101 protein-coding genes and 5 tRNA genes are annotated in these 104,417 nt (G+C 74.8%); 23 read left to right on the top strand and 83 right to left on the bottom strand.

All coding sequences use genetic code 11. The features are described 5' to 3' along the window. Positions 1 to 147 precede the first annotated feature (147 nt). Entirely contained in the window at positions 148 to 933 is a 786-nt protein-coding gene (locus ACI78S_RS16335; protein ID WP_456975162.1) for an endonuclease domain-containing protein, read from the top strand. Here the strand turns inward: ACI78S_RS16335 and ACI78S_RS16330 are convergent, their stop codons facing one another. Genes ACI78S_RS16330 through ACI78S_RS16300 form a run of 7 tightly spaced genes read right to left on the bottom strand, consistent with a single transcriptional unit; the run spans position 934 to position 9,000 of the window. After that, complete coding sequence (locus tag ACI78S_RS16330) at positions 934 to 1,824, bottom strand: hypothetical protein (RefSeq protein ID WP_456975160.1); 891 nt, start codon at positions 1,822 to 1,824, stop codon at positions 934 to 936. Further along, positions 1,821 to 3,107 (bottom strand): glycosyltransferase, encoded by a 1,287-nt coding sequence (locus tag ACI78S_RS16325; protein WP_456975158.1) that lies wholly within the window; start codon positions 3,105 to 3,107, stop codon positions 1,821 to 1,823. Before ACI78S_RS16325 ends, ACI78S_RS16330 begins: the two co-directional genes overlap by 4 nt. Before the next feature lie 40 nt (positions 3,108 to 3,147). Beyond that, entirely contained in the window at positions 3,148 to 4,239 is a 1,092-nt protein-coding gene (locus ACI78S_RS16320; RefSeq protein WP_456975156.1) for a pyridoxal-phosphate-dependent aminotransferase family protein, read from the bottom strand. Positions 4,240 to 4,258: 19 nt separating this feature from the next. After that, on the bottom strand, positions 4,259 to 6,034 hold the full coding sequence (gene aspS / locus ACI78S_RS16315; protein ID WP_456975154.1) for an aspartate--tRNA ligase: 1,776 nt from the start codon (positions 6,032 to 6,034) through the stop codon (positions 4,259 to 4,261). A 25-nt stretch (positions 6,035 to 6,059) separates the two neighbouring features. Then, on the bottom strand, positions 6,060 to 7,040 hold the full coding sequence (locus ACI78S_RS16310) for an aldo/keto reductase (RefSeq protein WP_456975152.1): 981 nt from the start codon (positions 7,038 to 7,040) through the stop codon (positions 6,060 to 6,062). Further along, on the bottom strand, positions 7,040 to 8,308 hold the full coding sequence (hisS, locus tag ACI78S_RS16305) for a histidine--tRNA ligase (protein WP_456975150.1): 1,269 nt from the start codon (positions 8,306 to 8,308) through the stop codon (positions 7,040 to 7,042). The genes ACI78S_RS16310 and hisS overlap by 1 nt, the downstream gene beginning before the upstream one ends. Beyond that, positions 8,305 to 9,000, bottom strand: a complete 696-nt coding sequence (locus tag ACI78S_RS16300) for an MBL fold metallo-hydrolase (RefSeq protein WP_456975148.1) — start codon at positions 8,998 to 9,000, stop codon at positions 8,305 to 8,307. Before ACI78S_RS16300 ends, hisS begins: the two co-directional genes overlap by 4 nt. Positions 9,001 to 9,178: 178 nt before the next feature. Here ACI78S_RS16300 and ACI78S_RS16295 point away from each other — a divergent pair, with 178 nt between their 5' ends. Further along, positions 9,179 to 9,970, top strand: coding sequence for a peptidylprolyl isomerase (locus ACI78S_RS16295; protein ID WP_456975144.1), 792 nt, complete (start codon positions 9,179 to 9,181; stop codon positions 9,968 to 9,970). Beyond that, positions 9,971 to 10,702: a peptidylprolyl isomerase gene (locus ACI78S_RS16290; RefSeq protein WP_456975142.1), complete on the top strand. Its 732-nt coding sequence runs from the start codon at positions 9,971 to 9,973 to the stop codon at positions 10,700 to 10,702. It abuts the gene before it with no gap. Between the two features lie 114 nt (positions 10,703 to 10,816). On the opposite strand, the gene ACI78S_RS16285 is transcribed toward ACI78S_RS16290, so the two are convergent. From ACI78S_RS16285 to ACI78S_RS16190, 20 genes are all read right to left on the bottom strand, one after another. Then, positions 10,817 to 13,297 carry a RelA/SpoT family protein gene (locus tag ACI78S_RS16285; protein ID WP_456975140.1) on the bottom strand — a complete coding sequence of 827 codons (2,481 nt, stop codon included), beginning with the start codon at positions 13,295 to 13,297 and terminating at the stop codon, positions 10,817 to 10,819. A 90-nt stretch (positions 13,298 to 13,387) separates the two neighbouring features. After that, a complete protein-coding gene (locus ACI78S_RS16280) occupies positions 13,388 to 13,990 on the bottom strand; it encodes an adenine phosphoribosyltransferase (protein ID WP_456975138.1) in 603 nt (200 codons plus the stop codon). Beyond that, on the bottom strand, positions 13,987 to 15,393 hold the full coding sequence (secF, locus tag ACI78S_RS16275; protein ID WP_456975136.1) for a protein translocase subunit SecF: 1,407 nt from the start codon (positions 15,391 to 15,393) through the stop codon (positions 13,987 to 13,989). The genes ACI78S_RS16280 and secF overlap by 4 nt, the downstream gene beginning before the upstream one ends. Next, a complete protein-coding gene (gene secD, locus ACI78S_RS16270; protein ID WP_456975134.1) occupies positions 15,390 to 17,093 on the bottom strand; it encodes a protein translocase subunit SecD in 1,704 nt (567 codons plus the stop codon). The genes secF and secD overlap by 4 nt, the downstream gene beginning before the upstream one ends. 14 nt (positions 17,094 to 17,107) lie before the next feature. Next, a complete protein-coding gene (gene yajC / locus ACI78S_RS16265) occupies positions 17,108 to 17,440 on the bottom strand; it encodes a preprotein translocase subunit YajC (protein WP_456975132.1) in 333 nt (110 codons plus the stop codon). Between the two features lie 156 nt (positions 17,441 to 17,596). Further along, on the bottom strand, positions 17,597 to 18,736 hold the full coding sequence (gene ruvB, locus ACI78S_RS16260; RefSeq protein ID WP_456975130.1) for a Holliday junction branch migration DNA helicase RuvB: 1,140 nt from the start codon (positions 18,734 to 18,736) through the stop codon (positions 17,597 to 17,599). Then, the gene (ruvA, locus tag ACI78S_RS16255) at positions 18,733 to 19,371 is read right to left on the bottom strand and encodes a Holliday junction branch migration protein RuvA (protein ID WP_456975128.1); all 639 of its coding nucleotides are present in this window, start codon (positions 19,369 to 19,371) and stop codon (positions 18,733 to 18,735) included. Before ruvA ends, ruvB begins: the two co-directional genes overlap by 4 nt. Continuing rightward, entirely contained in the window at positions 19,368 to 19,934 is a 567-nt protein-coding gene (gene ruvC / locus ACI78S_RS16250) for a crossover junction endodeoxyribonuclease RuvC (RefSeq protein ID WP_456975126.1), read from the bottom strand. Before ruvC ends, ruvA begins: the two co-directional genes overlap by 4 nt. A 95-nt stretch (positions 19,935 to 20,029) precedes the next feature. After that, complete coding sequence (locus ACI78S_RS16245) at positions 20,030 to 20,980, bottom strand: L,D-transpeptidase family protein (protein ID WP_456975124.1); 951 nt, start codon at positions 20,978 to 20,980, stop codon at positions 20,030 to 20,032. A 144-nt stretch (positions 20,981 to 21,124) separates the two neighbouring features. Next, positions 21,125 to 21,886, bottom strand: a complete 762-nt coding sequence (locus tag ACI78S_RS16240) for a YebC/PmpR family DNA-binding transcriptional regulator (protein ID WP_456975122.1) — start codon at positions 21,884 to 21,886, stop codon at positions 21,125 to 21,127. Next, positions 21,883 to 22,539 carry a pyridoxal 5'-phosphate synthase glutaminase subunit PdxT gene (pdxT, locus tag ACI78S_RS16235; protein ID WP_456975120.1) on the bottom strand — a complete coding sequence of 219 codons (657 nt, stop codon included), beginning with the start codon at positions 22,537 to 22,539 and terminating at the stop codon, positions 21,883 to 21,885. The genes ACI78S_RS16240 and pdxT overlap by 4 nt, the downstream gene beginning before the upstream one ends. Before the next feature lie 71 nt (positions 22,540 to 22,610). Continuing rightward, entirely contained in the window at positions 22,611 to 23,537 is a 927-nt protein-coding gene (gene pdxS / locus ACI78S_RS16230; protein ID WP_456975118.1) for a pyridoxal 5'-phosphate synthase lyase subunit PdxS, read from the bottom strand. A gap of 41 nt (positions 23,538 to 23,578) precedes the next feature. Next, a complete protein-coding gene (locus tag ACI78S_RS16225) occupies positions 23,579 to 24,130 on the bottom strand; it encodes a hypothetical protein (RefSeq protein ID WP_456975116.1) in 552 nt (183 codons plus the stop codon). An 11-nt stretch (positions 24,131 to 24,141) separates the two neighbouring features. Beyond that, on the bottom strand, positions 24,142 to 25,350 hold the full coding sequence (locus tag ACI78S_RS16220; protein WP_456975114.1) for a glycosyltransferase family 4 protein: 1,209 nt from the start codon (positions 25,348 to 25,350) through the stop codon (positions 24,142 to 24,144). After that, positions 25,350 to 26,333, bottom strand: coding sequence for a phosphatidylinositol mannoside acyltransferase (locus tag ACI78S_RS16215; protein ID WP_456975112.1), 984 nt, complete (start codon positions 26,331 to 26,333; stop codon positions 25,350 to 25,352). The genes ACI78S_RS16220 and ACI78S_RS16215 overlap by 1 nt, the downstream gene beginning before the upstream one ends. Continuing rightward, positions 26,330 to 26,980 (bottom strand): phosphatidylinositol phosphate synthase, encoded by a 651-nt coding sequence (gene pgsA, locus ACI78S_RS16210; RefSeq protein ID WP_456975110.1) that lies wholly within the window; start codon positions 26,978 to 26,980, stop codon positions 26,330 to 26,332. Before pgsA ends, ACI78S_RS16215 begins: the two co-directional genes overlap by 4 nt. Beyond that, a complete protein-coding gene (locus ACI78S_RS16205; RefSeq protein ID WP_456975108.1) occupies positions 26,981 to 27,556 on the bottom strand; it encodes an HIT family protein in 576 nt (191 codons plus the stop codon). It abuts the gene before it with no gap. Then, complete coding sequence (gene thrS, locus ACI78S_RS16200) at positions 27,553 to 29,622, bottom strand: threonine--tRNA ligase (protein WP_456975106.1); 2,070 nt, start codon at positions 29,620 to 29,622, stop codon at positions 27,553 to 27,555. The genes ACI78S_RS16205 and thrS overlap by 4 nt, the downstream gene beginning before the upstream one ends. A 102-nt stretch (positions 29,623 to 29,724) precedes the next feature. After that, positions 29,725 to 30,291 carry an MOSC N-terminal beta barrel domain-containing protein gene (locus ACI78S_RS16195; protein ID WP_456975104.1) on the bottom strand — a complete coding sequence of 189 codons (567 nt, stop codon included), beginning with the start codon at positions 30,289 to 30,291 and terminating at the stop codon, positions 29,725 to 29,727. Continuing rightward, positions 30,291 to 30,680, bottom strand: coding sequence for an HNH endonuclease (locus ACI78S_RS16190; protein ID WP_456975102.1), 390 nt, complete (start codon positions 30,678 to 30,680; stop codon positions 30,291 to 30,293). Before ACI78S_RS16190 ends, ACI78S_RS16195 begins: the two co-directional genes overlap by 1 nt. A gap of 135 nt (positions 30,681 to 30,815) precedes the next feature. Between ACI78S_RS16190 and ACI78S_RS16185 the strand changes: the two genes are divergently transcribed. Further along, complete coding sequence (locus ACI78S_RS16185; RefSeq protein ID WP_456975100.1) at positions 30,816 to 31,373, top strand: dihydrofolate reductase family protein; 558 nt, start codon at positions 30,816 to 30,818, stop codon at positions 31,371 to 31,373. Between the two features lie 85 nt (positions 31,374 to 31,458). On the opposite strand, the gene ACI78S_RS16180 is transcribed toward ACI78S_RS16185, so the two are convergent. The 4 genes from ACI78S_RS16180 to ACI78S_RS16165 form a co-directional block, all read right to left on the bottom strand. Beyond that, positions 31,459 to 31,530, bottom strand: a tRNA-Val gene (locus ACI78S_RS16180). 26 nt (positions 31,531 to 31,556) lie between these two features. Next, on the bottom strand, positions 31,557 to 32,051 hold the full coding sequence (locus ACI78S_RS16175) for a TIGR02611 family protein (protein WP_456975098.1): 495 nt from the start codon (positions 32,049 to 32,051) through the stop codon (positions 31,557 to 31,559). Continuing rightward, entirely contained in the window at positions 32,048 to 32,929 is an 882-nt protein-coding gene (locus ACI78S_RS16170) for an anti-sigma factor (RefSeq protein ID WP_456975096.1), read from the bottom strand. The genes ACI78S_RS16175 and ACI78S_RS16170 overlap by 4 nt, the downstream gene beginning before the upstream one ends. Beyond that, positions 32,926 to 33,579 carry a sigma-70 family RNA polymerase sigma factor gene (locus ACI78S_RS16165; RefSeq protein ID WP_456975094.1) on the bottom strand — a complete coding sequence of 218 codons (654 nt, stop codon included), beginning with the start codon at positions 33,577 to 33,579 and terminating at the stop codon, positions 32,926 to 32,928. The genes ACI78S_RS16170 and ACI78S_RS16165 overlap by 4 nt, the downstream gene beginning before the upstream one ends. A 123-nt stretch (positions 33,580 to 33,702) precedes the next feature. Between ACI78S_RS16165 and ACI78S_RS16160 the strand changes: the two genes are divergently transcribed. The 4 genes from ACI78S_RS16160 (at position 33,703) to ACI78S_RS16145 (ending at position 34,553) form a co-directional block, all read left to right on the top strand. Beyond that, a complete protein-coding gene (locus tag ACI78S_RS16160; RefSeq protein ID WP_456975092.1) occupies positions 33,703 to 34,155 on the top strand; it encodes an SsgA family sporulation/cell division regulator in 453 nt (150 codons plus the stop codon). Between the two features lie 84 nt (positions 34,156 to 34,239). Then, positions 34,240 to 34,312: transfer RNA gene (locus ACI78S_RS16155), tRNA-Gly, on the top strand. Between the two features lie 41 nt (positions 34,313 to 34,353). Then, a tRNA-Cys gene (locus tag ACI78S_RS16150) sits at positions 34,354 to 34,424 on the top strand. 57 nt (positions 34,425 to 34,481) lie between these two features. Further along, positions 34,482 to 34,553 (top strand) — tRNA-Val (locus ACI78S_RS16145). Between the two features lie 103 nt (positions 34,554 to 34,656). Here ACI78S_RS16145 and coaE read toward each other — a convergent pair. Next, positions 34,657 to 35,253, bottom strand: coding sequence for a dephospho-CoA kinase (gene coaE, locus ACI78S_RS16140; RefSeq protein WP_456975090.1), 597 nt, complete (start codon positions 35,251 to 35,253; stop codon positions 34,657 to 34,659). 152 nt (positions 35,254 to 35,405) lie between these two features. On the opposite strand from coaE, the gene ACI78S_RS16135 reads away from it, so the two are divergent. Further along, complete coding sequence (locus ACI78S_RS16135; protein WP_456975088.1) at positions 35,406 to 35,666, top strand: hypothetical protein; 261 nt, start codon at positions 35,406 to 35,408, stop codon at positions 35,664 to 35,666. A gap of 160 nt (positions 35,667 to 35,826) precedes the next feature. Here the strand turns inward: ACI78S_RS16135 and rpsA are convergent, their stop codons facing one another. Then, positions 35,827 to 37,287: a 30S ribosomal protein S1 gene (gene rpsA, locus ACI78S_RS16130; RefSeq protein WP_456975086.1), complete on the bottom strand. Its 1,461-nt coding sequence runs from the start codon at positions 37,285 to 37,287 to the stop codon at positions 35,827 to 35,829. A 218-nt stretch (positions 37,288 to 37,505) separates the two neighbouring features. On the opposite strand from rpsA, the gene ACI78S_RS16125 reads away from it, so the two are divergent. Next, positions 37,506 to 38,363, top strand: a complete 858-nt coding sequence (locus ACI78S_RS16125; RefSeq protein WP_456975084.1) for a class I SAM-dependent methyltransferase — start codon at positions 37,506 to 37,508, stop codon at positions 38,361 to 38,363. A 98-nt stretch (positions 38,364 to 38,461) separates the two neighbouring features. Continuing rightward, complete coding sequence (locus ACI78S_RS16120; protein ID WP_456975082.1) at positions 38,462 to 38,884, top strand: DUF7144 family membrane protein; 423 nt, start codon at positions 38,462 to 38,464, stop codon at positions 38,882 to 38,884. Positions 38,885 to 38,891: 7 nt separating this feature from the next. Here the strand turns inward: ACI78S_RS16120 and ACI78S_RS16115 are convergent, their stop codons facing one another. Both ACI78S_RS16115 and polA read right to left on the bottom strand, forming a co-directional pair. Continuing rightward, complete coding sequence (locus tag ACI78S_RS16115; protein ID WP_456975166.1) at positions 38,892 to 39,449, bottom strand: GNAT family N-acetyltransferase; 558 nt, start codon at positions 39,447 to 39,449, stop codon at positions 38,892 to 38,894. After that, positions 39,428 to 42,166 carry a DNA polymerase I gene (gene polA / locus ACI78S_RS16110; RefSeq protein WP_456975080.1) on the bottom strand — a complete coding sequence of 913 codons (2,739 nt, stop codon included), beginning with the start codon at positions 42,164 to 42,166 and terminating at the stop codon, positions 39,428 to 39,430. Before polA ends, ACI78S_RS16115 begins: the two co-directional genes overlap by 22 nt. A gap of 80 nt (positions 42,167 to 42,246) precedes the next feature. Here polA and ACI78S_RS16105 point away from each other — a divergent pair, with 80 nt between their 5' ends. Next, the gene (locus tag ACI78S_RS16105) at positions 42,247 to 42,651 is read left to right on the top strand and encodes a PaaI family thioesterase (protein ID WP_456975078.1); all 405 of its coding nucleotides are present in this window, start codon (positions 42,247 to 42,249) and stop codon (positions 42,649 to 42,651) included. A gap of 1 nt (position 42,652) precedes the next feature. Here ACI78S_RS16105 and ACI78S_RS16100 read toward each other — a convergent pair whose 3' ends face one another. From ACI78S_RS16100 to ACI78S_RS16070, 7 genes are all read right to left on the bottom strand, one after another. Then, the gene (locus tag ACI78S_RS16100) at positions 42,653 to 43,276 is read right to left on the bottom strand and encodes an N-acetyltransferase family protein (RefSeq protein WP_456975076.1); all 624 of its coding nucleotides are present in this window, start codon (positions 43,274 to 43,276) and stop codon (positions 42,653 to 42,655) included. Between the two features lie 142 nt (positions 43,277 to 43,418). Then, positions 43,419 to 44,135 carry an ABC transporter ATP-binding protein gene (locus ACI78S_RS16095; protein WP_456975074.1) on the bottom strand — a complete coding sequence of 239 codons (717 nt, stop codon included), beginning with the start codon at positions 44,133 to 44,135 and terminating at the stop codon, positions 43,419 to 43,421. Continuing rightward, entirely contained in the window at positions 44,135 to 44,944 is an 810-nt protein-coding gene (locus ACI78S_RS16090) for an ABC transporter ATP-binding protein (RefSeq protein ID WP_456975072.1), read from the bottom strand. The genes ACI78S_RS16095 and ACI78S_RS16090 overlap by 1 nt, the downstream gene beginning before the upstream one ends. Further along, on the bottom strand, positions 44,937 to 46,133 hold the full coding sequence (locus tag ACI78S_RS16085; protein WP_456975070.1) for a branched-chain amino acid ABC transporter permease: 1,197 nt from the start codon (positions 46,131 to 46,133) through the stop codon (positions 44,937 to 44,939). Before ACI78S_RS16085 ends, ACI78S_RS16090 begins: the two co-directional genes overlap by 8 nt. Beyond that, positions 46,130 to 47,083, bottom strand: coding sequence for a branched-chain amino acid ABC transporter permease (locus ACI78S_RS16080; protein ID WP_456975164.1), 954 nt, complete (start codon positions 47,081 to 47,083; stop codon positions 46,130 to 46,132). The genes ACI78S_RS16085 and ACI78S_RS16080 overlap by 4 nt, the downstream gene beginning before the upstream one ends. Before the next feature lie 114 nt (positions 47,084 to 47,197). Next, on the bottom strand, positions 47,198 to 48,355 hold the full coding sequence (locus ACI78S_RS16075; protein WP_456975068.1) for a branched-chain amino acid ABC transporter substrate-binding protein: 1,158 nt from the start codon (positions 48,353 to 48,355) through the stop codon (positions 47,198 to 47,200). A gap of 165 nt (positions 48,356 to 48,520) precedes the next feature. Further along, entirely contained in the window at positions 48,521 to 49,120 is a 600-nt protein-coding gene (locus tag ACI78S_RS16070) for an ANTAR domain-containing response regulator (RefSeq protein ID WP_456975066.1), read from the bottom strand. A 99-nt stretch (positions 49,121 to 49,219) separates the two neighbouring features. Between ACI78S_RS16070 and ACI78S_RS16065 the strand changes: the two genes are divergently transcribed. Together ACI78S_RS16065 and ACI78S_RS16060 are read left to right on the top strand one after the other, a co-directional pair. Then, a tRNA-Leu gene (locus ACI78S_RS16065) sits at positions 49,220 to 49,293 on the top strand. Between the two features lie 158 nt (positions 49,294 to 49,451). After that, a complete protein-coding gene (locus ACI78S_RS16060) occupies positions 49,452 to 51,152 on the top strand; it encodes an aminotransferase class V-fold PLP-dependent enzyme (RefSeq protein ID WP_456975064.1) in 1,701 nt (566 codons plus the stop codon). 13 nt (positions 51,153 to 51,165) lie between these two features. On the opposite strand, the gene ACI78S_RS16055 is transcribed toward ACI78S_RS16060, so the two are convergent. From ACI78S_RS16055 to ACI78S_RS15975, 17 genes are all read right to left on the bottom strand, one after another. Beyond that, positions 51,166 to 52,032, bottom strand: a complete 867-nt coding sequence (locus ACI78S_RS16055) for an acyl-CoA thioesterase (RefSeq protein WP_456975062.1) — start codon at positions 52,030 to 52,032, stop codon at positions 51,166 to 51,168. Further along, complete coding sequence (pyk, locus tag ACI78S_RS16050) at positions 52,029 to 53,444, bottom strand: pyruvate kinase (RefSeq protein WP_456975060.1); 1,416 nt, start codon at positions 53,442 to 53,444, stop codon at positions 52,029 to 52,031. Before pyk ends, ACI78S_RS16055 begins: the two co-directional genes overlap by 4 nt. Positions 53,445 to 53,571: 127 nt before the next feature. Next, positions 53,572 to 55,074: a glutamate synthase subunit beta gene (locus tag ACI78S_RS16045; protein WP_456975058.1), complete on the bottom strand. Its 1,503-nt coding sequence runs from the start codon at positions 55,072 to 55,074 to the stop codon at positions 53,572 to 53,574. Beyond that, on the bottom strand, positions 55,067 to 59,710 hold the full coding sequence (gene gltB, locus ACI78S_RS16040) for a glutamate synthase large subunit (protein WP_456975056.1): 4,644 nt from the start codon (positions 59,708 to 59,710) through the stop codon (positions 55,067 to 55,069). Before gltB ends, ACI78S_RS16045 begins: the two co-directional genes overlap by 8 nt. 293 nt (positions 59,711 to 60,003) lie before the next feature. Next, a complete protein-coding gene (gene lgt, locus ACI78S_RS16035; RefSeq protein WP_456975054.1) occupies positions 60,004 to 60,975 on the bottom strand; it encodes a prolipoprotein diacylglyceryl transferase in 972 nt (323 codons plus the stop codon). Then, positions 60,972 to 61,865 carry a tryptophan synthase subunit alpha gene (gene trpA / locus ACI78S_RS16030; protein WP_456975052.1) on the bottom strand — a complete coding sequence of 298 codons (894 nt, stop codon included), beginning with the start codon at positions 61,863 to 61,865 and terminating at the stop codon, positions 60,972 to 60,974. The genes lgt and trpA overlap by 4 nt, the downstream gene beginning before the upstream one ends. Next, the gene (gene trpB, locus ACI78S_RS16025) at positions 61,862 to 63,238 is read right to left on the bottom strand and encodes a tryptophan synthase subunit beta (RefSeq protein ID WP_456975050.1); all 1,377 of its coding nucleotides are present in this window, start codon (positions 63,236 to 63,238) and stop codon (positions 61,862 to 61,864) included. The genes trpA and trpB overlap by 4 nt, the downstream gene beginning before the upstream one ends. A gap of 65 nt (positions 63,239 to 63,303) precedes the next feature. Then, positions 63,304 to 64,137, bottom strand: coding sequence for an indole-3-glycerol phosphate synthase TrpC (trpC, locus tag ACI78S_RS16020; RefSeq protein WP_456975048.1), 834 nt, complete (start codon positions 64,135 to 64,137; stop codon positions 63,304 to 63,306). 226 nt (positions 64,138 to 64,363) lie between these two features. Beyond that, positions 64,364 to 65,062, bottom strand: coding sequence for a Trp biosynthesis-associated membrane protein (locus ACI78S_RS16015; protein WP_456975046.1), 699 nt, complete (start codon positions 65,060 to 65,062; stop codon positions 64,364 to 64,366). Then, positions 65,059 to 66,558, bottom strand: a complete 1,500-nt coding sequence (locus tag ACI78S_RS16010; protein WP_456975044.1) for an anthranilate synthase component I — start codon at positions 66,556 to 66,558, stop codon at positions 65,059 to 65,061. Before ACI78S_RS16010 ends, ACI78S_RS16015 begins: the two co-directional genes overlap by 4 nt. Then, a complete protein-coding gene (gene hisI / locus ACI78S_RS16005; protein ID WP_456975042.1) occupies positions 66,555 to 66,923 on the bottom strand; it encodes a phosphoribosyl-AMP cyclohydrolase in 369 nt (122 codons plus the stop codon). The genes ACI78S_RS16010 and hisI overlap by 4 nt, the downstream gene beginning before the upstream one ends. A gap of 57 nt (positions 66,924 to 66,980) precedes the next feature. Next, positions 66,981 to 67,649, bottom strand: coding sequence for a hypothetical protein (locus ACI78S_RS16000; protein ID WP_456975040.1), 669 nt, complete (start codon positions 67,647 to 67,649; stop codon positions 66,981 to 66,983). Further along, the gene (locus tag ACI78S_RS15995; protein WP_456975038.1) at positions 67,649 to 69,304 is read right to left on the bottom strand and encodes an FAD-binding dehydrogenase; all 1,656 of its coding nucleotides are present in this window, start codon (positions 69,302 to 69,304) and stop codon (positions 67,649 to 67,651) included. Before ACI78S_RS15995 ends, ACI78S_RS16000 begins: the two co-directional genes overlap by 1 nt. 10 nt (positions 69,305 to 69,314) lie before the next feature. Next, positions 69,315 to 69,830, bottom strand: coding sequence for a hypothetical protein (locus ACI78S_RS15990; protein ID WP_456975036.1), 516 nt, complete (start codon positions 69,828 to 69,830; stop codon positions 69,315 to 69,317). A 35-nt stretch (positions 69,831 to 69,865) separates the two neighbouring features. Next, positions 69,866 to 70,318, bottom strand: coding sequence for a hypothetical protein (locus ACI78S_RS15985; protein WP_456975034.1), 453 nt, complete (start codon positions 70,316 to 70,318; stop codon positions 69,866 to 69,868). Between the two features lie 39 nt (positions 70,319 to 70,357). Continuing rightward, a complete protein-coding gene (locus tag ACI78S_RS15980; protein ID WP_456975032.1) occupies positions 70,358 to 72,172 on the bottom strand; it encodes an ABC transporter ATP-binding protein in 1,815 nt (604 codons plus the stop codon). Next, complete coding sequence (locus ACI78S_RS15975) at positions 72,169 to 73,896, bottom strand: ABC transporter ATP-binding protein (RefSeq protein ID WP_456975030.1); 1,728 nt, start codon at positions 73,894 to 73,896, stop codon at positions 72,169 to 72,171. The genes ACI78S_RS15980 and ACI78S_RS15975 overlap by 4 nt, the downstream gene beginning before the upstream one ends. A gap of 148 nt (positions 73,897 to 74,044) precedes the next feature. On the opposite strand from ACI78S_RS15975, the gene ACI78S_RS15970 reads away from it, so the two are divergent. Beyond that, positions 74,045 to 74,653: a TIGR03085 family metal-binding protein gene (locus ACI78S_RS15970; RefSeq protein WP_456975028.1), complete on the top strand. Its 609-nt coding sequence runs from the start codon at positions 74,045 to 74,047 to the stop codon at positions 74,651 to 74,653. 3 nt (positions 74,654 to 74,656) lie between these two features. Here the strand turns inward: ACI78S_RS15970 and hisF are convergent, their stop codons facing one another. The 3 genes from hisF to priA form a co-directional block, all read right to left on the bottom strand. Further along, positions 74,657 to 75,436 carry an imidazole glycerol phosphate synthase subunit HisF gene (gene hisF, locus ACI78S_RS15965; protein WP_456975026.1) on the bottom strand — a complete coding sequence of 260 codons (780 nt, stop codon included), beginning with the start codon at positions 75,434 to 75,436 and terminating at the stop codon, positions 74,657 to 74,659. A 76-nt stretch (positions 75,437 to 75,512) separates the two neighbouring features. Further along, positions 75,513 to 75,905, bottom strand: a complete 393-nt coding sequence (locus tag ACI78S_RS15960; RefSeq protein WP_456975024.1) for a RidA family protein — start codon at positions 75,903 to 75,905, stop codon at positions 75,513 to 75,515. Next, a complete protein-coding gene (gene priA / locus ACI78S_RS15955; protein ID WP_456975022.1) occupies positions 75,902 to 76,627 on the bottom strand; it encodes a bifunctional 1-(5-phosphoribosyl)-5-((5-phosphoribosylamino)methylideneamino)imidazole-4-carboxamide isomerase/phosphoribosylanthranilate isomerase PriA in 726 nt (241 codons plus the stop codon). Before priA ends, ACI78S_RS15960 begins: the two co-directional genes overlap by 4 nt. A gap of 49 nt (positions 76,628 to 76,676) precedes the next feature. On the opposite strand from priA, the gene ACI78S_RS15950 reads away from it, so the two are divergent. From ACI78S_RS15950 to ACI78S_RS15940, 3 genes are read left to right on the top strand one after another with little or no spacing between them, the layout of a single operon-like run. Next, positions 76,677 to 77,276, top strand: a complete 600-nt coding sequence (locus ACI78S_RS15950; RefSeq protein WP_456975020.1) for a nitroreductase family protein — start codon at positions 76,677 to 76,679, stop codon at positions 77,274 to 77,276. 23 nt (positions 77,277 to 77,299) lie between these two features. After that, positions 77,300 to 77,677: a DUF1707 SHOCT-like domain-containing protein gene (locus ACI78S_RS15945; protein ID WP_456975018.1), complete on the top strand. Its 378-nt coding sequence runs from the start codon at positions 77,300 to 77,302 to the stop codon at positions 77,675 to 77,677. Between the two features lie 23 nt (positions 77,678 to 77,700). Next, the gene (locus ACI78S_RS15940; RefSeq protein ID WP_456975016.1) at positions 77,701 to 78,750 is read left to right on the top strand and encodes a molybdopterin-dependent oxidoreductase; all 1,050 of its coding nucleotides are present in this window, start codon (positions 77,701 to 77,703) and stop codon (positions 78,748 to 78,750) included. A gap of 15 nt (positions 78,751 to 78,765) precedes the next feature. Here ACI78S_RS15940 and ACI78S_RS15935 read toward each other — a convergent pair whose 3' ends face one another. From ACI78S_RS15935 to ACI78S_RS15925, 3 genes are all read right to left on the bottom strand, one after another. Continuing rightward, positions 78,766 to 81,063: a M20/M25/M40 family metallo-hydrolase gene (locus ACI78S_RS15935; protein WP_456975014.1), complete on the bottom strand. Its 2,298-nt coding sequence runs from the start codon at positions 81,061 to 81,063 to the stop codon at positions 78,766 to 78,768. 68 nt (positions 81,064 to 81,131) lie between these two features. Next, positions 81,132 to 81,770, bottom strand: a complete 639-nt coding sequence (gene hisH / locus ACI78S_RS15930; protein WP_456975012.1) for an imidazole glycerol phosphate synthase subunit HisH — start codon at positions 81,768 to 81,770, stop codon at positions 81,132 to 81,134. A gap of 25 nt (positions 81,771 to 81,795) precedes the next feature. After that, positions 81,796 to 82,671: an endonuclease/exonuclease/phosphatase family protein gene (locus tag ACI78S_RS15925; protein ID WP_456975010.1), complete on the bottom strand. Its 876-nt coding sequence runs from the start codon at positions 82,669 to 82,671 to the stop codon at positions 81,796 to 81,798. Positions 82,672 to 82,794: 123 nt separating this feature from the next. On the opposite strand from ACI78S_RS15925, the gene ACI78S_RS15920 reads away from it, so the two are divergent. Next, positions 82,795 to 83,058 carry a hypothetical protein gene (locus ACI78S_RS15920; RefSeq protein ID WP_456975008.1) on the top strand — a complete coding sequence of 88 codons (264 nt, stop codon included), beginning with the start codon at positions 82,795 to 82,797 and terminating at the stop codon, positions 83,056 to 83,058. A 9-nt stretch (positions 83,059 to 83,067) separates the two neighbouring features. On the opposite strand, the gene ACI78S_RS15915 is transcribed toward ACI78S_RS15920, so the two are convergent. The 5 genes from ACI78S_RS15915 to hisD are packed head-to-tail and all read right to left on the bottom strand — an operon-like array spanning position 83,068 to position 86,857. Further along, on the bottom strand, positions 83,068 to 83,649 hold the full coding sequence (locus ACI78S_RS15915) for a nucleotidyltransferase family protein (protein WP_456975006.1): 582 nt from the start codon (positions 83,647 to 83,649) through the stop codon (positions 83,068 to 83,070). Further along, positions 83,646 to 83,822 (bottom strand): hypothetical protein, encoded by a 177-nt coding sequence (locus ACI78S_RS15910; protein WP_456975004.1) that lies wholly within the window; start codon positions 83,820 to 83,822, stop codon positions 83,646 to 83,648. Before ACI78S_RS15910 ends, ACI78S_RS15915 begins: the two co-directional genes overlap by 4 nt. Before the next feature lie 19 nt (positions 83,823 to 83,841). Beyond that, positions 83,842 to 84,438, bottom strand: a complete 597-nt coding sequence (hisB, locus tag ACI78S_RS15905) for an imidazoleglycerol-phosphate dehydratase HisB (protein ID WP_456975002.1) — start codon at positions 84,436 to 84,438, stop codon at positions 83,842 to 83,844. Next, positions 84,435 to 85,556: a histidinol-phosphate transaminase gene (locus tag ACI78S_RS15900; protein WP_456975000.1), complete on the bottom strand. Its 1,122-nt coding sequence runs from the start codon at positions 85,554 to 85,556 to the stop codon at positions 84,435 to 84,437. The genes hisB and ACI78S_RS15900 overlap by 4 nt, the downstream gene beginning before the upstream one ends. Continuing rightward, on the bottom strand, positions 85,553 to 86,857 hold the full coding sequence (hisD, locus tag ACI78S_RS15895) for a histidinol dehydrogenase (protein WP_456974998.1): 1,305 nt from the start codon (positions 86,855 to 86,857) through the stop codon (positions 85,553 to 85,555). The genes ACI78S_RS15900 and hisD overlap by 4 nt, the downstream gene beginning before the upstream one ends. 98 nt (positions 86,858 to 86,955) lie before the next feature. On the opposite strand from hisD, the gene ACI78S_RS15890 reads away from it, so the two are divergent. Together ACI78S_RS15890 and ACI78S_RS15885 are read left to right on the top strand one after the other, a co-directional pair. Beyond that, positions 86,956 to 87,804: an LON peptidase substrate-binding domain-containing protein gene (locus ACI78S_RS15890; protein ID WP_456974996.1), complete on the top strand. Its 849-nt coding sequence runs from the start codon at positions 86,956 to 86,958 to the stop codon at positions 87,802 to 87,804. A 35-nt stretch (positions 87,805 to 87,839) separates the two neighbouring features. Then, complete coding sequence (locus ACI78S_RS15885) at positions 87,840 to 88,034, top strand: DNA-binding protein (RefSeq protein ID WP_456974994.1); 195 nt, start codon at positions 87,840 to 87,842, stop codon at positions 88,032 to 88,034. Here ACI78S_RS15885 and ACI78S_RS15880 read toward each other — a convergent pair whose 3' ends face one another. After that, complete coding sequence (locus ACI78S_RS15880) at positions 88,035 to 88,754, bottom strand: hypothetical protein (protein ID WP_456974992.1); 720 nt, start codon at positions 88,752 to 88,754, stop codon at positions 88,035 to 88,037. Positions 88,755 to 88,815: 61 nt separating this feature from the next. Between ACI78S_RS15880 and ACI78S_RS15875 the strand changes: the two genes are divergently transcribed. Continuing rightward, positions 88,816 to 89,322 carry a nucleotidyltransferase domain-containing protein gene (locus ACI78S_RS15875; RefSeq protein ID WP_456974990.1) on the top strand — a complete coding sequence of 169 codons (507 nt, stop codon included), beginning with the start codon at positions 88,816 to 88,818 and terminating at the stop codon, positions 89,320 to 89,322. 94 nt (positions 89,323 to 89,416) lie between these two features. Here ACI78S_RS15875 and dnaE read toward each other — a convergent pair whose 3' ends face one another. From dnaE to lspA, 8 genes are all read right to left on the bottom strand, one after another. Then, positions 89,417 to 92,977, bottom strand: coding sequence for a DNA polymerase III subunit alpha (dnaE, locus tag ACI78S_RS15870; RefSeq protein WP_456974988.1), 3,561 nt, complete (start codon positions 92,975 to 92,977; stop codon positions 89,417 to 89,419). A gap of 175 nt (positions 92,978 to 93,152) precedes the next feature. Continuing rightward, positions 93,153 to 93,836 carry a hypothetical protein gene (locus ACI78S_RS15865; protein WP_456974986.1) on the bottom strand — a complete coding sequence of 228 codons (684 nt, stop codon included), beginning with the start codon at positions 93,834 to 93,836 and terminating at the stop codon, positions 93,153 to 93,155. Further along, positions 93,833 to 94,645, bottom strand: coding sequence for an ATP-binding cassette domain-containing protein (locus ACI78S_RS15860; protein WP_456974984.1), 813 nt, complete (start codon positions 94,643 to 94,645; stop codon positions 93,833 to 93,835). The genes ACI78S_RS15865 and ACI78S_RS15860 overlap by 4 nt, the downstream gene beginning before the upstream one ends. Beyond that, positions 94,642 to 94,980, bottom strand: coding sequence for a PadR family transcriptional regulator (locus ACI78S_RS15855; protein WP_456974982.1), 339 nt, complete (start codon positions 94,978 to 94,980; stop codon positions 94,642 to 94,644). Before ACI78S_RS15855 ends, ACI78S_RS15860 begins: the two co-directional genes overlap by 4 nt. A gap of 34 nt (positions 94,981 to 95,014) precedes the next feature. Continuing rightward, positions 95,015 to 95,458: a GNAT family N-acetyltransferase gene (locus tag ACI78S_RS15850; protein WP_456974980.1), complete on the bottom strand. Its 444-nt coding sequence runs from the start codon at positions 95,456 to 95,458 to the stop codon at positions 95,015 to 95,017. Next, positions 95,455 to 96,246, bottom strand: coding sequence for a CPBP family intramembrane glutamic endopeptidase (locus ACI78S_RS15845; protein ID WP_456974978.1), 792 nt, complete (start codon positions 96,244 to 96,246; stop codon positions 95,455 to 95,457). Before ACI78S_RS15845 ends, ACI78S_RS15850 begins: the two co-directional genes overlap by 4 nt. 15 nt (positions 96,247 to 96,261) lie before the next feature. Then, entirely contained in the window at positions 96,262 to 97,200 is a 939-nt protein-coding gene (locus ACI78S_RS15840) for an RluA family pseudouridine synthase (RefSeq protein ID WP_456974976.1), read from the bottom strand. A 48-nt stretch (positions 97,201 to 97,248) separates the two neighbouring features. Next, complete coding sequence (gene lspA, locus ACI78S_RS15835; protein ID WP_456974974.1) at positions 97,249 to 97,755, bottom strand: signal peptidase II; 507 nt, start codon at positions 97,753 to 97,755, stop codon at positions 97,249 to 97,251. 399 nt (positions 97,756 to 98,154) lie between these two features. Between lspA and ACI78S_RS15830 the strand changes: the two genes are divergently transcribed. Further along, positions 98,155 to 99,678 (top strand): malate:quinone oxidoreductase, encoded by a 1,524-nt coding sequence (locus tag ACI78S_RS15830; RefSeq protein WP_456974972.1) that lies wholly within the window; start codon positions 98,155 to 98,157, stop codon positions 99,676 to 99,678. A gap of 52 nt (positions 99,679 to 99,730) precedes the next feature. Here ACI78S_RS15830 and ACI78S_RS15825 read toward each other — a convergent pair whose 3' ends face one another. Genes ACI78S_RS15825 through ACI78S_RS15810 form a run of 4 tightly spaced genes read right to left on the bottom strand, consistent with a single transcriptional unit; the run spans position 99,731 to position 104,281 of the window. After that, the gene (locus ACI78S_RS15825; RefSeq protein ID WP_456974970.1) at positions 99,731 to 100,966 is read right to left on the bottom strand and encodes a DUF4032 domain-containing protein; all 1,236 of its coding nucleotides are present in this window, start codon (positions 100,964 to 100,966) and stop codon (positions 99,731 to 99,733) included. 30 nt (positions 100,967 to 100,996) lie between these two features. Further along, entirely contained in the window at positions 100,997 to 102,331 is a 1,335-nt protein-coding gene (locus ACI78S_RS15820) for a glycoside hydrolase family 36 protein (protein WP_456974968.1), read from the bottom strand. 37 nt (positions 102,332 to 102,368) lie between these two features. Next, positions 102,369 to 103,301, bottom strand: a complete 933-nt coding sequence (locus ACI78S_RS15815; RefSeq protein WP_456974966.1) for a carbohydrate ABC transporter permease — start codon at positions 103,299 to 103,301, stop codon at positions 102,369 to 102,371. Next, positions 103,298 to 104,281: a carbohydrate ABC transporter permease gene (locus ACI78S_RS15810; RefSeq protein WP_456974964.1), complete on the bottom strand. Its 984-nt coding sequence runs from the start codon at positions 104,279 to 104,281 to the stop codon at positions 103,298 to 103,300. The genes ACI78S_RS15815 and ACI78S_RS15810 overlap by 4 nt, the downstream gene beginning before the upstream one ends. Positions 104,282 to 104,417: the final 136 nt, after the last annotated feature.

The following is a 104,417-nucleotide window of genomic DNA, read 5'->3' as shown; positions in this document are numbered from 1 at the left end:
CCCCCCCCCCCCCCCCCCCCCCCCCCCCCCCCCCCCCCCCCCCCCCCCCCCCCCCCCCCCCCCCCCCCCCCCCCCCCCACCCACCCCCCCCCCCCCCCCCCCCCCCCCCCCCCCCCCCCCCGGCAGATCGCGGCCGACGGGCTGCGGGTGACCCGCGGCCTCTACCTCTCGCAGAGCGTGGCGCCGTCGCTGGTGTCCCGCTGCCGCGCGTGGGCCCGACTGCTCCCGCCGGACGCCGCCTTCGGCCTGCGCACCGCAGCCGAGCTGCTCGGTCTGCCCGTGGACAGCAGTCCCGACGTGCACGTCGTGCTCCGCCCGCGCCCGGTCCTCCCCCAGCGCCGGGGACTCGTGGTCCACGCGCGCCGGATCCGCGAGGACGACGTCGTCACGGTCGGCGGCCTGCGCCTCACGGCCGGGCCGCAGCTGTTCCTCGACCTGGCCGCCGGCCTGCCGCCCGCCGAGCTGGTGGCTGCCGGGGACGCGCTGGCCCACCGGCAGCTGCTGGATCCCGGCGCACTCGCGGGGCGGCTGGCCCGTGCCGACGGCGTCCGGGGGGTCGTCCGTGCTCGCGCGTGCGCACCGCTGCTCGACGCTCGCGCGATGTCCCGCCCCGAGAGCCTGATGCGCTACTGGTTGCTCGCGAGCGATCTGCCCGCCCCCCAGGTGCAGGTGCCGATCCACGACCGCGCCGGACGGGTCGTGGCCCGTGCCGACCTCGGCTACCCCGAGTGGAAGGTCGCGCTCGAGTACGAGGGTCGGCAGCACGCAGAGGCGGGGCAGTTCGGCCGCGACATCGACCGCTACTCGCTCATGGCCGCGGACGGGTGGCTGACCCTCCGGTTCGCCGCCCGGCACCTGAGCGGCCCGGTCGTGGTCCTGGACCGCACCACGCGGGCGCTGATCAGCCGGGGATGGCGACCGGTCCCCCGTTGATCATGGAGTTGTTGCCGCCGACACGCGCGAACGCGCCGCGGCGAGCGGCAACAAGGCGATGATCAACGCCGCGACGACCGCGACCGTCCACGGCAGCAGGTCGCGGGCGGCGGGCGAGGCGGCGAGCCCGAACACCTCGACCGCGGCCGCCAGCGAGTCCGGCAGCGTGCCCGGCAGGCCGATGCCCGGGCGCAGGAGCTGCTCCAGGTAGCCGGCCGCGGTGAGGAACGGCGCGACGGACCAGGCGAGGAGCACCACGACCGGCCACCAGGCCAGCCGGGCGGGCGGCCGCGTGCCCACGACCACCAGCGCCACCACGAGCACCGCCGCGCCCGTCCAGGACGAGACCCGGCCGACGGCCTCCACCCCGGCGTAGGACCGCGTGGTGTCGACGAACGGCAGCGCCACCGACGACAGCCACGACGGCGCCGCCCCGGCGAGCGCCGCCAGGGCCACGCCGAGCCCGGGCCGGCCGAGCGCGGCCGCGGAGCCCAGCCCCCAGCCGGCCAGCGACACCCCGACGACGACGGCGCACAGCCCCCCGACGACGAGCCCGTCCGAGGCGAACGCGTCCGGCGCCTCGCCGCGCAGCGTCGCCGCCGACGGCACCAGGGCGCCGACCAGTCCCAGCGCCACCCCGCCCAGGGTGGCCAGGGTCGCCGGCCGGCGCCGGGGCGCCGCCAGGCACAGCAGCCCGGCGGCGACGCCCCCGACCAGCGCCCCGGTGACCAGCGCGGCCAGGGAGGAGGCCGAGAGCGGCAGGGGCAGGCGCGGGCCGACCGGCACCGGCCGCAGCCCGCCGAGCAGCCAGAACAGGTAGCCGCCGGCCCACCAGACGACGGCCGCCAGCGGCACCAGGGCCCAGCCCGGCAGCCGTCCCGGCCGGTTCACGCCCACGGGTCCGCCGCGGCGCGCAGCACCGGGGCGCCCGTCGCGGCCAGCCGCTCCAGCAGGTCGGCCGCCGTCGCCACGCCGCCGTGCCGGGCCAGCGACTCCTGCACGCGGCGGGCGGCGGCGCCGAACGACGGCGACCCCAGCACCCGCTCCACGGCCGCCCGCACCTTCTCCGGCGCCGGCCGGCCCGTCCGCAGGTCCACCCCGGCGCCCGACGCGGCCACCCGGCGGGCGATCTCCGGCTTGTCCAGGGTGGCGCCGGCCACCACCAGGGGCACGCCCGCGCCCAGGGCCGCGAGCACGCCGCCCCAGCCGCCGTTGGTGACCACCACCGAGGTCCGCGGCAGCAGCCGGTCGTACGGCAGGAAGGCGGCCTGGTGGGCGTTGGCCGGCACCCGGTCGGCCGGCAGCGCCGCTCCCCCGGTCGCGGCGGCCACCGTCACGTCGAGGTCCGCGAGCCCGGCCAGGGCCGGCAGCAGCAGGTCGGACGGGTCGACGTCGTAGGTGCCCTGGGTGACGTGCACGACCGGGCGGTCGCCGTCCAGCGCCGGCCACCAGTCCGGCAGCGGCCGCCCGGCCGGCGGCGGGGCGAGCTGCCCGACGAAGTGCACCTGCCGCGGCAGGTCGCTGCGCGGGTGCTCCAGCTCGGGGACGCCGTGCGCCAGCACCAGCTGCGGCGAGTAGAAGCCCTCCAGCGCCCCGGCCGACGACGGCGGCAGCCCGACCTCCGCGCGCACCTCGGCGGCCACGGCGTCCAGCCGCCGGCCGAGCAGCAGGTGCGACACCCGGCGCAGCGCGGCGTCCCGGACGCGGCCGACCGGCCCGCCCATCGGACGCAGGGCGAGGCCGAAGGGCGGCAGGTCCCGGCTGGGCAGCCCGAGCGGCACGAGCGCCACCGACGCCCACGGGGTTCCGCTCTTCTCCCCGGCCAGCGCCGAGCCGCCCGCCAGCTGGTCGGACACCAGCAGGTCGAACGGGCCCGCGGCCAGGATGTCGCGGGCCTGCCCGGCGGCGGTGCGCAGGAAGACGTGCTCGACGTTGGCCGTGACCGCCCGCGCGCCGCGGCCGTGCGTGACCTCGGGGAACGTCGCGCCGAGGTCGGACTCCTCGAAGTCCGGCGCCCGCTCCCACGGCAGCCAGGTGGCGCCGACGTCGGTGAACCGCTTCCCGTACTTGCGGCCGGTGTAGGCGACGACGTCGTGACCGCGCCGGGCCAGCTCCGCGGCGACGGCGGCCATCGGCTGGACGTGGCCGGCGAACGGCATGGCTGCCACGAGCACGCGCACAGGGGCACCTCCCGATCCGAGACGCCCCGGGACCCTAGCGGCCGAGGACCTCCTTCAGGGCCGCCAGCACCAGCGCCACCGTGTCGGGCCGCGCGTTGTGGCCCATGAGCCCGATCCGCCACACCGTCGCCGCGTACGGTCCGACGCCGCCGCCGATCTCCACGTCGTAGCGCTCGAGCAGCTCCTTGCGCACCGCCGCCGAGTCGACGCCGTCGGGGACGCGGACCGTCGTCAGCTCGGGCAGCCGGTGCCCGTCGGCGGCGAACAGCTCCAGGCCGAGCTCCTGCAGGCCCTCGCCCAGCAGCCGGCCGGCCTCCTCGTGCCGGGCGTGCACGGCCTCGAGCCCCTCCTCGAGGATCCGGCCCAGCGCCGCGTGCAGCGAGACGACCATGCCGGTCGGCGCGGTGTGGTGGTAGGTGCGCCCGCCGCTGCCGGCCGCCTCGCCGGCGTAGCCGCCGAGCATGCCGAGGTCGAGGTACCAGCTCTGCGGCCTCTCGACCCGCCGCTCCCAGGCGCGGTCGCCGATCGTGAACGGCGCCAGCCCCGGCGCGACGCCGAGGCACTTCTGCGAGCCGGAGTACGCGAGGTCGACGCCCCAGTCGTCCAGCCGCACCGGGATGCCGCCCAGCGAGGTCACGCAGTCGGCGAGCAGCAGCGCGTCGCCCTTGCCCTCGGCCAGCGGCGCGAGGTCGGAGCGCACCCCGGTGGAGGTCTCCGCGTGGACCGCGGCGATCAGCTTCGGCGACGGGTGCGCGGCCAGCACGCGCCCGGCGTCGACGGGCGTGCCCCACTCGTGCTCGACGGCCACCACCTCGGCGCCGCAGCGGGAGGCGACGTCGACCATCCGCTGCCCGAACAGGCCGTTGACCGCGACGACGACGACGTCGCCCGGGCCCACCGTGTTGACGAAGGCGGCCTCCATGCCGGCCGAGCCGGTGGCCGACAGCGGCAGGGTGCGCCGGTTCGCCGTCCCGAAGACCTGCCGCAGCCGCTCGGACGTCTCGTCCAGGATCCCCAGGAACAGCGGGTCCAGGTGCCCCAGCAGCGGGTGGCCGAGCGCGGCCACCGCCTCCGGGTACGGGTTGGACGGGCCGGGACCGAGCAGGGTGCGGGCACGCAGCGGCATGCCCGCACCCTACGGGCGGCTAGTGAGCCGGGTTGGTCGGGCCGGGGGCGCCCGGCTCGCCCGGGAGCGGCGGCTCCTCGGGCTTCGCGTCGATGCCGGCCTCCTTGCGCTGCGCCTCGGTGATCGGCGTCGGCGCGCCGGTCAGCGGGTCGTAGCCGGCGCCGGTCTTCGGGAACGCGATGACCTCGCGGATGGAGTCGACCCCGGCCAGCAGCGCGCAGGTGCGGTCCCAGCCGATGGCGGCGCCCGCGTGCGGCGGCGGGCCGTAGGCGAACGCCTCGAGGAAGAAGCCGAACCGCTCGCGCGCCTCCTCCTTCGACATGCCGAGGGTCTCGAACACCCGCTCCTGCAGGTCGGCGTCGTGGATCCGGACCGAGCCGCTGGCCAGCTCGTTGCCGTTGACCACCAGGTCGTAGGCGTCGGAGAGCGCGCCGGCCTTGTCCTCGGCGAACCGGTCGCGCCACTCCGGCGTGGGCGAGGTGAACGGGTGGTGCATGAAGGTCCACTCGCCGTCCTCGGTCTGCTCGAACATCGGGAAGTCGACGACGAACAGGAACGACCAGGTGCCGGGCTCGATCAGCTCGAGGCGGCGGGCGATCTCGTTGCGGGCGGCGCCGAGCAGCTCCTGCGAGGAGCGCCGCTGGCCGGCGGCGAAGAAGACGCAGTCGCCGGGCTTCGCGCCCACGGCCTCGACCAGGCCCTCGCGCTCGGCGTCGGAGATGTTCTTGGCGACCGGCCCGCCGAGCGTGCCGTCCTCGCCCACGGTAACGTAGGCCAGGCCGCGGGCGCCGCGCGACCTCGCCCAGTCCTGCCAGGCGTCGAAGGCCCGCCGCGGCTGCGCGCCACCGCCGGGCATGACGATCGCGCCCACGTACGGCGCCTGGAACACCCGGAACGGCGTGTCGGCGAAGTACGACGTCAGCTCGGTGAGCTCGAGGCCGAAGCGCAGGTCGGGCTTGTCGGAGCCGAAGCGGTCCATCGCCTCGCGGTAGGTCATCCGCGGGATCTCCGGCACCTCGTGGCCGGCCAGCTCCCGCCACAGCGCGCGGACGACGTCCTCGACCACGGCCAGGACGTCGTCGCGCTCGACGAAGCTCATCTCGAAGTCGAGCTGGGTGAACTCCGGCTGCCGGTCGGCGCGGAAGTCCTCGTCGCGGAAGCAGCGGGCGATCTGGTAGTAGCGCTCCAGCCCGCCGATCATGAGCAGCTGCTTGAACAGCTGCGGCGACTGGGGCAGCGCGTACCACTTGCCCGGCTGCAGCCGCACCGGCACCACGAAGTCGCGGGCGCCCTCCGGGGTGGAGCGGGTGAGGTCCGGGGTCTCCACCTCGGTGAAGCCGTGCTGCGCCATGACGCCGCGGGCGACCCGGTTGACCTCGCTGCGCAGCCGCAGCGCCCGCGCCGGGCCCTGCCGGCGCAGGTCGAGGTAGCGGTAGCGGTAGCGGACGTCGTCGCTGGCCGCCTGGTCTGTCTCGATCGGGAACGGCAGCGGCGCCGCGACCGAGAGCACCCGCAGCTCGCTCGCCACGACCTCGATCTCGCCGGTGGGCAGCTCGGGGTTCTCGTTGCCCGCGGGACGGCGGCGGACCTCGCCGGTGACCAGCACGCAGAACTCGTTGCGGAGGGCGTGCGCCTCCTCCTCGCGGACGACGACCTGCACGTAGCCCGAGGCGTCCCGGAGGTCGACGAACACCACCCCGCCGTGGTCGCGGCGGCGGGCGACCCAGCCGGCGAGGGTGACGGTGGTACCGGCGTCGGAGGCGCGCAGCGTCCCGGCGTCGTGGGTGCGGAGCACGTGAGGGGCCTTTCGAGGGAGAGGGCTACCAGCGGTCGTGGACGTGGGCGCGGACGCGCTCGTCGTACACGCTCTCGAGGTCGGCCAGCTGGCCGTCGGTCAGGGGCGGGAGGTCGGCGGCGGCGATGTTGCCACGGACCTGCTCGACGCTGCGCGCACCGGGGATGACGGTGGTGACGCCGGGCTGGTCGATCACCCAGCGCAGCGCGAACGCCGCGGTCGGCGCGCCGCCGGCGATCTCCCGCACCTCGCGGGCCGCCTGCACGCCCACCTCGTACGGCACGCCCGAGAAGGTCTCGCCGACGTCGAAGGCCTCGCCGTGCCGGTTGTAGTTCCGGTGGTCGTCGGGGGCGAACTCGGTGGACTCGTCGTACTTGCCGGTGAGCAGGCCGCTGGCCAGCGGCACCCGGGCGAGGATGCCGACCTGCGCCTTGGCCGCCGCGGGCAGCAGCTCCTCCAGCGGCTTGCGCCGGAAGACGTTGAGGATCACCTGGATCGTCTGGACACCGGGGTGCTGCAGCGCGGTCAGCCCCTCCGCCACGGTCTCGACGCTCACCCCGTACGCGGCGATCGCGCCCTCCTCGACGAACGAGTCCAGCGCGTCGTACACCCGCTGGTCGGAGTAGACCGCGGTCGGCGGGCAGTGCAGCTGCACCAGGTCGAGGGTGTCGACGCCGAGGTTGCGGCGCGACCGGTCGATCCAGGCGCGCAGGTTCTCGGGCGTGTACTGCTCGGCGGTGAACGGGTCGGCCCGGCGGCCGGCCTTGGTGGCGACGAAGGGGCGCTCGGACCGGGCCACCAGCGCCTGCCGGATGCGCACCTCCGAGCGGCCGTCGCCGTAGACGTCGGCGGTGTCGAGCAGGGTCACCCCGCCGTCGAGGGCGGCGTCGAGGACGTCGGCGGCGGTGTCGTCGTCGACGTCCCCCCAGTCGCCGCCGAGCTGCCAGGTGCCCAGGCCGACGACGCTGACGTCGGCCCCCGTCCGTCCGAGGGGTCGCTGCTCCATCACGAGCCCACCGTGTCACGAACCCGCTCGAACAGCTCACCGACCGGGACGGCGACCTGCTCGCCCGAGCGCAGGTCGCGCAGCTGGCCCACGCCCTCGGCCAGGTCGCGCTCGCCGATGACGACCGCGTGCGAGGCGCCCGAGCGGTCGGCGGCCTTCATCGCGCCCTTGAGCCCGCGGTCGCCGTAGACGGTGTCGGCGGGGACGCCGGCCGCCCGCAGCTGCCCGACCAGCGTCACCGCCAGCCGCTTGGCCTCCGCGCCCAGCGGGACGACGAAGGCCCGCACGCCGGTGCTCGGCACGATGTCGAGGCCCTCGGCCTGCACCGCCAGCAGCGTCCGGTCGACGCCGACGGCGTAGCCGATGCCCGACACGTCGGGGCCGCCGAGCGCCGCCGACAGCCCGTCGTAGCGGCCGCCGCCCCCGATCGCCGACTGCGCGCCGAGCCCCGAGTGCACGAACTCGAACGTCGTCTTCGTGTAGTAGTCCAGGCCGCGCACCAGCTTGGGCGCCTCGGTCCAGGCCACGCCGAGGTCGGTGAGGTGCTGCCGGACGGCGTCGTAGTGCGCCCGGGTGGAGTCGGAGAGGTGGTCGACCATCAGCGGGGCGTCGTCCAGCTGCGCCTGCACCTCCGGCCGCTTGTCGTCGAGCACCCGCAGCGGGTTGATCTCCGCGCGCCGCCGGGTGTCCTCGTCGAGGTCGAGCTTCTCCAGGTAGGCGACCAGCTTCTCGCGGTACTGCGGCCGGTCGGTGGCGTCGCCCAGGGAGGTCAGCAGCAGCTCGAAGTCGGTGAGCCCCAGGTCGCGGAAGCCCTGCACGCCGAGGGCGACCACCTCGGCGTCCAGCGCCGGGTCGTCGATGCCGAGGGCCTCCATGTCGACCTGCGTGAAGTGGCGGTACCGGCCGGCCTGCGGCCGCTCGTAGCGGAACGCCGAGCCGACCGTCCACAGCTTCACCGGCAGCGGGCCGGTGTGCAGCCGGTGCTCGATGAAGGCGCGCATCAGCCCGGCGGTGAGCTCCGGCCGCAGGGTGAGCGACCGGCCCCCGCGGTCCTCGAACGTGTACATCTCCTTGGTGACGACGTCGGTGGACTCCCCGACGCCGCGGGAGAACACCGCGGTGTCCTCGAACACCGGCGTCTCGACGTAGCCGTAGCCGGCGCGCCGCAGCGGGGCGGTGAGCGTCTCGCGGACGGCCAGGAACCGCTCCGACTCCGGGGGCAGGACGTCGAAGGTCCCCTTCGGCGCCCGCATGGTCTCGCCGCTCACAGCCCCCGCCCCTTCGGCGCGGCGCCCGCCCCCGCGGCCGCCTCGGCGAGGAAGGGGTTGGTGGCCCGCTCGCGGCCGATCGTCGTGGCCGGGCCGTGCCCGGGCAGGACGACGGTGGCGTCGTCCAGGGGCAGGACGACGTCTCGCAGCGACCGCAGCATGTCCTCCCACGAGCCGCCGGGCAGGTCGACCCGGCCGACCGAGCCGGCGAACAGCACGTCGCCGGCGAGCAGGCCCGGCGCGTCCCCGAGGTCGAGGGAGAAGACCACCGAGCCGCGGGTGTGCCCGGGCGCGTGCCGCACGGTGAGCCGGACGCCGGCCAGGTCGAGGACGGCGCCGTCAGCGAGCGGGCGCACCTCCGACGGGTCGCGCAGCCGCACGCCGGAGATCAGCGGCGCCAGCGCGGGACCGTGCCAGCGCGCCGGGTCGGCGAGCATGCCGTCGTCCTCGGGGTGCAGGTAGGCGGGGATGTCGTAGCCCTCGCACACCGGCAGGACCGAGAAGGTGTGGTCGAGGTGGCCGTGGGTGAGCACGACGGCGACGGGCTTGAGACCGTCGGCGCGCAGCACCTGCGCGAGCGGCTCGACGGCGTCCATCCCGGGGTCGACGACGACGCACTCCTGCCCGGCGCCCGGGGCGACGGCGTAGCAGTTGGTGCCGAACGCGCCGGCGGGGAACGAGCGGATGAGCACGCGTGCAGGTTACGCGGCGGTGATCACGCCGCCCCGGCGCGCTCGAGGATGCCGGGGACCTCGCAGGATCGAGACCTAGACTGGCCGGTCGAGCGGCGGGACGACGACCCGCCCGGACGACGGATCGTCCGCGGCACCCCCGCCCAGGACGCAGCGCACACGCCCGAGGAGTTCGACCGTGCCGACCAACAAGCAGCGGCGGCAGGCCGCGCAGCGCCGGCTGCAGCGCCAGATCGAGCGCCGCGCCGAGCTGGCCCGCAAGCGCCGCCGCAACCTGCTGATCGTGGCCGCCGTCGTGGCGGTCCTCGCCGTCGCCGGGGCCGCCTGGCTGATCGCCGGCGTCGGCGGGGGCGACGACGAGACCGCCAGCGCGAGCGAGTCGGCCACCTCGACCACGCCCACCGTCGACGGCAGCGACGGCACCTGCGACTTCACCGCCGACGGCACCGGCACCGTCGGCACGCCGGCGGCCGAGGTGCCCACCTCGGGGCTGGTCGACCTCACGATGACCACCAACTTCGGGCCGATCGTGCTCACGCTGGACCAGGCGAAGGCGCCCTGCGCCTCGGCCAGCTTCGTGCACCTGGCGCAGCAGAAGTTCTTCGACGGCACCCCCTGCCACCGCGAGACCGACTCCGAGGGCCTCAAGGTGCTGCAGTGCGGCGACCCGACGGGCACCGGCACGGGCGGCCCCGGCTACTCGTTCCCGACCCAGGTGACCGGCGAGGAGACCTACCCGCGCGGCACGCTGGCCATGGCCAACTCCGGCCAGGGCTTCGACCAGAGCCAGTTCTTCCTCGTCTGGGGCGACAGCCAGCTGCCGCCGAACTACACGGTCGTCGGCACCATCGACGAGGCCGGCCTCGGCGTTCTCGACACCATCGCGGCCAACGGCAACAACGGCGCCAACGGCGCGGGCGACGGCGCGCCGAACCAGCCGGTCACCATCGAGACGATGACGGTCGGCTGAGTGCGCGCCCGCACCGCGCTCGCCGTCGCCGGGCTGCTCGCGGGCCTGACCGGCTGCGCCGACACCGTGGTCGGCAGCGGGTCCCCGCGGGACGGCGGCGCGGCCGGCCCGACGTCGTCGCCGTCGGACTCCCCGACGACGCCGACGGAGGCCCCGGCCGAGGGCGTGGCCTGCGAGTGGACCCCGGTGGGGGGCCGCGGCTCCTCGGTGGTGGACGCCGATCCCCCGCCCGACGTCGTGCCGGACTCCGGCCACGCCGAGCTGGTCATGAGCACCAACCTCGGCGACCTGACCGTCGTCGTCGACCAGGAGGACGCCCCGTGCGCCGCCGCGGCGCTCGTCGCACTGGCCGAGCAGGGGTTCTTCGACGGCAGCCCCTGCCACCGGCAGACCGACACGCCGGGCCTGCAGGTGCTCCAGTGCGGCGACCCGACGGGGACCGGCACCGGTGGCCCGCCGTGGCAGTACCCGACCGACGTCGACGGCTCGGAGGTGTACTCGCGCGGAACGGTGTCGATGGCCAACGCCGGCCGGGGGTTCGACGGGAGCCAGTTCTTCCTGGTGTGGGGTCAGGCGGAGCTACCGCCGAGCTACACCCAGGTGGGCACCGTGGACGTCGGCGGGCTGGCGGTGCTCGACGCCGTCGGCGCGGCGGGCAACGACGGCGCCAACGGTCCCGGGGACGGCGCCCCGAACGAGCCGGTCACGATCGAGTCCATGACCGTGGCCTGACGACGGCACGGTCGGCCCACCGGCCGGCACCGCGGCCCGGTGCCGGGGAGGACCCCGCCGCCCCCCGCTCCTCGCGGAGGCCTCCGGCCCCACCCGCCGGGACCGGGCCTCACCTCAGGCGGTCACCCGCTCCACGTCGAAGACGCCCTCGACGTTGCGCACCGTCTGCAGGACGGCGCCCAGGTGGGCGGGGTCGGCCAGCTCGAAGGTGAACCGGCTGACCGCCACGCGGTCGCGGCTGGTCTGGACCGACGCGGAGAGGATGTTGACCCGCTCGTCGGCCAGCGCCTTGGTCACGTCGGACAGCAGCCGGTGCCGGTCGAGCGCCTCCACCTGGATGGAGACGAGGAACACCGACCCCGGCGCGCTGGCCCACTCCACCTCGACCAGCCGCTCCGGCTTGCGCTGCAGGTCCTCGGCGTTGGTGCAGTCGGTGCGGTGCACGCTCACCCCGCCGCCGCGGGTGACGAAGCCCAGGATGTCGTCACCGGGCACCGGGGTGCAGCACTTGGCGAGCTTGGCCCAGACGTCGGTCATCCCGTGCACGATCACGCCGGGGTCGCCGCTGGCGGGGCGGCGGGCCAGCGTGCGGCGGGTGGGGATCGCCGTCTCGGCGATGTCCTCGACCGCGCCCTCGGTGCCGCCGAGCGCGACCATGAGCTTCTCGACGACCGAGGACGCCGAGACCTGGTTCTCCCCCACCGCCGCGTAGAGCGCGGTGACGTCGGCGAAGTGCAGGTCCTTGGCCAGCGTCGACAGCGCCTCGCCGCCGAGCAGCCGCTGCAGCGGCAGCCCGGCCTTGCGCATCGCGCGGGTCAGCGCCTCCTTGCCGGCCTCGACGGCGTCCTCGCGGCGCTCCTTGGTGAACCACTGGCGGATCTTGGTGCGCGCGCGGGAGGAGCCGACGAAGGACAGCCAGTCCTGCGACGGGCCGGCCGTGGGCGAGCGCGAGGTGAAGATCTCGACGACGTCGCCGTTGGACAGCTTGCTCTCCAGCGACACCAGCGCGCCGTTGACCCGCGCGCCGATGCAGCGGTGGCCCACCTCGGTGTGCACGGCGTAGGCGAAGTCGACCGGCGTCGACCCGCCGGGCAGGCTGATCACGTCGCCCTTGGGCGTGAAGACGAAGACCTCCTGCGGCCCGAGGTCGTAGCGCAGCGTCTCGAGGAACTCGCCGGGCTCCTGCGCCTCCCGCTGCCAGTCGAGGAGCTGGCGCAGCCACAGCATGTCGTCGGGCGAGCCGGGCTTGGCGCCGCCAAGGTCGCCGGGCGCGGGCTTGCCGGCGGCCCGGCCCGTCGCGGAGCGCGCCTTCTCCTTGTACTTCCAGTGCGCGGCGATGCCGTACTCGGCCGTGCGGTGCATGTCGTGCGTGCGGATCTGCAGCTCGACCGGCTTGCCCTGCGGCCCGATCACCGTGGTGTGCAGCGACTGGTACATGTTGAACTTCGGCATCGCGATGAAGTCCTTGAACCGGCCGGGCACCGGCTGCCAGTGGGCGTGCATGATGCCCAGCGCGGCGTAGCAGTCGCGCACCGAGTCGACCAGGATCCGGATGCCGACCAGGTCCCAGATGTCGGTGAAGTCGCGGCCGCGGACGATCATCTTCTGGTAGATCGAGTAGTAGTGCTTGGGCCGGCCGGTGACGACCGCCTCGATCTTGGCCGACGCCAGCTGCTCGTGGACGGCCGAGGTCACCTCGGCCAGGTAGGTGTCGCGGGACGGCGCCCGCTCGGCCACCAGCCGCACGATCTCGTCGTAGCGCTTCGGGTAGAGGGTGGCGAACGCGAGGTCCTCGAGCTCCCACTTGATCGTGTTCATGCCCAGCCGGTGGGCCAGCGGGGCGAGCACCTCGAGCGTCTCGCGCGCCTTCTTCTCCTGCTTCTCCGGCGGGAGGAAGCGCAGCGTGCGCATGTTGTGCAGCCGGTCGGCGAGCTTGATGACCAGCACCCGGGGGTCGCGGGCCATCGCGACGATCATCTTGCGGATGGTCTCGGCCTGCGCGGCGTCGCCGAGCTTGACCCGGTCGATCTTCGTGACGCCGTCGACGAGGTGTGCGACCTCGGGGCCGAAGTCGGCGGTGATGGACTCCAGGGTGGCGCCGGTGTCCTCCACCGTGTCGTGCAGCAGCGCCGCCACCAGCGTGGTGGTGTCCATGCCCAGTCCGGCGAGGATCGTCGCCACGGCCAGCGGGTGGGTGATGTACGGGTCGCCGCTCTTGCGCTTCTGGGTGGCGTGCGCGGCCTCGGCGACGTCGTAGGCGCGCTGCAGCAGCGCGAGGTCGGCCTTGGGGTGGCTCTGCCGGTGCAGCGCGGCCAGCGGCTCGAGCACCGGCCGGACCAGCCCGCTGCGCTGGCCGGCCACGATCCGCCGGGCCAGCCGGTCGCGGACGCGGCGGCGCGGCGCCTCGTTGTCGGGGAGCGGCTCGGGCGCGACGTCGTCGGGACGGCGGACGGCGGGGCGGTCGGGCAGCGGCGCGCGCGTGGCGGGCGCGCCGCCCGGTCCGGCTACCGGGGCAGGGGCGTCCTTCCCCTCCGCCGGCGGGACGGGCGTGCCGGGCCGCGCGGTAGCCGCGTTGGCGGCTGCGTCGGGGGCCACGGCGGCTCCTGCGGGCTCGAGGAGGAGGGGACCCTCCCCATGCTAGCCGGGCGACACGCCGGAGGCGCCCTTCCGGGGCGGAACCCCCTCCTAGGTGGTCCAGAGGGAATGGACGGCGTGCGGGGCGATCCGCTCACGACCTCCGAGGGCGACGAGCTCGATGACCACGGAAACCGCGGTCACGACCCCGCCCAGCTGCTCCACGAGCGCGATGGCCGCGGCGAGGGTGCCGCCGGTGGCGAGCACGTCGTCGACGACCAGCACCCGCTGCCCGGGGGTGATGGCGTCGGTGTGCAGCTCGAGCGTCGCGGTGCCGTACTCGAGGGCGTAGTCGGCCGCCACCCGCTCTCGGGGCAGCTTGCCGGCCTTGCGCACGGGCACCACCCCGAGGCCGGCGTCGAGGGCGACGGCGGCGGCCAGCAGGAAGCCGCGCGCCTCCACCCCCACCACGACGTCGAACCCGGGGTCGCCGGCGCCGTCCCCGGCGGCCGCGGCCCGCGGGTCGGACAGCGCCGGTGTGGCGAGGCCGTCGACCATCCGCCGGAAGGCCACGGCGTCGGCGAAGACCGGCGTCAGGTCGCGGAAGACGACCCCTGGGCTGGGGAAGTCGGGGACGTCGACGGCCAGCCCCGCGATGAGGGCGTCGAGCGGCTCCTCACCGACCGGCGTCTCGGGCACCGTCCCGGAGCTCACCGGCGCCTCTTGCCGCCGGACCTGCGGTTGCCCGGCCGCTGCGGGCGGGCGCCCGGCCGCGGCGCGGCGGTGGCGCCGCTGCCCGGCTCGGGCCGGACCGACGACGGCGACTCGACGACCACGTCGGCCTCGACCCGCTGCGGCAGGGCCTCCTCCCGATCGGCGACGGCGACGGACGAGCGCCGCGCCTCCGCACGGGCCCCGCCGCCGGACCGGCGGGCGCTGGCCACCTGCCCACCGCCCGCGGCCCGCGCCTCGGCCTGCCGCGCGGCCGCCGCGCGCCGGGCGAGCACCCGCTTGCGCAGGGCCTGCACCTCGGGCTCGCGCGCCTTGAGGTCGGCCGCGACGGGCGTGGCCAGGAAGATCGAGGAGTAGGCGCCGGCGGCCAGGCCGACGAACAGCACCAGGGCGAGGTCCTTGAGCGTCCCGACCCCCAGCAGCCCGGCGCCGACGAACAGCAGGCCGGCCACCGGCAGCAGCGCGATCACCGAGGTGTTGATCGAGCGCATCAGGGTCTGGTTGACCGCGAGGTTGGCCGCCTCGCCCCACGTCATGCGCGCGCTCTGGGCCAGGCCCTTCGTGTTCTCGTCGACCTTGTCGAAGACGACCACGGTGTCGTACAGCGAGAAGCCGAGGATGGTCAGCAGGCCGATCACCGTCGACGGGGTGACCTCGAAGCCCACGAGCGCGTACACGCCGGCCGTGACCAGCAGGTCGTGCAGCAGCGCCACGATCGCGGCGATCGCCAGCTTCGGCTGGAAGCGGACGGCGAGGAACAGCACCACCGCCACCAGGAACACCACCAGCGCGATGAGCGCCTGGTCGGTGATGTCCTGGCCCCAGGCGGCGCTGACCGACTGCGGGCTGACCTCGCTGCGGTCGACCCCGACCGCGTCCGCCACGGCGTCGACGACCGCGGTCTCCTCGTCGTTGGTCAGCTGGCCGGTGCGCAGCAGGATCTCGCTGCCGCCGACGACCTGCGCGCTGGACACCTCGGCGCCGGCGTCCTCGGCGGCGGTCTCCACGGCCTCCAGCTGCTCGCTGGAGGCGGGTACGCGGAAGCTGTTGCCGCCGGCGAACTCGATGCCGAAGTTGAACCCGCGGAAGACCATCGCTGCGATGCAGACCAGCACCACCACGGCGGTGACCTGGTAGATCAGCTTGCTCTTGCCGACGACGTCGAGGCCGGCCTCGCCGTTGTACAGGCGGTGGGTCAGCGACGCGCGGCGCGGCGGGCGGCGACGCGCGCCGCCCTCCTCCTCGTGCGGCAGCCCGGCCTCGTCGAGGGCCTCGTCGTCGGCCGCTCCGGCCGCGTCGGCGGCGGCCGACGAGGCGTCGGCGGTCTCGTCGGCGTCGGTGCCCACCGGGAGCTCGCGCTCCTGGGCGTCCCGGTCGCGGCTCATGCCTTGCTCCTGTCCCGGGCGCCGGACCCGGCGCCCACCAGCTCCCGCTCGGCCGGCACGGCCGGCCGCGACGCCCGCCGCGACCGGTCGACCTGGCCGAGGCCGCTGAAGCGGCTGCTCCCGAACGACTTGAAGCGCGCCAGGACGGCCAGCAGCGGGTGGGTGAAGAGGAAGACGACGATCAGGTCGAGGACCGTCGAGAGACCCAGCGTGAACGCGAAGCCCTTCACGTCGCCGATGGCGAGCACGTAGAGGATCGCCGCGGCGAGGAAGCTGACCGCGTCCGCCGAGAGGATGGTGCGCCGCGCCCGCGTCCACGCCCGCGGCACGGCCGAGCGCAGGCTGCGGCCCTCGCGGATCTCGTCCTTGAGCCGTTCGAAGTAGACGACGAACGAGTCGGCGGTGATGCCGATCGACACGATGAAGCCGGCGATGCCGGCCAGGCTCAGCGTGAAGCCGATCTCGCGGCCGAGCAGCACCAGGCTCGCGTAGACCACCACGGCCGACAGGCCCAGGCTGGCGATCATCACCAGGCCGAGCAGGCGGTAGTAGACCAGCGCGTAGACGAAGACCAGCACGATGCCGATGCCGCCGGCGATGAGGCCGGCCCGCAGCTGCTCCTCGCCGAGCTCGGTGGAGATCGACTGGGCGGTGGCCTGGGTGAACGTCAGCGGCAGGGCGCCGTACTTGAGCTGGTTGGCCAGCTCCTCGGCGCTGGCTTGGTCGAAGTCGCCGGTGATGGTGGTCTGACCGTTGATCGCGCCCTGGATGGTGGGCGCGGAGACCACCAGGCCGTCGAGGGTGAACGCCACCTGCTCGCCCACGTGCGCGGCGGTGTAGTTGGCCCAGGTGGTGCGGCCCTCGGACTGGAAGTCGAGGAGCACGACCCAGGCGCCGGTGGCCTGCTGCGTGCCGGCGCTGGCGTCGGCGATCTCGGTGCCCTCGATGATCGTCGGGCCGAGCAGGTACTTGGTGGTGCCGTCGGTGCTGCACGTCGCGACGTAGTCGTCGGAGCGGCTGATCTCACCGGTCGGGTTGGTGGTGTCGCAGGTCAACGTGGCGAACTCGGCGGCCGCCTGCTCCTGCGTGACCGCCGGCCGGTCGGGGTCGAGGGCGGGGTCCTCGACCGCGCCGCTGGAGGACGCCGCGGCGTCCTCCGCCGTCGTCGGGGCCGCGGAGGACGTGGCCGCGGTGCTGTCGGTGGGCGCCGCGGGGGTGTCGGTGGGCGCCGCGGAGTCGCTCGGGGCCGCCGTGTCGGTCGGGGTGGCGCCGTCGGTCGGGGTGGCGCCGTCGGTCGGGGTGGCGCCGTCGGTCGTCGACGCCGCCGCGGCGTCGGTCTGGATCACCGGGCGGAACCGCAGCTGGGCCGTGGCGCCGAGCTCCCGGGCCTGGTCGCCGTCGTCCCCCGGGACCGAGATGACGATGTTCGAGTCGCCCTCGGTGACCACCTCGGCCTCGGCGACGCCGAGGCCGTTCACCCGCTGCTCGATGATCTGGCGGGCGAGCTCCAGGTCGGCCTGGTCGGGCGCCTGACCGTCGGGGGTGCGCGCGGTCAGGGTGACCGTCGTCCCGCCGCGCAGGTCGAGACCGAGCTGCGGCGTGCGGGTGTCGCCGGCGAAGAAGATCAGGCTGTACATCCCGGCGATGATCGCCACGAACGCGGCGAAGTAGCGCCGGGCCGGGAGCTGGCGGTTGGCCACGGGAGACCTCCGGGTCAGCGGGGGCCGTCGGTGCCGGTGTCGTCGGCGGGACGCTCCGGCTCGACCGTGCTGCCGGGCACCTCACCGGCCGGCTTGCGGACCTCGAGGATCGCCTGCTGCACGAAGGTGACCACGACACCGGGCGCGATCTCGAGGTCGACGGTGGTGTCGCCCTTGGAGACGACGGTGCCGTGCATCCCGCTGGTGGTCATCACCGGGGTGCCGGGGGCGAGGGATTCCCTCATCGCCTGCTGCTGGGCCATCATCCGCTTGCGCTGCCGCGCGGGCAGCACGAACAGCAGGACCGCCGCCAGGGCGAGCAGGATGAGCGGGAAGTACTGCTCCACGAGTGGTGTGCCTCTCTACCGCGGGTCGTCCCGCGGTCGGTGCGCCCCCGGGGGTCGGGGACGCTCGGGTGCGTCCGGACGTGGCGCCCACTCGGCGCGACCGGGCGGGACGCGCGCGGCCGCGGCCGGACGGGTTGCGCGCCAGCGCCAGGCAGTCTATGCGTCGAAGAGCGTCTCTGACGACGACCCTGGTGCCGGTGAGCCCCCTGGGAGGGAGCCGAGGATGCCGGCGCCCCGCGGCACCGGGTGCCCGAGGTGCCGCCAGGCGGCCTCCGTGGCGACCCGCCCGCGAGGGGTGCGGGCCAGCAGGCCGGCCCGCACGAGGAACGGCTCGCACACCTCCTCGACGGTGTGCGGCTCCTCCCCCACGGCGACGGCGAGGGTGGCCACGCCGACCGGTCCGCCGCCGAACTTCGTGACCAGCGCGTCGAGCACCGAGCGGTCCAGCCGGTCGAGGCCGAGCTCGTCGACGTCGTAGAGCGCCAGGGCCGCGCGCGCGACCTCCCGGGTGACCCGGCCGTCGGCCTTGACCTCGGCGAAGTCGCGGACGCGGCGCAGCAGCCGGTTGGCGATGCGCGGCGTGCCGCGGGAGCGCCGGGCGATCTCGGCCGAGCCCTCGTCGGTGAGCTCCACGCCCAGCAGGGCCGCGCTGCGGGCCAGCACCCGCTGCAGCTCCTCGGGCTCGTAGAACTCCATCTGCCCGACGAAGCCGAACCGGTCGCGCAGCGGGCCGGTGAGCAGGCCGGCGCGGGTGGTGGCGCCGACGAGCGTGAACGGGTTGATCTCCAGCGGGATCGCGGTGGCTCCCGGGCCCTTGCCGACGACGACGTCGACCCGGAAGTCCTCCATCGCCATGTACAGCAGCTCTTCGGCCGGGCGGGCGATCCGGTGGATCTCGTCGATGAAGAGCACGTCGCCCGGGCCGAGGTTGGACAGCATCGCGGCCAGGTCGCCGGAGCGCTCGATCGCCGGGCCGCTGGTGATCTTCACCGAGGTCCCGAGCTCCGAGCCGATGATCAGCGCGAGGCTGGTCTTGCCGAGGCCGGGCGGCCCGGAGAGCAGCACGTGGTCCGGCGGCCGGCCGCGCCGCTTGGCCCCCTCGAGGACGAGGTCGAGCTGGCGGGCCACCTTGGGCTGGCCGATGAAGTCGGCCAGCGAGTGCGGCCGCAGTGCCGACTCGACCACCCGCTCCTCGTCGCCGGCCCCCGCCGCCATCGAGCCCGCCGGCACGGAGAAGTCCCGGCCGTAGCCCTCGGCGAGCTCGGCCGACATGGGGACGTCGAAGGGGTTGCTCATGAGCGGCCCAGCATCTGCAGCGCCTGCCGGAGCAGGACGGCCACCTGGACGCCGCCGTTCGCGGCCTGCTCCTCGGCCACCGGCTCGAGCGCGGCGACCGCGGAGTCGGCCTCACGGCTGCTCCAGCCCAGACCGACCAGGGCGGCGGCGAGCTGGTCGCGCCACGGGGCCACGGGGGTGACCGGGGGCAGGCCCGCGGCGGACGGGGCGCCGTCGAGCTGGGTGTCGGCGGTGGTGGCGCCCAGCCGGTCGCGCAGCTCGAGCACCAGCCGCTCGGCGCCCTTCTTGCCGATCCCGGGCACCTGCATGAGCGCCTTGAGGTCGCCCATCGACACCGCCCGGCGCACCTCCCGCGGCGGGTGGATCGCGAGCACCGCCTGCGCCAGCCGCGGGCCGACGCCGTTGGCGGTCTGCAGCAGCTCGAACAGCTGGCGCTCGTCGTCGTCGGCGAAGCCGTAGAGGGTCAGGGAGTCCTCGCGGACGACGAGGCTGGTCGACAGCCGGGCCTGCTCCCCCACCTGCAGCCGGGCGATCGTGCCGGGGGTGCACTGCACCGCCAGCCCCACGCCACCGACCTCGACGACCGCGCCGTCCGGCGACACCGCGGCCACCCGGCCGGACACCGAGGCGATCACCGCGACACCTCCTGCCAGCGCGGCAGGGTGCGCGGCGCCATCGACGCGCCGAGCCCGCCGGCGAGCGCGGCCGTGCGCAGCCGGTTCTGCGCGGGGCCGCGCCAGACGTGGCAGACCGCCAGCGCCAGCGCGTCGGCGGCGTCCGCGGGCTTCGGCGCCGCCGACAGCCCGAGGACCCGGGTGACCATGAGGGTGACCTGCTCCTTGTCCGCCCGGCCGTTGCCGGAGATCGCGGCCTTGACCTCGCTGGGGGTGTGCCAGGCGACCGGCCGGTCGGCCTGCGCGGCGGCCAGCGCCGCGACGCCGGCGGCCTGCGCGGTGCCGGTCGCCGTCCCCTTGTTGTTCTGGGTGAAGACCCGCTCGATGGCCACGACGTCGGGCCGGTGCTCGCGCAGCAGCGCGGTGACCTGCGTGTGCAGCTCGAGCAGCCGCAGCTCGAGGTCGAGCTCGGCGGAGCTGCGGATCACCCCCACGCCGACCGCCGTGGGGCGGGCGCCGGGGCGACCGTCGACGATGCCCCACCCGCACCGGGTGAGACCCGGGTCGATGCCGAGGACCCGCATTCCCAGCCTCCCCCTGTGAGCCGAACGGGTGTTCGACCCACGCTAGCCTGCCCGACCGACGGGGTGCACGCGACACTCCCGGGCGTGTCCGCCGGTCAGCCGATCCCGATGGCGATCAGGGGCCGGGCGGCCGGGTCCAGCCACCGCAGCAGCGCCACCATGCTGCCCCGGTCGACGGCGACGCAGCCGGCGGTGGGCGCCCCGTCGGTCACGTGCAGGAAGAACGCCGAACCGGCGCCCGGCGTCCCGCCCCTGTTGTAGTCGATGACGACCGCGTGGTCGTAGACCGCGCCGGCCGCCGCCAGGTTCTCGCTCGCCGCCTCGGCGAAGTCGCAGGTGGCGGGCGCGCACTCGGCGTACCGGTTGTAGCGCGGGCTGGCGACGTCGGAGACCCACCAGTCGTCACCGTCGACCACGCGGTACGGCAGGCCGGTGCCGGGGTCGCCCTGCCGGCCGAAGGCCTCGGTGAGCGAGAACGTGCCGGCCGGGGTCCGCGCGGTGCTCTCGCTGGCCTGACCGACCCCCGCCGAGCCGATCCGGGCCGGCACCGGGCCGAGCACCGCCGTCCACCCGGACGCGCCGAGCTGCCAGGCGGTGAGCGTGGCGCTGGTGGCGCGCGCCGACGACGCCACCACGGTGACCACCTGGGTGGAACCGCCCGGGTCCACCCCGAGCGGGAGGCCGCCCGCGGCGGCCGGCGCCGCGGGCGACGCCGACGGGGCCGTCGACGCCCGCTGCGCCGCGGCGGCGGCCCGCGCGGCCTCGGCCGCGGCCTGCGCCGCCGCCTGGACGGCCGCCGCCTCGGTCGCCAGCCGGACCGCGGTCTCGGCCTGCGTGCCGTACCCCGGCGGGACCTGCCCGCGCAGGCGGCCGAGGTCGTCGACCGGTGCCGGCATCCGCGAGAAGGGGGCGGGGGGCTCCTCGGCGACGACGGCGGTCTCGGCGAGGACCGAGGCCGACGAGGAGAGCCCGAGGACCGCCGCCACCCCGAGCACGCTCCCGCGGACCAGGAGCCGCCCCAGCCGTCGTCGTCCGTCCGGTGCCACGCGGGCACGCTAGGGACGGCGCGGCCCCGACCCCGGCTCCCCCGCGCACGGGTGGGGCGGGCGGGACGGGGCGGCGCCGGTGGGGCGGACGAGCCGTCGGCCGGCCCTACCCGCCGGCGTCAGCCGACCACGTCCCCGTCGGCGTCAGCCGACCTTCTCGAGCACCTCGTCGGAGACGTCGTAGTTGGCGTAGACGTTCTGCACGTCGTCGCAGTCCTCGAGCGCGTCGATGAGGCGGAACACCTTGCCGGCGCCGTCCTCGTCGAGCTCGATCGTCGTGCTCGGCACGAACCCGGCCTCGGCGGAGTCGTAGTCGATGCCGGCGTCCTGCAGCGCGGTGCGGACGGCGACCAGATCGGTCGGCTCGCTGATCACCTCGAAGGTGTCGCCGAGGTCGCGGACCTCCTCCGCGCCGGCGTCGAGGACGGCCATGAGCACCGCGTCCTCGTCGGTCTCGCCGCCCTCCTGCGCCTTGGGCACGACGACGACGCCCTTGCGGGAGAACAGGTAGGACACCGAGCCGGGGTCGGCCATCGAGCCGCCGTTGCGGGTCATCGCGGTGCGCACCTCGGAGGCGGCGCGGTTGCGGTTGTCGGTGAGGCACTCGATGAGCACGGCGACCCCGCCCGAGGCGTAGCCCTCGTACATGATCGTCTGCCAGTCGGCCCCGCCGCCCTCGGCGCCGGACCCGCGCTTGACCGCGCGGTCGATGTTGTCGTTCGGGACCGAGGACTTCTTCGCCTTCTGGATGGCGTCGTAGAGCGTCGGGTTGCCCGCCGGGTCACCGCCGCCGGTGCGCGCCGCGACCTCGATGTTCTTGATGAGCTTGGCGAAGAGCTTGCCGCGCTTGGCGTCGATCGCGGCCTTCTTGTGCTTCGTCGTCGCCCACTTGGAGTGGCCGCTCACGAGTCCTCCTCTGCACGCCCGGCCCCGCTCTGGTGGGCCAGGTTCTGTCGCACCAGGTCCACGAACAGCGCGTGCACCCGGCGGTCCCCGGTCAGCTCGGGGTGGAAGCTGGTGGCCACCAGGTTCCCCTGGCGGACCGCGACGATCCTACCGTCGGCCGGCCCGCCCTCGACCCGGCCGAGCACCTCCACCCGCTCGCCGGTCTGCTCGACCCACGGCGCGCGGATGAACACCGCGTGCACCGGTCCCCCGGCCAGCCCGGTCAGGACGACGTCTGACTCGAAGCTGTCGACCTGCCGGCCGAAGGCGTTGCGGCGCACCGTCACGTCCAGCCCGCCGATCGTCGGCTGCCCCGGCGGGGCGTCGAGCAGGCGGTCGGCCAGCAGGATCATCCCCGCGCACGAGCCGTAGACCGGCAGCCCGCCGGCCACCGCCGCGCGCAGCGGCGCCAGCAGCCCGGACCGGTCGGCCAGCTTCGCGATGGTCGTCGACTCACCGCCCGGCAGCACCAGGCCGTCGACGGCGGCGAGCTCCCCGGGACGGCGGACCGGCACCCCGTCGGCGCCCTGCGCCCGCACCGCGGCGAGGTGCTCGCGGACGTCGCCCTGCAGCGCGAGCACGCCGACCCGCGGAGCCCGGTCCGCCGCGATCACGGCGCCCCGGCCACCGGTCCGGCCGTGCGGGTGGTCCCGACGCCGCGATCGCGGAGGACGACGGGTGGCGGTCACCAGCCGCGGGCGGCGTACCGCTCGGCCTCGGGCAGCGTGGTGACGTCGATGCCCACCATCGGCTCGCCCAGCCCGCGGGAGACCTTGGCGATCACGCCCGGGTCGTCGAAGAAGGTCGTGGCCTGCACGATCGCGGCGGCCCGCCGCGCGGGGTCGCCGGACTTGAAGATGCCCGAACCGACGAACACGCCCTCGGCGCCGAGCTGCATCATCATCGCCGCGTCGGCCGGGGTGGCGATCCCGCCGGCGGTGAACAGCACGACCGGCAGCTTCCCGAGCCGCGCCACCTCGGCGACCAGCGGGACGGGCGCGCGCAGCTCCTTGGCCGCGACGTGGAGCTCGGTCTCGTCGAGGGTGGCCAGCCGCCGGATGCCCGCGCGGATGGCACGCATGTGCCGGGTGGCCTCGACGACGTTGCCGGTGCCGGCCTCGCCCTTGGAGCGGATCATCGCCGCGCCCTCGGTGATCCGCCGCAGCGCCTCGCCGAGGTCGGTGGCGCCGCAGACGAACGGCACGGTGAACGCGTGCTTGGCGATGTGGTGCGCCTCGTCGGCCGGGGTGAGCACCTCGGACTCGTCGATGTAGTCGACGCCGAGGGCCTGCAGCACCTGGGCCTCGACGAAGTGGCCGATCCGCGCCTTGGCCATCACCGGGATCGAGACGGCGCCGATGATGCCCTCGATCATGTCGGGGTCGCTCATCCGCGCGATCCCGCCCTGGGCGCGGATGTCGGCGGGCACCCGCTCGAGCGCCATGACGGCCACGGCCCCGGCGTCCTCGGCGATCCTCGCCTGCTCGGGGGTGACGACGTCCATGATCACCCCGCCCTTGAGCTGCTCGGCCATGCCGCGCTTGACCAGGTCGGTGCCGGTCGCGGGGACGGGCTCGGGGGTGCCCTCGCGGGTGGGCTCGTGCGCTGCCACGGGGTGCCGCCTCAGGCTCGGGGGACGCTGACGAGCGGATCCTACGGCCGGTCGGTGCCCCGGTCGGCCGGCGTCGGCCCGCGCAGCTCCTCGGCGATCTCGTCGTCGATGTCGAAGAAGCGCGGCAGCGGGCGGCGGGCGTGCAGCCGCATCAACCGGGCTAACCGGCGGCGGCGCAGCTCCCGGGTGTCGCGCACCGCGTCGTTGTAGAAGCGGCGGGCCAGCTGCACCCGCGTCCCGGTCCCGACCACGTCGGCGACCAGGGCGGTGGGGACGGCGATGTCGGCGGGCAGCTCCCGCAGCTCGCGGCCCAGCGCGTTCTCGGCCAGCTCGCGGTCACCGGCCTGCGGAGCGCGGGCGCCGGCGGCCGCGGCGGCCAGCCGCCGGGCGGTGTCGGGGCCCAGGGCGCCGGCGTGGTCGCGGGCGAGCTCGTCGGCGAGCGCGGCCCGCCGCCGCAGCTGGGTGTCCAGCGCGGTCCAGGCCCGGTCGACGCGCGCCTCCAGCCGACGCAGCCGCGTGAGCGTCCACGCCGTCCAGGCCAGCAGCAGGGCGACGACGACGGCGCCGACGATCAGCCACGCCCCGGTCGTCACGGGGCGTCAGGCTATCGCCGGACCCGGATCCTGCGGGCCGACCGGTCCGCGCCACCGGGTTGGTCCAGCCGCGGCAGCTCGTCGTCGGCCGCCGTGACCTCGCCGCCGCCGGGGACGACGACCGTCTCGTAGACGGTGAGGATCCGCCGCGCGAGCACCGACCAGTCGTAGCCGGCCGCCACCTGCCGCCCGTGCGCCGACAGCCGGGCCCGCCGGTCGGGGTCGGCGAGCAGCCCGCCGAGGGCGGTGGCGAGGGCGGCGGGGTCCCCGCGGCGCACGAGCACGCCCGCGGCGCCGTCGTCGAGCACCTTGGCGAACGCGTCGAGGTCGCTGGCGACGATGGGGGCCCCGGCCGCGAGCGCCTCGATGAGGATGACGCCGAAGGACTCGCCGAGCAGGTTGGGCGCGCAGTAGACGTCCACCGACCGCAGGAACGCCGCCTTGTCCTGCTCGCTGAGCTCCCCGAGCAGGGCGACGGACGGGCGCAGGTCCTCGCCGATCAGCTCGCGCACCTGGTCGGGGTCGCCCCGGCCGGCGATCAGCAGCTGCGCCCCCGGGTGGTCGCGGACGACGGACCGCATCGCCTCGAGCAGCACCGGCAGCCCCTTGCGCGGCTCGTCGTAGCGGCCGAGGAAGCCGATCGTCGGCCCGTCCACGCCCCGGGTGCGCCCCGGCAGGGAGGGCCCGTCGGCGAAGGCGGCGACGTGCACGCCGTTCGGGATGATCACCGCGTCGCCGCCGAGGTGCTCGACCTGCACGCGGCGGGCGAAGTCGGAGACCGCGATCCGGCCGCTGATCTTCTCCAGCCACGGCCGGACGATCGGCCCCCAGGCGGCCAGCCACTTCGACCGGACGGTGGCCGCGTGGAAGGTGGCCACGATCGGGCCCTCGGCCATCATGCAGACCAGCAGGCCGATCGACGGCGGCGCCGGGTCGTGCACGTGGACGACGTCGAAGTGCCCGTCGCGCAGCCAGCGCCGCACGCGGGCCGCCGACACCGGCCCGAACTGCACGCTGGCCATCGAGCCGTTGTACGGGACCGGCACGGTGCGGCCGGCGAAGGTGAGCCAGGGCTCGGTCAGCGACTCCTCGCGCTCGGCGGGGGTGAGCACCTCGACGTGGTGCCCCAGGCCGCGCAGCGTCTCGGCCAGGTCGCGGACGTGGTACTGCACCCCGCCCGGCACGTCCCACTGGTAGGGGCACACCAGGCCGATGCGCATCAGGACACCCCTCTCCTCGGGGTCGTGCGCGGGGGGTCGTTGCGCGGCGGGTCTCGGGGCACATCCGACCAGATGCGGCCCAGCATGTGCCAGTCCTCCGGCTGCGTGGCGATCAACCGGGTGAACGTGTCGGCCACGCCCTGCATGGCCGCGCTCACGCGGTCCTTGAGCCGGGCGCCGCCGGCCACGGGCACCTCGGGCTCGACGTGCAGCCGCCAGCCGCCGTCGGTGAACTGGCACACCACCGGGTGCAGCGCGGCCCCGGTCTGCGCGGCGAGCAGGGCCGGCCCGCCGGGCATGGTGGCCGGCCGGCCGAAGAACCGCACCGGCACCCCGCCACCGCCGAGGTCGCGGTCGACGAGCAGGCAGACCGACCGGCCCTCCGCGAGCCACTCGCGCAGCACCGCGGAGCTGGGCCGCTCGCCGCCGGTCAGCGGGACGACCCGCATGCCCAGCGTCTCGCGGTACTCGAGGAAGCGGCGGTACAGCGACTCGGGCCGCAGCCGCTCGGCGACGGTCATGAACGGCTCACCGAGGAAGTCGACCAGCCAGACGCCGGCGGCGTCCCAGTTGCCGCTGTGCGGCAGCGTCAGGACCATCGGCCGGCCGTCGGCGCGCGCCTTCTCCAGGTGCTCGCGGCCCAGCATCACGGTGTCCCGGAGGATCCGCCCGCTGCCCATGGTCGGGAGCCGGAAGGCCTCCCGCCAGTAGCGTGCGTAGGACCGCACCGCCCGCGCGGTCAGCGCGTCGAGCTCCGCCTCGGACAGGGCGCCGCCGGTGACCACCCGCAGGTTGGCCCGCAGCTGCCGGGTGCCGGGTCCGTCGCGGCGGGCCGCCCAGGTGCCCGCGGCGTCGAAGGCCCGCCGGGCCACCCCCTCCGGCAGCAGCCGGACCGCGCCCCAGCCGGCCGCGTAGCCGAAGTCGGTCAGCGCGGCGCCGGCGCGGGCGCGCAGCCCGCGGGCCCGGCTCTCGACGAGGCTCACGGCGCCGGGGTGCCCGGCGGCGCCGGCTCCGAGGACGGCAGCGGCCGGCCGCGGGCCGCCCGGTGCACGGCGACCACGCGCTGCCCGACGGTGATCGCGCTGCCCACGAGCAGGATCCACAGCGCCACGTGGACGGCGTAGGGCACGCCCAGGCCGGCGAGACCGGTGCCGGTCAGCACGAGGATCAGCCGCTCGGTGCGCTCGACGATCCCCACGTCGGCGGACAGCCCGACACCCTCGGCCCGGGCCTTGACGTAGGAGGTGAGCACGCCGAGGACCAGGCAGAGCAGCGCCAGCAGGACGAGGAGGCGGTTGTCGCCGGCCCCGGAGAACCACCAGGCCAGCGCGGCGAAGATCGCGGCGTCCGAGGCCCGGTCGCAGGTGGAGTCGAGCACCGCGCCGAACACGGAGCCCCCGCCGCGGGCGCGGGCCAGCGCGCCGTCGAGCATGTCGAGCAGCACGAACAGGGTGACGGCGAACGCGCCCCAGAACAGGTGCCCGGTCGCGACGAGGACCACGGCGCCGGCGATCGAGCCGACCGTGCCGGTGATCGTCACCAGGTCGGGCGTCACCCCGGCGCGCGCGAGCCGGGTGACCACGGGCGCGAGCACCCGCGCCACCGCCGGGCGCGCGTTCCCGCCCAGCACTCAGGCCTCCCCGGGCGGGGCGTGGTCGGCCCACGCCGCGGCGAGCAGGGCCCGGGTCTCGGTGAGGACCTGGGGCAGCACGCGGGTCAGCCCGATCACCGGCATGAAGTTGGTGTCCCCGCCCCAGCGCGGCACCGCGTGCTGGTGCAGGTGGTCGGCGATGCCGGCGCCGGCGATGTGGCCCTGGTTCATCCCGATGTTGAACCCGTGGGCGCCGCTGACCGACCGGATGGTGCGCATCGCGGTCTGGGTGAACGCCCCGAGCTCGGCGACCTCGTCGGGGGTGAGGTCGGTGTAGTCGGGCACGTGGCGGTACGGGACCACCATCAGGTGCCCGGCGTTGTACGGGTAGAGGTTGAGCACCGCGAACACCGTCTCGCCCCGGGCGACGACGAGGCCCTCCTCGTCGCCCATCTTCGGGATGAGGCAGAACGGGCAGTCGTGGTCGCCGGTGGGCTTGCCCTCGCCGCGGATGTAGGCCATCCGGTACGGGGTCCACAGGTGCTCGAACACCGCCGTCGGGCCGTTCTCGTCGGCCGACACCGGTACGCGGTACTCGTGGCCCTGCGCGCTCACACCGGGACCTCGGCGGTCGGGTCCGCGTCGGGCCAGGCCGTGGCCGAGGGATCGGCGTTGTGCCGCGCCGCGACCCAGTTCGCCACGTGCTCGACGGCCTGCGCGATCGGGACGCCGTTGCGCTGGCTGCCGTCGCGGTAGCGGAAGGAGACCGCGCCGGCCTCGGCGTCGGTGGCGCCGGCGATGAGCACGAACGGCACCTTCTGCTTGCTCGCCGTCCGGATCTTCTTCTGCATCCGGTCGTCGGAGTCGTCGATCTCGACCCGGACCCCGCGCTCGCGCAGCCGCAGGGCGACGTCCCGCAGGTACCCGACCTGGTCGTCGGTGACCGGGATGCCGACCACCTGCACCGGCGCCAGCCACGCCGGGAAGGCCCCGGCGTAGTGCTCGGTGAGCACGCCGAAGAACCGCTCGATCGAGCCGAACTTCGCCGAGTGGATCATCACCGGCTGCTGGTGGCTGCCGTCGGCGGCGGTGTACTCCAGGCCGAAGCCCGCCGGCTGGTTGAAGTCGTACTGGATGGTCGACATCTGCCACGTCCGGCCGATGGCGTCCCGGGCCTGCACCGAGATCTTCGGGCCGTAGAACGCCGCGCCGCCCGGGTCGGGCACCAGTTCCAGGCCGGTCTCCCGCGCGGCCTCCTCGAGCACCGCCGTGGCGACGGCCCACTCCTCGTCGGAGCCGATGAACTTCGCCTGCTTCGCCGGGTCGTCGCCCCGGGTGGACAGCTCCAGGTAGTAGTCGTCCAGCCCGAAGTCGCGCAGCAGGCCGAGCACGAACGACAGCAGGTGCCGGATCTCGCCGGGCGCCTGCTCCGGCGTCACGTAGCTGTGCGAGTCGTCCTGCGTCAGCCCGCGCACCCGGGTGAGGCCGTGGACGACGCCGGACTTCTCGTAGCGGTACACCGAGCCGAACTCGAAGAACCGCAGCGGCAGCTCGCGGTAGGACCGCCCGCGCGACCTGTAGATCAGGTTGTGCATCGGGCAGTTCATGGCCTTGAGGTAGTACTGCGCGTTCTCCAGCTCCATGGGCGGGAACATGGTGTCCGCGTAGTAGGGCAGGTGGCCCGACAGCTCGAAGACGTGCGCCTTGGTGATGTGCGGCGTCCCGACGTAGTCGAAGCCCTCCTCGATGTGCCGCCGGCGGACGTAGTCCTCCATCTCCCGCTTGACCACGCCGCCCTTGGGGTGGAACACCGCCAGGCCGGAGCCGATCTCGTCGGGGAAGCTGAACAGGTCCAGCTCGGCGCCCAGGCGGCGGTGGTCGCGGCGCTCGGCCTCGGCCAGCTGCTCCAGGTAGGCCTTGTGCGCCTCCCTGCTCTCCCACGCCGTGCCGTAGATGCGCTGCAGCTGCGGGTTCTTCTCGCTGCCGCGCCAGTAGGCGGCCGCCGAGCGGGTCAGGGAGAACGCCGGGATGTTGTTCGTGCGCGGCAGGTGCGGTCCGCGGCACAGGTCCGTCCACACCCGCTCGCCGGAGCGGGCGTCGAGGTTGTCGTACATCGTCAGCTGGCCGCCGCCGACCTCGACGTCGGCGCCCTCGGCGACCTCCCCGGCACCGCTCGCCCCGCCCTTGAGGTCGATCAGCTCCAGCTTGTACGGCTCCTGCGCCAGCTCCTCCTTGGCGTCGGCGTCGCTGATCTCCCGCCGGGAGAACCGCTGCCCCGCCCGGACGATCTCGGTCATCTTCTTCTCGAGGGCCTGCAGGTCCTCGGGCGTGAACGGCCGCTCCGGGTCGAAGTCGTAGTAGAAGCCGTTCTCGATCGGCGGGCCGATGCCCAGCCGCGTGCCGGGGAACAGCTCCTGCACCGCCTGGGCCAGCACGTGCGCCGTCGAGTGGCGGATGACCGCGCGGCCCTCGGGGCTCGCGGCGGGCACCGGCTCCACCTGCGCGTCGGCGTCGGGCACCCAGGCGAGGTCCTTGAGGTCGCCGGTGGCCAGGTCGCGGACGACGACGGCGCCGTCGGGCCCCTTGAGCGCGACGCCGGCCTCCTTGAGCGCGTCGGCCGCGGTGGTCCCGGCCGGCACCCGGATCGGGGCGAGCGCGGCGGGGGTCGGTGCGGCAGACACGTGGAACTCCAGGGGGTCGCGGGATCACCCGGCCGGTCGGCCGGACAACCAGAAGGTTAGTGCCCGGGCGCGGCCGACCCCGACGGAATACGCCGACCGCGGTCAGGGCAGCAGCTGCACCGGGTCGCCGGGGCGGACCCGGCCGGGCCGGCGCACCTCGGCGTACACCCCGAGGCAGTGCTTCGGCGTCCGGGTGACCTGGAGCTCGACCTCGCCGACGCGCACCGTGCGGCCCACCCAGCCGCGCTCGTCCTCGCCGGCGGGCAGCTCGAGCAGCAGGTTGGCCCGCGGGTCGCCGGCCGAGCAGCCCTCGGGCACGTCGCCGGCGGCGGCGCGGTCGATCGCCGCCCGGCTGACCAGGTGCACCGCGGCGGCGTCGACCTGGGGCGCGCCGTCGTCCGGGGCGGCGGCCCGCGCCAGGCGCACCGGGCGGCCGAGCACCTGGGTGAGCGTGATCGTGTCGGCCTCGTCGTCCCCCGTGGCCACCACCTGGGCCAGCTCGGGCGTGCTCTTGACCGTGACCCGTTCCCCCGTCGTCGCGTCGACGACGGCCCACGCGCGGTCCCCGGCCAGCCCGGCGGGACCCACCTCGGCCTCCGGCACGGTGCGGCCGGCGAGGCTCTTCACCGGGTAGACGGACACCTGGACGACCGAGCCCTGGGAGGTCATCAGGCGACGGTACGGCCCCCTCCCCGCCGCCGCAGCCGGCGCAGCTGCGCGTCCAGGTACGGCCGGGCCCGCCGCTGCCCGCCCTCCCGGACGATCGCCGCCTCCAGCGCGCTCAGCGCGCGGGCCAGCCGCGGCCCGTCGGGCGTCCAGCCGCGCCGCTCGCACTCCTCCAGCCAGTCGACCGGGGCGCGGTGCCCGCGCTCGGCGTTGCACCGCCGGCACGCCGCCACCTCGTTCTCCAGCCACGACGGCCCGCCCTTGACCCGCGGGACGACGTGCTCGGTGGTCGGCCGGACGAGCGGGCCGAAGCCGCGGCCGCACCAGACGCAGGTGGGGCCGTCCCGCTCGAGGATCGCCGTCAGCCGGTCGGCGCGGTCGAGCTGGGGCACTCCCCCAGGGTGCGCCCGGGCCCGGCCGTCCGCCCGCGGACGCCCGGCCGGCCGGTCGATGAGTTCCGGGTCCCGCGCCGGTCCCAGCCTCCGATACCACCGAGCGACGGACGCGCTCGTACGCGGAGGAGACGCATGGCCAGGCTCATGTACGGGATGGTGACCTCGCTCGACGGCTACGCCGAGGCGGCCGAGGGCGACCTCGGGCGAGGAGCCGAGGACCCGGAGGTGCACACCTTCATCGGCGACCGCTTCCGGTCCGTCGGCACGTACCTCTACGGCCGGCGCATGTACGAGACGATGGTCTTCTGGGAGACCGCGCACGCCCTGCCCGACGCGCCGCCGCACATCGTGCAGTACGCGCGCGACTGGCAGGCCGCCGAGAAGGTCGTCTACTCCACGACGCTGGAGTCGGTGTCGAGCGAGCGGACCAGGATCGAGCGGTCCTTCGACCCGGACGCCGTCCGCCGGCTCAAGGCCGAGTCCGAGCACGACCTCACCGTCGACGGGCCGAACCTCGCCGCCCAGGCGATCGCGGCCGGCCTGGTGGACGAGTACCACCTCTTCATCACGACGAGCGTGGTCGGCGGCGGCAAGCGGTTCTTCCCCGACGGCGTGCGCCTCGATCTCGAGCTGGTCGAGGAGCGCGCCTTCGACAGCGGGCTGGTCTACGCGCGCTACCGGACCCGCTGAGCCGCACCGGCGGGCGTCGCGGCCCCGGGCACGACGAAGGGCCAGGCTCCCCCGTCCCCGGGTTCACCTGGCCCCACGCGCGCGGTGGGCGATACTGGGTTCGAACCAGTGACCTCTTCGGTGTGAACGAAGCGCTCTACCACTGAGCCAATCGCCCGCGACGGGTACGAGTATAAGCGGCCCTCACCGCCAGAGCGGCACCCACCCCGGCACCCAGTCCGGCACGCCGACGACGTGCAGCACCACCACGAGGACGCCGTACACGAACGCCGCCGTGGCCAGCGCGATCAGCAGCCGCACCCACACCGGCTGGGCGGTCACCCAGTCGGTCCAGCGCTTGACGTGCTTCTTGGTGAACTCGAGCAGCCGCTCGGCCCACAGGAACTCGGTGGCCAGCACGAACAGGCCGGCGATGACGGTCAGCCAGCCCGGCCCCGGCAGCGGGATCGTCACCAGGCCGAACGCGACGATCAGCCCGCCGACCACCCCGACGACCACCCGGTAGGAGTGGTCGGTGGTCCGCCGCGCGGCCAGCCGCCGGCGCCAGCCGGTGTCGCGGACGCGCTCGCGGAGGCTGCGGAACTCGTCCGCGTCGTACCGCGCGCGCCGCTGCTCGTCCGTTTCCCGCTCCCGCTCCGGCGTCGGCTGCGGCGGCGGAGCGGTCCCCGCTGCGCTCACCCGGTCACCTGTCCCTTCGCGACGACCTCCGACGGGGACGTCGGAGCCTGCCGGCCGGGCTCGATGCTGATGGCGTAGCCGGCGTAGTCGTCGAGCCCGATCCGGTCGGAGCCTACGGTGCGCAGGTCCATGTGCGGGCGAACGACGTCGAAGGTGCCGAGCGGGACCGGGTCGCCGTCCCCCGTGCCCCAGACGACGTAGACCTCCGCGGCGGCGTCGTTGGCGGTCAGCCCCTGCGTGACCACCTGGAGCTGGCCGTCCCGGGCCACCACGGTGGCCACCGAGTGCCCGCCCTCGTCGGCGAGCGGCGCGATGGTGGCCTGCCCGGGCCGGAGCAGGGAGCGCACGACCTCCGACTGCTCGGCCACGGCGGTCTCGGCCCGGTTCCGGGCGTCGCCCAGGACGACGGCCCAGGTCCCCAGGGCGAGGAGCGCGACGACCGCCGCGGCGACCAGGACGGAGGGCAGCAGCCGGCGCCAGGGCGGGCGCCCGACGGCGGGGCCGGCCGCCCGGTCGTGCTCGTAGAGCGGGAACCCGCCGGCCGGACCCGGCGGCGGCGGGGCGGGCACGGCCTCGCGCAGCGGGACGGGGTCGTCGTCGGCCGCCCGGTCGTCGTCCAGCGGGGGGATCTGCTCGGTGTCCCGCACCGCCGCGTGCAGCCGCTCGCGCAGCCGCGGCGAGGGCTCGGCCGGGGGCAGGTCGGTGGCCAGCGCGGCCATGACGTCGGAGGTCTCGGCCACCGTGCGCGCGCAGCGGGCGCAGTCGGGCAGGTGGCGGGCGAACGCGGCCTCGTCCTCGGGTTCGAGGGCGTGCAGGGCCCAGCCCACGGCCAGCTCGTCGAACGGCGCGTGGTCGCCCGCGCGGTGCGCGCCGGTCACCGGGTCGTCCCGTCCACCGGGGCGGCCCCGCCGAGGGCGCCGCCGAGCGAGTGCCCGCCGGCACCGCCGCCGAGGTCCTCCCTGAGCCGCCGCATCCCGGCCAGCATGCGCGTCTTCACCGTGCCCAGGGGGGCGCCGGTCAGCGCGGCGACCTCGCGCTGGGTGTAGCCGCCGTAGTAGGCCAGGGTGAGCGCCTCGCGCTGCGCCGCGGGCAGGACGCCCAGGGCTCCGCGCACCCGCGCGGAGACCACCCGCTCCCAGGCCTGGTCCTCGACGTCGCGCGCCTCGGTGGGTTCGCGCAGGACCAGCTCGGCCCCCGCCCGCGAGTGCCGCCGGCGCTGGGACTCCTCGCGGCGGACGGCGTCCACGGCCCGGTGGTGGACCATGGCCAGCACCCAGGAGGCGAAGCTGCCCCGCGACCGGTCGAAGGCGCCGGGGTCGCGCCACACGCTCAGGAAGACGTCCTGCAGCACGTCCTCGGCCAGCGCGTCGTCGCCGAGGAGCCGCCGCGCCAGCGCGAACGCCGGGCGGCGGAACCGCGCGTAGAGGTCGTCGACCGCTTCCCGGTCCCCCGCCCGGATCCGGCGGACGAGTGCGACGTCGGCCGGGTCGTCCGCCGAGCGCCGTTCCGGGCGGCTCACGGCTCCCATCGTCACACGTCCTCCCCGCGACGAGCAGGGGTTCCGGCCTGGTGCCCGTGGGGCGGATGTGACTCGTGCGGCAAGTCGCGTATCAGGACGTCACCAACCGGGCACCCCCTCGTTGTGAGAAACATGGCGCGCCGCTCCTCGTCCCGGTACTCCTGCCCGCTGACCCTCCAGCTGATCGGCCCGCGCTCGTGGACCGAGGTCCCGGCGCTGCTCTCGTACGACGCCGCCGACCCCTTCGCCGTCCGGATCACCTTCGGGCAGACCGGTGGCGGGGCCGCCGACGACGGGGTCACCTGGCTGATGGGCCGCGACCTGCTGCGGGCCGGCCTGGACCACCCCGCCGGGGACGGCGACGTCCGCCTGTGGCCGGCCTCGGCCACGGCCGACGCCCTCTTCCTCCACCTGCGCGCACCGTCCGGCGAGGCGCTGTTCGAGCTCTCCCGCGCGACGCTGACCGCGTTCCTGCGCCAGACCGAGGTGCTCGTGCCGGCGGGGGGCGAGTCGGCGGCCCTCGACCTCGACGAGGAGCTCACCCTGCTGCTGTCGAACGGTGGCGCCGACCCGACAGGGCGCTGACCAGCGGATATGCGTTCCGAGGACCCCCGGGCGACCCCCCTGCACCACCACCCCGGGACGGCCGTGTAAAGTTCTCGACGCAACGCGGACGTGGCTCAGTTGGTAGAGCATCACCTTGCCAAGGTGAGGGTCGCGGGTTCGAATCCCGTCGTCCGCTCGGAACCTCGGGCGCCGGTCGCGAGACCGGCGCCCGTGTGCGGTGGAGTGGCCGAGAGGCGAGGCAACGGCCTGCAAAGCCGTCTACACGGGTTCAAATCCCGTCTCCACCTCGTCGTCTCCCTCGCGGGGCACGAGCGCGGAGGAGGGTCCGGCCGCCAGGCCGGCACGGGCGATTGGCGCAGTGGTAGCGCGCTACCTTGACACGGTAGAGGTCACTGGTTCGAACCCAGTATCGCCCACGCGGCACCGAGGCCCCGGGTCACCGACCCGGGGCCTCGGCCCGTTCCGGGGCAGGCCGTTCCAGCGCCGGGCCGCCCGCGGCCACCGCGACGGCCCCGCCGGTCAGCCGGTGCGCGGGACCACCCGCTCGGTCCAGAAGCGGTCCACCTGCGCCGCCAGCTCCTCCCGCGTGCCGCTGTTGTCCAGGACGACGTCGGCGACGGCCCGGCGCTGCTCGTCGGTGGCCTGCGCGGCGATCCGGGCGCGGGCGTCGGGCTCGGCCAGCCCGCGCCGCACGAGCCGGGCCACGCGGGTCCCGAGGTCGGCCTCCACGACCAGCACCAGGTCGTAGCGCCCCGCCTGGCCGGTCTCGACCAGCAGGGGGATGTCGTGGACCAGGACGGCGTCCGGCGGGGCCGCAGCGGCCAGCTCGGCGGCGCGGGCGCGCACCAGGGGGTGCACGATGCCGTCCAGGCGGGCGCGGGCCTGCGGGTCGGCGAAGACCACCGCGGCCAGCGCCGGCCGGTCGAGTGCGCCGTCCGGGCCGAGGACGCCGTCCCCGAACGCCTCGACGACGGCCGCCAGGCCGGGCGTGCCGGGCTCGACGACCTCCCGGGCGATCCGGTCGGCGTCCACGACCACCGCGCCGCGCTCGGCCAGCAGGGCCGACACGGTGCTCTTGCCCGATCCGATGCCGCCGGTCAGCCCGATGTTCAGCACCGGGCGAACCTATCCGGCGTCAGGTCACGGAACGGCAACAGCCGGAACTCGCGCACGGCGCGTCGCACCAGTCACAGGAGTTCTCACCCATAACGTCCGTCCCGGCGCTCTTCCCCCGCCGAGAGAGGCAGAACCACACCATGTCCCGTGCCATGCACACCCGCCCCTCGACCCCGTCCGCCGGCCGTCGCGGCCCCGGTCGCCACCGGATGGAGCGCGCCGGCGGGGTGCGCGTCACCGACCTGCCCGCCGTCCGGGAGCGCCTGCAGGCCGACCGCGGCGACGCCCCGCAGCGCAACGCCTTCCTGCGCTGGCTGCTGCCCACCGCCCCCGCCGGCCGGCACACCTGGAACTTCCTGGCCACGTCCGGCGGCCGGCCGCGCACGGCCTTCGCGATCATCCTCTCGCTCTAGAAGGACCACCCTCCTCCCACGCCTCGCACGTTCGGCGCGGGCCCCTGGAGGGTGGCCGTTCCAGCACCTCACCGACTCGCCGGCCGGGGAACGACAGAGGCCCGGAACCCCTCGGGGTTCCGGGCCTCTGCTCGCTGTCGCGGGTCAGACCGTCAGACGGTCACTCCCCGCCGGCCAGCTTGGCGCGCAGCGCGGCGAGCGCCTCGTCGCTGGCCAGCGTGCCGCCGCTGGTGTCGGCGCCGGCGGTGTCACCGCTGGAGTAGTTGCCACCGGCCGCGGCCTCGGCGTCGGCCGCGCGGGCCTCGGCGATCTGCTTGCGGTGCGCCTCGAACCGGGCCTGGGCCTCGGCGTACTGCCGCTCCCAGGTCTCGCGGGCCTCCTCGTAGCCCTCGAGCCACTCGCCCGTCTCCGGGTCGAAGCCCTCGGGGTAGATGTAGTTGCCCTGCTCGTCGTACGAGGCGGCCATGCCGTAGGCGGCCGGGTCGAACACGTCGTCGTCGCCGATGACGCCCTCGTTGGCCTGCTTGAGCGACAGCGAGATCCGCCGGCGGTCGAGGTCGATGTCGATGACCTTGACCAGGATCTCGTCGCCGACCTGGACGACCTGCTCCGGGATCTCCACGTGGCGCTCGGCCAGCTCGGAGATGTGGACCAGGCCCTCGATGCCCTCGTCGACGCGGACGAACGCACCGAACGGCACCAGCTTGGTGACCTTGCCGGGCACGACCTGGCCGATCTGGTGCGTGCGGGCGAACTGGCGCCACGGGTCCTCCTGCGTCGCCTTCAGCGACAGGGAGACCCGCTCGCGGTCGAGGTCGACGTCGAGGACCTCGACGGTGACCTCCTGGCCCACCTCGACCACCTCGGACGGGTGGTCGATGTGCTTCCAGGACAGCTCGGAGACGTGCACCAGGCCGTCGACGCCGCCGAGGTCGACGAACGCGCCGAAGTTGACGATCGAGGAGACGACGCCGGTGCGCACCTGGCCCTTGGCGAGCTTGTTGAGGAACTCGCTGCGGACCTCGGACTGGGTCTGCTCCAGCCACTGGCGGCGGGAGAGGACGACGTTGTTGCGGTTCTTGTCGAGCTCGATGATCTTGGCCTCGAGCTCGCGGCCCACGTAGGGCTGCAGGTCGCGGACGCGGCGCATCTCGACCAGCGAGGCGGGGAGGAACCCGCGCAGGCCGATGTCGAGGATGAGACCACCCTTGACGACCTCGATGACGGTGCCGGTGACGACCTCGTCGGCTTCCTTCTTGGCCTCGATCGTGCCCCAGGCGCGCTCGTACTGGGCGCGCTTCTTGGACAGGATCAGGCGGCCTTCCTTGTCCTCCTTCTGGAGGACGAGAGCTTCCACCTCGTCGCCGACCTTGACGACCTCGTTGGGGTCGACGTCGTGCTTGATGGACAGCTCGCGCGAGGGGATGACGCCCTCGGTCTTGTAGCCGATGTCCAGCAGCACCTCGTCCCGGTCGACCTTGACGATCACGCCTTCGACGATGTCGCCGTCGTTGAAGTACTTGATGGTCTGGTCGATCGCGGCGAGGAAGTCCTCTGCGGTACCGATGTCGTTGACCGCGATCTGGGGGGTGCTGGCGGGACGGACCTGGGTGGAGGTCATGTGGTCGAGTGCTCCGGACGGTTGGAACGTAGGGACAGGGACACCCGCGGCCGGTTGACCGCGGGAAGAGCGGGGAGAGCCGGCGGGCGCCGTTCCCCTTGACCGGGGCACAACGCTGACAGACCTCAGGCGCATTCCCATCGTACGGACGCAGGAGGGGGTCGGTCCACCTGGGTCGCAAGACCCTGCCGGGCCCGGGCGTGCCAGTCTGGGACGGCATGAGCGCTCCCCCGCCGTCCGACGACGACCTGCCCCTCGGCACCGACGGGTACCCGGCCGCCAGCGGCGTCGTGCGCCGGCCCACCGGGACGGCGGAGTCGGTCCGCGCGAACCGCCGGTGGTGGGACGCCGCCGCGCCGGCCTACCTCGCCGAGCACGGCCGCGACCTCGGCGAGGTGGACTTCCTGTGGTGCCCGGAGGGGCTGCGGGAGGAGGACGCGCACCTGCTCGGCGACGTCGCCGGCCGGCGGGTGCTCGAGATCGGCTGCGGCTCGGCGCCCTGCTCGCGGTGGCTGCTGCGGGCCGGGGCCGCGCCGGTCGCGCTGGACCTCTCGGCCGGCATGCTCCGCCGGGCCGCCGCGCTCAACCTCTCCACCGGCCTGGCGGTCCCGCTGGTGCAGGCCGACGCGGGGGCGCTGCCGCTGGCCGACGCGAGCGTCGACCTCGCCTGCTCGGCGTTCGGCGGGCTGCCGTTCGTCGCCGACGTCGAGGGCGCGCTGCGGGAGGTGGCCCGGGTGCTGCGGCCGGGCGGGCGGCTGGTCGCCTCGGTGAACCACCCGCTGCGCTGGCCGCTGCCCGACTCCCCCGACCCGGACGACCTGCGGGTCATCGGCTCCTACTTCGACCGCACGCCGTACGTGGAGACCGACGACTCCGGGCGCACCGTCTACGTCGAGCACCACCGGACCGTCGGGGACTGGGTCCGCGCCGTGGTCGGCGCCGGCCTGGTGCTCACCGATCTGCTCGAGCCGGAGTGGACGCCCGGCCGCACCCAGGTCTGGGGCCAGTGGTCCCCCGCGCGGGGCGCCCTGGTCCCCGGCACGCTGATCCTCGTCTGCCACCGACCCGGCGGCTGATCACCCCGGCCGGATGACGCGGCCGGCGACCGGGTGCGCCACGGTGGCCGGTGCCGGCCGCCGCGCACCCGGCGCGGCCCCCGGCCGAGGAGGGCGCCATGTCCGACACCCGCGCGCACGAGGTCGCGCCCCGGCGGCGCGGCTGGGCCGGGGTGATGGTCTTCGCCGCGTTCATGATGATCATGACCGGGGTGTTCCAGGCGATCGCCGGCCTCGCGGCCCTGTTCAACGACGACTACTACCGCGTGACGGCGAGCGGCCACGTCCTCGACATCACCTACAGCGTCTGGGGATGGGTGCACCTGGCGCTCGGGGCCGTGCTGCTCCTGGCCGGCTTCGGGGTGCTCAACGGGACCAAGCTGGCCCGCGAGATCGGCGTCGTGTGCGCCGTGCTCAGCGCGACGGTCGCACTGGCGTTCAGCCCGGCCGACCCCGCCTGGGCGGTCCTGGTGATCACCATCGACGTCCTGGTGATCTACGCGCTCACCGTGCACGGCCACGCGCTGGACGACGCGCTCTGAGCCGGGCTCACCAGAGGTCGCCGTCGCGCCAGTCGCAGGTGAGCTCCTCGTCCGGGTCGAGCACGAACGGGCCGGGCAGGACGTGCACCGAGCCGTCGTCGTCGGGGGTGGGCCGGACCCCCGACGGCGTGAGCGCCGACGTGCGGCCGCGCCACGGCTGCCAGCCGCGGGCGAGGTAGAGCGCGGCGCCGTCGTCGGTGGCGCTGAGCGCCCCGAGGTCGTAGGCCGGGCCGATGACGCCCTCCAGCGCGGCCATCACCGCGGAGGCGACGCCGCGGCGGCGGACGTCGGGGTCGACCGCCACGGCCTCGACGTACCCGGCCCGCAGCGCTCGGCCTCGGTGGAGCAGCCGCCGCTGGACGACGGCGCCGTGCCCCACGAGCCGGTCGCCGTCGTGGGCGAGGGCGTGCAGGCCGCCGAGCGAGTGCTCCCAGTCGTCGTCGCCGAACTCACCGTCGAACGACGTGTCGAGCAGCCGCCGCACCGCACCCCGGGTCCTGGCGTCCAGGCCCGAGGTGTGCACCAGCGACACGGCCACCACGACTAGTGCGCCGCGGCGTCCCAGCTGGCGCCGAAGCCGACCGACACCTCGAGCGGCACCGACAGCGAGGCGGCACCGGCCATCTCGCGGCGGACGAGCTCCTCCAGCTTCTCCCGCTCCCCCGGCGCCACCTCGAGCACGAGTTCGTCGTGGACCTGCAGCAGCATCCGCGACGACAGGCCTTCGTCGGCGATGGCCCGCTCCACGTTCAGCATGGCGACCTTGATGACGTCGGCCGCCGAGCCCTGGATGGGGGCGTTGAGCGCCATCCGCTCGGCCATCTCCCGGCGCTGCCGGTTGTCGCTGGTCAGGTCGGGCAGGTAGCGGCGGCGGCCGAGCGTGGTCTCGGTGTAGCCGGTCTGCCGGGCGTCGTCGACGACGCCGTCGAGGTAGTCGCGGATCCCGCCGAAGCGCTCGAAGTAGGCGTGCATCTGCTCGCGCGCCTCCTCCGGGGTGATCCGCAGCTGCTGGGCCAGCCCGTAGGCCGACAGCCCGTACGCCAGGCCGTAGCTCATGGCCTTGATCCGCCGCCGCATCTCGGGGTCGACGTCCTCGATGGGGATGCCGAAGGCGCGGGAGGCGACGAAGGAGTGCAGGTCCTCCCCCGACGTGAAGGCCTCGATGAGCCCCTCGTCGCCGGACAGGTGGGCCATGATCCGCATCTCGATCTGGCTGTAGTCGGCGGTCATCAGCGACTCGTAGCCGGCGCCCACCACGAACGCCTGCCGGATCCGCCGGCCCTCCGCCGACCGGATCGGGATGTTCTGCAGGTTCGGGTCGATCGACGACAGCCGCCCGGTGGCCGCGATCGTCTGCTGGAACGTGGTGTGGATCCGCCCGACCTCGTCGACCATCGGGATGAGGCCGTCGATGACCGTGCGCAGCCGGGTGACGTCGCGGTGGCGCAGCAGGTGCTCGAGGAACGGGTGGCCGGTCTGCGCGAGCAGCCAGGTGAGCGCGTCGGCGTCGGTGGTGTAGCCGCTCTTGATCTTCTTGGTCTTGGGCAGCCCCAGCTCGTCGAAGAGCACGCCCTGCAGCTGCTTGGGCGAGCCGAGGTTCACCTCGCGGCCGATGACGGCGTAGCACTCGGCGGCCGCGGCGGAGACCTCGTCGGCGAACTCGCGCTGCAGCGCCTGGAGGAACTCCAGGTCCGCGGCGATGCCGCGCTGCTCCATGCGGGCCAGCACGAACGACAGCGGCAGCTCCAGCTCGCCGAGCAGCCGGTCGCCGCCGCGCTGGCCGAGCACGCTCTCCAGCGCGTCGGAGAGGTCGTTGACCGCGACGGCCTTGAGGACGTCGGCCTTGGCGGCCTCGGCGGCGAGGTCCTCCTCGGACGGCCCCAGGCCGTCGAGGGTCAGCTGGGCCTCCTCGGCGGCGGCGTCCTTGAGCTCGCGCCGCAGGTACCGGACGGCGAGGTCGCCCAGGTCGAACGAGCGCTGCCCGGGCATGGCCAGGTAGGCGGCGAGCGCGGTGTCGCTGACGACCCCGGCGAGGTCCCAGCCGCGCGCCCAGATCGCCAGCAGCGGGCCCTTGACCTCGTGGACCACCTTGGGCCGGGCGGGGTCGGCCAGCCAGGCGGCCAGCGCCTGCTCGTCGGCGGCGTCGAGGGACGGGCCCAGGTCGACGAAGGTGGCCGAGTCGTCACCGGCGGCCAGGGCCAGGCCGGTGAGCTCCCCGACGCCGCGGCCCCACGTGCCGCGGAAGATCAGCCCCGTCCGGCCGGTGGCGTGCGCGTCGAGCCAGGCGCCGAACCCACCGGGCGCCACCGCGTCGACGGAGACCTCGAACCCGCCGTCCACCTCGGGCTCGGCGCTGGTCAGCGTGGCGAACAGCCGCTCGCGCAGCACCCGGAACTGCAGGTTGTCGAAGAGGGTGTGGACCTCGTTGCGGTCCCACGCCTGGGCGGCGAGGTCGCCCGGGCCCAGCTCGAGCGGCACCTGCCGGTCGAGCTCGGTGAGCCGGCGGTTCTGCAGCACGGAGGACAGGTGCGCCCGCAGCGCGTCGCCCACCTTGCCCTTCACCGTGTCGACCCGGTCGACCAGCTCGTCGAGGGAGCCGTACTCGCGCACCCACTTGGCCGCCGTCTTCTCGCCCACGCTCGGGATGCTCGGCAGGTTGTCGCTGGGGTCGCCGCGCAGCGCCGCGAAGTCGGGGTACTGCGCCGGCGACAGCCCGTACTTGGCCTCGACCTCCTGCGGCGTGAACCGGGTGAGGTCGGAGACCCCCTTGCGCGGGTAGAGCACGGTCACGTGCTCGTTGACCAGCTGCAGCGCGTCGCGGTCGCCGGTGCAGATGAGCACGTCCATGCCCTGCTCGACGGCCTGCACGGTGAGCGTGGCGATGACGTCGTCGGCCTCGAACCCCTCGGCGGTGATCACCGGGATCCGCAGCGCGGCGAGCACCTCCTGGATGAGGCTGACCTGGCCGCGGAAGTCGGTGGGGCTCTCCGAGCGGTTGGCCTTGTACTCGGCGTAGATCTCCGAGCGGAACGTCTTGCGGCCGACGTCGAAGGCCACCGCCACGTGGGTGGGCTGCTCGTCGCGCAGGACGTTGATCAGCATCGAGGTGAAGCCGTAGACGGCGTTCGTCGGCTGGCCCGTCGTCGTCGAGAAGTTCTCGACCGGCAGCGCGAAGAAGGCCCGGTAGGCCAGCGAGTGGCCGTCGAGCAGCAGCAGCCGGGGGCGCGCCCCCGACGTCGTGCCGGCGGGAGGGGACGCGGGGGCGGAGACCGGAGCGGACATCGACCGGAATCCTAGGCGCGCCCGCCGACAGCGCCGTCCCCCCGCGCGGAGCCGGCGTCGTCCCTGGTTACCGTCCGGTAGTGACCTCCACCCGCCCCGCCTGGATCCCGGCCGGTTCGATCAGCCCGCTCGACGACAAGCTGGGCATCCGGATCACCGACTACGACCCCGACCGGCTGGTCGCCACGATGCCGGTCGAGGGCAACCAGCAGCCCTACGGCCTGCTGCACGGCGGGGCGACGTGCGCGCTGATGGAGACGGTGGGCTCGTGGGCCGGCGCGCTGCACGCCGGCCCCGACCGGCAGGTGGTCGGCGTCGAGCTCAACGTCAGCTACCTGCGCGCGGCGACGGAGGGCACGGTGACCGCCGTCTGCACGCCCGTGCGGCGCGGCCGCACCCTGGCGACCTTCCTCATCGAGGTGCGCGACGAGCAGGGCCGGCCCACCGCCAGCGGCCGGCTCACCACGCTGGTCAAGGGGGCCTGAGCTACCCGTCGGCGACGGCGCGGTCGCGCCGGCCGGGCGCGGGCGCGCGCCGCGGGACCGGCACGCCGAGCCGGCTGCGCCGCAGGCTGAGCAGCGAGCTGACCAGGGTCTCGCGCGGCACGATCCGCCGCGTGGCCAGCGGGGCGAAGCCCAGGCGGGAGAGGAAGCGCAGCCGCTCGGGGTCGTGCCCGCCGCAGCTGGCCACGACGTGGTGGGCGCCGACCTCCTCGGCGTGGGCGGCGGCGGCCGCGAGCAGCGCCGCGCCGACCCCGCGCCGCCGGTGCTCCCGGTGGACGACGAGGTCGTCCACGGTTACCTGCGGCGCGCCCAGCACGACCGACAGCGGCTCCACGCCGAGCACGGCCAGGCCGACCACCCGCTCACCGGCGCCGGCGTCGGCGACGGCGAGGACGACGCGGTGGTCGGGGTCGGCCAGCAGCCGGGCGAACCCGGCCGCGGTCGCCGAGCCGGGCGGCCGTCGGGTGAGCAGCGCCGCGGCGTGCGCCTCGGCGCGGTGCTGGCGCACCAGCTCCAGGACGGCGGTCAGGTCCTCGGCCTGCGCGGTGCGCACGCTGCAGGACGACGACGACAGCGCCACGCGAGCACGCCAACCGGTTCCCGGCACCGCAGCCTCCCCTGGACGGTGCCCGAAGCGTGCACCCGCGGACGCCCCGGGACGCGGCGACGCGCCGTGGTGACGTGCAGGAACGGCCCCGCTGCCGGGTCCCGGCCTGAGCGTGCGAGGGCCGGGGAAGCGGGGTCCTTCCTCAGATGTCGCCGCCGAGGTACGCCGCGCGCACGCTGTCGTCCTGGGCCAGGTCGGCCCCGGTGCCCTCGCGCATGATCTCCCCGGTCTCGAGGATGTAGGCGCGGTCGGCGATCCGCAGCGCCTGCGCGGCGTTCTGCTCGACCAGCAGGATCGTCGTCCCCTGCTCCCGGATGTCGGTGATGATCGAGAAGATCTGCTGGATCAGCTTGGGCGCCAGCCCCATCGAGGGCTCGTCGAGCAGCATCAGCTTCGGCCGCGACATCAGCGCCCGGCCGATCGCGAGCATCTGCTGCTCACCGCCGGACATGGTGCCGGCCGGCTGGGTGCGCCGCTCCAGCAGCCGGGGGAAGAGCGTGAACACGCGGTCGAGGTCGCTGGCCCTGGTCCTGGCCCGGTCGGGCCGCGAGTAGGCCCCCATGTCGAGGTTCTCCTCGACGGACATGCCGGGGAAGATCCGCCGTCCCTCCGGCGACTGGCTGATGCCCAGCGGCACCCGCTCGTGCGACGGCATGTGGGTGATGTCGCGGCCCTGGAAGCGGACGCTGCCGGCCCGCACCTTGCGCAGCCCGGACAGCGTCTTCAGCGTCGTCGTCTTGCCCGCGCCGTTGGCGCCGATGAGCGTGACGACCGAGCCCTCCTCGACGGTGAAGCCGATGTCGCGGATCGCCTCGATGCGGCCGTAGTTGACGCACAGGCCCTCGACCTCGAGCAGCATCAGGCGCTCGCCTCCTCGTCGGTCTCGGTGCCCAGGTACGCGGCGATGACCGCCGGGTCGTCGCGGACCTCGGCCGGCAGGCCCTCCGCGATCTTCCGCCCGAACTCCAGGACGGCGATCCGGTCGCTGACGCCCATCACCAGGGTCATGTCGTGCTCGATGAGCAGCACGGTGAGCCCCCGGTCGCGGATCCGGCGGATCAGCTGCATCAGCTGCACCTTCTCCGCCGGGTTGAAGCCGGCCGCCGGCTCGTCGAGGCAGAGCAGCTTGGGCCTGGTCGCCATGGCGCGGGCGATCTCCAGGCGCCGCTGCTCGCCGTAGGAGAGGTTGCGGGCCAGCTCGTCGGCCCGCCGCTCCAGGCCCATGAACCGCATGACCTCGCGCGCGGTCTCCTCGCCCTCCCGCTCCTCGCGGCGGTGCCGGGGGGTGCGGAACAGCGCGTTGGCGACGCCGGTGCGGTGGTGGGCGTCGGCGCCGACCAGCACGTTCTCCCGCGCGGTCATGTTCGGGAACAGCCGGATGTTCTGGAACGTCCGGGCGATCCCGAGGCGCGTGATCGCGTGCCGCTTCCGCTTGCCGAGCGTCTCGCCGGCGAAGCGCACCGAGCCCGACGTCGGCTGGTACACCCCGGTCATCACGTTGAAGCAGGTGGTCTTGCCGGCGCCGTTGGGGCCGATGAGGCTGAAGATCTCGCCCTCGTGCACGTCGAAGCTGACGCTGTCGAGGGCCAGCAGGCCGCCGAAGCGGATGCTGACGTCGTCGACCGACAGCAGCACGTCCCGGGCGGAGCGGTCCGCGGCGTCAGGCACGTCGGGCCTCATCGAGGTCGGTCCCCTCTTCCAGTGCTTCCTGTTGCTCGTCGGCCGCCCTCGCCCGTCTGGCCCGCCGCGGCGGCAGCAGGCCCTGCGGCCGGAAGTTGGCGAGCAGGAGCAGCGCGAGACCGAAGACCAGCAGCCGCCACTCCTCGAAGCCGCGGAACCGCTCGGGCAGGTAGGCGACGACGATGGCGCCGAGGATGACCCCGTACCGGTTGCCCGCGCCGCCCACGACGACGGCCGCGACGAACAGGATGGACAGCAGCAGCTGGAACGACTCGGGGTTGATGAACCCCTGCCGGGAGGCGAACAGCGCGCCCGAGAGGCCGCCGATGAACGCGCCGGAGGCGAAGGCCAGCAGCTTGAACTTGAACGTCGGCACGCCCATGAGCTCGGCGGCGTCCTCGTCCTCGCGGGTGGCCTCCCACGCCCGGCCCACGCGGGACAGCCGCAGCAGCCGGTCAGCGCCGAGGACGAGGAAGATCAGCGTGAGCGCCAGCCAGTAGTACGGCGCCTGGTCGGCGACGCCGAACGTGAGGAACGTCGTCGTGTCGTCGAGGTCGACGAACGCGGTGAGGCCGTCCCACGACAGGTGGGGGATCTCGAACAGCTCGACGCTCGGGGGCCGCGGGATCTGGGTGATGCCCCGGGCCTCCCCCAGCCACTCGGTGTTGAGCGCCGTCAGCCGGATGATCTCGCCGAAGCCCAGGGTCACGATGGCGAGGTAGTCGCCGCGGACCCGCAGGGTGGGCGCGCCGAGCAGCACGCCCGAGATCGTCGTGAGGATCAGGGCGAGCGGGATGAGCAGCCACCACGACCACTGGAACTGGAAGGACCCGAAGACCGCGACGGTGTAGGCGCCGATGGCGTAGAAGCCGACGTAGCCCAGGTCGAGCAGGCCGGCGTAGCCGAGCACGACGTTGAGGCCGAGGGCGACCAGGACGTAGCTGGCCACCGTGAACAGCACGGCGCCGAAGTCGGTGTCGGGCGTGCTGATGATCGGCAGCTCGAGCAGCGGGAGCGCGTAGAGCAGCAGGACCAGCGCGCCGATCAGCACCCACTTGACCGGCTTGGGCAGGCCGTCGACCCGGCGCCCGAGCGCGCCGCGGTCCCAACCGAGGCGCTTGCGGTCCGACCCGGCCGTGTTCGCGGTGGCGCCGGCGGGCTTCGACGGGGCACTCATGCGCGGGCCCTCCCCAGGCTCTCGCCGAGCAGCCCGCTCGGGCGGAACAGCAGGATCACGACGAGGAGGAGGAAGGCGACGACATCGCGCCACTCCGACCCGACGATGGCAGAACCGTAGTTCTCCGCGAGGCCCAGGACGAACCCGCCCAGCAGCGCCCCGCGGATGTTGCCGATGCCGCCCAGGACGGCGGCGGTGAACGCCTTGACGCCCAGCAGGAAGCCGGCGTTCCAGCGGGTCACCCCGAACCGCATGAGGTAGAGCAGCGCGGCCGCGCCCGCCATCACGCCCCCGACCAGGAACGTCGTCCGGATGATCCGGTTGCGGTTGACACCCATGAGGGCCGCGGCCTCGGCGTCCTGGGCCACGGCGCGGATGCCCCGGCCGGCGCGGGTGCGGCGGATGAACTGGTCCAGCGCGATCATCATCACGACCGCGCTGACCAGGATGATGAGGTCGACGTTCGTGACGGTGTAGCCACCGATCGTGAACACGCCCTGGGTCTCGAGCGGGTTGAGGAACCTGGTGTTGTCGCGAGCCGCCCGCACGTACGTGTCGAGGTCGTCGCGGAGGCCGAAGAAGTCGGCGATGCGGTCGCGCAGGCCCATGAACTCGGCGAGCGCGAAGCTGGCGCCGATGGCGCTGATCAGCGCGACGAGCTTGGGTGCGTCGAGGCGGACGAGGCGGCGGTAGGCCACCCGCTCCAGGAGCAGGGCCACGCCGCCGCTGACCGCCATGGCCGCGAGCAGCGCCAGCAGCAGGACGCCGATCGCGGTGACCAGCGCGCCGCCGGGAGCGACACCGAGGGCCACGGTCACCCACACGGCAGCGAAGCTGCCGAACATCCAGACCTCGGAGTGCGCGAAGTTGATCAGCTGGAGCACGCCGTAGACGAGCGTGTAGCCGAGCGCGACGAGGCCGTAGACGGCGCCGAGGACGAGGCCGGTGATCGTCAGGTCTTAGTAGTTGTTCATGAGTAAGTTAAGGGTGGGCTGGGGGACTGGGGGGTGGGCAGGGCGGGGACCCGCGGGGCACCCGGCCGTGCCCTCAGGGACGGTCGTCGATCAGGAGGTGGGGATCTCCTGGTCGGCGACGATCTCGCCGCCCTCGACCTTGTACGCCCACACCGCGATCTCCTCGACCTCACCGTTGTCGCCGAAGGAGACGTTCTTGGTGATGCCCTCACCCGAGTAGCCGTTCACGAACTCGAGCATCGCCTCGCGGTCGGTGTTGCCCTCGTCGATGCCGGCGAGGAACACGTTGGCCGCGTCGTAGGCCTCGGCGGAGTAGGTGCCCGGCGCCGCGCCGAACGCCTCCTCGAAGGCGGTGAAGAAGTCCTGCTGCTCCTCCGGCGGCAGGCAGGGGCAGGTGATGATCGTGCCCTCGGCGGCGTCACCGGCGGCCTCGATGAAGCCGGGGTCCTTGACGCCGTCGGCGACGACGAACGTGGCCTGCACGCCGGCGCCGCGCATCTGCTGCACGATCAGGCCGGCCTCGGCGTAGTAGCCGCCGAAGAAGACCGCCTCGGCGCCCGAGTCGCGGATCGCCGTCACCGTGGCCGAGAAGTCGGTCTGCCCGGTCTGGATCGTGTCGGTGCCGACGACGGCGTCGCCGAGGTCCGAGACCACGATCTCGGCCAGGCCGGCGCCGTACTCCGAGGCGTCGTCGACGACGAACACCGTCTGGCTGCCCAGGACGTCGCTGATGTAGGAGGCCGCCGCCGGCCCCTGGGTGGCGTCGTTGCCGAGGATCCGGTGGAAGGTGTCCCAGCCGTTCTCGGCCAGCGCCGGGTTGGTGGCCGACGCGGTGATGGTGGGCAGCCCGCCCTCGGCGAAGATCGGGCCGGCGGTGTTCGACTCGCCGGAGAAGGCGGGGCCGACGATGCCGACGACGCTGTCGTCGCCGATGGCCTGCGTGGCCAGACCGGTGGCCTGGTTGGGGTCACCCGCGGAGTCGTACTCCTCGAGCGTCACCTGGCAGTCGGCGTTCTCCTCGTTGTGCTGGTCGACCGCCAGCTGGACGCCGTTGCGGATGTTGATGCCGAGGTTGGCGGCCGAACCGGTCAGCGCGCCGAAGAAGCCGATGGCGACGTCCTCGCAGCTGCCGGCCGCGGTGCCACCGCCGCCGGAGCCCTCGTCGTCACCGCCCGTGGTGCCGCCGCACGCGGTGAGCACGAGCGCCGCCGCGAGGAGCGCACCACCGTTCTTGATCGAGAAACGCACAGAACCTCCCGTGCCTGGGTCGGCGAGCCGCCTGTCGGCGCGCCGCACGTCTCGCCGCCCCACGGACAGCGCCGGGACACAGTAGGTCGCGGGATGCGCCCGCGGGGACGGCCTGGCACCAGTCGTGACCGTCTCGTGATCGCAGAAGTGGCGCTGGGCGCGGCCTCAGGCCGGAGAACCCTCCGGCGCGGCGTCCTCGGCCAGCAGCTTCTCCGCCAGTGCCTTCATCGAGGTGCGCTCGTTCATGGCGGTCCGCTGGATCCAGCGGAAGGCCTCGGCCTCGGTCAGGCCGCGCTCGGCCATGAGCTTGCCCTTGGCCTTCTCGACGACCTTGCGGGCCTCCAGCCGCTCCTCGAGCGTGCGCACCTCGCCGTCGAGCGCGGTCATCTCGGCGAACCGGGCGCGGGCCACCTCGATCGCCGGCACCAGGTCGTTCTTGGAGAACGGCTTGACCAGGTAGGCCATGGCGCCGGCGTCCCGGGCGCGCTCGACCAGTTCCCGCTGGCTGAACGCGGTGAGGACGATGACCGGTGCGGTCCGGGCCCCGGCGATCTGCTCGGCGGCCGACAGCCCGTCGAGCACGGGCATCTGGATGTCGAGGATGACCAGGTCGGGACGCAGCTGCTGCGCCTGCTCCACCGCCTGCTGCCCGTCACCGACCTCGGCGACGACGGTGTAGCCCTCCTCCTCCAGCATCTCCTTGAGGTCGAGGCGGATCAGCGCCTCGTCCTCGGCGATGAGGACCCGGATCGTCTCGCTGCTCACGGTGCGGAAGCCTAGCCGTGCGGGTCGTGCGCCGTCCGTGCCGTTCGCCACCCTCGCGACGGCGCCCGCTACCCTGCTGGAGGCCGGGCCGCCCGGCGCGCCCCCGTACCCCAATCGGCAGAGGGAGCGGATTCAAAACCCGCGCAGTGTGCGTTCGAGTCGCACCGGGGGCACCGTCACGGCGATCCTCCGGATCGCACCCCGGCCAGGTGCCGTTCCCCTGCTGCGCCGAGCCCTCCCGTCGTCCGTCGGGGACCTCCCGGCCCCCCGCTCCTCACGACACGGCGCGGCCCCCCGCCGGTGCCCCCACGGCGGTCAATACGGTGGCTGCGTGACCGGCCACATGACGCCCGAGCAGTTCCGCCAGCACGGCCACGAGGTGGTCGACTGGATCGCCGACTACTGGTCGCGCATCGGCTCCCTGCCGGTCCGCTCGCAGGTGTCCCCCGGCGACGTCCGCGCCGCGCTGCCGCCGTCGGCCCCCGAGCAGGGCGAGCCGTTCTCCGCGGTGCTGGCCGACCTCGACCGCGTCGTCGTCCCCGGCCTCACCCACTGGCAGCACCCGGGCTTCTTCGGCTACTTCCCGGCCAACACCTCCGGCCCGTCGGTGCTCGGCGACCTGGTCAGCTCCGGCCTCGGCGTGCAGGGCATGTCGTGGGTGACCAGCCCGGCCGCCACCGAGCTCGAGCAGCACGTCCTCGACTGGTTCGCCGAGCTGCTCGGGCTGCCGGAGTCCTTCCTGTCCACCGGCCCCGGCGGCGGGGTGGTCCAGGACTCGAGCTCCGGGGCCAACCTGGTCGCCCTGCTGGCGGCGCTGCACCGGGCGAGCAAGGGCGCCACCGTGCGCCACGGCGTCGAGCCGGACCGGGCGACGGTCTACGTCTCGGCCGAGACGCACTCGTCGATGGAGAAGGCCGTGCGCATCGCCGGCCTGGGCAGCGACGCCGTGCGCGTCGTCGAGGTGGACGGCGACCTGGCGATGCGCCCGGCGGCGCTCAGGGCGCGGCTGGAGCGCGACACCGCCCGCGGCTTCACGCCCGTGCTCGTCTGCGCCACGGTCGGGACGACGTCGACGACGGCGGTGGACCCGCTGGCCGAGCTCGGCCCGATCTGCCGCGACCACGGCGTCTGGCTGCACGTCGACGCCGCATACGCCGGCGTGAGCGGGATCGTCCCCGAGCTGCGCGGCCTGCAGGCGGGGGTGGAGTGGGCCGACAGCTACACGACCGACGCGCACAAGTGGCTGCTCACCGGCTTCGACGCGACCCTGTTCTGGGTCGCCGACCGGGCGGCGCTGACCGGGGCGCTGGCGATCCTGCCGGAGTACCTGCGCAACGCCGCCACCGACGCCGGGGCGGTGGTCGACTACCGCGACTGGCAGATCGAGCTGGGCCGGCGCTTCCGCGCGCTCAAGCTGTGGTTCGTGCTGCGCTGGTACGGCGCCGAGGGGCTGCGGGAGCACATCCGCACGTCGGTCGCGCTGGCGCAGGAGCTCGCCGGGTGGGCCGACGCCGACCCCCGCTTCGACGTGCCGGTGCCGCACCCGCTGTCGCTGGTGTGCCTGCGGCCGCGCTGGGCCGACGACGTCGACGCCGACGTCGCGACCATGACGCTGCTGGAGCGGCTCAACGACGGCGGCGAGGTGTTCCTGACCCACACCGCGGTCGGCGGGCAGGTCGTGCTGCGGGTGGCGGTCGGCGCTCCCGCGACCACCCGCGCGCACGTCGAGCGGGTGTGGGCGCTGCTGCGCGAGAACCACGACTGGCTGGCCGACGACTTCGCCGAGCAGGCCGCCCAGCGCGCCGCCGAGCAGGCGGCCGCCCGCGCCGAGGCCGAGCGGGTCGCCGCGCGGCGCCGTGCCGAGCGGGAGGCCGCCGAGCGCGCCGAGGCCGAGGCCGGGCCGCAGCCCGACGAGGCGGTGGCGGAGGCCGAGGCGGGGCCCGCGGCGGGGGCGCCGGCGGTCGAGACCCCGGCGACCCAGGACGAGTCGGCCGCCCAGGCCACCGCCCAGGACGACCTGCGGACGACCTGACCCCCGGTGCGTCTCAGGTCGCCACGGACCGGATGAGCCCCTCCTGGGCCACGGTGGCCACGTGGGTGCCGTCGGCCGCCCAGATCTGCCCGAGGCAGAGGGCCCGGCCGGCGGACGCGGCCGGGCTGTCGCCTTCGAAGAGGAACCACTCGTCGGGGCGCACGGGCGCGTGGAACCAGACGGCGTGGTCGAGGCTCGCCCCGACGAAACCGCCCCAGCCCACGCCCAGGCGGGCCAGCCCGGCCGAGAGCAGCGTGAGGTCGCTGGCGAACGTCAGCGCGGCGGCGTGCACGGCCGGGTCGTCGGGGAGCCGGCCCAGGACCCGCAGCCACGTGCGGTGCTGGGTGTGCGGCGGCGTCTTCGCCGTCGGCTCGAACGGGTCCTCGAGGAACCGCTGCTCGATGGCGACCCCCATCGCCTTCATCCAGGCGGCGCGCTCCGGGTGGCGGGCGTACATCGCGGGGATGTCGGGCAGCCCGTCGGGACCGGGGACGTCGGGCATGGGCAGGGAGTGCTCGGCGACCGCCTCCTCCCCCGCCGTGAAGTCGGCGGTCAGCGCGAAGATCGCGACGTCCTCGCCCTTGCGCCGCTGGTGGGCCAGCACCCGGCGGGTGGTGAACGTCCGGCCGTCGCGGATCCGCTCGACGACGTAGCGGATCTCCTCGGCCGGGTCGCCCGGGCGGAGGAAGTACCCGTGCAGCGAGTGCACCGCGCGCTCCCCCGGCACGGTGAGCCCCGCGGCCATGAGCGCCTGGCCGGCGACCTGCCCGCCGAAGATGCGCTGCTGGTCGGTCGCGGGGGTCTGGCCGACGAAGACGTCCTCGTCGCGTTCCTCGAGGCCGAGCACCGCCATCAGCGGCGCCGTCGGCTCGCGCGTCACGAGTCCGTGCCCACCTCGTGCACCCGGATCAGGTTGGTCGAGCCCACGGTGTTCGGCGGGCTGCCGGCCACCACGACGACGCGGTCGCCCTCCTTGAGCCGGCCGATGGCCAGCAGCGAGAAGTCCACCTGCCGGACCATGTCGTCGGTGTGCGAGACCTGCGGCACGATGAAGGTCTCCACGCCCCAGGAGAGCGCCAGCTGGCTGCGCACCCGCGCGTCGACGGTGAACGCCAGCAGCGGCTGGCGCGGGTGCAGCGCGGCCAGGCGGCGCGCGGTGTCGCCGGTCTGCGTGAACGCCGCGAGCGCCTTGACGCCGAGGGTCTCGCTGATGTCCCGGGCGGCGCGCACGATCGCCCCCGACCGGGAGCGGGAGACCCGGACCAGCGGCGGCACCGGCGCGTGCTCGCTCTCGACCGCGTCGATGATCCGCTCCATCGTGCGGACGGCGGCGATCGGGAACTTCCCCACCGAGGTCTCGCCGGAGAGCATCACCGCGTCGGCGCCGTCGAGGACGGCGTTGGCGACGTCGGAGGCCTCCGCCCGGGTGGGCCGCGACGAGCCGATCATCGACTCGAGCATCTGGGTGGCCACGATGACCGGCTTGTTGCGCTCCCGCGCCGCCTGGATCGCGCGCTTCTGGACCAGCGGCACCTTCTCCAGCGGCAGCTCCACGCCGAGGTCGCCGCGGGCCACCATGATCCCGTCGAAGGCCTCGACGATCGCCTCGAGGTTCTCGATCGCCTCGGGCTTCTCGAGCTTGGCGATGACCGGGACCTCGATGTCCTCCTGGCGCATGATCTCGCGCACCAGCTCGACGTCCGCCGGCGAGCGCACGAACGACAGCGCGATGAAGTCCACCGACAGGTGCAGGGCGAAGCGGAGGTCCTCCTCGTCCTTGTCCGACAGCGCCGGCACGCTGACCGCGACGCCGGGCAGCGACAGGCCCTTGTTGTTGGAGACCGGGCCGCCCTCGACGACCAGGCACCACACGTCGGGGCCGTCGACGTCGACCACGGACAGCGCCAGCTTGCCGTCGTCGACGAGCAGCCGGTCGCCGACGCGCACGTCGCTGGCGAGGCCCTTGTAGGTGGTGGAGACGCGCTCGGCGGTGCCGACGACGTCCTCGACGGTGATGCAGACGCGGCTGCCGGTCTGCCAGACCGCCCGGCCCTCGGCGAAGGTGCCGAGGCGGATCTTCGGGCCCTGCAGGTCGGCCAGGACGGCGACCGCGTGGCCGGTGGTGTCGGAGGCCTGCCGCACGACGGTGTAGGCGGCCTGGTGGTCGGCGTGGGACCCGTGGCTGAAGTTCAGCCGGGCCACGTCCATCCCGGCCTCGACGAGCGCCGTGACCTGCTCGAGGGAGCTGGTGGCGGGGCCCAGGGTGCAGACGATCTTCGCGCGGCGGGGCATGGGGCAAACGCTATAGGCCCTGCTCGCCGCCCGCGGGCCCGACCCCTGTGAACGCTCACATGGGCCCCACGAGCCCCCCTGCGGGGCCCCGCCGCGAGAGAGCGGCGGGACCCTGCGGGGGACCTGGTCAGCGGAGGGCGACCGCGGTGGGCGTGATCGGCCGGGGCAGCATCGAGTCGCCGGTCAGCCACGCGTCGACGGCGCCGGCGGCGGCCCGGCCCTCGGCGATCGCCCACACGATCAGGGACTGGCCGCGGCCCATGTCACCGGCGACGAACACGCCGGGCACGGTGGACATGAACTCGCCGTCGCGCGCCACGTTGCCGCGCTGGTCCATCTCCACGCCGAGCGTCTCGAGCAGGCCCTCGCGCTGGGCGCCGGTGAAGCCCATGGCCAGCAGCACGAGGTCGGCGGGGAGCTCGCGCTCGGTGCCCTCGACCTTCTGGAACCGCCCGTCGACCCGCTCCACCTCGTGGAGGAGCAGCGCCCGGACGCGGCCCCGGGCGGGGCCCTCCTCGTGACCCAGGAAGCGCTCGGTGTTGACCGAGTAGAGCCGCTCGCCGCCCTCCTCGTGCGCGCTGGAGACGCGCATGATCATCGGGTAGGTCGGCCACGGGTTGCTGCCCGGGTCCCGGCGGTCCGGCGGCGCCGGCATGATCTCCAGCTGGGTCACCGAGGCCGCACCCTGGCGGTGCGCGGTGCCGAGGCAGTCGGCGCCGGTGTCACCGCCACCGATGATCACCACGTGCTTGCCGGTGGCGCTGATCGGCGGCTCGTCGAGCTCGCCGAGGGCCTGCCGGTTGCCGTAGGGCAGGTACTCCATGGCGAGGTGGATGCCGGCGAGCTCGCGGCCGGGGGCGGGCAGGTCGCGGCCGATCGTGGCGCCGCCGGCGAGCACGACCGCGTCGAACTCGCCGCGCAGCTGCTCCACCGACAGGTCGGCCTCGGCCGAGCCGCCGACCTCCACGCCGGTGACGAACCGGGTGCCCTCGGCGCGCATCTGGTCCAGCCGCCGGTCGAGGACGGCCTTCTCCATCTTGAACTCGGGGATGCCGTAGCGGAGCAGGCCGCCGATCCGGTCGGCCCGCTCGAACACGGTCACGTCGTGCCCGGCCCGGGTCAGCTGCTGGGCGGCGGCCAGCCCGGCGGGACCGGAGCCGACGACGGCGACCTTCTTGCCGGTGCGCTCCTGCGGGGTGACCGGCCGGACCAGGTCGCGCTGGAACGCCTGGTCGATGATCTCCCACTCGATCTGCTTGATCGTGACCGGGGACTCCTGCAGGTTGAGCACGCAGGAGCCCTCGCACGGCGCCGGGCACAGCTTCCCGGTGAACTCGGGGAAGTTGTTGGTGGCGTGCAGCCGCTCGATCGCCTCGGTCCAGTCGTCGCGGCGGGCGAGGTCGTTCCACTCCGGGATCAGGTTGCCCAGCGGGCAGCCGTGGTGGCAGAACGGGATGCCGCAGTCCATGCAGCGGGCGGCCTGCTCGCGCAGGGCGCTGACCGGGAAAACGGCGTCCTCCCCGCTCTCGCGGGAGAGGTAGACGTCCTTCCAGTCCAGCAGCCGCAGCTCGACCGGGCGCCGCGGGGGCAGCTTCCGCTCGTACTTGAGGAATCCGGTCTGGTCAGCCACGGGCTGCCTCCATCAGAGCCAGGTCGACGTCGGTGCCGTTGGCCTCGGCCATCCGCTGGGCCTCGAGCGCGCGGCGGTAGTCGCGCGGCATGATCGTGCTGAACTGGTCGGCCCACCGGCCCCAGTCGGCCAGCAGCGCGGCCGCCACCGGCGACTCGGTCTCGGCGTGGTACCGCACCAGCACGTCGCGAAGCCACTGCGCGTCCTCGCCGTCCAGCGCCTCGATGTCCACCATCTCGGTGTTCACCCGGTGCCGCGGCAGGTCGAGCACGTAGGCGATGCCCCCGCTCATGCCGGCCGCGATGTTGCGCCCGGCCGGGCCGAGGATCACCGCGCGGCCGCCGGTCATGTACTCCAGCGCGTGGTCGCCGACGCCCTCGACGACGGCCAGCGCGCCGGAGTTGCGCACGCAGAACCGCTCGCCGACCCGGCCGCGCAGGAAGATCTCGCCGCCGGTCGCGCCGTAGCCGATCACGTTGCCGGCGATGACGTTGTCCTCGGCGGCGAAGGTGGCCTCGCGCGCCGGGCGGACGACGATCCGCCCGCCGGAGAGGCCCTTGCCCACGTAGTCGTTGGCGTCGCCGAACAGCCGCATGGTGATGCCGCGGGGCAGGAAGGCGCCGAAGGACTGGCCGGCCGACCCGGTGAAGGTCAGGTCGATCGTGCCGTCGGGCAGGCCCTCGCCGCCGAAGCGGCGGGTGACCATCGAGCCCAGCATCGTGCCGACGGTGCGGTTGACGTTGCGCACCGGCAGCTCGAGGCTGACCGGCCGCGCGTCGAGCAGCGCGCCCTCGCACAGCTGGATCAGGGTCTGGTCCAGGGCGACGTCGAGGCCGTGGTCCTGGTCGCGGACCTTGCGCCGCGCCGCCCCCTCGGGCAGCTCGGGCACCGACAGCATCGGCGAGAGGTCCAGCCCGGCGGCCTTCCAGTGGTCGACCGCCTTGCGGGTGTCGAGCAGCTCGACGTGGCCGATCGCCTCGTCCAGCGACCGGAAGCCCAGCTCGGCCAGGTACTGGCGCACCTGCTCGGCGAGGAACTCGAAGAACGTGACCACGAACTCCGGCCGGCCGGTGAACCGCTTGCGCAGCTCCGGGTTCTGGGTGGCGACGCCGACCGGGCAGGTGTCGAGGTGGCAGACGCGCATCATCACGCAGCCGGAGACCACCAGCGGAGCGGTGGCGAAGCCGTACTCCTCGGCGCCGAGCAGCGCGGCGATGACCACGTCGCGGCCGGTCTTCATCTGCCCGTCCACCTGGACGACGATCCGGTCGCGCAGGCCGTTGGCCAGCAGCGTCTGCTGGGTCTCGGCCAGCCCCAGCTCCCACGGGGAGCCGGCGTGCTTCAGCGAGGTCAGCGGCGCCGCGCCCGTGCCGCCGTCGTGCCCGGAGATCAGGACGACGTCGGAGTGCGCCTTGCTCACCCCGGCCGCGACCGTGCCCACCCCGACCTCGGCCACCAGCTTGACGTGGACCCGCGCCTGGTTGTTGGCGTTCTTCAGGTCGTGGATCAGCTGCTTGAGGTCCTCGATCGAGTAGATGTCGTGGTGCGGCGGCGGGCTGATCAGCCCGACCCCCGGCGTGGAGTGCCGGGTGCGCGCCACCCACGGGTAGACCTTGCCGCCGGGCAGCTGGCCGCCCTCGCCGGGCTTGGCCCCCTGCGCCATCTTGATCTGGATGTCGTCGGCGTTGACCAGGTACTCGCTGGTGACGCCGAAGCGGCCGCTGGCCACCTGCTTGATCGCCGAGCGGCGCAGGTCGCCGTTGGGGTCGGGGACGAAGCGGTCGGGGTCCTCGCCGCCCTCACCGGTGTTGGAGCGCGCCCCGAGCCGGTTCATCGCGATGGCGAGGGTCTCGTGCGCCTCCTGCGAGATCGAGCCGTAGCTCATCGCGCCGGTGGAGAACCGCTTGACGATCTCGCTGACCGGCTCGACCTCGTCGATCGGCACGGGCGGGCGCGCGCCGGTCTTCAGCGTGAACAGCCCGCGCAGCGTCGCGGCGTCCTCGGAGAGCTTGTCCACGGTCTGCGTGTAGCGCTCGAAGACCTCGTACTGCCGCGAGCGGGTGGCGTGCTGGAGGAGGAACACCGTCTCGGGGTTGAACAGGTGCACCTCGCCCTCGCGGCGCCACTGGTACTCCCCGCCGGTCTCCAGCCGCCGGTGCGCGCGCTCGGTCGGGTTCTCCGGGTAGGCACGGCGGTGGCGGATGGCCACCTCCTCGGCCAGGACGTCGATGCCGACGCCGCCGAGCGGGCACGAGGTGCCGGTGAAGTACTCGTCGACCACCTCGCGGGACAGGCCGACGGCCTCGAAGATCTGCGCCATCGTGTACGAGCCGACGGTGCTGATGCCCATCTTGCTCATGACCTTCAGCACGCCCTTGCCGAGCGCCTTGACCACGTTGCGCACCGCCTGGGTCGCCTCGACGCCGGTGAGCGAGCCGTCGCGGATGAGGTCCTCGATCGACTCGAACGCCAGGTACGGGTTGACCGCGGCCGCGCCGTAGCCGAGCAGCAGCGCGACGTGGTGCACCTCGCGGCAGTCGCCGGACTCGACGACCAGGCCGACCTTCATCCGGGTCTTCTCCCGGATGAGGTGGTGGTGCACCGCGGAGGTCATGAGCAGCGACGGGATGGGCGCGCGCTTCTCGTCGGCGTCGCGGTCGGAGAGCACGATGACCCGGGCGCCGGCCGCGATGGCCTTGCTGACCTTGGTCCGCAGGTCCTCGATCGCCCGGGCCAGCGCCGGCCCGCCGCCGTTGACGTCGAAGTGGCCGGTGATCCGCACGGCGGCGAAGCCGGGCAGGTCGCCGTCGTCGTCGATGTGCAGGATCTTGGCCAGCTCGTCGTTGTCGATGACCGGGTACGGCAGGAACACCTGCCGGCAGGAGGCCGGCACGGCCTGGAGCAGGTTCTGCTCCGGGCCGAAGGTGCGCCCGAGGCTGGTGACCAGCTCCTCGCGGATGGCGTCCAGCGGCGGGTTGGTCACCTGGGCGAACAGCTGGCCGAAGTAGTCGTAGATCAGCCGCGACCGGTCCGACAGCGCCGCGACGGGGGTGTCGGTGCCCATGGAGCCGATCGGCTCGGCGCCGCTGGAGGCCATCGGCGCGAGCAGCAGCCGCAGCTCCTCCTCGGTGTAGCCGAAGATCAGCTGGCGGCGGACGACGGACTCGTGGCTGGGCCGCGCCCGGCGCCGCTCGGGCAGCGACGGCAGGTGGACCAGGCCGGCGTGCAGCCAGTCGTCGTACGGCTCGGCGGCCGCGAGCTCGCCCTTGACCTCCTCGTCGGAGACGATCCGCCCGGCGGCGGTGTCGACGAGGAACATCCGGCCCGGCTGCAGCCGGCCCTTGGCGACGACGTCGGCGGCCGGGATGTCGAGCACGCCGACCTCGCTGGCCAGGACCACCAGGTCGTCCTTGGTGTGCCACCAGCGGCCCGGGCGCAGGCCGTTGCGGTCGAGGACGGCGCCGATGAGCGTGCCGTCGGTGAACGCGACCGCCGCCGGCCCGTCCCACGGCTCCATGATCGAGGAGTGGAACCGGTAGAAGGCCCGGCGGGCCGGGTCCATCTCGTCGTGGTTCTCCCAGGCCTCCGGGATCATCATCAGGATCGCGTGCGGCAGCGACCGGCCGGACAGGTGCAGCAGCTCGAGCACCTCGTCGAAGGTCGCGGAGTCGCTGAAGTCGCTGGCGGTGATCGGGAAGATCCGCTCCAGGCCCAGCTCGGCGGCCGGGCTGGCCTCGGGCGCGTCGAAGAGCTGGGTCTCGAGCATCGCCTCGCGGGCGCGCATGCGGTTCCGGTTGCCCTTGACCGTGTTGATCTCGCCGTTGTGCGCGATCAGCCGGAACGGGTGGGCCAGCGGCCAGCTCGGGAAGGTGTTGGTCGAGAACCGGCTGTGCACCAGGGCGATCGCCGACTCGTAGCGCTCGTCGCGCAGGTCGGGGAAGAACGCGGGCAGCTGGTCGGTGGTGAGCATGCCCTTGTAGCCGAGGGTGCGCGAGGACAGCGAGACCACGTACAGCGAGCTGCCGGCCTCCCGCGCGGCGCGCTCGGCCCGCTTGCGCAGCACGAACGCGCGCCGCTCCAGCCGGGTCACGCCGTTGCAGGTGACGGGGCCGCCGTAGGCCTTCGCGTCGGCGCGCGCGGCCATGGTCTCGGCGACGAAGACCTGGGCGAAGTGCGGCATGACGGCCAGCGCGGTGGGGCCGACGTCGGCGCCCTCGGGGTCGACCGGCACCTCGCGCCAGCCCAGGACGGTCAGCCCCTCCTCGGCGGCGAGCCGGGCGACGTCCTCGACCCGCGCGGCGCGCTCGGCGTCGTCGACGGGGAGGAACGCCAGGCCGACGGCGTACTCGCCGAGCGGCGGCAGGTCGAAGTCGACGCTGGCGCGCAGCAGCCCGTCGGGGATCTGGGTGAGGATGCCGGCGCCGTCCCCGGAGTTGGGCTCGGACCCGGCGGCGCCGCGGTGGTCGAGGTTGTGCAGCGCGGTGAGCCCGGCCGCGACGATCGCGCGGGACCGGCGCCCGCGGGCGTCGGCCACGAACGCGACGCCGCAGGCGTCCTTGTCGTTCGCCGGGTCGTACAGGCCGTGCGCCTGCGGGACCGCGGAGAAGGGCACGGCGGGGGCGGAGAGCTCGGACATGTCACTCCCGTCGTCGGCTGGCACCCGCGCCGGTCGGGGGAGGACGGTCGCGAGGGGGCCGGGGTGGTCAGTGGTGGGCGGCAGAGGGACCGCGCGCGTTCCGCTTGTCACCGGACGGCTCGGCACCGAGGGCCCACCGGTCGGGTGTCCGTTGGGCTGTCGTCCACGGGGCGGCACTGGCCCGGTTCCGACGAGGTCGGGCCCGACCAGGATCGCTGGCGGGTCCGGTCAGAAGAGTACACAGCCGTAACACACGGCGAACCGGAGTAAACCCGCCGCGCGGCGCGTCCTCGTCAGCGAGTCGGGCCGGGCGGCTGATCGGGGCGTCCGCGCTGGTCAGCGGCGAGCCGCCGCTCCGGGGCGGCGCCGTCGTCGGGCTCTTCCGCGGCCGCCGCCGAGGCCGCGCCGCCGCCGGCCGGCCGTTCCGCGGGCGCGACTGTGTCCTTCGTCGCGCCCCGGCGGATGACCTCGCGGGGCCGGCCGCGCTGCCAGACCATGTAGGCGACGGCGAGCAGGCCCACGATGACCGAGGTGAACACGTTCAGGCGCAGGCCGAAGAAGGTCTCGGCCTCGTCGATGCGCAGCGTCTCGATCCACCCGCGGCCCAGGCAGTACAGCGCCACGTAGAGGGCGAAGGCCCGCCCGTGCCCCAGCCGGAAGCGGCGGTCGGCCCACACGACCACGGCGGCGGCGAGCAGGTTCCACAGCAGCTCGTAGAGGAACGTCGGGTGGTAGGTGGCCACGTCGAGGTGGTCGGCCAGCCGGTGCGCGGGGTCGATCTCCAGCGCCCACGGCAGGTCGGTCGGGCGACCGTAGAGCTCCTGGTTGAACCAGTTGCCGAGCCGTCCGACGGCCTGGGCGACGAGGATGCCCGGCGCGATGGCGTCGGCGAACGCCGGCAGCGGGATCCCCCGGCGCCGGCACCCGATCCAGGCGCCGACGGCGCCCAGCGCGATGGCTCCCCAGATGCCGAGGCCGCCCTCCCAGATGGCCAGCGCCTTGAGCGGGTCCCCGCCCTCGCCGAAGTACGGCTCGGGCGTGGTGAGCACGTGGTAGATCCGGCCGCCGACGATGCCGAACGGCACCGCCCACACGGCGATGTCGAGGACGTCGCCCTTGGCGCCGCCGCGCGCGACCCAGCGCCGCTCGCTGATCCAGCACGCGGCGACGATGCCGGCGATGATGCACAGCGCGTAGGCCCGCAGCGGGAAGGGACCGATCTCCCAGACCGCCTGCGACGGGCTCGGGATGGACGCGAGGTTCACCGGAGCACCGTACGGCGCCGGACGCCCTCGGCGAGGTCGCTCGCCAGCGCGCCGGCCGCGGCGGCGCCGCTGCGCTCGTCGGCGGCGTCGAGCAGGACCCGCACGAACGCCGAACCGACGATCACGCCGTCGGCGAAGGCGGCGACCTCGGCGGCCTGGTCGGCGTTCGAGACGCCGAGCCCGACGCAGACGGCGAGGTCGGGCGCGGCCGCCCGGGTGCGGGCGACCAGCTTCTCGGCGGCGTCGCCGACCGTGGCGCGGGTGCCGGTGACGCCCATGGTGGAGGCGGCGTAGACGAAGCCGCGGCAGGCCGCCGTGGTGGACCGCAGGCGGACGTCGGTGGACGACGGCGCCACCAGGAAGACCCGGTCGAGGCCGTGCGCGTCGGAGGCGGCGATCCACCCGCCGGCCTCCTCGGGGATGAGGTCGGGGGTGATCGCCCCCGCTCCCCCGGCGGCGGCGAGGTCGGCGGCGAAGCGCTCGACGCCGTAGCGCTCGACGGGGTTCCAGTAGCTCATCACCACCGGGACGGCGCCGGCGGCGGCCACCGCCTCGACGGCCCGCAGCACGTCGCGCATGCCCACCCCGGCACGGACGGCGACGTCGACCGCCTGCTGGATGACCGGCCCGTCCATGCCCGGGTCGCTGTACGGGACGCCGACCTCCACCACGTCGGCGCCGCCCTCGACCGCGGCCACCATCGCCGCGATCGAGCCCTCGACGCTCGGGTAGCCGACCGGCACGTAGGCGATCAGCGCCGCCCGCTCCTGCGTCCTCGCGCCCGCGAGCGCCTCGGCCAGCCGTGACCCGCCTCGACTCCGCGCTCGCTCCGCTCCTCGCTCGCCGGCGCTCGCCGCGAGGCTCGCTCGCGCGTCGTTCTCGGAGCTCACGCCGACTCCCCCGCCTCGGAGCCGGGGACGGCCTCGTCGTTGGTGACGGCGCCCTCGGTCGGCCGCTGGTCGGTGTCCAGGCCCGGCCCGGGGGCGGCGTCGTCCCGGTCGCCCAGGCCGAACCACCGCGACGCCGTCTCGACGTCCTTGTCGCCGCGGCCGGAGAGGTTGACCAGCAGCAGCGGAGGTTCCCCCGCCCGCCCGCCGGCCCCCTCGGCCACCAGCTCGCGGCCCAGCGCCAGCGCCCCGGCCAGGGCGTGGGCCGACTCGATGGCGGGGATGATCCCCTCGGTGCGGCACAGGAGCGCGAAGGCCTCCATCGCCTCGGCGTCGGTGACCGCGCGGTACTCGGCCCGCCCGATGTCGTGCAGGTAGGAGTGCTCCGGGCCGACGCCGGGGTAGTCGAGACCGGCGCTGATCGAGTGCGACTCGATGGTCTGCCCGTTCTCGTCCTGCAGCAGGTACGAGCGGGCGCCGTGCAGCACGCCCGGCGTCCCACCGGTGATCGTGGCCGCGTGCCGCCCGGTCTCCACGCCGTCCCCACCGGCCTCGAGGCCGACGAGCCGCACGCCCTCGTCGGGGACGAACGCGGTGAAGATGCCGATGGCGTTGGACCCGCCGCCCACGCACGCCAGGACGGCGTCGGGCAGCCGGCCCTCCCGCTCGAGGACCTGGGCGCGCGCCTCGTCGCCGATGACCCGCTGGAAGTCGCGGACCATCTCGGGGAACGGGTGCGGCCCGGCCACGGTGCCGAAGACGTAGTTGGTCGTCTCGACGTTGGTGACCCAGTCGCGGAAGGCCTCGTTGATCGCGTCCTTGAGGGTGCGCGAGCCGGTGCTGACCGGGACGACCTCGGCGCCGAGGAGCCGCATGCGGGCGACGTTGAGCGCCTGGCGGCGGGTGTCCTCCTCGCCCATGTAGATGGTGCAGGACAGTCCCATCAGGGCCGCCGCCGTCGCGGTGGCGACGCCGTGCTGGCCGGCGCCGGTCTCGGCGATGACCCGCTGCTTGCCGATGCGCTTGGTGAGCAGCGCCTGGCCCAGGACGTTGTTGATCTTGTGCGAGCCGGTGTGGTTGAGGTCCTCGCGCTTGAGCAGGACGCGGGCGCCGCCGGCGTGCTCGGCGAACTTCGGCACCTCGGTGATCGGGCTCGGGCGGCCGGTGTAGTCGCGCTGCAGGCGGTCGAACTCGGCCAGGAAGGCCGGGTCGACCCGCATCGCCCCGTAGGCCTCGGTCAGCTCGTCGAGGGCGGCGATCAGGGCCTCCGGCACGAAGCGGCCGCCGAAGATCCCGAAGTGCCCCGTCGCGTCCGGCCAGCCCGGTCGCGCCGGCTCGAGACGGTCCTCGGGCGGGTGCAGCGCGCCGGTCGTCATGCCGCCATTGTCCCGCGCCGCGGCGGCCCTCCTGCAGGGGCCCGCCCCGAGCGCGCGGGGGCCTCTCAGCGGGCGGCGCGCGGGGTCGCGGGGTGGGACCCCGCGGTGACCAGGTCGGCGACGGCCTGGCGCGCGTCGCCGGCGGTGACGAGGCCCTCGCCCACGAGGACGGCGTCGGCGCCGGCCGCCGCGTAGCCGATGAGGTCGTGCGGGCCGCGGACGCCGGACTCGGCGACCTTGACCACCCCGGACGGCAGCCCGGGGGCGATCCGCTCGAAGGTCGACCGGTCGACCTGCAGGGTCGTGAGGTCACGGGCGTTGACGCCGATCACCGAGGCGCCGGCGGCCAGCGCCCGGTCGGCCTCGGCCTCGGTGTGCACCTCGACCAGGGCGGTCATGCCCAGCGACTCGACCCGCTCGAGCAGCCCGGTGAGCGCGTTCTGCTCCAGCGCGGCGACGATGAGCAGGCAGACGTCGGCACCGTGCGCCCGGGCCTCGTGCACCTGGTAGCTGGAGACGATGAAGTCCTTGCAGAGGACCGGCACGTCGACGGCGGCCCGGACGGCGTCGAGGTCGGCGTGCGAGCCGCCGAAGCGCCGCCGCTCGGTGAGCACGCTGATCACCCGCGCGCCGCCGGCGGCGTACTGGCGGGCCAGGTCGGCCGGGTCGGGGATGTCGGCCAGCGCCCCCTTGGACGGGCTCTGCCGCTTGACCTCGGCGATGACGCCGACGCCGGGCGCGCGCAGCGCGGCCAGGGCGTCCAGCGCCGGCCGCGCGTCGCGCGCGGCGGCCTTGACCTCGGCCAGCGGCGTGAGCGCCTCGCGGCCGGCGAGGTCCTCGCGCACGCCGGCGACGATCTGCTGGAGGACGTTGCCGCCGTTCCCCGGGGACGCCGTCACGACGCCACCGTGCCGGGGAGTGGGCCAGCGCACACGCCTCCGGGGTTTCCACAACTCTGCACGGGTACGTCCCCTCACCAGGCGGATCGGTGGAACCACTCTAGAGGCGCCCTCGGACGATCCAGATCCGGGGGCGCTGCCCCGGCGTGCCCTCCGACCTGCTAGTGCGCCGCGCGGCCGGGCGCGTCGCCGCCCGCGGACCCGTCGTCGTGCCGGGCCCGAGGGATCAGCCGCGCGCGGCCCGGCCGGGGGGCGACGTGGGGTGCTCGGCGGGGTCCTCCGCGGCGTCCTCGGTGGGGTCCTCGCCGCGGTCGAGCGCCCGCCACGCGTCGTCCGCCCGCTGCTCGCCGGTGCGCGCCGCGGCCGCCGGGTCACCCGGCCGCTGGTAGCGCCGGCCCATCGCCGGCCAGCCGCGCCCGCGGACGACGACGAGCGCGCCCACCGCGACGGCGAGCACGCCGGCGACCAGGACGACGACCGGCCCGGTGACCGACAGGTCGACCCGGGCGCCGGCCATGGCGTCGTCGAGCACGGGCAGGTCCGCCGCGCCGGCGTCCACCCGCCCGGCCAGCGCGCCGGCGCCCGACCACCCGAGCGCCCCGCCCGCCGCGGCGACGAGCGCGCCCACCCCGACCCGCGCCGGGCCGCGCACGGCGACCAGGACCACGGCGGCGGCGAGCAGCAGCAGCCCGGTCGCCGGGACGAGCGGCGCGGCGGCGGAGCCGCTGAGCACGGCGCTGACCGGCGGCAGGGGCGGCTGCCGGTCGGCGGTGACCTCCGCCCAGCGCTGCCCCGCGGCGACGAGCGCCAGCCCGCCGGCCGCGGCCGCGCCGAGCACCGCCGCGGTCAGCTCCCGGCGCCGGTCCGCCGTGCTGGACCGGGCGCTCCCGCCCGGCGCGGCCGGCTGGTCGGCAGGGCGGCTCACCGGATTTCCCGCAGGCCTTCCGCCGTGGCGATCGCCGACAGCACCGCCCGGGCCTTGTGCCGGGTCTCGGCCTCCTCGGTCGCGGGGTCGCTGTCGGCGACCACCCCGGCGCCGGCCTGCACGTAGGCCCGGCCCTGGTGCAGCACGGCGGTGCGGATCGCGATCGCCATGTCCATGTCGCCGCTGGCGTCGAGGTAGCCGACGGTGCCGGCGTAGAGCGCCCGGCGGGTCGGCTCGAGCGTCTCGATGATCTCCATGGCCCGCGGCTTGGGCGCCCCCGACACCGTGCCCGCCGGGAAGGTGGCGTCGAAGACGTCCAGGGCGTCGCGGCCGGGCTCCAGCTGCCCCGACACGGTCGAGACCAGGTGCATGACGTGGCTGTAGTGCTCGATCCGCATGAAGTCGGGGACCTCGACGGTGCCCGGCACGCACACCCGACCCAGGTCGTTGCGCGCCAGGTCGACGAGCATGACGTGCTCGGCCCGCTCCTTGGGGTCGGCCCGCAGCCCCTCCGCCAGCCGGACGTCCTCGTCCGGCGTCGCGCCCCGCGGCCGGGTCCCGGCCGGCGGGTGGACGACTGCCGACGAGCCGGTCACCGTGACCAGCGCCTCCGGCGAGGACCCGACGACGTCGAAGGGCGTCTCCCGGCCGGCGAAGCGGAGCAGGTACATGTAGGGCGACGGGTTGGTGGTGCGCAGCACCCGGTACAGGTCCAGCGCGTCGACCCGGGTGTCCACCTCGAAGCGCTGGCTGAGCACCACCTGGAACGCGTCGCCGGCGCGGATGTGCTCGCGGACCCGCTCCACGCCCTCCTCGAAGACGCCCGGCGCCATGTTGCTGCGCACCGGCGGCGCCTCGACGGTCTCCAGCACGGCGATGCTCGCCGGCGCCGCCTTGGTGAGGTCGGCGGCCATCGCGTCGAGCCGGGTCACCGCGTCCGCGTAGGCCTCCGGGGTGCGCTCCAGCGCGTTGGCGATGAGCAGCACCGTGCCGTCGTGGTGGTCGAGCACCGCCACGTCGGTCACCAGCATCATCGCCAGCTCGGGCATGCCGAGGTCGTCGGTGCTGGTCCGCGGCAGCCGCTCCAGGCGCCGGACGACGTCGTAGCCCAGGTAGCCGACCAGCCCGCCGGTGAGCGGGGGCAGCCCCTCGGTGCGCGGCGAGCGCAGCGCCCGGGCGAGGGTGCGGACGGCGGCCAGCGGGTCGGCCGGCAGTTCGTCGGTGAGCCCGGGGACGTCCTCGCCCAGCCACTGCGCGGCGCCGTCCCGCTCGGTGAGCACCCCGGCGCTGCGGACGCCGACGAAGCTGTACCGCGACCACTGCTTGCCCTGCTCGGCCGACTCCAGCAGCACGGTGCCGGGCCGGCCGGCGGCGAGCTTGCGGTAGACGCCGACCGCGGTCTCGCCGTCGGCGAGCAGCCGCCGGGTGACCGGCACGACCCGCTGGTGGAGCCGCGCGAACTCCTCGCGGGTCGGGCTGGTGACGCCGAGCCTCACCGGGCCGCCACCTCCAGGGGCCGGTGGAAGCAGGAGCGCTCCCCCGTGTGGCAGGCCGCGCCCTCCTGGTCGACCAGCACGAGCAGCGCGTCACCGTCGCAGTCCAGCCGCACGTCGCGCACCCACTGGCGGTGGCCGGAGGTCTCGCCCTTGACCCAGTACTCGCGCCGGCTGCGCGACCAGTAGGTGGCCCGGCCGGTGCTCAGCGTGCGGCGCAGCGCCTCGTCGTCCATCCAGGCGAGCATGAGGACCTCGCCGGTGTCGTGCTGCTGGACGACGGCGGCGACGAGCCCCGCCGGGTCACGGCGCAGCAGCGCGGCGACCTCGGGCGCCAGGGCGGACTCGACCGGTGGGACGGCGGACATGCCCCGATTGTCCCTGGCCCGGGGTGCAGGGGTCGCCCCGGCCGCCCGCCGGCGGGCTCACGGCCGGGCCGGGCCGCCCGAGAACCAGGCCTTGCCCGCGCCGAGCAGCACCAGGCCCAGGCCCACGGCCGGCCCGGCCGCGAACAGCAGCACGAACGCCAGGAACACCGTCGTGGGGTCCTCGCCGACGACGTCGGAGCCGAAGCTGGTCAGCCGGACCGCCCAGTAGACGCACAGCGCCAGCTGCACCGCGAAGGAGACGACCAGCACCACGTGCGCGGGCCGGCGCCGGCTGTTGAGCGCCATCACCCCGGCCACGACGAGCAGCACCGCCGAGGCCACCTGCACGAACCCCAGCACGGTCCCCTCGGTCGCCAGCCCGCTCACCTCGCCGGGAGCGACGTCGTCCAGGTCGGCGGCGATGCCGACGAAGGAGGCCAGGAACACCACGTACACCGACGACAGCAGCACCAGCCCGCCCTGCACGAACGCGAGCACCGCCGCGGCGATCACCTGGCCGGGGCGCCTCGGCCCCTGCGGCACCGGCGCCCAGGGCTGCGGGTAGCCGGGCGGGTAGCCCGCCCAGGGCTGCGGGTAGCCGTAGGGCGGCGGGGCCGGCGGCGCGGTCCACGGGGCGGTGCTCGGCGGGCCGGCGTAGGGGGCGCCCGGCTCGGTGGGCGTGTGGGGGTCGGCCCACGGGTCGCGGTCGGTCATCGGCTCGGGCATCAGAGCACAGCGGCCAGGGCGCGGCCGGCCGTGCGGCCGGAGAACAGGCAGCCGCCGAGGAACGTGCCCTCCAGCGACCGGTAGCCGTGCATGCCGCCGCCGCCGAAGCCGGCCACCTCGCCGGCCGCGTACAGCCCGGGGAACGCGTCGCCGCCGGGGCGCAGCACCCGGCCCGACAGGTCGGTCTCCAGCCCGCCCAGGGTCTTGCGGGTGAGCAGGTTGAGCCGGACGGCGACGAGCGGGCCGGCGTCGGGGTCGAGGATCCGGTGCGGCGGGGCCACGCGGATGAGCTTGTCGCCGAGGTAGTTGCGGGCGCTGCGGATCGCCATGACCTGCAGGTCCTTGGTGAACGGGTTGGCGATCTCCCGGTCGCGGCAGACGATCTCGCCCTCCACCGTGGCGACGTCCAGGGCGGGCCGGCCGCCGGTGACCCGGTTCATCCCCTCGACCAGCTCGTGGACGGTGCGGGCGACGACGAAGTCCTCGCCGGCGTCGAGGAACTTCTGCACCGGCGGGGCGACCTCGACCCGGGCGCGCTTGAGCAGCAGCCGCACGTCCTTGCCGGTCAGGTCGGGGTTCTGCTCGGAGCCGGAGAGGGCGAACTCCTTGCCGACGATGCGCTGCGTGGAGACGAACCAGGTGTGCTCGTGGCCGGTCTGCCCGATGTGCGCCAGCGTGCCCAGCGTGTCGAAGCCGGGGAACAGCGGCACCGGCAGCCGCTTGCCGGTGGCGTCGAGCCACAGCGACGACGGCCCGGGCAGGATGCGGATGCCGTGCCGGTCCCACACCGGCGAGTGGTTGGCGACGCCCTCGGTGTAGTGCCACATCCGGTCGCGGTTGACCACGCTGGCGCCGGCGGCCTCGGTGGCCTCGAGCATGCGGCCGTCGACGTGCGCCGGGACGCCGGAGAGCAGCCGCTCCGGCGCGGGCCCGAGCCGGGCCGGCCAGTTCTTGCGCACCAGCTCCGGGTTGCCGCCGATGCCGCCCGAGGTGACGACGACGGCCTGGGCGGTGATCTCGAACGGCTCGACCTCCACGCGGGAGCTGGCCTCGCCGCGGGCGACGTCGCTGGCCTCGAGCACGTGCCCGCGCACGCCGGTGACCGCGCCGCCGCCCACGGCGAGCTCGTCCACGCGGTGGCGGAAGCGCAGCTGCACCAGCCCACGCTCGACGGCGGCGCGCACGCGGCGGGCGAACGGCGCGACGATCCCGGGCCCGGTGCCCCACACGATGTGGAACCGCGGCACGGAGTTGCCGTGCCCGGTGGCGGTGTAGCCGCCGCGCTCGGCCCAGCCGACGATCGGGAAGAAGCCGATCCCCTGCTCCCTGAGCCAGGCGCGCTTCTCGCCCGCGGCGAAGTGCAGGTAGGCCTCGGCCCACTGCCGCGGCCAGTGGTCCTCCTCGCGGTCGAACGCCGCGGTGCCGAACCAGTCCTGCCGGGCCAGCTCGAGCGAGTCGTGCACCCGCAGCCGGCGCTGCTCCGGGGAGTCGACCAGGAACAGCCCGCCGAAGGACCACCACGCCTGCCCGCCGAGGGACTGCTCGGGCTCCTGCTCGAGCAGCACCACGCGCTTGCCGGCGTCGGCCAGCTCGGCGGTGGCCACCAGGCCGGCCAGGCCGGCTCCTACGACGACGACGTCGGTCTCCGTAGTCACGCCCGGGACGCTAGCGGGAACGGCGGCCCTCCCGCCGTCCCCCCGGAGCGCGACTCGCCCGATCCGGCGCCCGGCGGCTGCCGCTCCACTGCCGGACCGGGCGGCGCAGGGTGAGCGCCAGGCACCCGACGGGGCCGACGAGCAGCAGCAGCGCCTGCCAGAGCGCCGCGCCCCCGCCGAGCGCGCCGAAGAGGACCACGAGGCCCAGCAGGCCCAGCAGCAGGACGACGGAGGCGGCGGTGAGCACCAGCCAGCCCCGGCCGCGGCCGACGACGACGAGCACCGCCCCGACCAGCGCCACCGCGGCCAGCACGACCGGCACGGCGACGTACCAGTCGAGGACCTCGGGGTCGCGCAGCAGCCAGGCGAGCCACAGGTGCTCGGCGGCGACCAGGACGCCGAAGACGGCGGCGAACGGCGCCTCCTGGGGGCGCACCGGCGCGACGGGGGCGGCGGGGCGGCCGAGCGGCGCCGAGCGCGGCGAGCGGCGCGGCGCCACCCGGGAGCGCGAGGAGCTGGGCGGCATGGCCGACAGGGTAGGGCGGTGAGCTGCTCAGCCGGTCACGGCCGGCTGGACGACGGCTGGACGGACCCGGGGAACAGCTTCTGCCGCCGCCGCCGGGCGACCCAGTGCCGGACCTGCGGCAGCACGGCCAGCACGGTGGTGACCGCGCCGACCAGCCAGGCGAAGCCGTGGAACCAGGAGAAGCCGCCGCCGAACCCGCCCTGGGCGAGGCCGGCGGTCATGAGCACCGCCAGGAGCGCGGCCGGCACGGCCAGGCCCAGCCAGGAGCGGCCCAGCAGCAGGCGCACCGCGCCCACCAGCAGCGCCCCCGTCCACCCGATGGTGAGCACCAGGACCATCCACTGGCCCGCGTCGTCGCCCGTGCCGCCGGCGATGCTCAGCGCGGCGCTGCCCAGGGCCAGGGTGATGAACGCGCCGGGCAGCGCGAGGACCGCGGCGGTCGCCGCCGCCACGGGCGGGCGGCGCTGCGGGTCGCTGGCCTCGGGCACGGGGGCAGCCTACGGCCGGCGTGCGGCCGCGACCACAGCTCAGCCGACCCGCTCGGGCTCGCCGGCCGACGACCGCCGCCAGGAGGCGTGCAGCCGGGCGTAGGGGCCCTCGGCGCCGACCAGCTCCTCGTGGGTGCCGCGCTGGACGACCCGGCCGGCGTCGACCACCAGCACCTCGTCGGCGCGCTCGGCGGTGGAGAGCCGGTGGGCGATGGTCAGCGTCGTCCGGCCGGCGGTGAGCGTGTCGAGGGCGCGGGTGAGCCGCTGCTCGGTGGCCGGGTCGACCGCGCTGGTGGCCTCGTCGAGCACCAGCAGGTCGGGGTCGGCGACGTAGGCGCGGGCGACGGCGACCAGCTGCCGCTCCCCCGCCGAGAGCGCCTCGCCGCGCTGGCCGACCGGGGTGGCGACGCCGTCGGCGAGGCCCTCGACCCAGGCGCCGAGGCCCAGCTCGTCGAAGGCGGCGGCCACGTGCTCGTCGGTCATGCCGGGGCGGCCGTAGCGCACGTTGTCGGCCACGGTGGCGTCGAAGAGGAAGCCGTCCTGCGGCACCATGACCACCCGCTCGCGCAGCGACGCGAAGGCGACCTCGCGCAGGGGCACACCGCCCAGCAGCACCCGGCCCTCGACCGGGTCCATCAGCCGGGTGACCAGCTTGGCGAACGTGGTCTTGCCCGAGCCGGTCTCGCCGACGATCGCCACGCGGGTGCGCGGGGCGATCTCGAGGTCGACGTCGTCGAGGGCCTTGGGCGCGCCCGGGGCGTAGCGGAAGGTGACGTGCTCGAAGCGGACCGACAGCGGTCCCTCGGGCAGCTGCCGGCCGGCGCCGTCGAGCGCCGGGTCGCGGACGTCGGGCTCGGTGTCGAGCACGTCGAGGACCCGGCGGAACCCGGCGAGGGCGTTCTGCGCCTCGTTGAGCACCTCGCTGGCGGTCTGCACCGGCGCGACGAAGAGGGTGACGAGGAAGAGGAAGGCGACGAGGGTGCCGGCCGTGATGTCGCCGGCCAGGCCCAGCAGCACGCCGACGACGACGACCGCGGCGTTGGCGACGGCCGCGGCCAGCTCGCCGGTGACGAAGACGGCGGCGGTGGTGCGCTGGGCCTTGACCGAGGCGCGGTAGTGCCGGTGGATGGCCCGGTCGATGCGCGCGGCGGTGCGCTCCCGCACCCCGTAGGCGCGGACGGTCGGGGCGCCGACGACGGACTCCGACACCGCGGCCAGCACGTCGCCGACCCGCTCGCGGACCACGCCGTAGACCGTGGCGAGCCGGCGGGCGAAGTACCGGATCGCGAAGGCCAGCGGCACGAAGCAGGCCAGCACCAGCAGCGTCAGCTGCCAGGAGTAGACGGCCATGACCACGATCGCGACGGTCAGCTGGCCGACGCTGATGACCCCGAGGACGCCGCCCCACTGCATGAACACCGACAGCTGGTCGACGTCGCTGGTCACGCGGGAGACCAGCGAGCCGCGCCGCTGGCCCTGCTGGTGCAGCACCGACAGGTCGTGCACGTGCCGGAACGCCCGGACGCGCAGCCCGGCCAGCGCCGTCTCCGTCGTCCGGAACAGCCGGACGTTCATCCGGTAGACGGCGACGGCGGTGAGCAGGACGACGACCGCGCAGACGACCACCAGGTCGCGGACGAGGTCGAGGTCGGGGCCGCCGGGCCCGCTCAGGCCCTCGTCGATGGTCTGCTGGACGGCGATCGGCACGACCACCCGTCCGGCGGTCGCGATCAGCGCGAGCAGGAACGTCAGCGGCAGGCCGCGGCGGAACTCCGGCATCATCCGCAGGCCGCGGCGGAGCGTGGCGAAGGCGCCCTCCTCCCGCCGGTCGGCGGGCAGCTCGATCTCGCTCATGCGGCGGCCGCCTCCTGGTAGGCGCGGACCAGCGCGGCGTAGCCCGGGACGGTCTCCAGCAGCTCCTCGTGGGTGCCGCGGGCGGTCACCCGGCCGTGCTCGAGCCAGACCACCTCGTCGGCGAGGGCGATGGTGGCCTGCCGGTAGGCGACGACCACCACCGTCGACGGCGGGTCGGTGGCCCGCAGCGCGTCGAGGATGCGCTGCTCGACGGCCGGGTCGACGGCGCTGGTGGCGTCGTCGAGGACGAGCAGCCGGGGCCGGCGGACGACGGCGCGGGCCAGGGCGAGCCGCTGCCGCTGGCCGCCCGACAGCGAGGCGCCGCGCTCGCCGACCCGGGTGTCGAGGCCCTCGGGCAGCGCGGCGACGAACTCGTCGGCCGCGGCGGTGCGCAGCGCCGCCCACACCTCGTCGTCGGTGAAGTCGCCGCCGAGGGTGACGTTGCCGCGCACGGTGTCGTCGAAGAGGAAGGTGCCCTGCGGCACGAACGCCGCCTGGCCGCTGACCTCGCCCTCGCGCAGGCGGCGCAGGTCGACGCCGTCGAGCAGCACGTGCCCGTCGGCCGGGTCGACCAGCCGGACCAGCAGCCCGGCCAGCGTGGACTTGCCCGAGCCGGTCGGGCCGACGACGGCGAGCGTGGAGCCCGCCGGCACGTCGAAGGTGACGCCGGCGAGGGTCCGCCGGTGCGCGCCGTCGAAGGAGAAGTCCACGCCGCGCACGCCCAGCGCCGCGCCGCCGGTGCCGGTGGGCGCGGCCTCCGGCCCGTGCGGCGTCTCGCCGGTGGCCTCGAGCACCGGGGTGACCCGGTCGAAGCCGGCCAGCGCCCGGGGCAGGTCGGCGAGCACCCAGCCGATCGCGCGGATGGGCAGCGTGAGCAGGCTGAACAGGTAGGCGATCGAGACCAGGTCGCCGGCGTCGGTGGAACCGTCGGCCACCCGGGTCGCGCCGACCAGCAGGATCGCCAGGATGCCCAGGTTGGGCAGCGCCTCGAGCAGCGGGTCGAACAGGCCGCGCACCCGGCCGACGTCGACCAGGCCGTCGCGCAGCTCCTCGGCGCGCTCCCGGAAGCGCGCGGTCTCGGTGTCCTCGCGGCCGAGGGTCTTCACCACCAGGGCGGCGTCGAAGCTCTCGTGGGCGATCTCGCTCACCTCGGCGCGCAGCTGCTGGGCCCGCTGCATCTTCGGGCTCATCACCTGCGAGTAGACGACGTTGCTGAGGAAGACCAGCGGGAAGACGACCAGGCCGACCAGCGCGATCAGGGGGTCGGTGAGCACCAGCGCCGTCACGGTGATGCCGATCATCACCAGCGCGCCGCAGGCGAAGGGCAGCGGCGCGACGAAGAACCAGGCGCTCTCGACGTCGGAGTTGGCGTTGGACAGCAGCTGCCCGGTGGGGTGCCGCTGGTGCCACGCCAGGGGCAGGCGCAGGTACTGGCCGGTGACCCGGCGGCGGTACTCGGCCTGCAGCCGGTACTGCATGACCCCGGCGAACAGCCGGCGGCCGAGGATGCCGAGGACCTTGAGGACCGCGACGGCGAGGATGACGACCGCGGCCAGGATCAGCGCGCCGGCCGTCGTCCGCCCCTCGCGGAAGGCGGGGAGGACGACGCGGTCGGTGATCTCGCCGATCACGTAGGCGCTGGCGACGGTCATCGCCGCGTAGAGGCTGCTGCCGAGCAGGGCGAGGACGAACATCCCGCGCTGCTCGCGGACGGCGCGCCCCACGTGACGCAGTCCGCGCCGCACCACGGCGTCTCGGCGGGGCACAGCTCTCCTCGGGTCGGGCGGGGGCGGTACCCCGGACTCTACGCGGTCGTTAGGTGCGCTAAACGCCCGACGGCGCCGCACCGGCAACGGTGGCTAACGTGGCGGGATGACCCGCTCTTCCCTGGCCGACCGCGAGCGCGCCGACCTGGCCGAGCTGCTCGCGACGCTGGGGCCGGACGCGCCGACCTGCTGCGCGGGCTGGACCACGGCGCACCTCGCCGCCCACCTCGCCGTCCGTGACCGCCGGCCCGACGCGCTGCCCGGCTACGGGCTGGAGCGGCTCCACCCGGCGCTCGGGGCGTGGGGCCACCGGCTGGAGGACCGGCTGCGCGCCTCGACCGGCTACGAGGACGTGGTGGCGCAGGTCCGCTCGGGGCCGGCGGCGTGGCTGCCCCTGGGCTGGCCGGGTGTGGGGCGGCTGCTCAACACCACCGAGTTCGTCATCCACCACGAGGACGTCCGGCGGGCGCGGCCCGGCTGGACGCCGCGCCGGCTGCCCCGGGCCGACCAGGACCAGCTGTGGCGGGCCGTCGTCGTCCTCGGCCGGCAGGCCGCCGGCCGGGGCCGCACGCTGGTGCTGCGCCGCGCCGACGTCCCCGGCCGGGAGAAGCGGCTCGGCTCCGGCGAGCGGCGCACGGTGCTCACCGGCGAACCGCTGGAGCTGCTGCTCTGGATCAGCGGCCGCAGGGACGTCGCCCGCGTCGCGGTGGGGTGACCCTCAGGCCCCGGCGCGCACGGGGACGCCCGCGGCGGCCAGCCCGGCCTTGACGTCGCCGATGCGCAACGTGCCGAAGTGGAAGACGCTCGCGGCCAGGACGGCGTCGGCGCCCGCCTCGACCGCCGGCGGGAAGTGCTCGACCGCGCCCGCTCCCCCGCTGGCGATCACCGGCACGGCCACCTCGCGGCGCACCGCCCGGATCAGCTCGACGTCGAAGCCGGCGCGGGTGCCGTCGGCGTCCATCGAGTTCAGCAGCACCTCGCCGACGCCGAGCCCGGCGGCCTGCACCACCCACTCGACGGCGTCCCGGCCGGTGCCGCGCCGCCCGCCGTGGGTGGTGATCTCGAAGCCGGAGTCGGTGACCGCGCCGTCGCGCACCCGCCGGGCGTCGAGGGAGAGCACCAGCACCTGGTTGCCGAAGCGGTCGGCGATCTCGGCGATCAGCTCGGGCCGGGCGACCGCGGCGGTGTTGACGGCGACCTTGTCGGCGCCGGCGCGCAGCAGCCGGTCGACGTCGGCCACCGACCGCACCCCGCCGCCCACGGTGAGCGGGATGAAGACGCTCTCCGCCGTCCGCCGGACGACGTCGTAGGTGGTCTCGCGGTCGCCGGAGCTGGCCGTGATGTCGAGGAAGGTCAGCTCGTCGGCGCCCTCGGCGTCGTAGACGCGGGCCATCTCCACCGGGTCGCCGGCGTCGCGCAGGTTGACGAAGTTGACCCCCTTGACCACCCGGCCGGCGTCGACGTCCAGGCACGGGATGACCCGCACGGCCAGGCTCACGACAACTCCTCGCTGGCGCTCGTCGCCGTCGTTCGCCTCCGGGCCGTGCCCCCGGACGAGCTCGCACGCTCGCTCGTCATGCCGCCCCCTCCCGCACAGCGTCGGCCTCGATCTCGACCAGCATCGCGGGGTCGATCAGGGCGGCCACCTGCACCATCGAGGTGGCCGGGCGGATGTCGCCGAACGCCTCGCCGTGCGCCCGGCCGACCTCCTCCCACCGGGAGATGTCGGTGACGAACATCCGGGTGCGCACGACGTCGGCCAGCGCGAACCCGGCCCGCTCCAGCGCCGCCGAGAGGTTGGCGATCGCCTGCCTCGTCTGCGCGTAGGCGTCCCCGGGGGCGACGACGGCGCCGTCGACCGTCGCCGTCGTCCCGCTGACCCACGCCGTGTCGCCGCGGACGACGACGCGGCTGTAGCCGACGACCGACTCCCAGGGCGTGTCCGAGCCGAACCGGAGCACGGTCACGACGACGCCACCGCCAGCGCCTCGGGCAGCGTGAACGCGCCGGCGTAGAGCGCCTTGCCCACGATCGCGCCCTCGACGCCGACCGCGGTCAGGCCGGCCAGCGCGCGGATGTCGTCGAGCGAGCTGATCCCGCCGGAGGCGACCACCGGCCGGTCGGTGGCGGCGCACACCTCGCGCAGCAGGTCGAGGTTGGGCCCGCGCAGGGTGCCGTCCTTGGTGATGTCGGTGACCACGTAGCGGGCGCAGCCCTCGGCGTCGAGCCGGGCGAGGGTCTCGTAGAGCTCGCCGCCCTCGCGGGTCCAGCCGCGGGCGGCCAGCCGGGTGCCGCGCACGTCGAGCCCGACCGCGATGCGGTCGCCGTGCTCGGCGATCGCCTCCGCGCACCACTCCGGCGACTCCAGCGCCGCGGTGCCGAGGTTGACCCGGCGGCAGCCGGTGGCCAGGGCCGCGGCCAGCGACTCGTCGTCGCGGATGCCGCCGGAGAGCTCGACGTCGACGTCCAGCTCGCCGACGACGCGTGCGAGCAGCTCGCGGTTGGAGCCCCGGCCGAAGGCGGCGTCGAGGTCGACCAGGTGCACCCACTCGGCGCCGTCGCGCTGCCAGGTCAGCGCCGCCTCGAGCGGGTCGCCGTAGGAGGTCTCGCTGCCGGCCTCGCCCTGGACCAGGCGCACGGCCTGGCCGTCGGCGACGTCGACGGCGGGGAGCAGCTGCAGCTTCGGCACGGCGACAAGGGTAGGAGGCGGCCGATCGGCGCCTGGCAGGGTGAGGTGCGTGGAGTTCGCCGAGGTGGTCCGCCGCCGGCGCATGGTGCGCGACTACGACCCCGACCGGCCGGTGCCGCCGGAGGTCCGCGAGCGGCTGCTCGAGCACGCGATCCGGGCGCCGTCGGCCGGGTTCAGCCAGGGCTGGGCGTTCCTCGTGCTGGAGTCGCCCGAGGAACGGGAGCGGTTCTGGGCGGCGACGACCGGACCCGGTGCGCCCGACGCCTGGCTGACCCGCATGCGCCGGGCCCCGCTGCTGGTCGTCCCGCTGTCGCACAAGGCCGCCTACCTCGACCGCTACGCCGAACCCGACAAGGGCTGGACCGACCGCGACGAGGCCCGCTGGCCGGTCCCCTACTGGGACGTCGACACCGGCATGGCCGCGCTGCTCGTGCTGCTGACCGCCGTCGACGAGGGGCTCGGTGCCTGCTTCTTCGGCATCCCGCCCGAGCGGATCCCGTCGTTCCGGGAGGCGTTCGGCGTCCCGGAGGCGTACCGGCCCGTCGGCTGCGTCTCGGTCGGCTACCCCGGCGCGCAGGACCGCCGGTCGCCGTCGCTGCGCCGCGGCCGCCGGGGTCTGGACGAGGTGGTGCACCGCGGGCACTGGTGACCCCGCCGGCGCGTTGCCCTGCCATGGAGGCACCGCGGATCCGTGCTGGCGACGCCGACCGCTCCCGGGTCGTCGAACGCCTCGGCCGGCACCTGGGCGAGGGGCGGCTGACCGTCGCGGAGTTCGACGAGCGGGTGGCCGCCGCCTACGCGGCCGTCCACCTCGACGAGCTCCCGGCGCTGACCGCCGACCTGCCGCCCGACCCGCCCCCGGCGGTCGAGCGGGCTCCGGTCCCCCGCCGGCCCGCCCCGGCGTGGCGGCAACCCGCCGTGGTCCAGCTGCTGCTCGTGCTGATCGCGATGTGGTCGGTGGCCGCGGTGGCCGCCGGCGTGCCGCCGGTCCTGCCGCTGGTCCTGGGCTTCCTGCTGCTGCGCCAGCACCGCTGGCGGGGCCACGGGTGAGCTGAGCGGCGCACACTGCCCGGGTGGCCGTCCGCCTCCCCCGCCGCGCCGGGCGGCGCACCAACCTGGGGCTGCTGACCCTGCTGGTGGTCGCCGCCGGGTCGGGGGTGCTCGCCTACGGGGTGGGGACGACGGGGCCGGCCGCGGTGGTCGTCGCCGTCCACGGCGCCGCCGGGCTCGGGCTGCTGCTGCTCGTGCCGTGGAAGGCCGTCGTCGTCCGGCGGGCGTGGCGGCTGCCCCGCGAGCGGCGGGCGCCCGGCGCGGCGCTGTTCCTGGCGTTCCTCGTCGTCGTCACGGTGGCCAGCGGGGTGCTGCACTCGGTCGGGGTCACCGGCCCCTGGCCGGCGCCGGCCGGGATCTCCGCCCTGCAGGTGCACGTCGGCGCGGCGATCTGCCTGCTGCCGGTGCTGGTGGTGCACGTGCGGGGCCGGCGCCAGCGGTTCCGCGCCGACGACCTCCGCCGGCGCGCGCTGCTGCAGGCCGGCGCCCTCGGGCTCGGCGCCGCCGCGCTGTGGGGCGCCGGCGAGGGCCTGCTGCGGCTGACCGGGGCGCCGGGGGCCGGCCGGCGGGCCACCGGCTCGCACGAGCGCGGCTCGTTCGACCCGGCCGCGATGCCGGTCACCCAGTGGATCGGCGACACCGTGCCCGGGACGCCGGCCGACGCGCTGGTCGTGGTGCGCGGCGACCGGCGGGTGCGGGTGCCGGTGCGCGCGCTCGACCGCGGCGACCGGGTGCGCGCCGTCCTCGACTGCACCGGCGGCTGGTACGCCGTCCAGGACTGGTCCGGCGTGCGGCTGGACCGGCTGCTGGCCGACGTCGTCGGCGACCTCCCCGACGGCGGCAGCGTCGACGTCGTCTCGGTCACCGGCTACCGGCGGCGGCTGCCGCTCTCCGACGCCGGCGCGCTGCTGCTGGCGACCTCGGCGGCCGGGGAGCCGCTGTCGGCGGGCCACGGCGCGCCGGTGCGGCTGGTGGCGCCCGGCCGGCGCGGGTTCTGGTGGGTGAAGTGGGTGGCGCGCATCGAGGTGGTCGACCGGCCTTGGTGGGCGCAGTCGCCGTTCCCGCTGCAGTGACCTCCCGGCCGCCGCTCAGCCCAGCGGCACCGTCGCGGCGACGAGCACCAGGTCGGAGCTGTGCGAGCCCGCGGCGTCGACGCCGGCCGGGCGGGGCGTGAACCCGGGCAGCCCGTCGAGGCCGTTGCTGCCGTCCATCACGCGCAGGTCCAGCGCACCGCCGCCCTCGACGGTCATCGTGACCTCCAGCCCGTCGGCCGGCAGGGCGTGGAAGGTCAGCCACAGCGCCGACTCCCCCAGCGCCTCCTCCGGCACGTCGCGCCCCTCGGCGCGGGCCGCGACCACGGTGCCGCCGCCGGCGTCCAGGTCGAGGGTGACGAACCGCACCCCCTCGCGCTGCGGCACCACCCGCACGGTCACCTCCCGGGTGGCGCCGGTGGCCCGGTCGGTGACGGTCTCGACCGCGGGCGCCGGCAGGTCGGCCACCTCGGCCTCGCCGGTCCAGAGGTCCTCCTCCGTGCGCAGGTACGGGTACTCGGCGGGCAGCGGCTGCCGCACGTCCATGTAGAGGTCGGTGTAGGCGCCGGGGTCGGCCTCGGCCGAGGCCCACCAGGCCTGGCCGGCGTCGGTGTCGAGCACGTACACCAGCTGGGTGGGCACCGGGTGGCGCTCGTCGAACCGGTCCACGACCAGGCCCGCCGCGGTGCAGGCGGCGGCGACCACGACCGCGACCCCGGGCACCGCCACGGCGCCGAGCCGGCGGCCCTCGGGGAACAGCAGCTCGAACGCGGGCAGCAGGGCGAGCGCGCCGATCGTCGTCACCACCGACGGCGCCGCGGCCGCGGACAGCCCGAGCGCCGGGAGGAACATCGCCACCGTCGGGGCCAGGACGACCACGGCGACGGCGCCGGCCACCAGCGCCGCGACCGGGCGGAGCGCGGGGGCGGTGACCAGCGCGGCCAGCGCGCCGACCAGGGCCGGCAGCGTGGCCAGGTAGGACCCTCCCGGCGCCAGCGCGGCGAGCACCGCGCCGAGCCCCGCCGACCAGACCAGCGCGCCGCCGACCAGCGCGGCCGGCCCGATGCGCCGCCGCAGCAGCGCGTACCAGGTGAGCACCACGGCCAGCACGAGCGCGACCGTGGCCACGCGGTACCAGCCGGGCCGCCACGGGTCGAGCATCGACGAGTAGCCCGGTCGGACGAGCACCAGCAGCCGCCACAGCGCCAGCACGGCCAGCGGGGCCAGGGCCAGCGGGAGCAGCGCGAGCCCCGCCCCGGCGGCCGTCCGGCCGAGCGGGGAGAGGCCCCGCCGGGCGTTCACCCCGACCAGCACCGCGACCGCCGCGAGCGCGGCCACCGCCAGCGGCCAGACCAGCGAGCCCGGGTAGCGCACCAGCTGCCCGAGCACCGGGAAGTAGGTGGCGTCGCCGTCGGCCGGCTCGGCCAGCGCGGTCAGGTCGCGGTCGCCGAGGTCGCGGGCGAGCCCGAGGGCCACCTCCCCGAGCCCCTGCAGGCTGGCGGGGTCCTGCCGGTCGGGGGTGTCCTGCGGGCCGTGGTAGGCGGCGGCGCCGTCGATGAACGCGGTGTTCATGCCGGTGTAGCCGCCGTCGGCGAGGAACGGGCTGAAGTCGGTGTCGTTGGGCAGCGCCCGGTACACCTCGACGGCGAAGCTGGTGGCGACCGGGTTCGGGACGGCGTCGGCGTACACGTCGGCCAGGCCGGCGTTGCCCACGGAGGTCTCGAACATGATCGGCGGGCCGCCGGTGCCGCGGGCCTCGAAGTTGAGCACCACCCCGCCCTGCGCGAGCGGGTGCGAGTCGGCGAACGCCTCGGCGCCGCAGAGGCACGCCTCCTCGGAGTCGGTGAGGACGACGACGACGTCGTTGCGCGGCTGCGGGCCGGCGGTCAGCGCGCGGACGGACTCCAGCAGGGCCGCCACGCCGGCGCCGTCGTCGCTGGCGCCGGGGCCGGCCTCGGCGGAGTCGTGGTGGGCGACGAGGAAGAGCCGGCCGGTCGGGTCGCTGCCCGGCAGCACCGCGACGACGTTGCGCACCGTCGCCATGCCCGCCCCGTGGGTGCGCGACTGCCAGGCGCCCACCGAGTTCTGCACCCGGGTGTCGAGCCCGAGGCCGCTGAGCGTGTCGACCAGGTACCGGACCACCTCGGCGTTCTCGGCGCTGCCGGCCACGTGGTTCTGCGCGCCGAGCCGCTGGACGTGGTCGGCGGCGCGGGTCGCGCTGAACGAGTCGGCGGGGGCGTCGCGGGGCGCCGGGTCCGGTGGCTGGACGGACAGGACCGCCCAGACGGCCAGGCCGAGCAGCAGCGCGAGGACGACGAGCCCGGCGAGGGGCCGCCGTCCGGGAGCAGACTGCACGCGCGCCTCCAGGGTGGCCGGGACGAGGTCGGCGTCACCCTAGGTGCACGTCGGGTCGCGGCCCGGCGTCAGTCCAGCGTGTCGAGCCAGTTCGTGAGCAGCTGCGCGCCGGCGTCCCCGCTCTTCTCCGGGTGGAACTGGGTCGCCGAGAGGGCGCCGTTCTCCACGCCGGCGACGAACCGGTCGCCGTGCTCGGCCCAGGTGACCAGCGGCGGCGCGATCCTGCTCGGCGTCCCGTCGGTGCCGAGGGGGAAGTCGCGGACCCCGTAGGAGTGCACGAAGTAGAAGCGCTGGTCGGCGAGCCCGTCGAACAGGACGCTGCCGCCGGGCACGTCGACGGTGTTCCAGCCCATGTGCGGCAGCACCGGGGCCTTGAGCTGCTCGACGGTGCCCGGCCACTCGCCGCAGCCGTCGGCGTCGTGCCCGTGCTCGACGCCGCGCTCGAAGAGGATCTGCATGCCGACGCAGATGCCGAGCACCGGACGGCCGCCGGCCAGCCGGCGGCCGATGACCCGCGGCCCGTCGACGGCGCGCAGCCCCTGCATGCAGGCGGCGAAGGCGCCCACGCCGGGGACCACGAGGCCGTCGGCGTCCAGCGCGGCCCGGGCGTCGGCGGTCACGGTGACGTCGGCGCCCACCCGGGCCAGCGCGCGCTCGGCGCTGCGGAGGTTGCCCGACCCGTAGTCGAGGACGACGACCTTCTTCACACCTGCCACGGTACGTGGCAGCGGCTCAGCGGCCTGCGGGATTCCCGGCCGCGGAGGTGTCGGGCATCGCACGCGCGCGGGGCGCGAGGTCGGCGTAGACGCCGTGGTGGTCGCTGGGCTGCACGCCGTCGACCGGCTCGTGCACGGCCAGGCCGGCGTCGACGATGCGCAGCGTCGGGCCGTGGTCGCCGCAGCGGATGAGGACGTGGTCGATCCGCCGCCCGCGGTCGAGCCCCGGCTCGTCGACGGCGGTGAGCGGGTTGCGCGGGTCGAACGTCCAGCCGGGCGCCTCGCCGTGCACGCTCTCCCAGGCGTCGCGGTAGGCCGTGGAGAGACCCTGGAGGGACGTCCGCCCGGTGAGGAACCGCATGCTCGAGGTGTGCGGCTCGGCGTTGAAGTCGCCGCCGAGGACGACGTGCGCCGGCTCCTCCCCCACCAGCTCCTCGACGCACCGGGCGACGGCGACGGCCTGCAGCTCCCGCTCGCGCTCGGCCCACCACGCCCACGACGCACCGTGGCTGCCCACGAGCAGCCGCCCGACGGGGCTGTCGACCTCGGCCAGGACGGTGCCGCAGGCGTAGTCCCACGTGCGGTCGGTCAGGTGCAGGTCCACCTCGTGGACGGCGCGGATCGACCACCGGCTGGCCACCGAGGAGCCGCGGTGGCTGCCGTCGCCGACGAGGCCCTGCCGCTGGTGGACGAGGTGGTAGCCGTCGCCGAGCAGCTCGCGGGCGGTGTCCCCGTCGTCGTCGACGACCGCTTCCTGCAGCGCGAGGACGTCGGCGTCGAGGCCGCGCAGGGCCTGCGCCAGGGCATGGCGGCGGCGCTGCCAGTCGCCGTGCCGGGCGAAGAGGTTCACCGTCGCGACCCGGATGCTGCCGGGCGCTCGTACCTCCGCCACGCCGACCACGCTAGCGACCTCCGGAACCGGTGGACAAGTCGCTGAGCTGGGGATTCAGGGAGCGAGCCCGCTCGTGTGGCGCTAGACCTCGAACAGCTGTACGGCCAGGCGGGGAGGTGTTCGGTGGACGGGCTGACGACGGCGCTCGACGCGATGGCCGCCGATGATCTGCATGCCCTGGCCGACTGCGAACTGCTCGACCGCACCCGGGAGCTGGTCACGCTGCGGTCGCGGATCGACGCCGAGCTGTCGCGCACGGTGCGGGTTGCGCAGAACCGGCAGTCGTTCGAGCACGACGGCGCCCGCACCGGACAGGCGTGGCTGCGCGGGCACTGCCGGCTCTCCAACGCCGCCGCCACCCAGCTGGTGCCGGCTGAGCCGCCGTGAGGTGGTCGATCACGCTGGAGCGCCTGCGTGCTCCCAGGGCAGCACGGTGAGCTCGGGCCAGCACGCCTGCCAGCGGGCCGCCTTCTGCTCGTACACGTGCCGGGGCGCCAGGCGCGGGTTCGGGCGGACCACCAGGTCGAAGAGGTCCGCGTACCCGAACGGCGCGTAGACCTCGGGCGTCCCGCCGCCCACCCGGATGCCGTACGCGCAGCAGACCGCGGCGAAGGAGTCGATCGCGTCCTTGCAGCCGGCGAACGGGCGGGCCGGGACGCCGAACCGCTCCTCGTACCAGAGGTGCACCCGGGCCTCGTTGCGGATCTCGACCGGCACCGGCGCATCGGCGAACAGCTCGGCGCCGCGGCGGATGACGGTGTCCTCGGCGTCCCAGGACGTGTCCCCGTCGAAGTAGAAGAGGTCGGCGTCGCGGACGCCGTGCCCCGGCGGCCGCCCGGTGAGGCAGTTCCACACCGCCTGGAAGAGCACGCCGGCGGTGAGCCACGCGTCCTGCAGACCGAGCCGCGGCGCCGGGTCGAGGACGGCACGCACCACCGGGTCGGCCAGGACGATCCCGAGGAAGCGCTCCTCGTTCACACCAGGCGCAGGATGCCCGACGCCGTCGCCAGCAGGGCGGCGACCAGCACGACGACCGCGAACACGGCCTGCGCCGTGGTGCGCGGGCGCTCGTCGGTGTTCAGCTTCCACAGGCTCCAGGAGGCCCCCAGCAGGAAGCCGCCGAGCACCAGCAGCAGGACGCCCGAGTCCATGTCGTCGGGTGCGCGGCGGTTACAGCGCGCCCTTGGTCGACGGGATGCCGCCGATCCGCGGGTCGATCGCCACCGCGGCGCGCAGCGCCCGGGCCAGGGCCTTGAACTGGCCCTCGACGATGTGGTGGGCGTCGCGACCGGCGTAGAGGACGCGCACGTGCAGGCTGATCCGCGCGTTGAAGGCGAACGACTCGAGGACGTGCCTGGTGAGCGACGTCGGGTAGTCCGGCCCGATCATCGGCGTCATGCCCTCGGGCTCGGCGTGCACGAAGTAGGGCCGGCCGGAGAGGTCGACCGCCGCCTGGACGAGCACCTCGTCCATGGGGATCGTGGCGTCGCCGTAGCGGGTGATGCCCTTCTTGTCGCCCAGCGCCTCGGCGAAGGCCTGGCCGAGCGCGATCGCGACGTCCTCCACCGTGTGGTGGGCGTCGATGTGCAGGTCGCCGTCGGCGCGCACGGTGATGTCGATGCCGCTGTGCCGGGCCAGCGAGTTGAGCATGTGGTCGTAGAAGCCGACCCCCGTGCTGATGTCGCCGGCGCCGGTGCCGTCGAGGTCGATCTCGACGACGAGCTTGGTCTCGCTCGTCGCCCGTTCGATCCGTGCAGTGCGGCTCATGAGGCCGAGTCTCCCAGAGTGGTCCGGTGCTCCGGCGCGATCTCCCCCAGAGCGGTGAGGAACGCGTCGGTCTCCTCCGGCGTGCCCGCGGTCACCCGCAGCCAGCCGGGCAACCCGACGTCGCGGACGAGCACGTCGCGGTCGAGCAGCGCCTGCCAGGCGGCGTGCGCGTCGGCGAAGTGCCCGAACAGGACGAAGTTCGCGTCGCTCGGCACGCTGGTCAGCCCGAGCCCGGGCAGCGCGGCGACGATCCGGTCGCGCTCGGCCTTGACCGCCTCCACCGTGGCCAGCAGCGCCGGAGTGTGCGCCAGCGCCGTCCGCGCGGCCGCCTGGGTCAGCGACGAGAGGTGGTACGGCAGCCGCACCAGCTGGACCGCGTCGACGACGGCGGGGTCGGCGGCCAGGTAGCCCAGGCGCAGCCCGGCCATGCCGAAGGCCTTGCTCATCGTCCGGCTGACCACCAGGCGCGGACGGCCCGGCAGCAGGGTGAGCGCCGACGGCGTGCCGGCCCGCGCGAACTCCGCGTACGCCTCGTCGACGACCAGCACGCCGTCGGTGGCGGCGTAGAGCTCGGCGATCGTCTCCAGCGCCACGGCGGTGCCGGTCGGGTTGTTCGGGCTGGTCACGAAGACGACGTCCGGCCGCGCCTCGCGCACCTGCGCCACGGCCGCGGCGGCGTCGATGGTGAAGTCGGCCCGCCGGCGCCCGTCGACCCAGGCCGTGCCCGTGCCGGCGGAGATGATCGGGTGCATCGAGTACGACGGCGTGAACCCCAGCGCGGTGCGCCCGCTGCCGCCGAAGGCCTGCAGCAGCTGCTGGAGCACCTCGTTGGAGCCGTTCGCCGCCCACACCTGCGCCGGCTCCACCCGCTCCCCCGACGTCCGGGTGAGGTAGGCGGCGAGGTCGGCCCGCAGCCCGACCGCGTCGCGGTCGGGGTAGCGGTTCAGCCCGGACGACGCCTCGGCCAGCGCCGTGGCCAGGTCGGCCAGCAGCTCGGGCGGGAGCGGGTACGGGTTCTCGTTCGTGTTGAGCCGGTGCTTCACGGCCAGCTGCGGGGCGCCGTAGGGCGTGCGGCCGCGCAGCTCCGGCCGCAGCGGGAGCTCGTCGAGACCGGTCATGCGCGGGTGCGGGCCCGGACGGCGGCGGCGTGCGCGGGCAGGTCCTCGGCGCCGGCCAGGGCGTCGATGTGCGGCGCCACCTCGGCCAGCGCGGCCTCGTCGTACTCGACGACGTGGATGCCGCGCAGGAACGACTGCACCGACAGGCCGCTGGAGTGCCGCGCGCACCCGCCGGTGGGCAGCACGTGGTTCGACCCGGCCGCGTAGTCGCCCAGCGACACCGGCGACCAGGGGCCGACGAAGATCGCGCCGGCGTTGCGCACCCGCAGCGCGACGTCGCGGGCGTCCCGGGTCTGCACCTCGAGGTGCTCGGCGGCGTAGGCGTCGACCACCCGCAGCCCGGCGTCGAGATCGTCGACCAGCACGACGCCGGACTGGCTGCCGTCGAGCGCGGTGAGGATGCGGTCGGAGTGCTTGGTGGCGGCCACCTGCCCGGGCACCAGCTCCAGGACGGCGTCGGCGAGCTCCTCGCTCGTCGTCACCAGGACCGCGCCGGCCAGCGGGTCGTGCTCGGCCTGGCTGATCAGGTCGGCCGCGACGTGCACCGGGTCGGCGGTCTCGTCGGCGAGGATCGCCACCTCGGTGGGCCCGGCCTCGGAGTCGATGCCGATCAGGCCGCGCAGCAGCCGCTTGGCCGCCGTCGTGTAGACGTTGCCCGGCCCGGTGACCATGTCGACCGGCTCGCAGGAGCCCGCGCCGTAGCCGAACACCGCGATCGCCTGCGCGCCGCCGACCGCGTACACCTCGGTGACGCCGAGCAGCGCGCAGGCCGCGAGCACCCCCGGGTCGGGCAGGCCGCCGTGGTCACGCTGCGGTGGCGAGGCGACGGCGATCGACTCGACGCCGGCGATCTGCGCGGGCACGACGTTCATCACGACGCTGGAGAGCAGCGGCGCCAGGCCGCCGGGCACGTAGAGGCCCACGCGGCGGACCGGCAGCCAGCGCTCGGTGACCGTGCCGCCGGGCACCACCTGGGTGGTGACGTCGGTGCGCCGCTGGTCGGTGTGCACCTTCCGCACGCGGGAGATGGCCTCCTCCAGCGCGGTGCGAAGGGTGGGGTCGCACTCGGCGAGGGCGCGGTCGAGCGCGGCCTGCGGGACGGCGAAGTCCTCCAGGTCGACGCCGTCGAGGCGGGCGGTGATCTCGCGGACCGCCTGGGCGCCGCGGATGCGCACGTCCTCGCACAGCGGGCGGACCGTGGCCAGGACGGAGTCGACGTCGGTGGCGGCCCGGGGCAGCAGGCCGGCGAGCTCGCGGGCTCCCGGCAGCGCGGATCCACGCAGGTCGATGCGGGCGAGCACGGGACACCTCCGGACGGCGGACGCGGAACCCCCAGGGTAGCCAGCGGGGCGGGGACGCCCCTCCCCCGGCCGGGCACCGGCGCCCGTAGGCTCGGGGCGTGGGCGAGCTGATCCCGCTGTTCCCGCTGGGCTCGCCCCTGTTCCCCGGCGTCGTGCTGCCGCTGAACATCTTCGAGCCCCGCTACCGGCGGCTGGTGCAGGACCTGATCGCGCTGCCGGCCGGCAGCGACCGCCGCTTCTTCGGCGTCGTCGCCATCCGCCAGGGCTGGGAGGTCGAGGAGGTCGCGCCGGCCGCGGCGCTCTACGACGTCGGCTGCACCGCCCGGCTGCAGGCGGTGCGCCCCCAGCCGGACGGCCGCTACCGCATCGTGACCGTCGGCGGCGAGCGGTTCCGCCTGCTCGACGTCGTCGTCGGCGACGACCCGCCCTACCTGCAGGCCGAGGTGGAGTGGTTGGCCGAGGAGGAAGCGGCCGCCGAGCGGGCGGCCGCCACCGACGGGCTCGCCGGGCCGGCCGGCGCCGACCTGGCCGCCGACGTCGCCCGCACCTCGATGTCGGTGCTCGTGCGCGGGGTGCGGGAGCTGTTCACCCGCTACGTCGCCGAGGTCGCCGCGCTGCGCGGCGGCGGGTGGGCCCCCGGGGACGACGAGGACCTCGACCCCGACCTCACCGACCCGGGCGACGGCCCCGAGCGGCTGTCGGTGGGCGCGCAGACCGCGGCCCTGCTGCGCGAGGTGGCCGACGACCCGCGCGCGCTGTCGTGGCTGGTCGCCTCGGCGGCGCTGCTGACCACCGAGGACCGGCAGGCGCTGCTGGCGGTGCCGGCCACCCGGCGGCGGCTGGCGGCGGAGTCCCGGCTGCTGCGGCGCGAGCTGACCCTGCTGCAGACCCTGGGCGCGGTGCCCGTGCCGCTGCAGGAGTTCGCCACACCGATGACCGTCAACTGAGATGAGAACCCGCCGCGCGGGCGGTCCTCGCTGACGTGACCGACGACGACCTCCCCCGCTCCATCGGCCGCCCGGCGAGCGGCGCGCTGCGCGAGGCCGGGATCACCCGGCTGTCGCAGCTGACGGCGCTCCGCGAGCGCGAGCTGCTCGCCCTGCACGGCGTCGGGCCCAAGGCGGTCCGGCTGCTCCGGGAGGCGCTCGCCGACCGGGGGCTGTCGTTCGCCGGCTGATCAGTCGGTGGGCCGGCCGGCCGGCGGCACGTCGACCAGCCTGCGGTCCGGGATGCCGGGCACCTCGGGTGCGGCGGGCCGGAGCGCCGGCCCGCCCGCGCGGCCGAGGTCGTCGCGCCGGGTGAGCATCGCCGGGAGCACGTAGGCCAGCACGGCGAAGAACGGGCCGACGGCCAGCGCCGGCACCGAGTTGAGCGTCAGGCTCGTGGTCACCGTGGCGCCGACGTCGGACAGCTGCTCCTGGCTGGGGCCCGGGCCGAGCAGCTCGCCGAGCTGCCAGGCGATCCCTCCAGCCGCGGCGGAGCCGAGCGCGACGGCGGCGAGCACCGCCAGGCCCCGCCGCCGGCGCAGCAGCGACCAGCCGAGCACGCCGGCGAGCAGCCCCAGCCCGGCGACGAGGAGCGTGTAGACGGCGTCGTCGATGGCAAGGAGCTCCTGGCTGGGGTTGCCCTCCACCACCGGCCCGTCGGCGGTGACCGTGAAGTCGGCGCGCGGCGCCAGCGCCCACCACAGCACGCCCAGCGGGAAGCCGGCCAGCGCGAGCACGCCGGTCACGAGGACGGCGGGGCGGAGGTCGCCGCGGACCTCGGCCCACGCCGACCAGGGCCGCCGGGCCGCGAGGGCTGGCGTGCCGTCGGGTGCGGTGAGCCCGCCCAGCGCCGCCGACCCGGCCGGATCGGTCGGGGCGGCGGCCGAGAAGTGGTCCGGGGCGTCGCTCATGCCCACAGTGAACCCCGATCCGCTGGGGGACGGCGCACGGGGCGCGCGGATACCGTGGGGCGTGGACGGCTTCGGGGGCATGCGGCCGGCGGAGGTGGTCGCGGTCGTGGACGCCCTGGCGGCGTCCGGCTGCCGCTGCTGGCTCGAGGGCGGCTGGGGCGTGGACGCCCTCGCCGGCCGGCAGACCCGGGCGCACCGGGACGTCGACCTGGCGATCGACGCGGCCGAGGAGGCCGACGTCCTCGCCGCGCTCGCGGGTCTGGGCTACGCCGTCGAGACCGACCAGCGGCCGACGAGGGTCGAGCTCGTGGCGCCGGGTCGGGGCCGGGTGGACGTGCACCCGCTCGTGTTCGGCGCCGACGGCAGCGGCGTGCAGACCGGGCCGGGTGGCGAGCGGTGGGTCTACCCCGCCGACTGCTGGACCACCGGCCGGGTCGCCGGGCGGACCGTCGGCTGCGTCTGCGCCGCCCAGCAGGTCGCCTGGCGCTCCGGCTACGAGCTGCGCACCGTCGACCACCACGACCTCGCCGTGCTCCGCCTGCTGCTCGCCGCCCCGACGACGGGGTGACCTCCGGCCGATCGGGGTTCTCGGGGTCCGGAACGACCCCGGCCCGTGGGGGCCCCGCCCCGAGCCCGGGCGTGGCGAGGGGCGGGGGCCGCGGTCAGAGGATCGCCACGCTCGTGGGGCCGAGCAGCGCCTTGATGTCGCCCATGAGCGCGGTGCTCGGGCGGACCCGCAGGCCCTGGTCGAGCCGCAGCACCGTCTCCCGCCCGCCGTTGACCAGCTTGAGGTGCACCTCGGTGGTGCCGGGGTGGCTCCCGAGCACCTCGCGCAGCCGCTCGACGACCGGCGGGGTGCAGCGGGCGGCCGGCATGGAGACCAGCACCGGGCCGCGCGGGCCCTCGGTGAGCTCGGGGACGCTCACCTCGGAGGCGAACAGCGAGGGCTGGTCGTCGCGCCGGCTGATCCGGCCCTTGACCACGACGATCTGGTCGCGGACCACCTTGTCGGAGTACTCGGCCCAGGTCTTCGGGAACAGCAGCACCTCGATGCCGGACTCGAGGTCCTCCAGGGTGGCGATCGCCCACGGCGCGCCCTGCTTGTTGGTGCGCGGCCCCACCGCGGTGAGGATGCCGGCGATGGTGACGTTGGCGCCGTCCTCGACCCCGCCGGCGTTGATCTCGGCGATCGGGGTGTCGGCGTGCGCGGCGAGCACGTGCTCGACCCCGTGCAGCGGGTGGTCGGAGACGTAGAGGCCGAGCATGTCGCGCTCGAACATCAGCCGCTCGGCCTTGGACCAGTCGGCGCTCGGGATCGCGATGTCGAGCGCCCCGCCGAAGGGGTCGTCGGCGCCGTCGCCGTCGCCGCCGAAGCCGCCGAACAGGTCGAACTGCCCCTCGGCCTCCTTGCGCTTGAGCGACATCGCCATCTCGACGGCGTTGGCGTGCACCGCCACCAGACCCTGCCGGGAGTGGCCCAGCGAGTCGAAGGCGCCGGCCTTGCAGAGCGACTCGATGACCTTCTTGTTGCAGACGACCGCGTCGACCTTGCGCAGGAAGTCGGAGAAGTCCTTGAACCGGCCCTGCTCCTCGCGGGCCCGGGCGATCGCCTCGACCACGTTGTGGCCGACGTTGCGGATGGAGGCCAGGCCGAAGCGGATGTCGGTGCCCACCGGGGTGAAGTCGGCCGCCGACTCGTTGACGTCGGGCGGGAGCACCTTGATGCCCATGCGGCGGCACTCGGCCAGGTAGACCGGCCGCTTGTCCTTGTCGTCGCCCACGCTGGTGAGCAGGGCGGCCATGTACTCGGCCGGGTAGTTGGCCTTGAGGTACGCCGTCCAGTACGAGACCAGACCGTAGGCGGCGGAGTGCGCCTTGTTGAACGCGTAGTCGGCGAACGGGACCAGGATGTCCCAGAGGGTCTTGATCGCGGCGGCGGAGTAGCCGCGCTCCTTCATGCCGGCCTCGAACCCGACGAACTCGGCGTCGAGGACCGACTTCTTCTTCTTGCCCATCGCGCGGCGCAGCAGGTCGGCCTTGCCGAGCGAGTACCCGGCGACCTTCTGCGCGATCGCCATGACCTGCTCCTGGTAGACGATCAGGCCGTAGGTCGTGCCGAGGATGTCCTCCAGCGGCTCGGCCAGCTCCGGGTGGATCGGCGTGATCTCCTGCTGGCCGTTCTTGCGCAGCGCGTAGTTGGTGTGCGAGTTCGCACCCATCGGGCCGGGCCGGTAGAGCGCGCCGACCGCCGAGATGTCCTCGAAGTTGTCCGGCCGCATGAGCCGCAGCAGCGAGCGCATCGGCCCGCCGTCGAACTGGAAGACGCCGAGGGTGTCACCGCGGGCGAGCAGGTCGTAGGTCGCCTTGTCGGTGAGGTCCTTGCTGATCTCGTCGAGGTCGATCGGCTCCTTGCCGTTGGCGACGATGTTGCGCAGCGCGTCGTCGATGACCGTGAGGTTGCGCAGGCCCAGGAAGTCCATCTTCAGCAGGCCGAGCGTCTCGCAGGTCGGGTAGTCGAACTGCGTGATGATCGCGCCGTCGGACTCCCGGCGCATGATCGGGATCGAGTCGATGAGCGGGTAGCGGCCGATGATGACGCCGGCCGCGTGCACGCCCCACTGCCGCTTCAGGCCCTCGAGCTTGCGCGCCTGGTCGACCACCTCGGCCGCGCCCGGGTCGGACTCGTAGCGCGCCCGGAACTCCGCGGCCTCCTTGTAGCGGGGGTGGGTCGGGTCGAAGATCCCCGACAGCGGGATGTCCTTGCCCATGACCGCGGGCGGCATGAGCTTGGTGAGCTCGTCGCCGACGGAGTACGGCCGGTCGAGCACGCGGGCGGCGTCCTTGATCGCGGCCTTGGCCTTGATCGTGCCGTAGGTGACGATCTGGCTGACCCGCTCCTCGCCGTACTTCTGCGAGACGTACTGGATGACCTCGCCCCGCCGGCGGTCGTCGAAGTCGATGTCGACGTCGGGCATGGAGACGCGCTCGGGGTTGAGGAACCGCTCGAAGATGAGCCCGTGGGCCAGCGGGTCGAGGTCGGTGATGCCCATGGCGTAGGCGGCCAGGGAACCCGCCGCCGAGCCACGGCCCGGGCCGACCCGGATGCCGTTGTCCTTGGCCCAGTTGATGAAGTCGGCGACCACGAGGAAGTACCCCGGGAAGCCCATCTGGGTGATGATCCCGACCTCGTAGTCGGCCTGCTTGCGCACGTGGTCGGGGATGCCGCCCGGCCAGCGCTTGTGCAGCCCCCGCTCCACCTCCTTGACGAACCAGGAGGTCTCGTCCTCCCCCGGCGGCAGGGGGAAGCGGGGCATGAGGTCGGCGCCCTCGGTGAACGAGACCTCGCACTGCTCGGCGACGAGCAGCGTGTTGTCGCAGGCCTCGGCCAGCTCACCGGGGAACAGCGCGCGCATCTCGGCGGCGCTCTTGAGGTAGTAGCCGTCGCCGTTGAACTTGAAGCGGTTGGTCTCGTTCAGCCGCGAGCCGGTCTGGATGCACAGCAGGGCGTCGTGCGCCTCGGCGTCCTCCTTGTGCGTGTAGTGCAGGTCGTTCGTGGCCAGCAGCGGGATGCCGAGCTCCTTGGCGATCCGCATCAGCTGCGGGCGGGTCCTCTTCTCGATGGCCAGGCCGTGGTCCATCAGCTCGGCGTAGAAGTTCTCCTTGCCGAAGATGTCCTGGAAGTCGGCCGCGGCCTGGCGGGCGCGATCCTCCTTGCCGGCCCGCAGCCACATGTTGACCTCGCCGGACGGGCAGCCGGTGGTGGCGATCAGCCCCTTGCCGTAGGTCTCGAGCAGCTCGCGGTCGAAGCGCGGCTTGCGGTACTGCCCCTCGAGGCTGGCCAGCGAGGAGATGCGGAAGAGGTTGTGCATCCCCTCGGTGGTGCGGGCGAGCAGCGTCATGTGGGTGTAGGCGGCCTTGCCGCGCGAGGAGCCGCCCTCGCCGTCCTCGTCGATCAGGTTGTCGCCGAAGTCGAACGGCGCCCGGTCGAACCGCGAGCCGGGGGTGTAGTAGCCCTCCATGCCGATGATCGGCTTCACCCCGGCGCCCTTGGCCTGCTTGTAGAAGTCGTAGGCGCCGAACACGTTGCCGTGGTCGGTCATGGCCAGGGCCGGCATGCCCTGCTCGGCCGCCGCCTTCGTCACCTCGGGCAGCTTGGCCGCCCCGTCGAGCATCGAGTACTCGGTGTGCACGTGCAGGTGGACGAAGGAATCGGGGCTGCTCACGGGCGGTCGTGCTCCTCGGTGGTCGTGCGTGCCCGACCGTCGGCGGTCCGGCGGGCGACCGGTGGGGAAGACCGGCGGTGCGGGGTTCTCGGTGGGCGGTACCTCGATCCTCGCACTGCAGGAGGTCTACGCCGAGGGTCTGACAGAACGTGTCGGGCACACGTGGACCGATCCGTCACAGCAGCCGCAGGTGCGGCCGCCGCCGCAGCGCCCGGGCCCGCGCCACGACGGTCCCCGCGGTGAGCAGGACCACGACGACGGCGGCGTGCAGCAGCGCCCGCCGGACGTAGCCGCCGTCGGTGCCGTCGACGGTCCAGGTGCCCAGCTCCCGCACCGACCAGAACGGCACGAAGCGGGCGGCGGTGCCGAAGGGGTCGAGGATCAGCTGCAGGCCGGAGACGATCAGCAGCAGCATCGCCGACTCCAGCGGGCGGCGGAGCAGCGCCGCCACCAGCAGGCCGAAGGGGACGGCCACCAGCGCGGTGAGCAGCAGCCCGCCGACGACACCGGGCCAGCGGGCCAGGCCGCCCTGGTCGACCAGGATCACCGCCGAGTAGACCGCGATCAGCGGGGCGGCGAGGCACCACAGGCCCAGCACCCGCCCGCCCAGCAGCTCGGCGGTGCGGTACCCCGACAGCCGCAGCCGCGGGTCGACCGCCTGCCCGGCCAGCCCGGCGAACGCGGCCAGCGTCGACAGCGCCCAGGCCATCCCCACCGTGGCCAGGCGGATCGACTGCCCGACGAGGTCGTGCCGGGCCAGGTAGAAGGCGAGCGGCACGAGGAACAGCAGCGCGACCACCGCGCGCCGGCGCAGCAGCTCGACCACGGTGGCCCGCGCCACCACCCGCACCCGGCTCACCGCCGCACCCGCGCCGGGCCGAGGTCGAGGACGGCGTCGACCCGCTTGAGCTGCTCGGGGCGGTGCGTGACGACGACGACGGCGCGGCCCTCGTCGCGCCAGTGCCAGACCTGCTCCCAGAAGTCCAGGTAGGACTCGCCGTCGAAGCCCTGGTAGGGCTCGTCGAGCAGCAGCACGGCCGGGTCCCCGAGGGCGGCGAGGACGACGTTCAGCTTCTGCCGGGTGCCGCCGGACAGCTCGCCCACGGTGCGCCGGTCGGGCACCCAGTCCAGCCGCGCCGCCAGCTCGGCCCCCGCCCGGCGCGCCTGCTCGCGGGCGAGGCCCCGGCCGGCGCCGACCAGCTCGAAGTGCTCGTCGGCGCGCAGCAGGTCGACCAGCGCCGGCTGCTGCGGGCAGTACCCGAGCCCGCCGGTGACGGTGACCGTGCCGGAGTCCGGGCTCTCCAGGCCGGCGCAGACGCGCAGCAGGGTCGACTTGCCGGCGCCGTTGGGACCGACGACGGCGGCCACCTCCCCGGCCGCCACGGCCAGGTCGACGCCGTCCAGCACGACCCGCCCGCGGTAGCTCTTGACCACCCCGGCCACCACCAGCCGCGGTGGCGCCACGGAGGCCGGCGGGGTGGCCCCGGCCAGCTCGGCGGCGACCACGCGGGCGTACTCGGCGGCCGGGCCGAAGGCGGCGAGCGGGTCCTCGCCGCTCTCGGCCAGGTGCTGGCGGGTCTCGGCGAGCACCTGGTCGCAGTGCCAGCCCTCGACGTTCTCCCGGCGCAGCGACCGGCCGAGCTCGGCCAGCCACTCCGCGGCGCTCACCGCCCCGCCCCCACGGCCAGCGCGGCGCCGACCCGGCCGGCGAAGGCGGCCCACTCCCCGCGCTCGCGGGCGAGCAGCGCGACGCCGCCCGGCGTCACCGCGTAGTACTTGCGCGGCGGGCCGGCCGCGGACTCCACCCACCGGGAGCGGATCAGCTCGGCCCGCTCCAGCCGCCCGAGCACCGGGTACAGGGTGCCGCCCGGCACCGGCCCGAGGCCCAGCTCCTCCAGGGCCCGGGCCACGCCGTAGCCGTAGGACTCGCCCCGCTCCAGCTCGGCGAGCACGCACAGGTCGAGCACGCCGCGCAGCCACTGCGCCCGTCGGTCGTCCGCCATGCGCGAGAAGGTAGCGCCGGGCTATACAGCGGCACTACTTAGCTCCCGGCGGGTCGCACAGCTGCTTGCGCATCGTCACGTGCCGGATCCCCGCCTCGAGGTACTCCTCCCCCACGGCGCGGTAGCCGGCCCGCTCGTAGAAGCCGCGGGCGGTCACCTGGGCGTGCAGCTCGACCTCGGGGAGGCCGCGCCGCGCCGCCTCGCGGTGCAGCACGTCCAGCACGGCGGCCCCGTGCCCCTGCCCGCGGACGGCGGGGTCGGCCGCCATCCGGCCGATGACCGCGAGCCCGTCGCGCTCCAGCAGCCGCCCGGTGGCGACCACCCGCCCGGCGGCGTCCCGGCTGACGGCGTGGACGGCGGTGGCGTCGGCGTCGTCCTGCTCGATCTCGGGCGGCACGCCCTGCTCCTCCACGAACACCCGCGTGCGCAGGGCCGAGATCTGCGGCCAGTCGGCAGCGCCGGCCACCTCGGCGCTCACGCGGGGCTCCGGGTCGGCGGCGGCAGCACCGACGCCGGCACGAGCAGGAAGCGCAGGTCGATGGCGGCGTGCAGCAGCACCGGCAGCAGCACGGAGCCGGTCTCCAGGTACAGGGCGGCGAGCACCGCGCCGAGCACCGCGGTGGTGACGATCCCGGCCACGCCCTGGTAGGCGTGCGCCAGGCCGAAGGCCGCGGCGGCCACGAGCACGAGCACCCACAGCGGAGGGGCGCCGAGCAGTGCCGACACGACCGCCAGGAAGAACGCGCGGTACAGCCACTCCTCGCAGAGGCCGGCGGTCAGGCCCACCACGGTGAACAGCCGCCGCTCCCCCCGCGTGCGGGGCAGCAGGGCCAGGGTCGCGTGCACGCCCGGCTCGGCGTGCCGGCCGTCGCCGGGACGGCGGGGCAGCTGCTCCGACGCGGCGCGCAGCGCACCGGAGGCCATCGCCCGCAGCGAGACCAGCAGGAAGACCAGCACCAGGACGACGGCCGCCCCGGTGACCGGCCCGGGCCACGACCGCGGCCAGGCCAGGCCCACAGCCGCCGGCCCCACCCCGGGCGCGGCGGCCCAGACGATCGCCGCGATGACCGCCAGCCCCCACTCGAGCACGAGCAGCCGCCGGTAGAAGGAGCGGCGGGCCGCCGGGTCGCGCTGCAGGCGGCCCTCGAAGCGCCGGTGCAGGACGTAGCCGGCCACCGGCTCCCCGAGGACGAGGTAGCCGGCGAGCAGCACGGCGGCCAGCGCGGCCGGACCCCAGGCGTCGAGGGACTCGGGCAGCCAGTCCACGGCTCCGGCCCCTCCTCAGGCCTCGGCGCGCAGGATCGCCAGCGCGCCGGCCAGGTCGGCCGGGTACTCGCTGGTGAACTCGACCCACCGCCCGTCGGCGGGGTGCGGGAAGCCCAGCCGGACGGCGTGCAGCCACTGCCGGGCGACGCCGAGCCGCGCGGCCAGGGTGGGGTCGGCGCCGTAGGTCGTGTCCCCGACGCAGGGGTGGCGCATGGCCGAGAAGTGCACCCGGATCTGGTGGGTGCGGCCGGTCTCGAGGGCGATGTCGACCAGGCTGGCCGCGGGGAAGGCCTCGATCACCTCGTAGTGCGTGACCGAGGGCCGCCCGCCGCTGACGACGGCGAACTTCCAGTCGTGCCGGGGGTGGCGGTCGATGGGGGCGTCGATGGTGCCGCGGGACGGGTCGGGGTGCCCCTGGACCAGGGCGTGGTAGCCCTTCTCCACCGTGCGCTCCTTGAACGCCGCCTTGAGCGCGGTGTACGCCCGCTCGCTCTTGGCGACGACCATCACGCCGGTGGTCGCGGCGTCGAGGCGGTGCACCACGCCCTGCCGCTCGGCGGCGCCGGAGGTGGAGATGCGGTAGCCGGCCGCGGCCAGCCCGCCGACGACGGTGGGGCCGTCCCAGCCGGGGCTGGGGTGCGCCGCGACGCCGACCGGCTTGTCGACGACCACGACGTCGTCGTCGTCGTGCAGGACGGTCAGCCCCTCGACGGGGCGGGGAGGGGCCGGCTCCCCCGGCGGCGGGGGCAGCTCGACCTCCAGCCAGCTGCCACCGGTCAGCCGGTCGCCCTTGCCGCGGACCCGGCCGTCGACCTGCACGCCGCCGGCGTCGGCGAGCTCGGCGGCCGCCGTGCGGGACAGCCCGAACAGCCGGGACAGCGCCTGGTCGACGCGCTGGCCCTCCAGCCCGTCCGGCACGGGGAGCGCGCGGTGGAGGCCGGAGGACGAGGTCACGCCCCCATTGTGACCGGCCGCGGGAGCGGGCCGGCGGAGCCCGGGGCGTCAGCCGCGCGCCGCGCCGCCGTCCTCCCCGCCGGCGTCGCTGCCGGCCCGCGCCCGCGTGCGGGTGCCGTCGAACTCGACCCCGAGCAGCGCCAGCAGCGCGCCGAGGATGCCGCCGCAGACGATGGCGGAGTCGGCCACGTTGAAGACGGGGAAGAACTCGCCGTTCGGGGCGAAGACGGAGACGAAGTCGACGACGCCGCCCCGCAGGAACCCCGGGGCCCGGAAGACCCGGTCGACCAGGTTGCCCACCGCCCCGCCGAGCACCAGGCCGAGGGCGACCGCCCAGGGCGTGGAGAACATCCGCCGGGCGCTGCGCACGATCACCACGGCCACGGTGAGCGCCACGAGGGTGAACAGCACCGTCATGCCCTCGGCGAAGGAGAACGCCGCCCCGGTGTTGCGCCACAGCGTGAGGTAGAGGGCCCCGCCGAGCAGCCGGATGTTCTCCCCCTCCTCGATGGTGGCCACGACGAGCAGCTTGGTGAGCAGGTCCAGCGCGAGCACGGTCGCGGCCAGGCCCAGCAGCAGGCGGGTCCGCGGGCGGCGGGCGGGCGGGCCGGCGGCGTCCGCCCCCGGCTGCGCGCCCGCGGCGTCGGGGTCGTGGTGCTCGGCCAGGGGTCCGCTCCAGACGTCCGGGCGGCCGTCGGCCGCGCTGCGCCGACGACGATACGGCGCGGGGCCGCGGAGCCGGCCGGACCGGGCGGCGAGCCGCCCCTCCCCCGACGGGGTGACGCACGCCGCACGGAGCGGTCGGGATCCGCCCGATCCCGGGCCGGAAGTGTGGCGAAGCTCATGGACCGGAGATTCCTCACACCCCTGAACCCGCACGTCAGGGACCGGTTCGTCCGACGATCAGAGGGACGGCGTTCGCAGCGCGCCACCGGTCAGCGAGGAAAGGCAGACGTGACTTCCGAAGCGGGCGGCCCCGAGGCCGGCGTAGCACTCCCCGACAGCGCGAACCCCGACGTGGTCCTCGTCGGCGGCGGCATCATGAGCGCGACCCTCGCGGCGCTGCTCGGCGTGGTGGCCCCGCAGTGGAGCGTCGCGGTGTTCGAGTCGGCCTCCGACGTGGCCGGGGAGAGCTCCGACGCCTGGAACAACGCCGGCACCGGGCACGCCGCGCTCTGCGAGCTCAACTACACGCCCGCCGGGCCGGACGGGCGGGTCGACCCGTCGAAGGCCGTCGCGATCAACGAGCAGTTCCAGGTCTCGCGGCAGTTCTGGTCGCACCTGGTCCGCGGGGGCATGACCGAGGGCTCGCCGAAGGCGTTCATCACCCCGGTGCCGCACGTCAGCTTCGTCACCGGCGAGGACGGCCGCGCCTACATGCGCAACCGGTACGAGGCGCTCGCCCGCCAGCCGCTGTTCGCCGGCCTCGAGTACGCCGAGGGCCAGTCGCACCTGGCCGAGTGGGTCCCGCTGATGATGGACGGGCGCGACCCGGCGCAGGTCGTCGCCGCGACCCGCTCGGTCGCCGGCACCGACGTCAACTTCGGGGCGCTCACCCGGCTGATGCTCGGCGACGCCGAGCGCCGCGGCGTGCACGTCCACACCGACCAGCGGGTGCACGACCTGCGCCGCGAGACCGACGGCCGCTGGCGGGTGACCGTCAAGGACACGATCACCGGCGACCGGGCCGTCCTGCGCGCCCGGTTCGTCTTCGTCGGCGCCGGCGGCGGCGCGCTGCCGCTGCTGCAGCGCGCCGGGATCCCGGAGATCAAGGGCTTCGGCGGCTTCCCCGTCAGCGGCAAGTTCCTGCGGACGACGTCGCCCGAGCTGGTGTCCCGGCACCAGGCCAAGGTCTACGGCCAGGCCGCCGTGGGCGCGCCGCCGATGTCGGTGCCGCACCTGGACCTGCGGCTGATCGACGGCGACCACTCGCTGCTCTTCGGCCCCTACGCCGGCTTCTCCCCCAAGTTCCTCAAGGCCGGCTCGCTGGTCGACCTGCCCCGCAGCGTGCGGCCGGACAACATCGGCTCGATGCTGGGCGTCGCCCGTACCGAGCTGGCGCTCACCCGCTACCTGGTCAAGGAGCTGCTGCAGTCCCGCGACGCGCGGCACCGCACGCTCGCCGACTTCGTGCCCGAGGCCGACGCGCACGACTGGGACATGATCACGGCCGGTCAGCGGGTCCAGGTGATCAAGCGCGACCCGGCCACCGGCCGCGGCGTCCTGCAGTTCGGCACCGAGCTGGTCGTCGGCGGCGAGGGCACGATCGCCGGCCTGCTGGGCGCCTCCCCGGGCGCCTCGACCGCGGTCTCGGCAATGCTGACCCTGCTCGAGCGCTGCTTCCCCGACCGGATCCCGGCCTGGCGGCCGGCGCTGCAGGAGGCGATCCCCTCCTACGGCCGCTCGCTGGCCGACGACCCCGGCCTGCTCGCCCAGGTCCGCGCGGAGACCATGCAGACCCTGGAGCTCAACGGCTGACGGAGGACCCCGCCGCCCCCGCCTCCCGGGCCCCGGCGGCGGGCGCTCGGGCTCACGCGTGGTCGGCGGGCATCGGCGGCGGCGTGACGAGGTCGTCGGGCACGTGCGGCAGCACGTTGCGGACGTAGTCCTGCGCCGCCGCCGTCGTCCCGACGTCGCGACCGGCGGCCTCGGACAGGAACCACCGGTGCTCGAGGATCTCGTGGAAGATCTCGGCCTCGTCCAGCCGCGTGCGCAGGTCGTCGGGGATCATCCCGATCACCGGTAGGTAGATCTCCCGCAGCCAGCGCCCCGCGGCGACGGCGAGGGGCACCTTGCGCTGCTGCTGCTGCTCCAGCCAGCCGCGGAAGCTGGCGATGTCGGCGAGCAGCCGGCGGGCCTGGTTCTCCCACACGTCCAGGCCGGTGAGCGCGAGCAGCTCGCGGCGGTGCCGCCCGGGCTCGGCGACCCGTGTCGTGAGCCGGAGCCGGCTGCCCCCGCTGGGGTCGTCGATGATCTCGACCTGGTCGACGTCGAAGCCCAGGTCATTGAGCCGGCGGATGCGCTCGGCGATGCGGTACCGCTGCTCCTCGCGCTTCATCACCTCCTCGTCGGTGAGCTCGTGCCAGAGGTGGTTGTAGCGGTGCACCAGCTCGTCGGCGACCTGCAGCGGGTCGACGTCCTCGCCGAGGAGCTCGCCGGCCTGCAGGTCCATGAGCTCGGCGGCCACCCGCTCGTGGGCGAGCTCCAGGTCGTACTCGCGCTGGCCCCGGGAGAGCCGGTCGTGCAGCTCGGCGGTCTCGGCGTCGACCAGGTACGCGGTGAGCGCTCCGGCGTCGAAGCGGAACAACGTGTTCGACAGCGAGCAGTCACCCCACATGAAGCCGGCCAGGTGCAGGCGGGCCAGCAGCTCCACCTGGGCGTCCATGAGCCGGTCGGTCATGTGCGCGCCGCGCGGGTTGGCGAACAGCGCCCGGAAGGAGGACGAGTAGTCGAGGAACCGGGTGACCAGGATGGCCTCGAGGTCGTCGGGCCGCTCGACGACGACGCCGAGCACCTCGACGGCGGGGATGCCGAGGTCCTTGAGCCGGCGCAGCAGCCCGTACTCCTTGCGCGCGAGCCGCTCGTCGATCTCCTTGAGCGCGAACACCTCCCCGCTCTCGGCCACGAACCGGACGACGTGCCGGGAGATGCCGCGCTGCGGGATCTCGGTGAGCCGGTCGTCGGTCCACTCCTCGAGCGGCTCGCCCCAGGGCAGGTCGAGCAGCCCCGCCGCTGCCTCGGCAGGCGGGCTGAAGACGAAGTGCACGGGCGGCCTCCCGGGGAAGTCGGGCGGACGTCAGGGTACGAGCGGGGCGACCAGCCCCCGTCGCAGGAGCCGCCGGGTGACCTCGAGCCCCCACTCGTCGAGCCCGCGCAGCCGGTCGCTGCTGCTGCGCAGCCCGCTGTAGGCCTCCACGACCGGCGCCCAGTCCTCCCGCCGCTCCACGTGCGGCCCGGCGACCAGGCAGTCGGTGTCGTTGACCCAGAAGCGGCCCTGCTGCCAGGCGCGCCACCGGCTGTTCTGCGCCGCCGCCCGCTGAGAGGGCTGGGACAGGTCGCCGTCGAGGGGCTCGTAGTGGTGCGCGATGTCCGGCCCGACCCGCATGGCGTCGACCAGGCCCACGCTCGGCAGGATCGGCGCGCCGCAGCCGAGCAGGTACGACTCCGGCCCGATCGCCTCGCGGACGACCCGCAGCCCGTGCCGGTAGGCGTCGACCCCGCTGACCGACGGGTCGGCGCGGTGGCCCTCGCGGGCGCCCGCGTAGACGAAGTCGATCTTGAAGTAGTCGATGCCGGTCGCGCGCAGGGTGCCGAAGACCTCGCGCAGGTACGCCTCGGCGCCGGGGTGCGTGGTGTCCAGCGAGCGCAGCTCCTGGTCGCCCCAGCCGCGCCCGGCGACGACGTCGCCCACCAGCCAGTCGGGGTGCTCGCGGGCGAGGGCCGACCGCTCCCCCACCAGGAACGGCGCCACCCAGATCCCGGCGCGGCGGCCGGCGGACCGGATCCGGCCGACGATGTCGTCGAGGGAGTCGAAGCGCTCGGACAGGGCCAGCCAGTCGCCGATCTCGGCCTGGTAGCCGTCGTCGATCTGCACGACGTCGACGTCCAGCCCGAGCTCGCCGATGGCGGCGAGGTTCTCCTCGACGTCGTCCTGGGTGACCCGCTCGAAGTAGTGGTACCAGGAGCACCACACCGTCGGGGGCGGGCGCAGCGGCCCGACGCCGGCCGCTGCGGCGAAGCGCTCCGCCCAGCGGGCGAGGACGGCGTCCAGCCCGCCGCCGGCGTCGTCCACGGTGTGCACGAGCTCCGCGTCGCCGGTGACGACCACCTCGTCGCCGGACACCTCGGCCCGCACCGGCGGGACGGCGCCGTCGGGCCGGGCCGCGGCGACCACGTGCACGCCCTCGCCCGTCCCCGGGTCGACGGCGAGCAGCCCCTCGCCCCAGAACGCGTCGTGCGGCGCGGTCCGCTCGGGGTGGTAGTTCCCGATCCGCCGGTCGTCGCTGACCGGGCGGAACGGGCGCTGGTCGAGCCGGTAGGCGGTCGTGGGGCTCCACGACTGCCAGCCGTGCTCGTAGACCAGCGCCCGCTCCCGGTCGACGGCGATCCGCGCGATCACCTCTCCGGTCATCGCGGTGGGGTGCTGCGCGACGATCCCTCCCCCGGTCTCAGCCCTTCACCGACCCGGCGGTCAGGCCGCGGACGAAGTACCGCTGCAGCGAGATGAACACGATGATCGGCACGAGCATCGTGAACAGGCCGCCCGCGGTGAGCAGCTGCCAGCCCTGGCCCTGCTGGCCGAGCAGCTGGACCAGCGCGATGGTGAGCGGCTGGTTGTTGCCGGGCCCGATGAACACCAGGGCGTTGAGCAGGTCGTTCCAGACCCACAGGAACTGGAAGATGGCGAAGGAGGCGAGCACCGGCGTGGACATCGGCAGGATCAGCCGCCAGAAGGTCTGGAAGTGGCTGGCCCCGTCGATCTTGGCCGACTCGATGACCTCCTTGGGCAGCGTCGCCATGTAGTTGCGGATGATGTACACGGCCAGCGGCATCCCGAAGCCGATGTGCGCCAGCCAGATGGCGAGGAACGTGCCGTTGATGCCGAGGTCGCCGTAGATCTTCAGCAGCGGCACCAGGGCCACCTGGGTGGGCACCACGAGCAGCCCGACGATGAGGATCATCAGGAAGTCGCGACCCGGGAACTGCATGAAGGTGAACGCGTAGGCGGCGAACGCGGCGATGAGGATCGGGATGATCGTCGCCGGGACGGTGATCGCCAGGCTGTTGACGAAGGCGGTCCCCATGTCGGCCTGCTCGAACACGTCGCCGTAGTTCTGCAGGGTCAGCCGGGTGAGGCTGGCCGGCGAGGTGAAGATCGTCCACCAGCCGGTCTCGCGGGCGTCGTCCTCGTCGCGGAACGAGGTGATCGCGAGCCCGAACGTCGGGATGATCCACAGCAGGCAGATGACGACGATGCCGATCTTGACCCAGATCGACGCCCGGGCGGTCGGGTCGTGCTTGCGCCCCCGGCCGGTGCGCGACCCGACGGCGGTGGACTCCTTCGGTACCTGGACCGGGGCGACGGTCTGGCTGCCGGTCACCGGGCCACCTCCTCGGCTCGGAACTGGCGGACCTGGAACACCAGGATGGGGATCATCACGATCATCAGCATCACGACGATCGCGGCCGCGCGGCCGGCGTTGTTGTTCGTGAACAGCTGGTTGAAGAAGTCGACCGCGATGATGTTGGTGTTGAAGTTTCCGTTCGTCATCACGTAGACGATGTCGAAGGTCTTCAGCACGGTGATCAGCACGGTGATGAAGACCGTGATGATCGTCGTCCGGATCTGCGGGATGATGATCCGGAAGAAGATGGCCAGCTCGCTGGCCCCGTCGAGGCGGGCGGCCTCGAGCGTCTCGGTGGGCACGCCCTTGATCGCGGCCGACAGCAGGACCATCGCGAAGCCAGCCTGCAGCCACAGCAGCATGACCATGAGCAGGAAGCTGTTGAACCGCAGGGTGGAGATCTGCAGCCAGTTCACCGGCTCCCCGCCGAAGGCGGTCCAGATGCCGTTGAGCAGGCCGATCTGCTCCTGGTTGGGCGGGTTGGCCTGGTAGACGAACCGCCAGATGGCGCCCGCGCTGACCGCGCCGATCGCCATCGGCATGAAGATCAGCGTCTTGGAGAACTTCTCACCGCGGGGCTTGAGCCGGTCGGCCAGGGTGGCGATCAGCAGGCCGAGCACGATCGTCCCGGCCGGCACCACGATGATCCAGAGCAGGGTGTTGAACAGCGTGTTCTGGAACCCCGACGAGCTCAGCAGCGACGTGTAGTTCTCCATGCCGATGAACTCGGTGCTCGCCGCGTTGGCGAAGCTGTACACGACGGTCTGGATGGTCGGGTAGATCAGGTAGAGGCCGATCGCGGCCACCGCCGGCAGCACGTAGAGGTAGGGCTTGACCCTGTCCTCCCAGCGGCCCGGCAGCAGCTCGGCGAGCTTGTTGAGCAGGAAGTACACGAGCACCGCGCCGGCCACGCCGCCGATCACGGCGATGAGCGCGTTGAGGACCTTGATGGTCATCGGGAGCCTCCCGTGGGAGCGGGCGGGACGGGGGGTGCGGGGGGGGGGGGGGGGGGGGGGGGGGGGGGCGCCCCCCCCCCCCCCCCCCCCCCCCCCCCCCCCCCGCCCACCCCCCGCCTGCCTCGCGCAGCACTGC

Source organism: Geodermatophilus sp. SYSU D00815 (genome assembly GCF_054050035.1).
This window is presented reverse-complemented; position numbering and strand designations above follow the sequence as displayed.

Coding starts and splice junctions, on each gene's coding strand:
- ACI78S_RS16160 (WP_456975092.1), top strand. CDS start 33,703: ATGGCGCGCCGCTCCTCGTCCCGGTACTCCTGCCCGCTGACCCTCCAG.
- ACI78S_RS16220 (WP_456975114.1), bottom strand. CDS start 25,350: ATGCGCATCGGCCTGGTGTGCCCCTACCAGTGGGACGTGCCGGGCGGG.
- ACI78S_RS15810 (WP_456974964.1), bottom strand. CDS start 104,281: ATGACCATCAAGGTCCTCAACGCGCTCATCGCCGTGATCGGCGGCGTG.
- ACI78S_RS15990 (WP_456975036.1), bottom strand. CDS start 69,830: ATGCCGCCCAGCTCCTCGCGCTCCCGGGTGGCGCCGCGCCGCTCGCCG.
- rpsA (WP_456975086.1), bottom strand. CDS start 37,287: ATGACCTCCACCCAGGTCCGTCCCGCCAGCACCCCCCAGATCGCGGTC.
- gltB (WP_456975056.1), bottom strand. CDS start 59,710: ATGTCCGAGCTCTCCGCCCCCGCCGTGCCCTTCTCCGCGGTCCCGCAG.
- ACI78S_RS16310 (WP_456975152.1), bottom strand. CDS start 7,040: ATGGAGCAGCGACCCCTCGGACGGACGGGGGCCGACGTCAGCGTCGTC.
- ACI78S_RS15900 (WP_456975000.1), bottom strand. CDS start 85,556: ATGACCGGTCTCGACGAGCTCCCGCTGCGGCCGGAGCTGCGCGGCCGC.
- ACI78S_RS15980 (WP_456975032.1), bottom strand. CDS start 72,172: ATGAGCGAGATCGAGCTGCCCGCCGACCGGCGGGAGGAGGGCGCCTTC.
- ACI78S_RS15910 (WP_456975004.1), bottom strand. CDS start 83,822: ATGGACTCGGGCGTCCTGCTGCTGGTGCTCGGCGGCTTCCTGCTGGGG.
- ACI78S_RS16320 (WP_456975156.1), bottom strand. CDS start 4,239: ATGCCGCTGCGTGCCCGCACCCTGCTCGGTCCCGGCCCGTCCAACCCG.
- secF (WP_456975136.1), bottom strand. CDS start 15,393: ATGAGCCGCGACCGGGACGCCCAGGAGCGCGAGCTCCCGGTGGGCACC.
- trpB (WP_456975050.1), bottom strand. CDS start 63,238: ATGACGACCGGCGCGCTGCACCCGCCCGAGGACCGTCTCGAGCCGGCG.
- ACI78S_RS16185 (WP_456975100.1), top strand. CDS start 30,816: ATGGCCAGGCTCATGTACGGGATGGTGACCTCGCTCGACGGCTACGCC.
- ACI78S_RS16135 (WP_456975088.1), top strand. CDS start 35,406: ATGCACACCCGCCCCTCGACCCCGTCCGCCGGCCGTCGCGGCCCCGGT.
- ACI78S_RS16000 (WP_456975040.1), bottom strand. CDS start 67,649: ATGCCCGAGCCGATGACCGACCGCGACCCGTGGGCCGACCCCCACACG.
- ACI78S_RS15855 (WP_456974982.1), bottom strand. CDS start 94,980: ATGGCGGACGACCGACGGGCGCAGTGGCTGCGCGGCGTGCTCGACCTG.
- ruvB (WP_456975130.1), bottom strand. CDS start 18,736: ATGAGCAACCCCTTCGACGTCCCCATGTCGGCCGAGCTCGCCGAGGGC.
- ACI78S_RS16095 (WP_456975074.1), bottom strand. CDS start 44,135: ATGCTGCTCGAGGTCGAGGGCCTGTGCGTCAACTACGGCCGCATCGAG.
- ACI78S_RS16085 (WP_456975070.1), bottom strand. CDS start 46,133: ATGAGTGCCCCGTCGAAGCCCGCCGGCGCCACCGCGAACACGGCCGGG.
- ACI78S_RS15880 (WP_456974992.1), bottom strand. CDS start 88,754: ATGAGCGACGCCCCGGACCACTTCTCGGCCGCCGCCCCGACCGATCCG.
- ACI78S_RS16125 (WP_456975084.1), top strand. CDS start 37,506: ATGAGCGCTCCCCCGCCGTCCGACGACGACCTGCCCCTCGGCACCGAC.
- pyk (WP_456975060.1), bottom strand. CDS start 53,444: ATGCCCCGCCGCGCGAAGATCGTCTGCACCCTGGGCCCCGCCACCAGC.
- ACI78S_RS15945 (WP_456975018.1), top strand. CDS start 77,300: ATGGAGGCACCGCGGATCCGTGCTGGCGACGCCGACCGCTCCCGGGTC.
- ACI78S_RS15820 (WP_456974968.1), bottom strand. CDS start 102,331: ATGACCGGAGAGGTGATCGCGCGGATCGCCGTCGACCGGGAGCGGGCG.
- ACI78S_RS16120 (WP_456975082.1), top strand. CDS start 38,462: ATGTCCGACACCCGCGCGCACGAGGTCGCGCCCCGGCGGCGCGGCTGG.
- ACI78S_RS15970 (WP_456975028.1), top strand. CDS start 74,045: ATGACCCGCTCTTCCCTGGCCGACCGCGAGCGCGCCGACCTGGCCGAG.
- ACI78S_RS16195 (WP_456975104.1), bottom strand. CDS start 30,291: ATGACCTCCCAGGGCTCGGTCGTCCAGGTGTCCGTCTACCCGGTGAAG.
- ACI78S_RS16165 (WP_456975094.1), bottom strand. CDS start 33,579: ATGGGAGCCGTGAGCCGCCCGGAACGGCGCTCGGCGGACGACCCGGCC.
- hisI (WP_456975042.1), bottom strand. CDS start 66,923: ATGTCCGCCGTCCCACCGGTCGAGTCCGCCCTGGCGCCCGAGGTCGCC.
- hisB (WP_456975002.1), bottom strand. CDS start 84,438: ATGAGCCGCACTGCACGGATCGAACGGGCGACGAGCGAGACCAAGCTC.
- polA (WP_456975080.1), bottom strand. CDS start 42,166: ATGTCCGCTCCGGTCTCCGCCCCCGCGTCCCCTCCCGCCGGCACGACG.
- ruvC (WP_456975126.1), bottom strand. CDS start 19,934: ATGCGGGTCCTCGGCATCGACCCGGGTCTCACCCGGTGCGGGTGGGGC.